Genomic DNA, 115,343 nt, shown 5'->3' with positions numbered 1-115,343 from the left:
GGGTGCCGAAGAGCAGCGCCTTGAGGGTGAGTTCCACGCCGTCCCAGAAGAGCGGCATGAAGTCGTCGACGTGCGACCAGTTCCAGTTCACTTGGCACCCCCCGTACCGGTGACGGCGTCGATCGCCGACTTGGAGCGCATGCCGCCGAACAGGCTGGTCTTCTCGGGCGTCTGCCCGATCCGTTTCTTGGCGTGCCGCTCCAGGAGCCGCATGCCGCGCGTGAGGATGAACGCGAAGACGAAGTACAGCGCGAGCAGCAGCGTGTAGATCGGCGCGCTCTCGTTCTTCACGAGCCGCAGCAGGTCACCGGCGAAGGTCATGTCGCCCACCGCGATGAGCGAGACGAGCGAGGTGCCCTTGAGCAGCTCGATGAGCAGGTTGTTGAACGGCGGGATCATCTCGGGCCAGGCCTGCGGCAGTTCGATCCTGCGCAGCCGTTGCAGCGGGGTGAAGTTCAGGGCGATGCCCGCCTCGCGCTGCGCGGGCGGCACCGCGGCGAGCGCGCCGCGCACGATCTCGGAGGCGTACGCCCCGTAGGTGATGCCGAGCGCGAGCACGCCCGCGAACATCGGCTGGAAGCTGATGTTGAACACCGGCGGCACCGTGAACGCGATCCAGAACATGAAGACCAGCGACGAGGTGCTGCGGAAGATCTCGAAGTAGGCACCGGCGAGGAACCGCACGATCCACAGCCGGGACGTGCGCAGCACACCGATCGGGAAGGCGATCACGAACGCGAGGGCCGCGCTGAGCAGGGTGACCTGCACGGTGATCCAGACACCGGGCAGGAACCAGTTCCCGAAGAACTCCGACGACATCATGAGGAGGCGCCCTTCGCCGGGGGGCACAGCTTCGCCACGGTCAGATCCGTCATCTCGTCCTCGGTGAAGCCGAACGGCTTGACGATCCGCAGGAGCTCGCCGCTCTTCTTGAGCTTGTGCAGCTCCTCGTTGAAGGCGTCGCGCAGGTTCTTCTCGGAGAGCCGGAAGGCGAAACCGCCCGCGCCGTAGGCCGGTTCGCCGTCGACCTCGGGCTGGAAGGGCTTCGTCGCCTCGACCCGCGGATTCTTCTTGATCACCGTACGTACGGTGACGTTGGTGCCCGCGAACGCGTCGACCCGGCCCTGGGCGACGGCGTCGAGCCCCGCCACCTGGTCGGGCAGCACGAGGACGGACTTCACGCCGGCGGCCTTGGCGTAGTCGATCTCCGCGTAGGCGGTGCCGCTGGCCAGCTTCAGGCCCTTCTTGGCGATGTCCTCGTAGCCCTTGATGCCGTGCGGGTTGCCCTTCTTCACGATGAAGGAGTCGAGCATGAGGTAGTCGGGGTCGGAGAAGAGGACCTGCGCGCAGCGCGTCGGGTTGATGTACATGCCCGCCGACACCACGTCGAACTGCCTGGCCTGCGTGAGGCCGGGGATCAGGGCGCCGAACTTGGTCGGCACCGCCTTGACCTTGGGTATGCCGAGGCGGGGGAAGATGACCTTGGCGATCGCCGGTGCCTCGCCGGTGACCTCGCCGTTCTCGTCGATGTATCCGAACGGGACCTCGCCCGCGACACCGATCCTGACCGTGCCGCTGTCGCGCAGTCGGTCCAGCAGATCGCCCCCCTCAACCTTCCCCTCGTCGGGGACCCGGCTGCATGCCGGGACCCCGAGAGCGCCCAACGCCGCCCCGCCCGCTCCGGTGAGCAGGCTGCGGCGGCGGACCGCTCTGCCTATGAATCCCTCGTCGTTCCCAAGTGGTGGAGCCATGGGCGCGCGGCTACCCGACTCGACACGAGATATGCCGATGAATTTCGGCCCCTGATGCAATCGTTGTGGTCTTGACCCAGGGAGGAGCATGGGACACATGGCAGACCGATTCATCGAAGTCTCCCTCGCCAAGCGGGGAGTTCAGTGCACGGCAAAGCTGCTCGACGACCGGGCCCCGGTGACCTGCGAGGCGGTGTGGGAGGCGCTTCCGCTCGGCTCGGACGTCTATCACGCGAAATACGCGCGCAACGAGATCTACGCCCTTTTCCCGGCATTCGCGGACCGCGAGCCGCCCCTGGAAAATCCGACAGTCACCCCTATCCCAGGAGATCTCTGTTATTTCTCCTTTTCCGGTACGGAACTGGGGACCCAGGCATACGGATACGAGGCCGGGGCGGACGTGAAGGCGGGCACCACCGTCGTCGACCTGGCCCTCTTCTACGAACGCAACAACCTGCTCCTCAACGGCGACGTCGGCTGGGTGCCCGGCATCGTCTGGGGCCAGATCGTCGACGGCCTCGACCGCATGGCCGAGGCCTGCAACGACCTGTGGCGCGCGGGCGCGCAGGGGGAGTCGCTGAACTTCCGCAGGCTGTAGGTGTAACAAGCCCGTCCGGCGATTGAGGACTGGGGGCCCGGGGGCAACGCCCCCGAGACATCACCCCACGGTGGGAGGAGCGATCCCCCCGGCCCCCGCCTCGTACAACGCATGCGCGGCCCGAAGCACCACCGTGTCGGCGTGGCGCGCCCCGACGATCTGCACCCCGACGGGCAGTCCGTCCTCGTCCAGGCCACAGGGCACCGTCGCCGCGGGCTGCTGCGTCAAGTTGAACGGGTACGTGAACGGGGTCCACCCCGTCCAGCGCCGATGCCCCGAGCCCTTGGGCACCTCGACCCCCGCTTCGAACGCGGTGATCGGGAGCGTCGGCGTGACCAGCAGGTCGTACGTCGAGTGGAAGCGGCCCATCCGGCGGCCCAGATCCATGCGGGTGTCGACGGCGGCCAGATAGTCGAGCGCGCTGTACCGGGCGCCGCGCCCGCAGATCTCCCGCAGCCCTGGGTCGAGCAACTCCCGCTGGGCGGGCGAGAGATGCTGCACCACGCGCGCGGCCCCGCTGAACCACAGGGTGTGGAACGCCTCCACCGGGTCCGAGAAGTCGGGGTCGGTCTCCTCGACGTACGCGCCCTGCGCGGCGAGCGACTCCACCGCGCGGCGCACCGCGGCGGCGACCCCGGGCCGCACCGCGACCTGGCCGCCGAACGAGGGGGAGTAGGCGACGCGCAGACCGCGCACCCCGCCCCCGACGCCGGTGCGGAAACTGCCCGCCACCGGGCCCAGTTGGGACCAGTCGCGCGCGTCGGGGCCGGTGATGACCTCCATCATCAGCGCCGCGTCCGCCGCGTCCCGCGTCATCGGGCCCACGTGGGCGAGCGTGCCGAAGGGGCTCGCGGGATACAGCGGCACCCGGCCGTACGTCGGCTTCAGCGCGAAGATCCCGCAGAACGCCGCGGGGATCCGCACCGAACCGCCGCCGTCCGTACCGAGCGACAGGGGGCCCGCGCCGACCGCCACGGCCGCCGCGCTGCCCCCGCTGGAGCCGCCCGAGGTGCGCGACGTGTCGTACGGATTACGGGTGATCCCGCTCTGCGGCCCGTCCGTGACGCCCTTCCAGCCGAACTCCGGTGTGGTGGTGCGGCCGACGAAGACCGCGCCGTGCTCGCGCAGCCGGGCGACCGAGGGCGCGTCCTCGTTCCACTTGCCCTCCGGACGCACGGTCATCGAGCCGCGCAGGGTCGGCCCGCCGCGCAGCAGGAGCAGGTCCTTCACCGACACCGGGACGCCGTCCACCAGGCCCTGCGGCTCGCCACGGCGCCACCGCTCCGTACTGGCCCCGGCCTGCGCGATCGCCTCCTCGGCGGAGATCCGCACGAACGCGTTCACCGCGCCCTGGCTCTCCTCGGCCCGCCGCAGCACGGCGCGCGTCGCGTCGAGCGGACTGAATTCGCCCTTGCGGTAGCCGTCGACGAGTTGTACGGCGGTGAGATCCGTGAGCTCGGTCATGCACGCTCCTCAGGAGGCGGTCGGGCGGTGTCCGGGGTGATCAGGAGTGGTGATCAGGAGTGGTGATCAGGAGTGGTGATCAGGGGTGATCAATGTCCTGGGACATACCCACGTTTCTTGTCGACCACGTTCGCCAGCGGCTGTCCCGTCGACCACTGTTCGTACAACTCGACGAACTGCGTGCCCAGTTCGTCGCGCCAGCCGACCGTGTCACCGCTCATGTGCGGGGAGACGAGCAGCCCCGGCACCGTCCACAGCGGGCTGTCGCCCGGCAGCGGCTCCTGCTCGAAGACGTCGAGCGCCGCGCCCGCGATCCACCGCTTGGTCAGCGCCTCCACCAGGTCGTCCTCGACGACGAGGGCGCCGCGCCCGATGTTGACGAACCGCGCCGACGGCTGCATCACGCCGAACCGCCGCGCGTCGAACATGCCCCGCGTGTCGTCGGTCAGCGGCGCCGCGCACACCACCCAGTCGGCGCGGGTGAGCAGCCGGTCGAGGTCGTCGGGCCCGTGCACCCCGGCCCGCGCGGTGCGGCCCACCAGGGCGGTGGTGATGCCGAGCGCCTTCAGCGTGCCGGCGATCGCACGGCCGATCGGCCCGGTCCCCACCACACAGGCGCGGGTGCCCCCGACCCTGCGGGTCTCGCGGTGCTCCCAGGCGCGCTCGCGTTGCAGGTCGAGGGTGCGTGGCAGGTCCTTGGCCATGGCCAGGACGAGCGCCGCGACGTACTCGGCGATCGGCTGGTCGAAGACGCCGCGGGCGTTGGTGACCACCGTGTCGGACGCCGCGAGCTCGGGACACATCAGATGATCCACGCCCGCGCTCGCCGTATGCACCCAGCGGGGCCTCGCGCCCTCGCCGGGCCAGGCGTCGCGCACCGCGTGTGAGCTGAAGTCCCACACCAACAGGACGTCGGCCAGGGGCAGTTGTCCGGCCAGATTCGACGCGTCCGCGTGCAGGATCCGGGCCCGCCCGGTGAGCTTCCCGAGCCTCGGCGGTGGCTCAGGAGGCTGGGCGTCAAGGACAAGAACGGTTGATTCGGACATCGAGGGGAAACCGTTTCGCAATGAGGTTCCGCTTCCCTGAAGAGGTACGGCTCGGCCGTCTGAGATGTGCGGATTGACCACGCTGGCACCCGAACCTACCTTCGTCAACAGAGGCGCTGTCGTGCAGTCGTCTCCGGAACCGAGTACTGTCCGCGCATCCGCTCGCACTCTCTGTGCGGTCCGCCGCACAGGCATCCCCGTCCCGACGTCCCGGCGCGTCGCCGGTATCGCTCGTCCCCGGCCCCCGGCCGGTCCCTGATCACCACGCACGAACGTGGGGCCTGCTCATGGACGTCTCCTTTCTCGGCGGACCACAACCGCAACGCGGTGTCGGTGTCGTCGCACCCTTCGACTTCGCCCTCGACCGCGAACTGTGGCGGTGGATCCCGGACGAGGTCTCCCTTCATCTGACCCGTACTCCGTACGTGCCCGTCGAGGTCAGCCTGGACCTCGCGCGCGTCGTCAGCGAACACGAGACGCTGGGGGAGGCGGTCCGTGCGCTGAGCGCCGCCGAACCCGAAGTCCTCGCCTACGCCTGCACCTCGGGCAGCTTCGTCGGCGGCACCGCCGGCGAACGGGCCATGTGCGAGGCCATGACGCGCGAGGGCGCGGTCGCGTCGGTGACCACGTCGGGCGCGCTCCTGGAAGCCATCGACGAACTGGGCGCGCGGCGCATCGCGCTGGTCACGCCCTACACCTGGTCGGTCACCCAGGCCCTGGAGCAGTACCTGGCCGAGGCCGGGGTCCACGTCACGGGCCGTGCCTACCTCGGCCTCACCCGGCACATCTGGAAGGTCCCCTACCGGGACGTCGCCGACATGGCGCGGCGCGCGGTCACGAGTGGGGTCGACGCCCTCTTCATCAGCTGCACCAACCTGCCGACGTACGACGTCATTCCGCAACTGGAGGCGGAGCTGCGTGTTCCGGTGCTCTCGGCGAACCAGGTGACGATGTGGTCGGCGTTGCGCAGGCTGGGTACGGGTGCGGTAGGGCCCTATCAGGCACTGATCAATCCCGCGGCCAGGCCGGGCGCCAGTCCGCTGAACCCGCCGAGGCCGCCACAGGGCCAGGGCCTGCCCGAAGGACCGCCCGCGGGGCCACCCGCAGAAGGAGGAGGCTGGACGTGACGGCACTCGGATTTCTCTACCCGGGGCACTCGGCAGAGGACGACTACCCCCGCATGGAGCAGATGCTCGGCAGCGACGTCCGGCTGCAGGTCGTCCATACGGACATCGGCGAGGACGCCCACCGGGTCGACGCGCTCCTGGAGATGGGCTCGGCGGAGCGGCTCGCCGCCGGGGTCGAGGAGCTCAGGCTCTCCGGCGCGGAGGCGGTGGTCTGGGCGTGCACCAGCGCCAGCTTCGTCTTCGGCTGGGAGGGCGCGCACGAGCAGGTCCGCGACCTCGCCAGGGCGGCGGGACTGCCCGCGTCCTCCACGTCGTTCGCCTTCGCCCACGCCCTGCGCGAGGTGGGCGCGACCCGCGTGGCGATCGCGGCGACCTACCCGGACGACGTGGCGGGGCACTTCTCCGCCTTCCTGAAGGACGCGGGCGCCGAGGTCGTCTCGGTGCGGGGCAGCGGCATCATCACGGCCGCCGAGGTCGGCACCTGGGGCCGCGACGAGGTGCTCGCCCTGGCCCGCGACGGCGACCACGCGGACGCCCAGGCGCTGCTCCTGCCCGACACGGCGCTGCACACCGCGGCGTACGTCCGCGAGGCCGAGGAGGCCATCGGCAAGCCGGTCCTGACGGCCAACCAGGTCACGGTCTGGGAGGCCCTGCGGCTCGCGTCGCGGCGCCTGAACGCCCCGGCGCTCGGCTCCCTGTTCACCAAGGAGCCGCTGGTGCAGGTCAAGGGCTGAGAACCGGCTCAAGGACTGAGGATCAGCCTGACCACCGTCAGGGTCTGGACCGACCCCGACACGTAGTACAGGACGATGGCGCCGCCCACCGTCGCCTCCCTGCGGTCGGGGTCGTCCCGCACGGGCGTGGAGCCGTGGCCGTAGGGATCGCGGGCCACGGTGCGCGTCAGCGCGGCCCGGAAGGCGTCGGCGTCGCCCATCTTGGCCAGGGTGTCGTCGGCCGGAGGCGCGTAGGTCACGCGGTGGCTCCGGCGGTGGCGGGCACTCAAGCGACGCCCCGCCTCTCCGCCTCGTCGGAGGCGAGCCGCGCGAGCCGTGCCTCGGCGTCGGGATCGGGCACGGCCTCCAGCATCCAGTGCCGCATCACGGCGTGGATCTCGTCGACCCCGGCCGCGTTGATGGCCCGGTCGAACTCCGCGCGCCGCTCCTCGGGCAGGGCGGCACGGATGTCCGGGATGGTGTTGGGCACCTCGACCTCGACTCCGTCGACGAGGGTCTTGAGCGGCTCGGCCATGGTCAGTCTCCGTGGATGGGATCCGTCGCACGTGTCACGTTAGTCCGGTGCTTCCCGTACGGCCCCGGCGGGGAACCTCCGGACCCGCCCGGACCGGCCGGGAATAAACGGAGAACCACTCCTGTTGGCTGTCCCGTACCCACGTGACGTATGTACGCAGTGCAGGAGGCACCCCCAGTGACAGTGGACCCGACCGGCGAGGGCACCCGTGACGACGGCATCCGCGAGGACGGCATCCGCGGGGAGCGGCACGGCACCGCGCCCGTGCCCCTGTCCGTACTCGACCTGGTGACCGTCGGCGCGGGGCGCACCGCCACCGACGCGCTGCGCACCAGCGTCGAGATCGCCAAGCTCGCCGAGGGCCGCGGCTACCACCGCTACTGGGTGGCCGAGCACCACTCCATGCCCGGCGTCGCGTCCTCCTCCCCGGCCGTGATCCTCGCCCACCTCGCCGCCCACACCGGCCGCATCCGGCTCGGCTCCGGCGGCGTGATGCTGCCCAACCACGCCCCGCTCGTGATCGCCGAGCAGTTCGGCACCCTGGAGGCGATGGCCCCGGGCCGCGTCGACCTGGGCCTGGGCCGGGCCCCCGGCACCGACGGCGCCACCGCCGCCGCCCTGCGCCGCGCCGAGCGGCTGAACGAGGGCGCCGACGACTTCCCCCAGCAGCTCGCCGAGCTCACCCGCTTCCTGGACGACGACTTCCCTGACGGTCACCCGTACGGGCGCATCCACGCGGTGCCCGGGCCCATCCAGGCGACCTCGCCCGGCGGTGTGCAGTCCACCCACCGCCCGCCGATCTGGCTGCTCGGCTCCTCCGGCTTCAGCGCCCGGCTCGCGGGCGTCCTCGGTCTGCCGTTCGCCTTCGCGCACCACTTCTCCGCGCAGAACACCATCCCGGCCCTCGACCTCTACCGCGAGTCGTTCAAGCCCTCCGCGGTGCTCGACGCCCCGTACGCCCTGATCGGCGTCTCCGCGCTGGCCACCGACGACGAGAACGAGGCTCGCCGCCAGGTGCGGGCCGCGGCCCTGAACATGGTCCGCCTGCGCACCGGGCGCCCCGGCCTCGTGCCCACTCCCGAGGAGGCCGAGACGCACCAGTTCAGCCCCATGGAGCAGGAGTTCATCACCACCTGGAACTCCAACGTCATCCACGGCACCGTCGACGAGGTGCGCACCGGCCTCGACGACCTCGCCAAGCGCACGGGCGCGGACGAGCTGATGATCACGGGCAACGCGCACAGCGGCGACATCCGCTTGCGCTCGTACGAGTTGATCGCCGACGCGTACGGGTTGCCCCGCTAGGGGCGCGGGGAACTGCGCGCTCAGCGCGCGAGAAGCCGCAGTCGCGTCTGCCGAGATCCCCGCAGGCGCGGCTGCGGCTTGTTCGTGGTTGCTCGCGCAGTTCCCCGCGCCCCTGACGGGGCACCCGCTATGAAGCGCCCCGCAAAAGTGCGGAGATACGATCCGGCGACACCGCACGGGAGTACAGCCACCCCTGCCCCGTGTCACACCCGATCCGCCGAAGCCGCCGAGCCTGAGACGCAGTCTCCACGCACTCCGCGGTCACCGTGATCCCCAACTGGTGCGCCAACCGCACCAACGCCTCGACGATGACCTCGTCGGCGGGGTTCAGATGCGCCTCCCCCTCCTCGTACTGGAAGCCCCGCACGAACGACCCGTCGAGCTTCAGTACGGACACCGGGAGGCGGCTCAGGTACGCCAGGTTCGAGTACCCCGTGCCGAAGTCGTCGATGGCGATCTGCACCCCCATGTCGCTGAGCGCCTGAAGAGCCTGGAGCGGGCGCCCCGCTGAGCCCATGACGGCGGACTCGGTGAGCTCCAACTGGAGGAGTTCCGCGGGGAGTCCGGTCTCTGCGAGGATCTCCGCGACATCGGCGACCAGGTCGGAGTCCCACACCTGCCGCACCGCGACGTTGACGCTCACGAAGACGGGATCCCGCTCCGGATGCGCCAACTGCCAGCGCCGCGCCTGTCGGCAGGCCGTGCGCAGGACCCACCGGCCGAGCTGCACGATCGACCCGTCCTCCTCGGCCAGGCCGATGAACCGATTCGGCGTGAGCAGCCCGAACTGCGGGTGGCGCCAGCGCACCAGCGCCTCGACCCCGCGCACGTCCTCGTCCGCCAGGCCCACCAACGGCTGGTACTCCAGGACGAATTCGCCCCGCTCGACGGCCGGGCGCAGTGAACTGGCCAGGGCCTGGCGGGTCATGCGGTGGGCGTTGCGCTCCGGGTCGAAGAGCGTCCAGCGGGCCTTGCCGTCGGTCTTCGCCCAGTACAGCGTGGTGTCGGCGGCCTGCATGAGCCCGGTCGTGGTGGTGCCGGCGGCGCGCCGCTCGACGACGCCGATGGACGCGGAGACGGAGAGCCGCTGCCCGGAGAGGTCGAAGGGTTCCCGCAGCGTCTTCAGGACCGCTTCGGCGAGGTCGGCGAGTTGTTCCGTGCCGGTCGACTCCTCGACGAGCAGGGCGAATTCGTCGCCGCCCAGGCGCGCCACCAGGGGCGCCGAGGCCCCGCCGTACCCGGCCTCGTCGGCGCAGTGCGTCAGGCGTTTGGCGACGGCCGCGAGCAGCCGGTCGCCGATCCGGTGCCCGAGGGTGTCGTTGACCGCCTTGAACCCGTCGAGGTCGAGGTAGCACAGGCCGATCCGGCCGGTGCTCGTGTCGTCGTAGGCACCCGCTTCGAGCGCCGACGCCAGTCGTTCGAAGAAGAGGTTGCGATTGGGCAGGCGGGTCACGGGGTCGTGCATCTGGACGTGGCGCAGCCTGGCCTGGAGTTCGCGGCGCGCGCTGATGTCGGCGGCGGAGAGCAGTACGGCGCGGGCCCCGTCGCCCCCGCCCTGCGAGTCCGGCATGGGCTGCACCGTGACCTGCACCCACAGGGAGTGCCCGTCGGGGTGCTTCAGTCTGCGGGTGCAGCGCAGCTTGGCCTGCCTGCCGCGGAGCACCTCGCGGTAGGCGTGCCAGGCGCGGGCGTCGGACGACAGGTCGACCAGGTCGGCGGCGGCGCGTCCGGCGAGCGCGTCGGCGGCGGTGCCGAGCAGCTCGGCGAGGGCGTCGTTGGCGCAGACCACGCGGCCGTCGGGGTCGACGACGGCGAGGGGGAGCGGGGCGCCGGTGAAGGCGGCGAGGTAGTCGGCCGGGTCCGGGGGACGACGCTGGGTGACGGCGGTCCTGGCGCGACCGGGCGCCGTGACCGCCGGGGGCGGGGGCCCTTCTGACGTTCCGTTCACCGCTTGCTCCCGCAGTGCAGTTGTTCTCGAACAGGTCTCGTCGGGCGGCGGGCAGCTGGCGGGCCGTGGCCTGGAACCCGGGCCCGCGCAGGAAAGTGTGCCGATCATAGAGGCAGGCCAGAGGCCCTTTCCAGCCGCGCCGCGGGGCGGGGTGCGGCCCGTCGCCTACGGCAGATCGTTTCTGCTCGGCAGTGAACTGGTTCCGTTGTGAGCCGATCGCTTGTGACGTTCTGTGAGCGTCCGCGTGTCGACCGCGGACCCGTCGCTCACTCGGAAGGGCCAGACAAACAGGGCGGACATCAACAAAACGTCACAGGGTGGGTGGGGTGTCCCGCATTCCGCACCCGGAGGTCGACGTGCCGCGTCAGCTCCCCCCTTGGGGACTCACCCGTGGAGGGGAGAAATCCGCCCTGCGCACCACCGCGGCCCTGTTCACCTCGCTGACCGCCCTGGCCGCGACCTCGCTGGTCGCGGGCCCGGCCATCGCCGATTCGGCGGGCGGTCCCTGCGCCCTGCGCCGCACCCCCGCCCATCACTCGGAGGGCCTGGACACCTGGAACGCCTCCTACCCGCGCCCGGCGAGGACCCTGAACGCGGTGATGGTCTACCTGTCCTTCCCCGACTCCCCGCCGCGGACCACCCCCGAAGAGCTCACCGCCGACTACTTCCCGGCCACGAGCCGGTTCTTCGAGCGCGCCTCGTACGGCAAGTTCGCCCTGCGCCCGCACCCGCGGCGCGCCTGGGTGGAGATGCCGGAGGACTCCACGGCGTACGCCATACAGCGCGACTGGAACGCCAAGCGGCGCAGCGCCTATCTGCGCGACGCGATGGCCGCGGCCGATCCGCACGTCGACTTCTCGCGGTACGACGTCGTCTACTTCGTCGCCGACCCGGACGCGCCCGGCGTCGACTCGGACGCCACGAAGGTCGTGAACTTCGACCACCCGATGCGGGCCGACGGCACCGACATCCGGCGCATCGTCACGGTCTTCGAGCGGCACCCGCCGGACCGCAACGTCCTGGCCCACGAGACGGGCCACGTCTTCGACCTGCCCGACCTCTACCACCGGCCCACCGACGGCAAGGGCGACTGGGACACCTACGTCGGAGACTGGGACGTCATGGGCAGCCAGTTCGGCCTCGCCCCCGACCTCTTCGGCTGGCACAAGTGGAAGCTCGGCTGGCTGGAGCCGAGGCAGGTGCGGTGCGTGACGGGAGGCACGGAGCGGCTGACCCTGGAACCGCTCTCGGCGACCCCGGGGCGGGGCGCCCTCGGCGGCACCAAGCTCGCGGTGGTCCGCACGGGGCGTGAGACGGCGATCGCCATCGAGGCGCGCGGCACCGAGGGCAACGACCACGCGACGTGCACCGAGGGCGTGCTCGTCTACCGGGTGCGGGGCGGCACGGCGTCGGGCGGCGGGCCCATCGAGGTCGTCGACGCCCATCCGGAATCGGAGTCCTGCTGGGGCGACTCGGTGTATCCGCAGCTGGCGGACGCCCCGGTGCGGGTGGGCGAGAGCTTCACGGTGCCCGACGAGGACGTACGCGTCGAGGTGGCGGGACGGACGGCGTCGGGGGCGTGGACGGTGCAGGTCACGGCGGGCTGAGGGCCCTCGCGCACCCATGCAAAAAGCCCCCCGCTCGCGCGAGGGGCTTCCTGCTGTCTGTGCGCCGCCAGGGACTCGAACCCCGGACCCGCTGATTAAGAGTCAGCTGCTCTAACCAACTGAGCTAGCGGCGCCTGCTGACGTCGTAGACCTTAGCATCCTGATCGCCGCCAGGAAAAATCGATATGCGTACCGCGGCGGACGCGGCGGAGCGGGCCGCGCGGACGCAGGCCCAGAGCATCACCTCGGGGCCGGGCAGCCAGGGATGCCGGGTGTCGGGGGCGACCAGCCAGCGCGATTCCAGGTGGGCGGCGGAGCCTGGGGCGCCCGCGGAGGGCGGCGGCACGGTGACCGCGTCGCCGGTGCCGTGGCAGAGCACGGAGGGGACGGCGCGGCCCCACTCCTCCCAGGCGAGCAGGCTGGGCAGCCGCTGGGCGGTGCCGGGGGCCGTGAAGAGCAGGACGCGGCCGCGGTGCGCGGCGACGGGGCCCGATCCCGGGCCTTCCTCCCATAAGCGGTCGAGCATCCGCCGCCCGAAGACGACGGGCGCGCTGATCACGTCGAAGGCGGAGCCGCAGGGGAGCACCGCGGGGGCGCAGGGGCGGCTGCGCCAGTGCGCGAGGGCGCTGCGCGGATACGTTTCGGCGGAGGCGAGCCAGGCGGCTCCGTCGGCGGTCACGTCACAGGCATCGCGGCCGGGGGTCGCAGGGGTCGTGGGGGAGTGGTGGGCGGTAGGGGCGCTCATGGCAGACAGGTCTACCGGTAGTGAACATTCCATTTCTGAGAGTTGCTGGAAACCGGGACAACGAGGGGTGAGGTGGAGTACCTTGCCCTGCTGGCATATGCCAACTGATCTTTTCGGGCGCGATCAGTCCCGGCGCTCGACACCCCCGCGCAGCAGGTCGCGCCCGAACTCGACCATCTTCTCCGCGTAGTCCTCGGTCCACTCCGCGCGCTCCGCGATCAGCGCGGTCGTCAGCCGGTCGAACCGGCGCGGGTCGGCGAGCTGGGCCGCCGCGATGGCCTGGAACTCGACGGACCGGTCCGTCGCGGCACGGAACGCGTGCGTCAGCTCCGTCGCCCTGTCCAGGAGCTCGCGCGGGTCCTCGATCGACTCCAGGTCGAAGAAGTGCTCCGGGTCGGCACCGGCCTCCGCTGGTTCGAAGAGCAGCGGCGCGGGTCGCATGCGTCGCTCGGGCTCCGCCATGGTTCGTCCTCCTCGTGCAGGTGCGGGCTGTCCGTCCGGGTTCCGGCCGACTCTCATTGTCCCTTGCGCCGCAAGGGGGCGGGCCCCCGTCAGGGGCGCGGGGAACTGCGCGCGCAACCACGGACAAGCCGCAGTCGCGTCTGCGGAGACCTCGGCAGACGCGACTGCGGCTTTTCGCGCGCTGAGCGCGCAGTTCCCCGCGCCCCTAACGGGGGCGCCAACTCACCCGATGCTCTGACAGCCGCGCTAGAACCGCGTGGTTCGCCTCCCAGCCGTCGGGGAACTTGACCGTGACGCCCAGCTGGACCGGCTCCGTGGAGGGGTGGTCGTCGAGCAGGTCGGAGACGCCCGCGCGGCAGACCACGACGCAGGCGTGGCGGTGGCGCGAGGTCAGGACGCACAGGCGGCCCGTCTCCAGGTGGAAGGCCGTGGCGTCCGGGCGGCCCGAGAGCGGGTGCAGCACGACCGTCACGTCGTACTCGCGGCCCTGGAGGCGGTTCGCCGTGTCCACCGTGACGTCCGTGACGCCCAGGTCGGCGAGGGCCGCCCGCACCGCGGCCGCCTGGTCGCGGTGGGCGGTGCCGACGGCGATGCGGTCGGCCGTGAGCGGCGTCGGGTCCGGGGCGCGCTCCGAGGTGGCCGCGCCGCCCCTGTCCAGGAGGCGGCGGACGACCAGGGCCACCGCGCGCACGGCCTCCGGGTCCGTGCGCGGCGTGTTCCTCGCGGGCAGTTCGAGCAGGCCCCAGCCCGCCCGCGCCGCCTCGTCGATCACCTCGTCGGGGCCCGAACCGTCCGACGGCACCCCGAAGGTGAGCGCGCGGTCCTCGTGCCCCGTGCCGCTGCGGAACGGCGTGTACGGGTAGAAGGCGTCCGAGACGAGCGGCGCCGCGGAGGCGGGCAGGCGCCAGGACACCGGGAGGCGGTGCTGCGGCAGCTCGGGGTTGTGCGCGAGGAGCGTGCTGACGGCCGAGGCCGAGGGGTCGTACGAGAGACCGGCCCATTGCTCCGCGCCGACGATCGAGAACGGGTCGAGCTGGCCGGGGTCGCCCACGAACAGCGCCCGCTCGAAGAGCCCGGCCACGGCGAGCAGCGCGTCCGACCGCATCTGGTACGCCTCGTCGACGATGGCGTGTCCCCACGGCGCGTCGAGCTGGTCGACCTTGACGTGCGCCCACTTCGCGGCCGTCGAGATCACGACGTCCAGGCCCGCGAGGTCGCCCGCCTTGGTGGACGTGCGGACGCTCGGGAGATCGTCGAGCGCCTTGTCGTACGGATCGGGGTCGCTGCTGTGCAGACGGCCGACCGGCAGCTCGGGGTCCTTCTCGGCGAGCCGCAGGACCAGGTCGTCCACCTGCGCGTTCGTCTGTGCGATCACCATCAGCGGGCGGCCCGCCGCGGCCAGTTCGCGGGCCGCGCGGACCACCAGCGTCGACTTGCCCGCGCCGGGCGGCGAGTCGACCACGACGCCGCGGTGCGTGCCGTGCAGCGTGTCGTGGAGGATCGCGTCGGTGGCGCGCGCCGCCTCGGCGCCGGGGTCGAAGGTGCCGCCCGCGGGCGGGGCGAGCTGCATCACAGGGTGTCCTCCGCGGTCACGGGGTCGGGGCTCTCCGCGGCGTCCGACGGCGGGCCGCCGTGGGTCCACGGGGTGGCTTCCGGGTCCGGCAGCTTGGGGCCGCCGCGCTGCTCGTGCTCGAAGAGCGTCCAGCAGATCCGGTCGCCCTTGACCGGCACGGAGCCCTCGTCGGGTTCCTTGCCGCGGCCCATCTTGTCGGTGAGGCGCAGGACGACCGAGCCGCCGTCCTCGTGGCCCACGAACTCGGCGGTCTGCGGCTTGCCCCCGAGGGAGCGGTACACCTTCGTGCGCTCGCCGAGGTGGGGCTGGTCGTCCGTACGGACGGTGACCAGGGGGCGCGGGCGCGGGTTCTTGGCTTCGCTGTACGCCATGACGACCTCGGTCACCTCCCCGGCGAACGCCTCGCCCGCGAGCCGTCGGCCCGCCATGACCAGCGGGTCGTCGAGGGCCTCCTGGGCGTCGAGGCGGGCCTGTTCGCGCTCGCGCGTGGCCAGTTTGTTCGCCGCGGTGATCGCGTCGTCGACGCGGGGCTGCGGGGGCTCGCCCGCCGTGACGCGGTCCCGGTGGCCGGTGAACGACCAGCGGTCGCGGGTCCACCGGTCGGCGGCGTGCGCGGCCACCGGGAGCGTGCACAGGGCGTCGAGGCCGCGCCACACGGCGTCCCAGGTGGGGCGGGTCCTGCTCGCGACCAGGGCGTGGATCTCGCGCTCCGCGGCGGTCAGCGCGGCCAGCCCGACGTCCGCCTCGACGCCGTCCTCGGCGGCGGCGAGCGCGGTGCGGGCGCGGTCGTAGCGCTCCATGGCGGGGGCGAGCAGGTCGTTGTCGAAGGCCGGGTCGGTGGCCGGGCCCGCGGGCGGGCAGAGCAGCTGCCCTTCCGCGTCGCGGGTCAGCTCGGCGTGGCGCGCTGCCTCGGCGCCCGAGGTGCCTTCGGGAGCCTCGATCCAGGCGAGCAGGGCGCCCAGGTGCTGGTCCTCCAGGCTGGACTGGCCGGTGGCCCAGTGCCGCGAGAGCAGCTCGGTCATGGCCGTGAGCAGGACCGATCCCGGCACCCTCGCGCGCTCACCGAAGTGCGTGAGCCAGCGGCCGAGCAGCGGGACGCGGGGCGGGGCGGGATAGGGCGTCTCGGGGTCCTGCTCGGCGGTCCTGCGAAAGCGCATGGAACGGCCGAGCAACCGTACGAACTCGATGCCCGCACGGCTCGGCACGATCAACTGCGGTGCGTCCGCGCACAGTTCGACCTCGACCTTGACGCGCTTGCCGGTCTCGGGGTCGGTCTCGTTCCGCTCGGCCGCCTCGACGTCGGCCGCGAACCCGTCGACGTACGGCAGGACGATCTCGGCGAGCTCCGCGAGGAAGGCGAAGCGCAGGTCGCGGTCGCGGGGCTGGGGGACGACGAGGAGCCGCGGCGAGGTGCGCTCCGTCCCGACGAGGGCGCCGAGCGGGGCGCCCGCCTCGCCCGCGGTGGTGAGCGGGACCAGAACCAGCGGCCGCTGGGAGAGGTGCCGGTGGCGCACCGTCGCACGAGGCTGCGCACGACCGGTCTCCACGGCCTCCATCCGGGCAAGACTGTCGATCAGCGACACACGACCCCCTCCACGACCCGCAGACCACGCCCGCGGCGCCCCGCACCACTCGCCGGAACCCGCACACCACTCTGCCTCAGCACCCCGACCCCCCACCCGAGGCGCCCGCGCCGGCGAGCGCCTCGGCTCGCAGGCCCGCCGCCCTGCGCAGGGTCGCCACCGCCGGGTCGTCCGGGTCGCCGCTCGTGCCGAGGGCCGCCGAGAGGACCTCGCCGATCGTGGTCAGGCCGCCGAGCTCGCCGCGGATCGAGCGGCCGAGCGAGGTCACCTCGCCCTCCGACCTGGCCCGGTCCCGGCAGTGGAAGGCCAGCTCGCAGGCGGCCAGGCACTCGGGGGCGTACGTCGCGGGGACCGACTCGACCGCCGCCGTCAGCTCCGTGGCGGGGCGGCGCACGTCGAACGTCGTGCCCTCGGGGAGGCCCGCCGCGATGTCCTCGACGCGGGTGAGGCGCTCCAGCTGGCGGCGCGTCACCGAGAGCTGTTTGCGGACGTCGACGGCTGACGCCGTGGCGAAGTTGGAGAAGTCCTTGGGGCAGACGAGCAGGACGTGGTGGCGCACCCGGGGCGGGTGCTCCATGCGCTCGGCGACCCGCTCCAGGGCCAGCGCGTATACCGCCGCCTGCCGCGCGGCCGCGCCCACCTTCGCGGCGTCCGCCGAACCGTCGATCATCGGGAAGGACTTGATCTCGACGACCGTCCAGCCGCCGTCGGGGTGGACGACGACGGCGTCCGGTTCGAGGAAGGCGGGCGTCCCCGCGACGTCCAGGGCCAGCATCGGGTGGTCCAGGAGCGTCCAGCCACCGGACTCCGTGGCCTCGCGCAGCGCGAGCGCGGTGCGGGCCGCGCGGCCCTCGGGGCCCGCCGCCGAGAGGTCGGGCACGGCGGACTCGCCCGGCACCGGCTCGGGCCCGCCGCCCAGGCGCCCGTGCGTGAGGCGCAGCAGCTCCGCGCCGCCGTCGGCCTTGACCCGCGCCTCGAAGGCATTGCCGCGCATGAAGGCGAACTGGGACTGGCCGAAGCCGGAGGGCGAACCGAGCGACTCGGCGAGCGCGGCCTTGTCCACGCCCGCGCCGTCCAGGAGAGCGCGCCGCCCGCACCCGGGATTGGCCGCGAGCGCGGCAAGCGCCCGGGCGTCGAGGGGACGCGGTGGAACGTCGGGGCCGCGCAGCTCAGCGAGCTGCTGCCGGAGCGCCGTCCCCCGCCTCTGCGGGGCTGGTACTCGGCTCGGCGCCGGGGTCGGCACTCTGCTTGCGCTGTCCGGGAATTCGCTCACCTGCCGAAGTCTGGCACCCGGCACTGACAATCGAGGCCCCGGTGGCGGAAGGGGCCGCCGGAGTGCGCGCGAAGAGCGTACGCAGCCGGGTCATCAGGGGGTCGGTGAGGCGTCGCACGGGCCGGACGAGCAGCAGGCCCACGCCCATCACCGCGACGCCCGCGACCGCGTCGAGGAAGTAGTGGTTCGCGGTGCCCATCACGACGATGGTGGTGATCAGCGGGTAGGCGACACCGGCCGCCTTGGTCAGCGGCGTGCGCCCGTACTTCCAGAGCATCACGCCGCACCACAGCGCCCACCCGACGTGCAGGCTGGGCATCGCCGCGTACTGGTTGGTCATGCCGCCGAGCCCGCGCGGCGCGCTCGCCTCGCCGCCCCACCAGCCGTAGTCGCTGTACTGCGCCATGGTGTCGACGAAGCCGTGGCCCGCGCTGAGCAGCCGCGGCGGGCAGGTGGGCAGCAGCGTGAAGCCGATCAGGCCGATCAGGGTGGAGATCATCAGCCACGCGCGTGCCGCGCGGTAGTGCACCGCCCGGCTGCGGAACAGCCAGATCAGGATGGCGGGCGTGACGAGATAGTGCAGCGAGGCGTACCAGAAGTCGGCGGGGACGCCGATCCAGGCGTGCTCGGTGAAGAGACGGTTCAGCGGGTGTTCCGCGTTGAGCCGCAGGGCCTGCTCGAATCTGAGGATCCCGAGACCGTGGTCGACGGCGCTCGCCACGTCGCCCCGGACGACCAGCCGGCCCGCCGAGTACACGGCGTACACCACAACGATCAGCGGCAGCTCCGTGTACCAGCGAAGCCGGTGTTCGGATATGCCTTCGGCGCCCGGCGCGTCGATCTTCGGCATCCGGTCGGTCCCCCACTCGTCTCTGTTCACGCGGCGTACGCCGCCGCATCACCTTACGGCGTACGCGAGGGGCGCCGAGGCGTCCCCCGGTGGTCTTAGACGCAGAGATCGGTGAGTGGGTTGCCAGCCCGGGCGAACGGCTGATCTCGGGTGGGTGATGATGGAGAGGGCGGGCACTCCCTGTCCGTACAAAGCAGTAAAAGTCCACTTGAAGAGGTCCCCCCATGGCACCCCGCATCCTGCTGGCCCGGCACGGACAGACGGAATGGTCACTGTCCGGGAAGCACACGGGCAGGACGGACATCCCGCTCCTCGAAGAGGGCCGCCGCGGCGCGAAGCTCCTGGGCGAGCGGCTGCACCGCGCCCCCTACGACGGCCTGCCCGACGTCGAGGTGCGCACCAGCCCGCTCTCCCGCGCGCGTGAGACGTGCGAGATCGCCGGGTTCGGGGGCCGTGCCACCACCTGGGACGCGCTGATGGAGTTCGACTACGGCGCGTACGACGGGATGACCCCCGCCGACATCCAGGCGGTCCGCCCCGGCTGGTTCATCTGGCGGGACGGCGTTCCCAGGGGCGAGACGCTGGAGCAGGTCGCCGCGCGCGCGGACGAGGTGGTGGCGTGGGCGCGCTCCGCGGACCGGGACGTCCTGGTCTTCGCGCACGGCCACATCCTGCGGGTCATCGGCGCGCGCTGGCTCGGCCTCGGCATCGAGTTCGCCGCCCGCATCCGCCTCAACCCGACGTCCCTCTCCACCCTGGGCTGGGCCTACGGAGAGCCCGCCGTCGAGTCGTGGAACGAGACGGGGCACCTGTCCTGACAGGAGGGGCACTCACCCCACCCGGGGCAGCGAGGCGTGCCGCTCCAGGAAGCCGCTCACGCCGGAGGCCCTGCGGTGCGGAAGCAGCACCCGCGCCGTCGTCGCGAGCATCGACTGGATGCGCGAGGACTGCACCTCGCCGAGGAGCGAAAGGACCCGCAGACCCGCCGTCGCCGCCTCGTCGGGGCGGCCCGCGCGGGCCAGGTCGTCGGCGAGCTCGGCGGTGTAGAGCGCGATGTTCCTGGTGAACTGCGGGGTCTGGGAGGACGCGGTGGCCGCCGCGAGCCGCGCGTGCCTGGCCGCACGCTCCCAGTCGCCGAGCGCCGACCAGCACTGCGCCTCCAGGCCCTCCAGCTCGGCGGGTCCGTAGAAGCTCATCCACTCCGGGTCCCGCTCCGAAGGGCCCCGGTCGAACAGGGCGTGCGCGCGGGTCAGCGACTGCTCGCAGCCCGCCCGGTCGCCGAGCCCCGCCCAGCCGCCCGCCTCGCGCAGCGCGACGAGGGAGAGCAGCCGGTGCGAGCCGAGGTGCCGGGCGGCCCCGGTGGCGGCCTGCGCGGCCCGCACCGCCTCGCGCGGGCGCCCCGCGTCGCGCGCGAGGAAGGCGGAGTTGCAGAAGGCGTGCGCCTCGACGCCGAGGTCGCCGGACATCCGCGCGGTGGCGAGGGCCTCCGCGTAGTGCGAGCGCGCGTCGTCGAAGCGGCCCGAGTCGTGCGCGAGCCAGCCGACGGAGATGGCCAGTTCACCGGCGCCCGCGTGCAGCCGGTCGGAGGTCGACTGCCGGGAGGTGCTCGCGTCGAGCAGGGTGTAGGCGGCTCGCAGCGGGGCGGCCGCGCGCCGGTAGAGGCCGTCGGCCCCGTGCCGGTCGTCGAGCAGCCTGATCCTGCGTACGGCCTCCTCGACCGCGCAGGCGTCGGCCGCGCCGGACCGGCGGCCCCGCGGCCCCGCGGCCTCGGCCCGGCCGCCCAGGGAGAGCCCGATGGGCCCCAGGGCGGCGGCCACGGTGGCCGTGGAGCCGGTCATGAACGCGCGACGTTGCACGTCGCTCTCCTCGTGGATCTGGATCGCGTACGGGTCGCAGGCGCGGGGGTCGGACCCGGTCGGATGGGACTCGTAGAACTGGATCGTGGGCTCTGGCGGGATCGTGGTGTGTGTCAGGGGCGCGCCGGCGGCGTCGCGCGCCCCCTTGCCGCGCACCTGGGAGCGTGGCGCGAACCCCATGTCCGTCAGCGTTCTGCCGGGGAACATGTGCAGGAACACGCGCTCGTAGGCGTAGTTGGGGCAACGGATCTCGCCCGCCTCGACGCGCCCCACGTAGCGCGCGTCGCAGCTGACCCGCTCGCCGATCTCGCGGGCGGCCCGGCGGACCGCCGCGGCGAACTCGCCCGGTGAGCGCGGCCCGCGCAGCTGGCGGAAGACAAGATTCGGTCGCGGGGACGGAGTTGACGATGCCATCGGTGACGACGCCATGGCCGGACCCTCTCGTACGGATCGTGACCCTCTTGGTGCGGATCGTGCCGGAGACCGCGCACGCCCCCGCGCTCCTGGATGCTCGCGTGGCTGCCCCTGTTCCGGCGGAGCACGAACGTACAGGCCCGAAGGGGTCGAGGATGCGGAGTTTGGCTACAAACCGGATATCTCACCCGGGATCCGCCATGAACTGCCATCCTTTGCGGCGGCGTGCCGCAGTGCCTGTTGACGCCGACCCGCGTTGAACCATGCGGAGTGGGAGCAGCGCGGCTTCCACTACTGACGAGGAGGAGGGTTCCCTTGTTGGAGGTCGGCATGGAGAACAGCGTCTTCGGTGCGGTGGGCGGCGCGTCCCCGGCATCACTGACGACAGCACGGCACCGGCCCACCCAAGAAGGCAGTGAACTGCCGGGCCCCGCCGCGTCCTGCGACGACGAATGCTGTGACCTGGTCACGGTCCCGGCCAGGCAGGGGCTCGAAGCGGTCGACATCCTGCGCCGGGGCGCGAACGACACCATCGGACCCGTGCTGCACGACGGGAGCTGCGACACCCTCGGCTTCCTGGTGCCGCCCGGCACGGCCGACGGCTGGGACCTGCCGGGCAGCGCCTGTACGCAGACGTTCGGGCGCGGCATGAGCGCCTACGCGGACCCGGACCCCGGGCCCGTCGTCCCCGATCCGCCCGTCGCGGGCACCGGCTGGCTGCTGCCGCCCGGCGAGGCCGACCCGATCACCGACCCGGCCGTCCTGCGGGCCGCGCTCGGCCAGGCCGCCCGCACGATCGAGGCCGCGGACAACTGCCGCTGAGCGGTCGGGGCAGGTCCCGCAGACCGCTTCGTACGACCGGCTCGTGCGGCCGTCCGCCGCCCTCCCGCACCGCCCTCGCACCGCCGCCGGGCCGCTTCGCCGCCGGGCGTCGATAATGGTCCGATGGCAAGGAACAAGCGGACCCGGGAAGCGCGGGAAGCCGTCGTCGAAAAGGTGGACGGCGGACTCGCCGAGCTCATGCCGGACCGGGACAGGCCGCGCGCCTGGACGCTGCTCGTGGACGGCGCCCCGCAGTCCCACGTCGACCTCGACGACCCCGCGCACCTCGCCTTCGAGTACCAGCGCAGGATCGGCCACATCGCCGACCTCGTCGCCCCGCAGGGCAAACCGATCCACGCCCTGCACCTCGGCGGCGGCGCCTTCACCCTCGCCCGCTACATAGCCGCGACCCGCCCCCGCTCCACCCAGCAGATCGTCGAACGCGACACGGCACTCGTCCAACTCGTCCGCCGCGAACTGCCGTTGGACCCCGGGGCCCGTGTTCGCGTGCGCGCAGTCGACGCCCGCGAAGGGCTCGCGAAGGTCGCGGACGGCTGGGCGGACCTCGTCATCGCCGACGTCTTCAGCGGGGCCCGTACGCCCGCCCACCTCACCAGTACGGAATTCCTCACCGACGTCCGCAGGGTCATCAAGCCCGGTGGGTACTACGCCGCCAACCTCGCCGACGGGCCGCCCCTGGCACATCTGCGCGGCCAGCTCGCCACCGCGGCCGCGCTCTTCCCCGAACTCGCGCTCGTCGCCGACCCCACCGTCCTGCGCGGCAAGCGGTTCGGCAACGCGGTGCTCCTCGGCTCCGACCAGGCACTTCCCGTCGCCGAACTGACCCGGCGCAGCGCGGGCGACCCGCACCCCGGCAGGGTCGAACACGGGCGCGGGCTGCGGGACTTCAGCGGGGGAGCGGCCGCCGTCACCGACGCGAACGCGGTCGCGTCGCCCGCGCCGCCGCCCTCCGTGTTCAGATGACGGCGTACGCCGGTTCCCGGGCGCCTCAGTACGTGTTGACGTCGACCCGCGGCGCGGTGTCGTGCCAGGTGCAGAAGACCGAGACCTTGGCCGCGCCCGCCGTGAACTCCACGCGGATCCACTTGTCCTGCTTCCACGTCTGCACCGACCAGCCCGCCGCGGGGGTGGCCGAGACCAGTGACGCGGAGTCGTCGCCGATGTCGAACACGACCCGGCCGCCCGCGGTGTTGTAGCCCTTCACCGCGTCCGTGCCGCCGGACCGCGTGGGCGGCGGCTCCTTCGGGGTCTTCGTCCCGCTCCCTGACGGTTCGGCGGTGTCCGGGGGCTTCGTCGGTTCCCGGGGCTTCGGGGGCTTGCCCGTGGGGGAGGACGCGGGGCGGTGGGTCGAGGAGGAGAGCGGCTCGGTCCCGCCGTCCGTGCCGTCGTCGCCCGCGAGCGGCAGGGCGCGCGGCGGGTCGTACACGGTGCCCGACATGACCGTGTGGACGCCCCACCAGGACAGCGTGACCGCCGCGCCGGTGGCCAGCGACCAGGCGATTGCGTGTATGAGTCCTCTGCGCATCGCGGGCCATACTGCACCACGCGCCGCACATGTGTCCCGTGGGTGAGCGGACTGCCAGGGGCGACCGGGTTCCCTCGTATGGCGTACGGTGCCGCCCATGGCAAGTGTGCTCGTCGTCGAGGATGACCAGTTCGTACGCTCCGCTCTCATCCGGCACCTGACCGAGGCAACGCACACGGTGCGCAGCGTCGGCACGGCCCTGGAGGCGCTGCGCGAGGTCGCCCATTTCCGCTTTGACGTGGTGATCCTGGACCTCGGTCTGCCCGACCTCGACGGCTCCGAGGCCCTGAAGATGCTGCGCGGCATCACGGACGTCCCCGTGATCATCGCCACCGCGCGGGACGACGAGGCGGAGATCGTCCGCCTCCTGAACGACGGCGCCGACGACTACCTGACCAAGCCCTTCTCCGTGGAGCACCTGTCCGCGCGGATGGCCGCCGTGCTGCGCCGCGCGCGCGTCCCCGCGGGCGACGCGCCGCCCGGCGACGTGCTCAGGGTCGGCGGGCTCGCGATCGACCCGCTGCGGCGCCAGGCCGAACTGGACGGGGCGCGGCTCGACCTCACCCGGCGCGAGTTCGACCTGCTCGCCTTCCTCGCCGGGCGGCCCGGCGTCGTCGTCCCCCGCAAGGAGCTGCTCGCCGAGGTGTGGCAGCAGAGCTACGGGGACGACCAGACCATCGACGTACATCTGTCGTGGCTGCGGCGGAAGTTGGGCGAAACGGCCGCGCGCCCCCGCTATCTGCACACCCTGCGCGGGGTCGGCGTGAAGCTGGAGCCACCGCTGTCGGGGCAACCCCTGTGAGGTGGGCACTCGTCAAGGTGTGCCTGGCCGTCACGACGATGGTCGTGGTGGCCTTCGCGGTACCGCTCGGCCTGGTCGTCAAGGAGATGGCCAGGGACCGCGCCATCTCGAACGCGGAGCGGCACGGTGCCGGCATGGGCCCCACGCTCTCCATCACCACCGACCGCGCGGAGCTCACCCGGGCCGTCGCCACGTCCGAGGCGGGCGGTGACGGGCGGATGGCCGTGTACGTCCCCGCCATCGACGATCAACCCGCCTTCGAGGTCGGCGACCCGCGGGCCGGGGCGCGCGCCGTGGAGGCCACCCGTGAGAAGGGGCGGGCGCAGACCACCGGGGTGCCCGGCGGGTTCGTGGTGCTCCAGCCCACCGTGCTCAGCTCGGGCACGGCCGTCGTGGAGATCTTCGTGCCCGAGGCGGAGATCAGCAACGGGGTGACCACGGCCTGGGTGGTGCTCGCGGGCGTCGGCATCGCGCTCGTCATCGGCTCGGTGGCGGTCGCCGACCGCTTGGGCGTACGCATGGTCCAGCCCGCCAAACGCCTGGTGGGCGCCGCGCACGACCTCGGTGAGGGGAAGCTGGGGGCGCGGGTGCCTGAGGAGGGGCCGACCGAACTGCGCCTGGCCGCGGTGGCGTTCAACGCGATGGCGGACCAGGTCGTCCACCTGCTCGCCAACGAGCGCGAGCTGGCGGCCGACCTCTCCCACCGGCTGCGTACGCCGCTCACCGTCCTGCGGCTCAACGCGGCGTCCCTCGGCGACGGGCCCGCGGCCGAGCAGACCCGTACGGCCGTGGAGACGCTGGAGCGCGAGGTCGACACGATCATCCGCACCGCGCGCGACGCCAAGCCGCAGACCGCGACGGTCGGCCCCGGAGGGGGCTGCGACGCGGCCGAGGTGATCAGGGAGCGGATGGCCTTCTGGTCGGCGCTTGCCGAGGACGAGGGGCGCGAGGTGCGCGTCGCGGGCGTGGAGGCGCCGGTACGGATACCGGTGGCGCGGGCCGAACTCGTCGCCGCGCTGGACGCGTTGCTCGGCAACGTCTTCCGGCACACCGGCGAGGGCACGGCCTTCTCGGTGGACGTGCACAGCGGCGAGGACGCGGTGATCGTCCTCGTCTCCGACGCGGGGGCGGGGATCGCCGACCCCGAGGCGGCGCTGGCCCGCGGGGCGGGTTCGGGGGAGGACGGGTCGACGGGGCTCGGCCTCGACATCGTGCGGCGCCTCGCGGAGTCGACGGGCGGGGACGTGCGGATCGGCAGCTCGGTGCTCGGGGGCACGGAGGTGCGGGTCTGGCTCCAGCGGGATTCTCGCGGGGGCGCGGTGGGGCGGAGGGGTCATCGGGGTGCCTCCGTACGCCGCCGGCGGCGTGCACCGGAGCCGACCTGAACGCCCCGCTCCCGCCTCGATGCTCTTCACCCGCGGGCCCACTGTGGCCGCTCGCGCAGTTCCCCGCGCCCCTTAACAACACCGCCCCGCCCCCACCCGCAAGCGACGGGCCCCGTAAGGGGCGCGGGGAACGGCGCGAGCGACCACGACGGTCCGCGGCCGGGGAGCGGCGGGCGGTTCGTCAGGGGCGCGGGGAACTGCGCGAGCGACCACGACGGTCTGCGGTCGAGGGGCGGCGGGTGGTTCGTAGGGGGCGCGGGGAACTGCGCGAGCAACCACGATGGCCCGCGGTCGAGGGGCGGCGGGCAGCTCGTCAGGGGCGCGGGGAACTGCGCGACCAGCCCCAACGCACCCGCACCTTTAATCCGCCCCGATCCCTCCCTTAAGCGCACCCTAAGATCCCCCACCCGGACCAGAGTTACCCCTTTTGTCACCCGCCACGCGGCTAGCGTGCAGTCGCACCCCCCCCGCCCCCCACCCCCACAAAAGGCAGGCACGCCATGACCCGCACCCACCGCCGCACGGTCCGAACCCGATCCAAGGTCATCGGAGGGCTCCTCGCCGCCTCCCTCGTCGGCGGCGGAGCCTTCTTCCTCTCCGGTACCGCCCTAGCGACCAAGGCCCCGGCCCCGGCCCCGGCCAAGAAGAGCCCGGCCAAAACCGCCAAGGCCAATGCCAAGTTCGCCCCCTTCGTGGACACCTCGCTCGCCCCCGCCTACGACCTCGTCGACACCGCCACGAAGACCGGCGTCAAGGAGTTCAACCTCGCCTTCATCACCTCCGGCACCGGCTGCGAGCCCCTCTGGGGCGGTGTCACCGGGCTGGGTGACGACAAGGTGGCCGCGCAGATCGGCGCCCTGCGCGCCAAGGGCGGGGACGTCCGCGTCTCCTTCGGCGGCGCCGCGGGGGCCGAGCTGGGGCTGAAGTGCGACAGCGCGGCCTCGCTCGCCACGGCGTAAGGCAAGGTCGTCGACGCGTACGAGCTGACCAAGGTCGACTTCGACATCGAGGGCGGTGCCCTGCCGGACATCGCGGCCAACACCCGCCGCGCCCAGGCGATAGCCAGGCTCCAGAAGCAACACCCGGGCCTGGACGTCTCGTTCACGCTCCCCGTGATGCCCGAGGGACTCACCCGGCCCGGCGTCGACCTGCTCGCCAACGCCAAGAAGAACGGCGTGAAGGTCTCCGCCGTCAACATCATGGCGATGGACTACGGGCCCTCCTACAGCGGTGACATGGGCGCGTACGCGACCCAGGCCGCGACCGCCACGCAGAAGCAGCTCAAGGCCGCGCTCGGCCTCACCGGCAAGGCCGCCTGGAAGGCCGTCGCTGTCACGCCGATGATCGGTGTCAACGACGTCGCGACCGAGGTCTTCACGACCGGGGACGCCGCCGAGCTCGTGAAGTTCGCCAAGGCCAAGGGCATCGGTTGGCTGTCGATGTGGTCCTCGACCCGCGACAAGGCGTGCCCCGGCGGCGCCACCAACTCCGCTCAGCCGACGTGCAGTTCGATCGAGCAGCGGCCGCTGGCGTTCACCAAGGCGTTCGCCGCCTACCGGTAGGAGCGGCCCCGGCTCACCCCTTCGACGACTGCCACTCCTGAGCGTAGTCATTGAAGATGCCCCGCAGATGGTGCCCGATCTTCAGGTAGTCGAGGTCGTCCAGGTTGGCCAGCGAGACCCGGACCGACCACTGCGGTCCGTCGAAGCCGCCGCCGTTGAGGAGCACCACGTGGGTCTGTTCGGCGAGGCGGAACAGCGGGTCCACCGGCTCGTAGTTCTTCTCCAGGAAGTCCGCGAAGTCCTTGCCGTGGACGCGCTCCGCCTCCGCCAGCAGGTCGAGTTCGATGTAGTACGCGGCCCGCTTCGGATCGTCGGAGATCTTCATCTGGGCGCCTTCGAGGAGCAGGGCGAGCCGCTGCTGCACGATCGCGCGGATCCGCTCCTTGTACGCCTGGCCCTCCTCCAGCATGTCGAAGAGCGAGAAGAGCGTCATCATCACCTGCTGGGGGAGCGAGAGGCCCGCCGTGTGGTTGAGCGCGACCTGTCGCGAGTCGGCGACCAGGCGGTCGATGAAGCGGATGGACGACGGCTCAAGCGACAGGGTGCCGTAGCGCTTGTCGAGCCGGTCCTTCTCCGCGTCCGGCAGCTCCGCGATCATCGTGTCGATGACGTTGTCGTCGTGCAGGCCGATGACGCCGAGGCGCCAGCCCGTGCAGCCGTAGTGCTTGGAGTAGGAGTACACGAGCAGCGTGTTGCGCGGCAGGTCGGCGGCGATCGAGCGGAAGCCCTCCACGAACGTGCCGTACACGTCGTCGGTGACGAGCAGCAGGTTCGGGTTGTCGGTGGCGACGATGTCCTTGATCTGGTTCGCGACGCGCTGACTGAGCGCCAGGGACGGCGGGTTGGACGGATTGACGATGCAGACCAGCTTCACCGCGGGGTCGGCGAGCTTGGCGACCTCCTCCTCGGGGTAGCGCCACTCGCGCACACCGGTCTCGGTGAACAGGCTCGCCTCGACGTTCACGACGTCGAACTCGTAGGTGTCGAGCTCGGGGATCTCGATGTACGGCGTGAACACCGGCACCATCAGGGCGATCTTGTCGCCCTTCTTCAGGATGCCGTTCTTCATCAGCGAGTCGAAGATGTAGCACATCGCGGCCGTGCCGCCCTCGGTCGCGAACAGCGAGAGGTTGTCCTGCGGCGGCTTCTTGGCGAACATCTCGTCGGCGAGGTAGCCGCGCACGATCCGTTCGGCGTGCGTCAGCATCCGGTCAGGGACGGGGTAGTTGTCGCCGATGGAGCTGTCGGTCAGCTCGTGCACGAACTCGTCCCGGTCGAAGCCGAAGCGCTCGACGGCGTACGCGACGCACTTCTCCAGGAGTTCGATGCCCGGCAGGTCCGGGTGGCGGCGCACGAAGGTGTCGAAGCGCTCCGCCGATCCCTTCTTCTCCGGCATGCCGCCGAGGTCGTCGGCGGTCCACACCCGCCTCGACTCGGAGAGGGCGAAGTAGCCGAGCGCGTAGAAGGCCTCGCGGGGTCCTGTCGCGGTCCAGTTCGGGTTGCCCCGGCCCGCGTTGAGCATCTGCGCGCTCGACTTCTCCTTCTGGCCCGGCTTGTCCTCCTGCACCGCCTGCGCGATCTGGATGAACTTGTCCTTCAGTTCGAAGGGGCTCAGCTGGGCGAAGGACTGGATTTCCTCGCGGGTGAACGTGGTCTTCGGCACGGTGCTTCCTTACGTACGGACGGGGTGGGCGTCAGCGGAGTCAGCGGTGTCAGCGGTCAGTGGTGGAGGAGGACGATGACGGCGCCCCAGATCGTCAGGAGGACGTTGGACACGGCGTACGGGATCGTGTAACCGAGCGTCGGCACCTGGGACTTGGACTCTTCGTTGATGGCGCCGATGGCCGCCGTGGTGGTCTGGCCGCCCGCCAGGACGCCCATCAGGACCGGGAACCGGATCTTCTGGATGTGATGGCCGACGAGGAAGCCGACGATCAGCGGGATCAGGGTGGCGACGGCACCGAAGACGAGGAGACCCCACCCGGCCGTCGAGAGGCCGCTGGTGAAGCTCGGCCCCGCGTTGATGCCGACGACCGCGACGAACAGGCAGAGCCCGAGCGTGTCCATGAACCACTGGGCGCCCGGCGGGACGTTGCCGTACGTCGGGTACTTCCCGCGGATCCAGCCGAAGACGAGGCCCATGATGAGCGCGCCGCCCGAGGTGGAGAGCGAGATCGGCACGCCGCCCGCGGTCAGCGCGGGGATGCCGATGCAGCCGCCGAGGAAGATGCCGAGCCCCACCCAGACCATGTCGGTGGCGAACGACGTCGGCACGGGCTTGCCGATCTCCTTGCCCGCCGGGTCCACCAGGCGCTTGGGTCCGGTCAGGACCAGGGTGTCGCCGCGCTCCACCTTGGTGGCGAGCCGGTAGGGGAACTCGGATCCGGCCCGGTACAGCTTGTCGACGTAGACGCCGACCATGAACGGCTCGGCGCGCAACTCGCCGATCGTCCTGCCCAGTTGGGCCTTCTCGGACGCGACGACGTGCAGGCTCTCGGTCTGGTAGCCGAGCAGTTCGACGTCGTCGGCCTCGCCGCCGATGTGGGTGCGCGCGTCATAGGTGACGAGGTCGCCGCGGATCGCGCTCATCGCCACCACGTCGCCCTCGCGCAGCGCCGTCTCCTGGTCGTGCGGCAGGACCGTGCCCGCGCGCCGCACGCCGGTGATGTAGAGGCGGCGGCCCAGCTGTCTCTGCTGGTTCTCGAAGTCGTCGATGGTGCGGCCCACGATGTCGGGCCGCTCCACCTTGTAGGCGCGCAGGACGACCTCGTAGTAGCCCTCGCTCAGGTCGGGGTTGTCGGCCGGGGCGTCCAACTCCTTGGCGAGCGCGAGGGATTCGGCCGCCAGGTCCCTGCGGTAGAGCCGGGGCAGCACGTTCGCGAGGAGCATCGCGCACAGGATCGTGCCGAGCGGATAGCAGACGGCGTACCCGATGGCGACGAGGTTCTCCTGCTCCTTCATCTCGCCCGACGAGAGGCCCGGCAGGTTGCCGATGGCGTCCTGGGCGACGCCGATCACGGCGGACTGGGTGAGCGCGCCGCCGAGCAGCCCCGCCGAGAGCCCGGGACCGTAGCCGAGCATGGCCGCGAAGCCCCAGCAGACGAGCAGGCCCGTCACACAGACCACGACGGCGTTGACGACCTGCGGCAGCCCGTCCTTGCGCAGCCCGCGGAAGAACTGCGGGCCGACCTTGTAACCGAGGGCGAACAGGAACATCGTGAAGAAGAGGTTCTTCACGGTCCCGTCGATCGTCACCTTGAACTGCGCGCCGAGCAGCAGGCCCATCACGAGGCAGCCGGTGACGGCGCCGAGCGCGATGGCCTTGTAGCGGACCTTGCCGACGAGGAAGCCGAGCGCCACCGTGATGAAGACGAGCAGCTCGGGATGGGGCTGGAAGACGTTCCGGTTGAGGAAGTCGATCATTGCTCACGCTCCCAGTACGCCGACGAGGATCGGCCCGGTCAGAGGCAGCAGAAAGTTGGAGAGCGCGTACGTGATCGTGTAGCCGAGCATCGGGACGGAACTCTGGGCCACCTGGGTGACCGAGGTGATCGCGGGCGTCGAGCACTGCTGGCCCGCGATGGCACCGATGAGCAGTGGCTTCTCGATCTTCAGGAGCTTGTGCCCGATGACCAGGGAGAGCGTCGCGGGTACGAGGACCATGGCGATCCCCGCGAAGGGCAGCAGCGCCCCGTACTCCTTGAGCAGGGGCCAGGCCTGGGGCCCCGACACCAGGCCCGTACAGGCGATGAAGACCGCCAGGCCCATGTCCTTGATGGTCCCCGCGGCCTGCGGCGGGAAGGCCCCGAAGGTCTGCTTGCGGGAGCGGAACCAGCCGAAGAGCAGCCCGGAGATCAGACAGCCGCCGCCGGTGCCGAGCGACAGGGGGACGTCGCCGAACTTCACCACGGCCTGCCCGAGCAGCGAGCCCGCCGCGATGCCGAGACCCAGGTAGATGAAGTCGGTGGCGTCGTTCTTGACGACCGCGCCGATCTTCGCGACCAGCTTGTTCAGCCCTGAGCGGGCGCCCACGAGGGTGAGCACGTCGCCGCGGTGCAGGGCGGTGTCGGCGGTGGCGGGCAGGTGCTGGTCGCCGCGGAGCACGTCGGTGACGTACACGCCGTCCTTGATGAACTCGGGGTGCGCCTGCTGGAGCTGGTCGACGGTCCTGCCCTCGGTGGCCTTGTCGGTCACGGCCACCTGGCTGGTCGCCAGCGGGGTGTCGACGCCGGGGATGCCGGGCGTCTCGGGGCCGATGAGGCGGCCCGCCTCGATGACGTTGGAGCGGCGGCCGACCAGCAGGACCAGGTCGGAGAGGGTCAGTTCGAGGCCGGGCGCGGGGGTGAGGAGCTTGCTGCCGCGCTTCACGGCCTCCACGGTGATCCGCCCGTCGAGCTCGGTCTCCAGGGCGCCGACGGTCCTGCCGTCGCCCGCCGTCACCAGATAGGTGCGGCCGACCATGCCGGGCAGCGCCTGGCGCTCGTCGGCCTCCAGGCCGCCGCCCCCGCGCATCTTCTCCCACAGCTCGCGCGAGGCGTCCCTGAGGTTGATGCGCAGCATCATCGGCATGATCTGGCTGGTGTAGATCACGATGGTGATCAGGCCGAAGAGGTAGCAGACGGTGTACGCGGTGGCGACGTGCCCCTGGTACTCGGTGATCTGCGCCTGGGTGAGGTCACCGAGCTTGGCGATGGACTCGGTGGCCGTGCCGACCACGGCGGACTCGGTGGCGGCCCCGGCCAGGATGCCGGAGGCGGTGCCCACGTCCAGGTCGAACGCCTTGGCCAGGCCGAACGCGATGGCCAGGACGCAGACCAGTTCGATTCCACAGAGCGCGAAGAAGCGCAGGCTCCTGCGGTTGAGGTTGGCGAAGAACTGGGGCCCCGCCATATAGCCGAGCGCGAAGATGAAGAGCGCGAAGAAGATCGTTTTGACGTCGTTGGAGACGGTGACCTCGGTCCAGGCGCCGAGCAGCAGCGAGACGATCAGCGTGCCGCAGATGCCGCCCAGGGTGATGGGCCCGACGCGCAGCTTGCCCACCAGGTAGCCGAGGGCGAGGCAGAGGAAGAGCACCAGCTCGGGATGGTCTCGGAGGACTCCCATGGGCACTCACCGTGCCCGTTCTGCGGCGGAGCGTATGGAATGCGACATATCCGCAAAATAGGGAGCCGAGTGGACCCCTGCCACTCGGCTCCGCCCGCCGCTGCGCCCTGCGGCTCAGTCTGCCGCGGACTCCCCGGGCAGCTCCCCGGACGCGGCGACCTTCGCGTACCAGTGGGCACTGGACTTCGGGGTCCTGACCTGCGTCGCGTAGTCCACGTGGACCGCGCCGAAGCGTTTGCTGTAGCCGTACGCCCATTCGAAGTTGTCCAGGAGCGACCAGAGGTAGTAGCCGCGGACGTCGGCGCCCGCCACGATCGCCTCGTGCACGGCGGCGAGGTGCCCGTGCAGATAGCGGATGCGCTCGGGGTCGTGGACCTGGCCGCCCGCGCCGGGCCTGTCGTCGTAGGCCGCGCCGTTCTCCGTCACGTAGAGCGGAACCCCGGGGGCCTGAGCGGTGTACTCAAGGAGAAGGTCCTTCAGCCCGGTCGGGTCCACCGGCCAGTCCATGGCGGTGAGCTCACCGGGCGCGCGGTGGAAGGAGACGTGGTCGTCGGCGCCCGGCCAGGGGGAGTGCGCGCTCGCTCCGTGCCCGTCAGGGCGCGGAGCACCGGAACCGTCGGCCTCGTCGCGTGCGGCGGCCGACACGACAGCGGGGGAGTAGTAGTTGATGCCGAGGAAGTCGATGGGCTGGTGGGCCGTGCGCAGATCGCCCTCCTGGACGAAGGCCCAGTCCGTGATGCGCGCGGTGTCCGCGAGCAGATCGTCGTCGTACACACCGCGCAGCATCGGCCCGGTGAAGACGCGGTTGGCCAGCGCGTCGATCCGGCGCCGCGCGTCCCGGTCGGCGGCGGAGGGGGTCAGGGGGCGTACGGCGCTCGGGTTGAGACTGACCCCGATCCGCGCCCGCGCGGGCAGCCGCTCGCGCAGCGCCTGGACGCCGAGGCCGTGCGCGAGGTTGAGGTGGTGAGCCGCGCGCAGGGCGGCCACCGGATCGGTGCGGCCCGGGGCGTGCACCCCCGAGCCGTAGCCGAGGAAGGCGCTGCACCAGGGCTCGTTGAGCGTCGACCACATCTCCACGCGGTCCCCGAGCGCGTCGGCGACGATCCCCGCGTACTCCGCGAAGCGGTGCGCGGTGTCCCGCTCGGGCCAGCCCCCGCCCGCCGAGGAACCGCTGGGGAAGGCGTCCTCCAGTTCCTGCGGCAGGTCCCAGTGGTAGAGCGTGACCATCGGCCGGATGCCGTGCGCGAGCAGCTCGTCCACGAGCGCCCGGTAGAAGTCGAGCCCCCGCTGCACGGCGGGCCCGCGCCCGGTGGGCTGCACCCGCGACCAGGAGACCGAGAAGCGGTAGGCGGACAGGCCCAGGTCCGCCATGAGCCGCACGTCCTCGCGCCACCGGTGGTAGTGGTCGACGGCGACGTCCCCCGTGTCCCCACCGAGCACCTTGCCCGGCGTATGGCTGAACGTGTCCCAGATGGAGGGGGTGCGGCCGTCCTCCCGCGCGGCCCCCTCGATCTGGTACGCGGCGGTCGCCGCACCCCACAGGAAACCGGCGGGGAAGATCGAGTTCACGGTGGACGAAGACATAGGAGCGCTCCCATGAGTCGTACGGAAAGGGGGAGTTGACGGGGCGGTGCGGCGCGGAGGCGCGGGGCGGGGCGGCGGTGCGCGGCGGGGCGGCGGATCTGGGCGCGGCGGTCCGCGCGGGGCTCAGCCCTTGACCGCACCCTGCATGATCCCGCCCACGATCTGCTTGCCGAACAGGACGAACGCGATGAGCAGCGGCAGCGTCCCGAGCAGCGCGCCCGCCATGATCACGGACTGATCGGGGATGTTCCCGCGGCCGAGCCCGGCGAGCGCCACCTGCACGGTCGGCGAGCCCTCCTGGGTCAGGGCGATGATCGGCCAGAAGAAGTCGTTCCACGCCATGACGAAGGTGAGCATGGCGAGCACCGCCATCGCGGGGCGCGCGGCGGGAAAGACCACGTGCCAGATCACCCGCAGGCTGCTCGCACCGTCCACCCGGGCGGCCTCGATCAGCTCGGTGGGCAGCGCCTCCTTGAGGTACTGCCGCATGAAGAACACCCCGAAGGCGCTGACGAGGGTGGGCAGGACGACGGACTGCAGCTGATCGGTCCAGCCCAGCTTCGCCACCACCATGAACAGCGGGACGACGCTGAGCTGGGGCGGCACCATCATCGTGCCGATCACCAGGAGCAGCAGGAACCCCCGGAATCGGAAACGGAGTTTGGCGAAGGCGAAGCCCGCGAGGGTGGAGAAGAGCACGGTGCCGACGGTGATGGTGCCCGCCACCACCAGGGTGTTGAGCAGGGCCGTGCCCATGTTGGCGTCGGTCCAGGCGATCTCCAGGTTCTTGAAGAGGTTGCCGCCGAACCAGAAGGGAGGAGGGGTCTCGGCGAGCCGGGTGTTGTTGCGGGACGCCGCGATCGCCGTCCACACCAGCGGGAAGAGCGAGCCGATGGTGAAGAGGATCAGCACCGCGTAGGTCACCTTGCCGCCGTGCAGCTGGCGTCCGGCGCCTCGCTTGCGCGGCCTGGCGGAACCGGTGGACCCGGTGGACCTGGTGGGCAGGGTGGTCGTCACGTCATCCCCTCACGCGTTCTTGCGGATCCGGCGGCTGACGGCCCAGTTGACGAGGCCGATCAGCACGAGAATCAGGAACATCGTCCAGGCGATCGCCGAGGACCTGCCGAGGTGCTGGTTGAACCAGCCCTGCTCGTAGAGGTAGAGGCCCAGGGTCTGGAACTGGTGGTCGGAGCCCCCGGTGGGGCTCGCGCCCTGGCTGAACAGCAGGGGCTCGCCGAAGAGTTGGGTCGCCCCGATCGTCGACACGACACAGGTGAAGAGGATCGTCGGCCGCAGCGAGGGGATGGTGACGTGCCGGAACTGCTGCCAGCGGCTCGCGCCGTCCAGGGCGGCCGACTCGTACAGATCGTGCGGGATGGCCTGCATCGCGGCGAGGTAGATCAGCGCGTTGTAGCCGGTCCACCGCCAGATCACGATGGAGGAGACGGCGAACTGCGCGGTCCAGTCCCCGTTCTGCCAGTCGACCGCGTCGATCCCGACGAGCCCGAGCCCCCAGTTGATCATCCCGTGGTCGGTGCGGCTGAACATCAGGACGAAGACCAGCGTCGCCGCGGCCACGGAGGTGGCGTACGGGGTGAGGATCGCGACCCGGAAGAACATCGAGCCGCGCAGGCGGTAGTTGAGGAGGTGGGCCAGGCCGAGCGCCATCAGGAGCTGCGGCACGGTGGAGAGGAGCCCGATGGTGAAGGTGTTGCGCAGCGCGTTCCAGAAGAACTCGTCGTCGAGCAGCCGGGAGAAGTTGCGCAGCCCCACCCACTCCATGTCGGTGGGGGCGCCGAGCTCCACGCGGTGCAGCGAGGCCCACCCCGTGTACAGCAGCGGGAAGAGCCCGAAGGCGAGGAAGAAGAGGAAGAAGGGGGCGATGAAGGCGTAGGGACTCCACTTGACGTCCCAGCGGTAGCGGCGGCTGCGCCGGGCCCTGCGGCGCTCGTCGGCGGAGCGTTCGGCGGCCCCGTCGCGGGGGGCCGCGCCCTCCTCCTGGGAGGGCGCGGCGGTTCGGGCGTCGCTCGTCATCCCGGTCACTGGTCCAAGGCGTTGTCGATCGTCTTCACGGCCTTGTCCCAGGCCTCGTCGGGAGCGGTTCCCTTCTGGTCGACGCCGAGCATCCCGGTGTCGGCCAGGTACTGGGAGATGATTCCGTCCTTGGGGCCGATCGGCTGGACCGGCACGCCCTCGGCGGCCTTGGAGAAGATCTTGCCCACGGGCGCGCCGCCGAAGTAGGGGTTCTTGGCGTCCTTGACCTCGGGCAGGGCGTACGCGGCGTCGGCGCTCGGGAAGCTGGCGCGCTCGTCGAAGAGCTTGGCGAGCTGCTCGGGCTCGGTCAGCCAGGCGGCGAGCTTGGTCGCCTCCTCCTTGTTCTTGCCCGCCTCGGGCACGGTCAGGAAGGAGCCGCCCCAGTTGCCGGGCTTCGGTGCGGCGGCGACGTCCCACTTGTCCTTGCCCTTGTCGCCCGCCTTGTCCTTGATGTAGCCGAGCATCCAGGGCGGGCAGGTGAGCGTGGCGAACGAACCGTTGGAGATCGCCTGGTCCCAACTGGGCTGGAACTGCTGGAGCTTGGCGCTCAGGCCCGCCTCGGCGAACTGGGCGGCGATGTCCCAGCCCTCCTTGACCGTGGGGCTGTCCTTGTAGATCAGCTCCCCGTTCTTGTCGTAGAACTTCTCCTTGCCCGAGGCGTGCACGGCGGCCATCACACCGGTCGCCCCGTCCACGAAGGACGTGCCGTCGGGGGCCTTCTTCTGGTAGCGCTTGCCCACCGCGAGGTACTTCTGCCAGTCACCGGCCCACAGCTTGCCGACCTCCTCGCGGTCGGTGGGCAGACCCGCCTTCTCGAAGAGGTCCTTGCGATAGCAGATGCCGGTCGGCCCGATGTCGGTGCCGAGCCCGATCGTCTTTCCGCCCTTGCTGGTGCCCTGCCGCCACTTCCAGTCCAGGAAGTCGTTCTTGTCGACGCCGTCGGCCTTGCCGAGGTCGACCAGCTTGTCCGCGTGCGAGGTGGTCAGTTCGGCGATGTTGCCGACCTCGACGGCCTGGATGTCGGAGAGGCCGCTGCCGCTGCTGAGGTGGGTGAGCAGCGCGGGCCAGTAGTTCTCGTTGCGCTGGACGGAGTTCTGCTTGATGGAGATGTCCGGGTGGAGCTTCTCGTACTCCTTGTAGAGACCGGCCTCCTGCAGACCGAAGGCCCCGAAGACGCCGATGGTCAGGGTGGTCTTCCCCTTGCCGCCACCTCCGCCGCCGCCCGAGGAGGCGCCCGAATCCTCCTTGTCCTCGGCGCAGCCGGCCAGCAGGCCCCCGGCCAGGGCGGTGGCGGCCGCGAGGACCGTCACCTTGCGGTACGTGCGAGTCCTGTAGCGCATTGCGTCCTCCTCGTGCCCTGAACGTGCCGACCGCCCTCGGTCAACTGGGGTGTTGGGACTGGGAGTTGGGGAAATCAACTCGGGCGGGGAACGTGCGGGTCGTGTAAGAGCCAGGTACGGTGGGAGCGCTCCCATGTGTGATGTCTTGAAGAGTCGCGGCTCGCCGCGGGGGTGTCAAGGCGGCGGACGCCAAGAGTTGTAGGCATCCGGATCCGGTCCCGCGGGCACCGGGAGCCCGGCCGCGCGGCGGGTGCACGGCGGGTGCACGGCGGGTGCGCGGGGGCCGATCGTGTGACCTGCTGTTGACCTGCTGTTAGATTCGCGTCGTTTCGCGTCGTCGGGAGGCAGAGATGGGGACTCGTCAGCCCAGGGGGCGGAGCGGGGGGCGTCCCACGCTCGAGGAGGTGGCGGCCCGCGCGGGAGTGGGCCGGGGCACCGTGTCCCGGGTGATCAACGGTTCGCCCCGGGTGAGCGAGCGCACCCGCGCCGCCGTCGAGGAGGCGGTGGCCGAGCTCGGCTATGTCCCGAACACGGCGGCACGGGCCCTTGCCGCCAACCGTACGGACTCGATCGCGGTCGTCGTCCCCGAGCCGGAGTCGCGCTTCTTCGCGGAGCCGTACTTCTCGGACATCATCCACGGCGTGGGCGCGGCCCTCGCCGACACCGACATGCAGCTCCTGCTGACCTTCGCGGGCGGCGACCGGGAACGCAGGCGGCTCGCCCAGTACCTGGCGGCGCACCGCGTGGACGGCGTCCTGCTCGTCTCGGTACACGCCGACGACCCGCTGCCCGACCTCCTGGAGCAGCTGGACATCCCCGCGGTGATCAGCGGCCGCAGATCGGCGGACGAGACCCTGGCCTCGGTCGACTCCGACAACTTCGCGGGGGCCAGGGCGGCCGTCGACCACCTCGTCGCCCGCGGCCGCCGCACCATAGCGACGATCACCGGACGCCTCGACGTCTACGGAGCCCAGCGCCGCCTCGACGGCTACCGCGACGCCCTGACGGAGGCGGGCCACCCGGTCGACGAGGCGTTGATCGCCCAGGGCGACTTCACCGAGGAGGGCGGCCGCCGCGCGATGACCGAGCTCCTGACACGGTCCCCCGCCCTGGACGCGGTCTTCGCGGGCTCGGACGTGATGGCGGCGGGCGCCCGCCAGGTCCTGCGCACGGCGGGCCGCCGCATACCCGACGACGTGGCCCTGGTCGGCTTCGACGACTCGGCGATCGCCCGCCACATGGACCCGCCCCTCACGAGCGTGCGCCAGCCCATCGCGGAAATGGGCCGCACGATGACGGACGTCCTCCTGTCAGAAATCGCCGACGACCGCCCACCCGCCACCCGCCGCCTCTACCGCCCGCAGATCGTCCTGCCCACGGAACTGGTGGAGCGCGCCTCGTCCTGACTGCCCGGAGGGAGCAAAGGGAGGGGTGTGCAGGACGGGCGCGATATGCGAGTTATGTGAGATGGCGCCGGGCCTGCTAGTTGTTGACCCGTGAATACGGCGTACAGCTCTCGCAATTGGTGGACAGAGATCGTCATCGGGACCCTGGTCACCCTGGTCTGCGCCGCGGTGGTGGTCGTGGCGGCAGCCTGGGCGGTGGCGGACCGGGGCGGTTCGGTGAACGTCCTCGGCGGTCTGGTGCCGGGGCTCGCCGCAGGCACGTGGTCGGCTCGCCGCTATCGACGCCGCCACACATCCTGAGAACGCGGCTGCCGTTCACCCGGGAGTGAGTGCTCGCGCAAAGTTTCGGGGGGGGAGCCGGGGATCTCTCCGGCTCGTTCGCCAGGGCCACCGCAGCTGATCGGATCAGCCGCGTCGGCTACTATCCCCCGGACTTTCGCCGGGAACGGGCCAGATGGTGCGGGTGACCCGCCTGTGCCCCTCGGCGATGGGGTCATGCACGTACTGCCCGAAAGTGCCCTGGACGCAACATCGAGAAGCTCCAGGTCAGGCACTGAACATGCGCTGCGGTCTGCCGAGTACGGCGGTCAGGCCACGGGAGGGAGAGCCGTGTCCGGTAGCGATCTCACGGTCGACTATGAGTTCCTGAACGATTGCGAACGTCAACTCAGCAACCTGCGCACGACGTTCAAGAACATCGAGAACCGTCGTGACGACATGGAGAAGCACTGGGGCGCCGGGAACATCGCGGACGCCATGAGTGACTTCGTCGACAACTGGGACGACTACCGCACCAGGCTTGTCGAGGGACTGGAATCGACGGGCAAGCTCGTCGCGGAGACGAGGAAGTCATTCGAGTCCCTGGACCACAAGCTCGCCGAACAGGGCAAGGGCAAGCACCGAGGCAAGGGCAGGTGAGCACCGCCGCGTCGAAGCGCCGCCCCGTCGACTGGGAGCCGCTGTGCGAGACCGACCCCGTACCCGGAGACCCGGAGGAGGTCCGGGCAGAGGTCCGGCACATGGTCTCGGTCGCAGAGAAGCTGCGTAAGCAGGCACGGAACCTCAAGGCGATCTCCGACGAGGACAGGCTCAAGGGGAAGTACGTCCAACGCCTGCGCGAAGACTCCGGGACTCTGGAGAAGCACCTGCGGGAGGTGGCGTCCCGATACGAGCGGGTCCACGGACACCTCACCCAGTGGGCGAACAAGCTGGAGGACCACCAGGGCGACGCCGACCGGATCCTGCGCGAGGCCAAGGAGAAGCAGGCGGAGGTCGAGCGGGAGAAGGCCAAGGAAGCAGAGAAGGGTGACGATCCGCTACAGCCGTACAGGACCCGGCTGGGCACTGTCACCGGGGACCGCGACAGCGACTCCAACCACTGCGCTGGCAAAATCAACGATGAGCTCGACGACGTCATCGAGGACTCGTGGTGGGACGACGTCAAGGGCTGGGCCCATGACAACGCGGACCTGATCAAGGCCTTCATCGATGTTCTCGGCTGGGTGGCGACGGCGGCAGGGTTCCTGGCGCTGGCCATCCCCGGCCTCAACCTGCTCGTCCTGGGGATCGCGGCACTCGCGATCGGACTCAGACTCCTCCTGGTGGCATCCGGCGATGCCACCTGGACGGACGTCATCTTCGACGTCGTGGGAGGGCTGCTCGTCGTGGGTGGCCTGGGAGCCGCCGCGAAGCTCGCCAGCGGGGCCAAGGCCACCGTGGGAGCTGCTCAGGCTGCCCGGACCGCGGGCTTGAGCAGAGGGCTCCGCGGCATCAAGAGCGCTATGGACGGCATGGGGCGGACGATGACCAGACTGCCCGAGGGGCAGGGCCGGCAGGCCATCGGGGCGGCCCGGAACGCCATGCGCAGGTCCGTCTCCCAGAACGTCGGCCTCGTCACCAAGGGGCCGCTCAGGGTAAGCCCGCTGTCGACCGTTGTGCATCTCGGCGACAAGGAGATGGCGGGCATGGCGAAGATGCTGCAGGCGAACAAGGCCGCCTTCCCGGAGGCCGCGGGGGCTGCCGCGGACAAGGCGTACAAGTCCTACCAGGCGGGCCTCGGCGTCGCCTGGACCGGTATGGGGATGGACGTCACGGACAAGGCGCTGGGCAAGAGCGACCTGACAAGCTTGACCGCCGAGAAGCTCGGAACCGCCGAGAAGCCGTACAACACGGCGTACTCGGACGGGAAGGACAACACCCTGAAGCCTGCTCCCGACACCCGCTGGTAGCGATACGGATTCCTGGAGCGACGTATCCCGCCGACCCGTCCGCACCGCACCTTGAGGATCGATCATGGACCTGTACTCGGCACAACGCATCGCCGAGGCCGAAGCCGCCCGCACCGGACTTGGCACCGGCCCCAACCGGCGGCTCCGGCTCACCCTGATCATCGGAATGCCCCTGTTCCTACCGGTATTGGGGATCATGATCCTGGTGCCGAAGTCCTGGGCGAACGACGTGCTTTACGTCTACGAGGCAGGGATCATCGGCTGCCTCTTGCACTACGTCTGGGTCTTCGTGAGGTACCCCCGGTACGCGGGCCGCCCGCCGTACCTCACCCGGGACCTCGCCATGGGCGGCGGCTTCTTCCTGCCCTCGCTGTTCTTCGGTTTCTGGCCGGGCATGATCGCCGCCCCGGCGTGGGCACTGTTCGTCGGCGTCGCCTATGCCGTGGAAGAGACGCGGGAGCACCGTGGCCACCGCTGAGCACCGCCGGGTTCCCACCGGCTTCAACCTGGTGCCGCCGCCCGGCTGGGACGCGATTCCGCTGTATACGGGGACCGGCGAGGCGATGGACCGCATCGTCCGCAAGGCCGTCGAGCAGTTGCCGGTCGGCTTTCCCAAGGACGACGTTCCGAAGGCCCGGCTGAAGCTCGTTCAAGAGATGAAGAAGGTCGTCCGTCGTGCCCGGTCCAAGGGAGGGGTGACCCTCTACCTCCCCACCGAACGTCTCCACGGTGTCGCGCTGCCCGTTTCGATCGTGGCCTCCGAACCGGTCGAGATTCCGAGGATCAGGCCCGACCGCGGCCCGGAAGCGGTCCTGCTCGCCCTCGCCGCCGAGACCCCCGGAGCCGAGATGCGGGAACTCGACGACACCGCGGCGCTGCGCTCGGAGCGGGACGTCCCCGCCGATGCCGCCCAGGGCATCGACGTCGCTCACCGCCAGGTCGAGTACTTCGTGCCGATCCCGGACAGCGCCCCCGACCGGTACCTCACCTTCTCCTTCAGCGCTCTGATCGCGCCCGGCTCCGACCCCGCCTTCTACGACACCCTCGTGGAGCTGTTCGACGCCGTCATGAGCACCTTCCGTTGGAGCCGTGCCTGAACGCTTCCCCGCTGCCGCCCCCGACGAAAGAGACCGCTCATGCCTGAAGGCACTCTGTGGAGCACTGACCTCGGCGCCCCGCTCCACATCGACACGGATGCCCACCCCGACCTCTGGGGTTATCTGCACCTCCAGATCGACAAGCGGACCTTCAAGGAATGGCTGGGGCTGCACCTGACCGGCCTGGCCGCCATCCACAACATCGAGCTCACCCGGAAGCTCCGCCGGTTCCACAAGGACTTCTACGAGCAGACGCTGGTGACGCTCAGGGACACAGTCCAGGCCGACGAGGCGTTCGTCTACCACCCCGTTCCGCTGACCAGCATGCCCCTGGTCGTGCACGCCACGCGCCTCCACTGCGAGGCTCCTGACGCGGCCTCCTGCGAAGGGACCGCCGCGCTCACCGTGCCGCACCCGGACATCCCCGCATGGCAGCAGCGAACCGGAAGCATCACGTTCGCCTCGCCGCACCTCGGTGAGGACGGGGTCCGCGTCACCCGTTCCTACCCTGCGGACAGCACCGTCATGATGACCTCGGTGACGTACCACTGGCACACCCCGCCCGGCGTCCCCGACGTCTGCCTCCGCGGACACCACGACGATCCTGAGGTGATCGCCGCGGCCCTGGAGCCCCTGGACGACTTCGCGCGGACGCTCCGACTGCCCGGGGCGGCTCGGTAGCCGCCACACGAAGAAGACCCGGCCCGCTTGCGCGGACCGGGCCTTCGCCGATCAGGGTGAGTGACGGGACTTGAACCCGCGGCCACCTGGACCACAACCAGGTGCTCTACCAACTGAGCTACACCCACCATGTCCGGTCGTTTGTCGTTCTTCCGACCGGCCGAGAAAAAGTGTACAGGGTCCGAAGGGGTGCTCGCGCACACGTTTTCCGGACCCCGTACACAGGGGGGCCGCGGAGCTACTCCGCAGGCAGGACGTGCTTCGCCGCGATCGACTTCGCGGTGTCCGAGTCCGGTCCTGGCTGCGGGACGAAGATCGCCTCGCGGTAGTAGCGGAGCTCGGCGATGGATTCGCGGATGTCGGCGAGCGCGCGGTGGTTGCCGTTCTTGTCCGGGCTGTTGAAGTACGCCCTCGGGTACCAGCGCCGGGCCAGCTCCTTGACGGAGGAGACGTCGACGATCCGGTAGTGGAGGTACTCCTCGAGGGCCCGCATGTCACGGAGGAGGAAGCCGCGGTCGGTGCCGACCGAGTTTCCGCACAGCGGGGCCTTCCGCGGCTCCTTGACGTGCTCACGTACGTACGCCAGGACCTGCTCCTCGGCGTCGGCCAGCGTGGTTCCGCCGGCCAGCTCGTCGAGGAGACCCGAGGTGGTGTGCATGGTGCGCACCACCTCGGGCATGGTCTCCAGCGCCGCGTCCGGCGGGCGGATCACGATGTCCACCCCTTCGCCGAGCACGTTCAGTTCCGAGTCGGTGACCAGTGCGGCCACCTCGATAAGTGCGTCATCCGTCAGCGAGAGCCCGGTCATCTCGCAGTCGATCCACACCATGCGATCGTTCATGCGTCTTACCCTACGGCGCGCTCCTCTGCCCGGGCAGAGGCGGACGGCCTGGCGCGTACACGTCCGAGTGCGGTTTGCCGGGATCGGACGCGGGCACGGAGGCCGACGAAGGGCCGATCGCGCTCGCGGCCGCCGTACGCCGGGTCTGCGTCGGGACCGGGCCCGCCTCCAGGACGGGCACGGCCTGCGGCGTCACCGGCACGGGATCCAGCGCGCGCTCGCCCTGTGGCCTGCGGGCGCGGTAAGCGGCCCGGTAGGCGGCGGGCGAGGAGCCCAGCTGGCGCCGGAAGTGACCCCGCAGCGCCACCGGCGAGCGGAAGCCGCAGCGGCCCGCGACCTCGTCGACGGAGTAGTCGGAGGTCTCCAGGAGCCGCTGTGCCTGAAGCACCCGCTGGGTGATCAGCCACTGCAGCGGCGCGCTGCCGGTCAGCGAACGGAACCTGCGGTCGAACGTCCGCCTGCTCATGTACGCGCGCGCGGCCAGCGTCTCCACGTCGAACTGCTCGTGGAGGTGCTCGAGCGCCCAGGCGACGACCTCGGCCAGCGGGTCGGCGCCGATCTCCTCAGGTAAAGACCTGTCGAGATAGCGCTCCTGACCGCCGGCCCTGCGCGGCGGCACGACGAGCCTGCGGGCGAGCGCGCCCGCCGCCTCGTTGCCGTGATCCGTGCGCACGATGTGCAGACAGAGATCAATTCCGGCCGCGGTGCCCGCGCTCGTCAGCACGTCGCCGTCGTCCACGAAGAGCTCGCGCGGGTCCACATGGACCGACGGATAGCGCTTCGCGAGCGTCGGCGCGTACATCCAGTGCGTGGTCGCCGGGCGTCCGTCGAGGAGCCCCGCGGCGGCCAGGACGAACGCCCCGGTGCAGAGCCCGACGATGCGGGCGCCCTCCTCGTGCGCGCGGCGCAGCGCGTCCAGGGCCTCCGGCGGCGGAGGCGACGTGATCGACCGCCAGGCGGGCACCACCACGGTGCCCGCGCGGCCGATCGCCTCCAGGCCGTGAGGCGCGGTCAGTTCGAGACCGCCGGTGGTCCGCAGCGGCCCCTCCTCACCGGCGCACACCAGCAGCCGGTAGCGGGGGACGCCGGCGTCCTGCCGGTCGATGCCGAACACCGAGAGCGGTATGGAGCTCTCGAAGATGGGGCCACCGCTGAACAGCAGCACCGCTACGATCTCCCGGCGGCGGCGTCCGGAAAGCTTCCGGGCCGTGGTCTCCGGCGCGGCAGTGGAGTCGTGGCTCATGGTGCTAAACCCCCCTCGGGCGTCTCGGCTCCCTGTTCTTGACGTGCTTGTTGGGCCTGTCGCTCCTGCACGTTTCCCCTCGGTCCTCCACCAGTCCCCCGCCGTAATACAGTCAAGATCGAATCTACTGTGTCCCGTGCTACCGGGGTGACCAGTTCAGCACCCGGCAGATTGTCGACATGGCAACTTGGCGTGAAGCATTCGATCACGAAGCGTTGCACTCAAGGGCCGTGCTGGGAAGTGCGCCTCGTCGCCATGGCCGGTCCCCGCAGGGTGCGAGCGGCTTCAAGACACCTTTCAGCCCTGCTCGGACGGGGGTTGAGGGCCCGTTCGGCCAAGGAATGCGTGCCTGTAGGAAGTTGGCTGAAAAGCTACGGGAGCGTGCGTGCGAATCGGTCAGTCGACCGGCGCACCATCGGCCCGGTGGCGGGTGCCCCTGTGCGCCCCCTGGGCCGTCCTGCCGTGCCGTCCGCGGTGCCCCGCGTTCTGTTCTGCAAGCAGTCGCGCGGCGCCCCTCTCGGACTGGCGCAGGAGCACCCGGCAGACCCCGGTGACGGCCACCAGGCCGAGCGCCGCGCCCGCGGCGCCTGCCAGCGATGTCCCGTACCCCACGAGGACGACGGGAACCAGGACGCAGCTGAACGCGGCCCAGCGGACCACGTCGCTCGCCGAGTCCTGTGCCGAGGCGTCCTCCGGCGCCTGGGCGCGGGGTGCGGGCACGCGCGAGGGACGGCGCTCGTGCGCCCCCTCGGGCGGGCGCCGGTGGCTGTGCGTCGGGGCGTGTCCCCCTTGCTCGGGTGAAGGAGTGAGCGTGGGGGAGGGTGGGGACGCGGTCGAGGGTCCAGGCACGGCGTGCTCCCTGTGGCGGTGGCGTACGGAGGTTCAACGCGCGGTCGCTCGGCCGGTCACTGCCGTGCCGCCGGATGCGCGCGGCAGGCCGTCGCGGGGCCGGGGACCGCCCGGGTCACGGGTCGTGCGGCAGAAGGGCCCGGACGGGTGCGCAAACCGCCTGTACGGGGCAGCAACCATTGCCATACGGGCGAGGCTCATGCATGCTCCGGTGAACGCCGGAGGCCCCTGCGCGGCCCGGCCGAAGACGCCCGTACGGGGGTCTTCGCAGGCTCTGGGCAGGAGAGGAGTGTCGCCGTACCCTTGGGGGTATGGGGTTGGGAAGATGATTCCCGGACGACCTTCCAGGTCCCTAAGCCTTCGTACGACCCGTACAAGCCGACCCTCCCACAGAGGACTCCTTCGCCGAGACACCGATGGCCGGTCACGAATTCTCCGAACCCGCGGACCGCAAGCGGCAGGTCGCAGATCCCACAGCGACCCCCCTGGCGGCGGAAGAAACACGTCACTCCTGCGATCCCGCATTCCGACACGGCGTCGTCGTCGGCTTCGACGGCTCGACGTCCAGTGAGCGGGCGCTCTCGTACGCGATCGGCATGGCCCACCGTTCGGGCTCGGGCCTGATCATCGTGCACGTCGCCAACCGACTGCCCACCACGGTGTGGGCGGGCTGCGAGCCACCGGTCTTCGTCGATGTGCCGGACCACCGCACCGAGGTGCTCGGGCTCGAACTGGCCTGTGCGGACTACCTGTCCGAGGTGCCCTGGATCCTGGTCGAGCGCGGCGGCGACATCTGCCACGAGCTGGAGGAGGTCGGCCGCGAGTACAGCGCGGACGCGATCGTCGTCGGCTCCACGCACGGCATCGTCGGCCGGATCTTCGGCTCCGTCGCGGGGCGGCTCGCGCGGCGGGCGCAGCGGCCCGTCATCGTCATTCCGTAACGGGCCCTCGTGGCAGGTCCGGTGGGGAAGTCGAGGCTTCAACTCCCTTTTCGGGGCGGCCCGGTGGGTGGTGGCACGAGTAGATAAATCTACTCGTGCGTAGAGGTGGTTTGCTCCCTTGTGAAGGGTACATAAAGGTCGCTGGCGCACCCCGGGAGCGGAGTGCGGGACCGGCATCGCGCGGCACCACCGCACCACCGCACCACCGCACAGGAAGGGAGCCCGCCGTGGACAACGACGTCTCCGCGGGAAGCACCACCTCGACTCTCGGCCAGCTCGCCCTGGGGCTCACGCTGTTGGCCTTCGGCCTCGGTCACACCGAAGTGATCGACGGCGTCACGGCGGCGGACGCCGTCTCCCTCGCCACCTTCGTCGGCGGCATCGCCCTGTTCGTCGCCGGGCTCTTCGCGTTCCGCGACAAGGACGCGGCCACGGGCACGGCCTTCACCGCGCTCGGCGCGCTCTGGTTCACCTGGGGCACCGCGGCCGACACACCGGTCTCGGCGAACGCGGCGGGCCTCTTCCTGCTGCTCTTCGCCCTCGTCGCGCTCAGCCTGACACTCGGGGCCGCGCACGCGGGAGCGCTCACGCGCGGGACGTACGGGCTGCTCTTCGTGGCGCTCGTGCTGCTCGCCGTCGCGCGGTTCGGTGACAGCGCGGGCCTGGGCAAGGCGGGCGGCTGGTGCGCCGCGGCGGGCGGACTGCTCGCCTGGTACGGGGCGACCGCCGCCCTGGCCCACTGGCCCACGGCCCTTCCGGGGCGGCCTGCGGGCCGGGGAGTGACGGCCACCGGCTGAGGCGGGCTCGGGCCGGGGTAATGGGCGACCCCGGCCCTCTGGGGGGCGGGTCCCATGTGCTGGTGGCACGCATGGGGCCCGCCCCGTTTCGTCGTTCCCCGCGGGGCCGTGGGGGCTGGTCGCGCAGTTGTTCCCCGCGCCCCTGACGGGGCGCCCCTGATCGGGGTGTCTCTACTCCACCGTCACCGACTTCGCCAGGTTCCGCGGCTTGTCGATGTCCCGGCCGAGCGCCAACGCCGTGTGGTAGGCGAGGAGTTGGAGCGGGATGCCCATCAGGATCGGGTCCAGCTCGTTCTCGTTCTTGGGGACGACGATCGTCTGGTCGGCCTTCTCCTGCTCCTGGTGCGCGACCGCGAGGATCTTGCCGCTGCGGGCCTTGATCTCCTCCAGGGCGGCGCGGTTCTTCTCCAGGAGGTCGTCGTTCGGGACGATCGCGACCGTCGGGAGCGCGGGCTCGATGAGGGCGAGCGGGCCGTGCTTGAGCTCGGAGGCGGGGTAGGCCTCGGCGTGGATGTACGAGACCTCCTTGAGCTTGAGGGACGCCTCGCGGGCGACGGGGTAGCCGCGTACGCGCCCGATGAAGAGCATCGAGCGGGCGTCCGCGTACTGCTTGGCGATCTTCTTGATCTCGTCCTCCTGCTTGAGGACCTCCGAGATCTGGCCCGGCAGCTTGCGCAGGCCCTCGATGATCCGCTTGCCGTCGGAGACCGACAGGTCACGGATGCGGCCCAGGTGCAGGGCGAGCAGGCCGAAGGCGACCGTGGTGTTGGTGAAGCACTTGGTGGAGACGACGCAGACCTCAGGGCCCGCGTGGACGTACACGCCCGCGTCGGCCTCGCGGGCGATCGCCGAGCCGACCACGTTCACCACGCCGAGGACGCGGGCGCCCTTGCGCTTGAGCTCCTGGACCGCGGCGAGCACGTCGTAGGTCTCGCCGGACTGGGAGACCGCGATGTAGAGGGTGTCGGGGTCCACCACCGGGTTGCGGTAGCGGAACTCGGAGGCGGGCTCCGCGTCGGCGGGGATGCGGGCCAGCTCCTCGATCATCTGGGCGCCGATCATGCCCGCGTGGTACGAGGTGCCGCAGCCGAGGATCTTGACGCGGCGCACCTTGCGGGCGTCGTGCGCGTCGAGGTTGAGGCCGCCGAGGTGCACGGTGGAGAAGCGGTCGTCGATGCGGCCGCGCAGGACGCGGTCGACCGCGTCGGGCTGCTCGAAGATCTCCTTGTGCATGTACGTGTCGTGGCCGCCCATGTCGTACGACTCGGCCTCCCACTCCACGGTGGTCGGCGAGGCCGTCGTGCGGGAGCCCTCGGTGGTGTACGTGCGGTAGTCGTCGGCCTTGATGGTGGCCATCTCGCCGTCGTCGAGGGTGACGACCTGGCGGGTGTGGGAGACGAGCGCGGCGACGTCCGAGGCGACGAACATCTCCTTCTCGCCGATGCCGAGGACGACGGGGGAGCCGTTGCGGGCGACGACGATGCGGTCGTTGAAGTCGGCGTGCAGGACGGCGATGCCGTAGGTGCCCTCGATGTGGCGCAGGGCCTCGCGCACCTTCTCTTCGAGGGTGTTGGCCTGCGAGCGGGCGACGAGGTGGGTGAGGACCTCGGTGTCCGTCTCGGAGAGGAACTCGACGCCGTCGGCGGTCAGCTTGGCGCGCAGCTCGGAGGCGTTGTCGATGATGCCGTTGTGGACGACCGCGACCTTGCCGTCCTGCGACAGGTGGGGGTGCGCGTTCTCGTCGGAGGGGGCGCCGTGGGTGGCCCAGCGGGTGTGGGCGATGCCGGTGGTGCCCTTGAAGCGGGCGGGGACCTTGGCCTCCAGGTCGCGGACGCGGCCCTTGGCCTTGACGGTCTTCAGGCCCGTCGCCTTGGGGCTGGTGACGGCGATGCCCGCCGAGTCGTAGCCGCGGTACTCCAGGCGCTGGAGTCCTTCGAGGAGCAGCGGGGCGACGTCACGCTTGCCGATGTATCCGACGATTCCACACATAGAGGGTCCTAGTCGTAGGAGGGCGGCCCAGATCTAGCCGTAGACGATGCGGCGCAGCTGTCTGAGCGTGAGCTCGGGCGGCGCGACCGCGCGGTATTCGAGATCCGCCGAGATCTGCTGGAAGATCGCCGCGTTCAGCAGGCCCTGACCCTGCAGTTCGCGGTGGCGGCGACGGACGAACTCTTCGGTCGTCTCGTCGAAGTAGGCGAGCACGTCCTGGATGACCCGCAGCGCTTCGCCCCGCTGGAGCGGGGTGCTGCGGGTGAGGTGGTCCACCAGGTCGTCGTGCATTCGATGATCCTGGGGTATCGCATGCCCTTTCGCAAGAATCCTGCCCGGAATCGGGCAGGCTCGTGTCGGACGGGGCCGGAAAGCGCCGCGGAAGGCGCTCACATGCGCTTCAGGACCGCCTGCTTCGCCGTACTGAACTCCTCGTCCGTGAGGATCCCCGCCCGATGCAGCTCACCGAGCTCCCGCAGCCGCCGCAGGAGCGCGTCGTGGTCATCGCCGGAGACCTCGGCGGGTGCGGGCGTCCGGGCCGCGACCGGCTCCACCGCGGGAGGAGTCGCCCCCGAGGGGTGCGGGAGGCGGGCCGTCACCGCGGCGGCGACCAGTGCCATCAGCGGGTCCTTCTTGAAGCCCCACAGCTCGACCGCGTTCGGGTCGTACTTCGGCGGGGCCTTGGTCGGCGCGTTCCTGACGGTGAAGCGGAGGTGGCCGTTCTCCAGGCCGCCCGCGGGCTGCCAGTCCACCGCGGCGATGTCGTCGAGGGCGATCGAGCGGGTGCCCGCCGCGGACTTGGCGTCCTCCGTCTTCCAGTTCCACTCCAGGCGCACGCGCTCCCCGTCGAAGCTCGCCGTGCCGTCGCCCGCCGAGATCGACAGGGGTACGGAGGGGCCAGCGAGGACGTAGGCGGAGCAGGCGGTCGAGGGGACCTGTTCGATCAGGAGGGCGTTGCGCACCTCGTCGACCAGATACTCCGCGACGCCGTACCGGTCCGCCTCCACGATCAGTTGATACGGGTCCGCGGAGTCCGTGAGCTTGCCGCCCGTGGCATGGAGCAGCGGGTCCGAGCCGTCGCGCAGGCGCAGCCTCAACCGGCCCGACTTCTTGCCCTGCTCGAAGGCGATGCCCGCCAACGCGCCCAAGGGGACGGTCAGTTCCCCCAGTGTCTTGCGCAGCAAGGACACGCTCTTGTCGTGCCCCGGCACCAGGCGCAGCGTCTCTCCGTCGAAGGTCCAGGTCCCGTCACGCTGGATGATTTCCGCCATGCATGGATTCTCGCACCGACCCCTTGGAGAAAAGGTCTACACCCTTGACCCCTAGTAGTGCCCGGGTTACCAATGGGGACCGTTCGATTGCGATGAACCACAGTTGCGCACCACAGACGCGCGCCGCACTCGTGCCCCGTCGCGGCGCCCGCCCGTCGAAGGGAACCGCTTGTGAGATCGCACAGAAGGACGACCCGCGTACTCGGCTCGCTGCTGCTCGTGGCGGCCGCAGGAATCTCCTCGTTCGCCGCGGCACCCTCGGGGGCCGCCGCGAGCCCCACGGTCACCCCACTCGGCCAGATCGTGCCCGCGCCCCTGAAGGCCGAGCCCGCCGGGCCCGGCTTCGAGATCACCGCCAAGACCCGGATCCGCGTCGAGAAGGGCAACGCGGCGGAGCGCAGGGCCGGTGAGTACCTCGCGGACGTGCTGCGCCCGGCCACCGGCTACAAGCTGCCCGTCACCGACAGCGGCGGCAGCGACGGCATCCGCCTGCGCATCAGCGCGGAGCCCGCGAACAAGGCCCTCGGCGCCGAGGGCTACCGGGTCATCTCCGCGCGCGGCTCGCTCACCATCACCTCCTGGTCGGACGCCGGGCTCTTCCACGGCATCCAGACGGTGCGCCAGCAACTGCCCGCGGCCCTGGAGAAGAAGACCAGGCAGCGCGGCCCGTGGCGGATCGCGGGCGGCACCATCGAGGACACCCCGCGCTACGGCTACCGAGGCACCATGCTCGACGTCTCGCGGCACTTCTTCACCGTCGACCAGGTCAAGCGCTACATCGACCAGGCGGCGCTCTACAAGCTGAACAAGCTGCACCTGCACCTCAGCGACGACCAGGGCTGGCGCATCGCCATCGACTCCTGGCCGCGCCTCGCGTCGTACGGCGGCTCCACGCAGGTCGGCGGCGGCAAGGGCGGCTACTACACGAAGGCGCAGTACAAGGAGATCGTCGCGTACGCCGCGTCGCGCCATCTGGAGGTCATCCCCGAGATCGACATGCCGGGGCACACCAACGCGGCCCTCTCCTCGTACGCCGATCTGAACTGCAACGGCGTCGCGCCGCCGCTCTACACCGGTACCGAGGTCGGGTTCAGCTCGCTGTGCGTCAAGAAGGACGTCACGTACGACTTCGTGGACGACGTCATCCGCGAGCTGGCCGCGCTCACGCCCGGCGAGTACCTCCACATCGGCGGCGACGAGGCGCACTCCACCAGCCACGAGGACTTCGTGGCGTTCATGGAGAAGGTGCAGCCGGTGGTCGCCAAGTACGGCAAGAAGGTCATGGGTTGGCACCAGCTGGCAGGGGCCAACCCCGTCAAGGGCGCCGTCGTGCAGTACTGGGGCTACGACAAGACCGGGGCCGCCGAGCGCGAGGAGGTCGTGAACGCGGCGAAGAACGGCACCAAGCTGGTCCTCTCGCCCGCCGACCGCGCCTACATCGACCACAAGTACACCAAGGACACCCCGCTCGGCCTGTCCTGGGCGGGCTACGTCGAGGTCGAGCGGTCCTACGACTGGGACCCGGCGACCTACCTCCAGGGCGCGCCCGCCGACTCGGTCATGGGCGTGGAGGCGCCGCTGTGGACGGAGACCCTCTCGACCTCCGCGCACCTGGACTACATGGCGTTCCCGCGGCTTCCCGGGATCGCCGAGCTCGGCTGGTCGCCCGCGGCCACGCACGACTGGGAGAAGTACAAGGTGCGGCTCGCCGCGCAGGCGCCGCGCTGGGACGCGCTCGGCATCGGCTACTACAAGTCGCCGCAGGTGCCGTGGCCCGGCAAGTGAGCTGAGGACGGGCGCCCCGGAGGACCGTCTCCGGGGCGCCCGTCGGTCTCAGGCGATCGGGTTCTTCAGCGTCCCGATCAGTTGCAGCGCCCCAGAGGGGTCGGACAGGTCGACCATCTGCTCGTTGTTGCGCAGCTGGAGCCGGTTGAGGCAGGACAGCGAGAACTCCGGGGCGAACATGTCGTACTGCTTGAACTTGTCCGCCAGTTGGGGCGTCGCCTCCTGGTAGGTGGTCACGCACTCCGCGACCGCCCGCCAGAACGTGTCCTCGTCGACCAGGCCCTCGGAGACGAGGTTCGCCGCGAGGAAGCGGAAGAAGCAGTCGAAGACGTCCGTGAAGATCGACAGGAGCTTCTTGTCCTCGGGGACCTCCACGCGGATCCGCTCGACCACCGGCGGCAGGACCGCGTCCGGGTCCATCACCGCGATCTCCTCGGCGATGTCCTTGAAGATCGCGCGCTGGACGACGCCGTCCTTCAGGACCAGGATCACGTTCTCGCCGTGCGGCATGAAGACCAGGTCGTACGCGTAGAAGCTGTGCAGCAGCGGGGTGAGGTACGCGTGCAGGTAGCGGCGCAGCCACTCCGTCGGGGTCAGGCCGGAGCGTTCGATCAGGGCGCCCGCGAAGGTGCCGCCGTCCCGGTCGACGTGCAGCAGCGAGGCCATCGTGGCGAGCTGCTCGCCCTCGCCGACGGAGGTCACCGGGCTCTCGCGCCACAGGGCGGCGAGCATCTTGCGGTAGGGGGAGTAGCGGTCGGTGGCGGCCTCGTACTCCAGGTGCCGGTAGCCGACCGCGGCGCGCTCGCGGATGATCGTCAGGCCGGTGTCGCGCAGCGTCTCGTCGTTCTCGATGAGAGCGGCGAGCCAGTCGTTGATCGCCGGGGTCGCCTCCATGTACGCCGCCGAGAGGCCGCGCATGAAGCCCATGTTGATGACGGAGAGGGCCGTCTTCACGTAGTGCTTGGCGGGCGACGTGGAGTTGAAGAAGGTGCGGATCGACTGCTGCGCGAGGTACTCGTCGTCGCCCTCGCCGAGGCAGACGAGGTGACGCTGGGCGACCTCGGCGGCGAACGTCACCGACAGCTTGTTCCACCACTGCCAGGGGTGGGCCGGGATCAGCAGGTACTCGGCGGGATCCAGGCCCTGGTCGCGCAGGATCCGATCGAAGCGGTCCAGGGTCTGTTCGCCCAGCTCGGCGCGGAGGAAGGACTCGTAGTCGATGCCCGCGCCCGCCGTGAACGCCGCGCGGTCCTTGCGGGCCGCCAGCCACACCAGGCGCACCGGGCTCGCGGTCTCGGGGGCGTACGAGAGGTACTCGTGCACGCCGAAACCGAGCCGGCCGTTGTTGGCGACGAAACAGGGGTGGCCCTCGGTCATGCCCGTCTCGATCTCCTGGAAGCCGGAGCGGGAGAGCTCGGCGGCCGGGATCGCGGGCTTGGTGAGTTTGTAGCAGGTGCCCGAGAGCGTGGAGGAGATCTCCTCCAGGTAGACCGGCAGGATGGCGTCGCTCAGGCCGAGCGCGCCGCGCAGCTCGGTGAAGAACTCCAGTGCGTTGAGCGGGAGTTCGCCGCCGTCGCGGTGGCGGGTGATCGACGCCGCGTCGATCTGCCAGTGGTCCAGGCGCAGGACCTCGGCGGTGAACCGGTAGCGGGTGAGGGCGTCGTCGCTGCGGACGGCGTAGGCGCCGTCGCCCAGTGGCTCGGGCGTGAGCAGCCGTTCGTGGGCGAATTCGGCGAGTGCCTTGCGGATGAGCAGGCGGTTGGCCGTGGCCCAGCGCTCCGGGGACAGGTGTGCCACGGTGTCGGACAGGGTCATATCGCCAGTTCCCTTTCGCGTACGGCTGCTTCGAACTGCTCGCGGGTGCAGAAGCTCAGCAGGGCTTCCTTCTCCGGCTTCTGGATGACGGTCTCGGGCCGGAACCCGACGGCTTCGTTGAGGGCGTGCACGGCCGTGTTGCGTACGTCGGGCTCGACCACGACCCGCTCGGTCGCCGGGTCGGCGAAGAGCTCGCGCATCACCGCGGTGATCACGCCGCGCGTGAAGCCGGGGATGCGGACGTCGGAGGGCGCGGTGAGGAAGTGCATGCCGACGTCACCGGGCAACGGCTCGTACAGGCCGACGAGTTCGACGTGCGCCGGGTCGTAGCGCTCCATCAGGAAGGCGGGGACGCCCTTGTGCAGGCCGAGGAACGCGTCGTGGTGCTCGGCGGCGGCGATCGACATGTACTCGCGCTCGACCTCGGGCAGCGTGGCCTCCTGCATCAGCCAGAAGGCGGCCTTGGGGTGGGTCACCCAGCCGTGCACGAGCTCGGCGTCGGTCAGGGCGTCGAGCGGCCGGAAGGTGAAGTCGCCTGCCGGGGCGGCGAGTTCGTTCGGGTCGGTCATATGAGGTTCCCCTCCGGAGCGGCGAACTCCTGGAACGCGATGGACTTCTCGACCGGGTAGGCCTCGCGGCCGAGCAGCTCGCCGACGATGTACGCGTTGCGGTACGCGCCCATGCCGAGGTCGGGGCTGGTGATCGAGTGGGTGTGCACCGAGGCGTTCTGCAGGAAGATGCCGTTCCCGGTGGTGTCGATGCTGTAGTTGCGGGCGACGTCGAAGCGACCCTGGCCGTCCCAGCGGATGCGGTCGTGGACCGGGGCGAGGAAGTCCGGGACGCGGTAGCGGTAGCCGGTGGCGAGGATCAGGCCCTGGGTGTCGAGCCGGAAGTCCTTCTCCTGCTCCTCCTGGCGGAGCCCGAGCGTGTACGTGCGCGTCGCGCTGTCGTAACTGGCCTCGCTCAGCGCGGTGTTGGTGAGCAGCCGGGTCTGCACGGGCCCGGTGAGGTTCTTCTGGTAGAGCAGGTCGAAGATCGAGTCGATCAGCGCGCCGTCGATGCCCTTGAAGAGGCCCTTCTGCTGGGTCTCCAGGCGGTAGCGGGTCGGCTCGGGCAGCGCGTGGAAGTAGTCGATGTAGTCCGGAGAGGTCATCTCCAGCGTCAGTTTGGTGTATTCGAGCGGGAAGAAGCGCGGCGAGCGGGTGACCCAGTTGAGCCGGTAGCCGTGCACGTCGATCTCGGCGAGCAGGTCGTAGTAGATCTCGGCGGCGGACTGGCCGCTGCCCACCAGCGTGATCGAGTCCTTCTTCTGCAACTCCTGCTTGCTCTGCAGATAGCGGGAGTTGTGGATCGCGTCCCCGCCGAGCCCTTCGCACGCCTCGGGCAGGTGCGGCGGCGTGCCGGTGCCGAGGACGAGGCGGCGGGCGCGGAAGAACTCACCGGCCGTGGTGCGTACGACGTAGAGGTCGGTCTCGTCCTCGTACGACACCTCGGCGACCGTCGTGCCGAAGCGGATCGAGGAGAGTTTCGCGGCGGCCCAGCGGCAGTAGTCGTTGTACTCGGTGCGCAGCGGGTAGAAGTTCTCGCGGATGTAGAACGAGTACAACCGCCCCGATTCCTTCAGGTAGTTGAGGAACGAGTACGGGGACGTGGGGTCGGCGAGGGTGACCAGGTCCGACATGAACGGGGTCTGGAGGTGGGCGCCCTCCAGGAACATCCCGGAGTGCCACTCGAAGTCCGGCTTGGACTCCAGGAAGAGCCCGGTCAGCTCGTCGAGCGGCTCGGTCAGGCAGGCCAGGCCCAGGTTGAACGGGCCGAGGCCGATCCCGATGAAGTCGAGGGGCTCAGGAAGCGCGGTCAAGGGAGTCTCCCAGGTACTGCTCGGCGTGTCCTGCGATCAGGTCGAGGACGGCGGTGATGTCGTCGGTGGTGGTCTCGGGGTTGAGCAGGGTGAACTTCAGGAACTGGCGCTCGCCCACCTTGGTGCCCGCCACCACCGCGTCGCCGGAGGCGAACAGGGCCTTGCGGGCGTAGAGGTTGGCGCGGTCGATGGCGGCCGGGTCGCAGATCGCCGAGGGGATGTAGCGGAAGACGAGCGTGGAGAGCTGCGGCTCCACCACGACGTCGTAGCGCGGGTCGGCGGCGAGCAGCCGCCAGCCCCGCGTGGCGAGGTCGCACACCTCGTCGAAGAGGTCGCCGATGCCGTCGGCGCCCATCACGCGCAGCGTCATCCACAGTTTCAGCGCGTCGAAGCGCCGGGTCGTCTGGAGGGACTTGTCGACCTGGTTGGGGATGCGCTCCTGCACCGCGCGGCGCGGGTTGAGGTACTCCGCGTGGTACGTCGCGTGGGACAGCGTGCCGCGGTCGCGCACCAGGACGGCCGATGAACTCACGGGCTGGAAGAAGGACTTGTGGTAGTCCACGGTCACCGAGTCGGCGTGCTCGATGCCGTCGAGCAGGTGCCGGTTCTTGCGCGAGGCGAGCAGGCCGCAGCCGTAGGCGGCGTCGACGTGCATCCAGGTGTCGTACTGCGCGCACAGTTCGGCGATCTCGGGCAGCGGGTCGATGGAGCCGAAGTCGGTGGTGCCCGCGGTGGCGACGACGGCCATGGGGGAGAGGTCGTCGCGGCGGCAGCGCTCCAGTTCGCGGGCGAGGGCCACAGTCTGCATGCGCTTGTCGTGGTCGGTGGGGATGACCACGACGGCTTCCTCGCCGAGGCCGAGCAGTCTGGCGGCCTTCTGGACGCTGAAGTGGCCGACCTCGGAGGCGAAGATCCGCATCCTGGTGGGGTCCTCGCCCTTGGCCTCCTCGCGGGCGAGCAGCAGCGCCTGGAGGTTGGACTGGGTGCCGCCGCTGGTGAAGACGCCGTCGGCGGCCGGGCCGAGGCCGATCCGCTCGGTGGTCCAGTCGATGACGCGGCGTTCGATGAGGGTGCCGCCCGCCGACTGGTCCCAGGTGTCCAGGGAGGAGTTGACGGCGGAGAGGACGGCTTCACCCAGGACGGCGGGGATGACGACCGGGCAGTTGAGGTGGGCGAGGTAGCGGGGGTGGTGGAAGTAGACGGCGTCGCGCAGATAGAGCTCTTCGAGTTCGTCGAGCGCGGCGACGGTGTCGTGCAGGGGTTCGTCCAGGTCGACGGCCGCGATGCGGGGCGCGAGGTCGTCGACGGATATCCCCGTGAACGGACGTGTGGTGGTGGCGAGTTGGGCCGCCACCCGCTCGACTCCTTCCGTCACGGAGCTGCGGTATCGCTCCGCGGTGGTGTCATTGAGCAGGTGCGAGCGCATGAACTGTCCTCCAGTTGAGGGGACTAGGACCGCGCCCTCGTGGACAGGAATGGGGGAGGCGAGGGCGCGGAGTGAAACTAAGGTTAGCCTAACCTAAGCTCACGCCACACAGAACCCTGGGTCCCCCTGCGTAACAAAAACGGAGCCACCCGGTCCGAGTTGGACGGGATGACTCCGTTGTGTGCCGGTGTGCCGGTGTGCCGGTGTGCCGGGCGCCAGTCGGTGCCGAGCGGGCGATCAGGCGATCAGGCGCTCTTCAGCTTCTTCGCCTTCTCGATCGCGTCCGCGAGGTCCTCCAGGATCGGCGCGCACTTGTCGTACGAGAAGATCGGCTCGGTGACGCGCGGGATGACCTGTCCGGCCTTGACCGCGGGCAGCTTCTGCCAGGTCGGCTTGGACTTGTCGAGGTCGGCGGGCTGGAGCGCCGAGGTGCGGTTGTCCATCATGATGAGGTCCGCGTGGTACTGGTCGACGTTCTCCCAGCTGAGGTTCTCGAACCAGCCGCCGGACTCCTTCTTCGCCTTCTCCGGCGGCTCGATGATGTTCACGCCGAGCGCCTTGAAGTACTCCAGGTCGACCGAGAGGTTCGAGCCCGAGACGTAGAACAGGTCCTGGCTCGCGGAGCCGACGAGGACCTTGATGTCCTTGTGCGCCTTGGCGACCTTGCGCAGCCGCTCGGACGCGTCCTCGAAGCGCTTCTTCGCCTTGGTGACCTTGTCGGACTTCACGTCCGCGCCGAGCGACTCGGCGAGCGCCTGGATGCGCTGGAGCGGGTGCGTGAGCTGGCGGTCGTAGACGCTGATGCCGACGCTCGGGGCGAGCCCGAGGACCTTGTCCGCGCTCTCCTCGGGCACGTACCAGAGGGTGCCCTTGTCGTCGAACATCGTGGAGATCAGCACGTCCGGGGCGAGGCCCGCGTACTTCTCGATGTTGAACTGACCCCATTCGTTGCCGATGACCGTCAGCTTGCTGATGTCCATGTCGCCGGCCTGGACGTCGGCCTTGCCGTCCTTGGTCTTCGTCGGGCCGAAGACGCCCTTGACCTCGATGCCGTAGTCGAACAGGGCGGCGGCGACGCCGGTGAAGGCGACGATGTTCTTCGGCGTCGCGTCCCGCTTGGCGGTCTTGCCTCGGTCGTCCTTGAAGCTCCAGGGGCCGGACTTGCCCGGGGCCTCCTTGCCCGTGCCGCCGCCGTCCTTCTTCTCGCTGCCGCAGGCCGCGAGGACGGCGGTGAGGCCGAGGGCTCCGCCGGCGGTGAGGATGCCGCGGCGGGAGGGCGCGGAGGAGGCGGACGGGCGGCGGAGCTGGGGCATGGATCTCTGCTTTCGTGACGGTACGGCGGCGGGGCCACTGGCCGGAATCAGAGCTTAGGCTAGCCTAAGCTCACTCCGGAGTCAGTGGCCCCTCACGTCCATCCGCGCCTTGCCGGGACCTCAGCCCGCGAAACCCAGCTCCCGCGCGATCAGCATGCGCTGCACCTCGCTCGTGCCCTCGCCGATCTCCAGGATCTTGGAGTCGCGCCACATCCGGGCCACCGGGTATTCGTTCATGAAGCCGTACCCGCCGTGGATCTGCGTGGCCTCGCGGGCGTTGTCCACCGCGACCGTCGACGAGTACAGCTTGGCGATGGCCGCCTCCTTCTTGAACGGCTCGCCCGCGACCAGGCGCGACGCCGCGTCGTGCCAGCCGACGCGGGCCATGTGCGCCCGCGTCTCCATGTCGGCGATCTTGAACTGGATGGCTTGATTCGCGCCGATCGGCTTGCCGAAGGCGTGCCGCTCCTTGGCGTACTTCACGGACTCGTCCACACAGCCCTGGGCGAGCCCGGTGGCGAGCGCGGAGATGGCGACGCGGCCCTCGTCGAGGATGCGCAGGAACTGGGCGTAGCCGCGGCCCTCCTCGCCGAGCAGGTTCGCCGCGGGCACCCGGACGTCGGAGAAGGAGAGCTCGCGGGTGTCCGACGCGTTCCAGCCGACCTTCGAGTACGGCGCCGCGACCGTGAAGCCCGGGGTGCCCGACGGGACGATGATCGCGGAGATCAGCGGCCGCCCGTCCTCCTTGCGGCCGGTGACGGCGGTGACCGTGACCAGGCCCGTGATGTCCGTCCCCGAGTTGGTGATGAAGCACTTGGAGCCGTTGATCACCCACTCGTCGCCGTCGCGCACCGCCGTGGTGCGGGTGCCGCCCGCGTCCGAGCCGCCGTCCGGCTCGGTCAGGCCGAACGCGCCGAGGACCTCGCCCGAGCACAGCTTCGGCAGCCACTCGCGCTTCTGCTGCTCGGTGCCGAAGAGGTGGACCGGCATCGCGCCGAGCGAGACGCCCGCCTCCAGGGTGATCGCCACCGACGAGTCGACGCGGGCGAGCTCTTCCAGGGCGATGCCGAGCGCGAAGTAGTCACCGCCCATGCCGCCGTACTCCTCGGGGAAGGGCAGCCCGAACAGGCCCATGCGGCCCATCTCGCGGACGATCTCGTACGGGAACTCGTGCCGCTCGTAGAAGTCGCCGATCTTCGGCGCGACCACGTCGTGCGCGAACGCCTCGACGGTGCGGCGCAGTTCCTCGTGCTCGGGGCTCAGACGGTGGTCCATCGTTCTTCACTGCTCCTGGTGGGTCAGGGCGCGGACGGTGCGGGACGGGCTGGGTCGGCCCAACTGGCCGGCCATCCAGGCGCTGGTGGCGCTGAGACGGCCGAGGTCGACCCCGGTGTCGATGCCGAGTCCTTGCAGCATCCACACGAGGTCTTCGGTGGCGAGGTTGCCGGTGGCGCTCTTCGCGTACGGGCAGCCGCCGAGGCCGCCCGCCGAGGCGTCCACCGTCGTCACGCCGTGTTGCAGGGCGGCCAGGGTGTTGGCGAGCGCCTGGCCGTACGTGTCGTGGAAGTGCACGCCGACGCGGTCGGTCGGCACGCCCTCCTCGGCCAACGCGGTGAGCAGCGCCCCTACGTGGCCCGGTGTGGCCACGCCGATCGTGTCGCCGAGGCTCAGCTCGTCGCAGCCCATGTCGAGCAGGGCGCGGCAGACGCGGACGACCTGGGCGACGGGCACGGGGCCCTCCCAGGGGTCGCCGAAGCACATGGAGAGGTAGCCCCGGACGTGCAGCTCGCTCTCCCGGGCGCGGGAGACCACCGGGTCGAACATCGCGAGCGCCTCGTCCACCGTGCGGTTCAGGTTGGCCTTGGCGAAGGACTCGGTGGCGCTGGCGAAGACGGCCACGCGGTGCGCGCCGAGCGCGAGGGCGCGGTCCAGGCCGCGCTCGTTCGGCACGAGGACCGGCAGGTGCACGCCCTGGAGGTCACCGAGCAGCGGGAACAGCTGCTCGGCGTCGGCCAGTTGGGGCACCCACTTGGGGTGCACGAAGCTGGTCGCCTCGATGGTGGCGAGGCCCGCGTCGGCGAGGCGGTGGACGAACTCCGCCTTGATCTCGGTGGGGACGACCCCCTTCTCGTTCTGGAGGCCGTCGCGCGCGCCCACCTCGTGGATGCGGACGCGGGGCGGCAGGCCCTGGGCGGGGACGGCCATGGGAAGTCCGGCGGCGGTCATGACGCCTCCTGCGGGTCGGCCTCGGTCTCGTCGGGCTCGACCACGGCGAGGATCTGGTCCATGGCGACCGTGGTGCCCGGGGTGACGTCGAGTTCGGTGACGGTGCCCGCGTGCGGCGCCGCGATGACGTGCTCCATCTTCATCGCCTCGACCACCACCAGGCTCTGCCCCGCGCTCACGTGGTCGCCGGGGGAGACCTTCACGACCGTGACGGTGCCCGGCATGGGCGCGGTGAGCGCGTCGGCCCCGGCGTGCGCGGCGCCGGTGAGGGACGCGGCCACCGGGTCGTGGTCCTGGACGTGCCAGGCGTCGCCGTCGCGGCCGAGCCAGTCGCCCGCGCGGCGGAAGGTGTGCAGGGTGCCGTCGACGGTGACCGAGACGCGGTCCGCCGCCACGGTGCGGGCGCCCTCGCCGAGCCGGTGAGCGACGGGTTCGAGTCCCGGCACGCGCAGCCAGTGGGTGAGGGGCGCGGGCGTGCCGCCGAGCCGCCAGCCGCTCGGTACGGAGAAGGGGTCCGTCCAGCCGTCAGTGGCCGGGGCGAGCGCCGCTTCCCGTACGGCCGCCGCCGCTTCGTAGACCTCGTCCGGCACCCCGTCGGGCACCAGGGCGTCCGCCTCGCGCTCCACCAGGCCCGTGTCCAACTCGCCCGCCACCACGGCCGGGTGGGCGAGCAGCCTGCGCAGGAAGCCCGCGTTCGTCGGCACGCCCAGGGTGAGGGTCCCGGCGAGCGCGGCGCGCAGCTTGCGCAGGGCCGTCGCGCGGTCGGGGCCGTACGCGATGACCTTCGACAGCATCGGGTCGTAGAGGCTGCCGACCTCCGTGCCCTCGCTCAGGCCGGAGTCGGTGCGCACGCCGTCGCCCTGCGGCTCGTGCAGGGAGAGGACGGTGCCGCCGGAGGGCAGGAAGCCGCGCGCGGGGTCCTCCGCGCAGACGCGCGCCTCGACCGCGTGCCCGGTGAGGGCGATGTCGTCCTGCCCGAAGGGGAGTTCCTCGCCCGCCGCCACCCGCAGCTGCCACTCCACCAGGTCGAGCCCGGTGATCAGCTCGGTGACCGGGTGCTCCACCTGGAGGCGGGTGTTCATCTCCATGAAGTAGTACGACGAGGGGTCCTTGCCCGGCACGATGAACTCCACCGTGCCCGCGCCCGCGTACCCGCACGAGCGGGCTGCCTGGACCGCCGCCTCGCCCATCGCCGCGCGCGTGGCCTCGTCGAGCAGGACGCTCGGCGCCTCCTCGATGATCTTCTGGTGGCGGCGCTGGAGGGAGCACTCGCGCTCGCCGAGGTGCACCACGTTCCCGTGGCCGTCGGCGAGGACCTGGATCTCGATGTGCCGAGGGCGGTCGATCCACCGCTCCACGAGCAGCGTGTCGTCGCCGAAGGAGGCCCTGGCCTCGCGGCGGGCCGCCGCGATCTCCTCGTCGATCAGCGCCTCGTCCCGCACCAGGCGCATGCCCTTGCCGCCGCCGCCCGCGCTCGGCTTGAGCAGCACGGGGGTGCCGATCTCGCGGGCCGCATCGGCCAGTTGGGCGTCGGTCAGGCCGCTGCCCGAGGAGCCGGGGACGACCGGGACACCGGCCTTCTGGACCGTCTCCTTGGCGCGGATCTTGTCGCCCATCAGGGAGATGGCGTCGGCGGGCGGGCCGATGAAGACGAGGCCCGCTTCGGCACAGGCGCGCGCGAAGTCGGCGTTCTCCGCGAGGAAGCCGTACCCCGGGTGGACCGCCTGGGCGCCGGACTTCGCCGCCGCCTCCAGGATGCGCTCGACGGACAGATAGCTCTCGGTGGCCGGTGGAGGGCCGATCCGTACGGCCGTGTCCGCCTCGCGCACGTGCCGGGCGTCCGCGTCCGCGTCGCTGAAGACGGCGACCGAGCGGACGCCGAGCGCGCGCAGCGTGCGGATGACGCGGACCGCGATCTCGCCGCGGTTGGCGACGAGCACCGTGTCGAACATGGTCCCTCTCCCCGGGGTGGTCCCTTGCTGGAAGTCGCTCATCGTCCGCCCCTCACATCCGGAAGACGCCGAAGCCGGGCTCGCCCAGGGGGGCCTCGGCGCAGGCGGTCAGGGCGAGGCCGAGGACCTGCCGGGTCTCCAGGGGGTCGATCACGCCGTCGTCCCAGAGCCTGGCCGTGGCGTAGTAGGCGCTGCCCTGCTGCTCGTACTGCGCGCGGATCGGGGCCTTGAACGCCTCCTCGTCCTCGGCCGACCACTGCTCGCCGCGCGCCTCCGACTGGTCGCGCTTGACGGTCGCGAGGACGGAAGCGGCCTGCTCGCCGCCCATCACGGAGATCTTGGCGTTCGGCCACATCCACAGGAAGCGGGGGCTGTAGGCGCGGCCGCACATCGAGTAGTTGCCCGCGCCGTACGAACCGCCGACCACGACCGTCAGCTTCGGCACGCGCGTGCAGGCCACGGCCGTCACCATCTTGGCGCCGTGCTTGGCGATGCCGCCCGCCTCGTAGTCCCTGCCGACCATGAATCCGGAGATGTTCTGCAGGAACACCAGGGGGATGCCGCGCTGGTCGCACAGCTCGATGAAGTGGGCGCCCTTCTGGGCGGACTCGGAGAACAGGATGCCGTTGTTCGCGACGATGCCGACCGGGTGGCCGTGGATGTGCGCGAAGCCCGTCACCAGCGTCTGGCCGAACTCGGACTTGAACTCGGCGAAGCGCGAGCCGTCGACCACGCGCGCGATGACCTCGCGCACGTCATAGGGGGTGCGCGAATCCGTCGGCACCGCGCCGTAGAGACCCAGGGGGTCGACCTTCGGCTCCTCGACCGGCTCGACCGACCACGGCAGCTCGCCGCGCTCGGGGAGCGTGGAGACGATGGTGCGCACGATCCGCAGCGCGTGCGCGTCGTCCTCGGCGAGGTGGTCGGTGACTCCGGAGACGCGCGAGTGGACCTCGCCGCCGCCCAGCTCCTCGGCCGTGACGACCTCGCCGGTGGCGGCCTTCACCAGGGGCGGGCCGCCGAGGAAGATCGTGCCCTGGTTCCGCACGATCACCGCCTCGTCGCTCATCGCGGGGACGTACGCCCCGCCCGCCGTGCAGGAGCCGAGGACGGCGGCGATCTGCGGGATCCCGGCGCCCGACATCCGCGCCTGGTTGTAGAAGATCCGCCCGAAGTGCTCGCGGTCGGGGAAGACGTCGTCCTGCATCGGCAGGAAGGCGCCGCCCGAGTCCACCAGGTAGAGGCACGGGAGGTGGTTCTCCAGGGCCACCTCCTGGGCGCGCAGGTGCTTCTTCACGGTCATCGGGTAGTACGTGCCGCCCTTGACGGTGGCGTCGTTGGCGACGATCACGCAGGCGCGGCCCGAGACCATGCCGATGCCCGCGATGACCCCGGCCGCCGGAGCGTCCCCTCCGTAGAGCCCGTCCGCCGCGAGGGGGGCCAGCTCCAGGAAGGGCGAGCCCGGGTCGAGGAGCGTGTCCACGCGGTCCCGCGGCAGCAGCTTGCCGCGCGCCACGTGGCGGGCCCGCGCCCGCTCCCCGCCGCCGAGGCGGGCCGCCGCGAGCTTGGCCCGCAGCTCGTCGGCGAGGGCGGTGTGCGCCGCCTCGTTCGCCCGCCATGCCTCGGACGCGGGATCAGCCGCGCTCGCCAGCACTGGTGCCTGCCGCATCAGTCGAGCCCCCTTGCTCGGTCCACTCGGTCGATCTCGGACCACTCTGGATCGGTTAATGAGCGTTAACGCGTTTCGTTCAGGTTAACGAGCGCTAACCCCCCTGTCTAGAATCAATTCCATGGCCACGAGAACCGACGCCCCCACCCGCCGCGAGCAGATCCTCAGAGAGGCCGCCAGGCTCTTCGCCGAGCGCGGCTTCCACGGGGTCGGCGTGGACGAGATAGGGGCCGCCGTGGGCATCAGCGGCCCCGGTCTCTACCGGCACTTCGCGGGCAAGGACGCGATGCTCGCCGAGCTGCTCGTCGGCATCAGCGGGCAGCTCCTGACGGGCGGCAAGCGGTGTCTGGCCGACGCGGACGGGTCGCCGGAGCGGGTGCTCGACGCGCTCATCGAGGGGCACATCGACTTCGCCCTGGACGACCGCTCCCTGATCACCCTCCACGACCGCGAGCTGGACCGCCTGCGGGACAGTGACCGCAAGCTGGTGCGCCAGCTCCAGCGGCAGTACGTGGAGATCTGGGTCGACGTGGTCCGCGAGGTCTACCCGGACCTCGCCGAGAACGCGGCCCGCGTCTCCGTGCACGCGGTCTTCGGGCTGCTCAACTCCACACCGCACCTGAGCAGGCGCGACGCCCTGCCCAGTCGTGCGGCGATGGCGGAGCTCCTGCACCGCCTCGCGCGGGGGGCGTTCGCGGCCGCGGGGGAGTGAGCGGGGGAGTGACACGCATCTCTGGACGCTCTGGTGACTCCCGGGTAACCTGTTGACTGAGCAAGCGCTTAGTCGTCGTGGGCAGAGGGAGTTCTCCGTGCGCCGTACCGTTTTCAATGAGGACCACGAGGCGTTCCGGGAGACCCTGCGCGCCTTCATCGAGGCCGAGGTCGTCCCGGTCCACGACGAGTGGTTCGCGGCGGGCCAGGTGCCGCGCGAGTTCTACTACAAGCTGGCCGAGCTCGGCCTCTTCGGCATCAGCGTCCCCGAGGAGTTCGGCGGCGCGGGCATCGAGTCGCACAAGTTCGAGGCCGTCCAGTACGAGGAGACCGCGCGCGCGGGCGTCACCTTCGGCGGCTCCGGAGTGCACGTGCTGCTCGCCCTGCCGTACATCAAGGCGCTCGGCACCGACGAGCAGAAGAAGCGCTACCTGGAGAAGTTCGTCTCCGCCGAGGAGATGTGGGCCCTGGCGATGACCGAGCCGGGCACCGGCTCCGACCTCGCGGGCATGAAGACCACCGCCAAGCTCTCCGACGACGGCACGCACTACGTCCTCAACGGCTCCAAGACCTTCATCACCGGCGGCGTCCACGCCGACCGCGTGATCGTCTGCGCCCGCACCTCCGCGCCGACCGCCGAGGACCGCCGCTTCGGCATCTCCCTCTTCGCCGTGGACACGAAGTCCGAGGGCTACTCCATCGGCCGCAAGCTCGACAAGCTCGGCCTGAAGACCTCCGACACCGCCGAGCTGGCGTTCGTCGACGTGAAGGTCCCCGTCGAGGACCTCCTCGGCGAGGAGAACAAGGGCTTCTACTACCTCGGCGCCAACCTGCCCTCCGAGCGCTGGGGCATCGCCTACGGGGCGTACGCGCAGGCGAAGGCCGCCGTCCGCTTCGCCAAGGAGTACGTCCAGGACCGCACGGTCTTCGGCAAGACGGTCGCCTCCTTCCAGAACACCAAGTTCGAACTGGCCGCCTGCCAGGCCGAGGTGGACGCCGCAGAGGCCGTCGCCGACCGCGCCCTCGAAGCCCTGGACAGGGGCGAGCTGACCGCCGCCGAGGCCGCCTCCGCGAAGCTGTTCAACACCGAGGTCGCGCACCGCGTCATCGACAAGTGCCTCCAGCTGCACGGCGGCTACGGCTTCATGAACGAGTACCCGATCGCCCGCCTGTACGCGGACAACCGCGTGAACCGCATCTACGGCGGCACCAGCGAGGTCATGAAGATGATCATCGCCAAGGACATGGGCCTGTAACCCGGCCCGCGAAGACGGCCCTGTAGAACTGCGTTCATGAACCAGGCACTTGAGGGCCTCCTCGATCTGCTCGACCTGGAGCAGATCGAGGAGGACATCTTCCGGGGCGTGAGCCGCTCGTCGATCGTGCCCCGCGTCTTCGGCGGCCAGGTCGCCGCGCAGGCCCTGGTGGCCGCGGGACGCACCGTCCCCGACGAGCGGGCCGCCCACTCCCTGCACGCGTACTTCCTGCGCCCGGGCGATCCGGGCGCGCCCATCGTGTACACGGTCGACCGGATCAGGGACGGCCGTTCCTTCACCACGCGCCGCGTCGTCGCCGTCCAGCACGGGCAGCCGATCTTCCACCTCTCCGCGTCCTTCCAGACGTACGAGGAGGGCCTGGAGCACCAGACCGGCATGCCGGAGGCGCCCGACCCCGAGACGCTTCCCACGGCCGCCGAGATGCTGCCGCGCCACCTGCCCGCGCCCGTCGCCGAGCGGCTCGTCAAGGCCCGCGAGGCCGTCGACCTGCGCTACGCCGACGTGCCGCCGTGGGGCACCGTGGGACAGCCCCGCGAGCCGCGCTCCCAGGTGTGGTTCCGCGCCAACGGCAAGCTGGCCGACGACTCCCTGCTGCACGTCTGCCTCGCCACGTACGTCTCCGACATGACGCTCCTGGACTCGGTGCTCCTTGCACACGGCAGGGGCGGCTGGGCGGTCGGCGACGTGGTCGGCGCGTCGCTCGACCACGCCATGTGGTTCCACCGGCCCTTCAGGGCCGACGAATGGCTGCTCTACGACCAGGAGTCGCCCTCGGCCTCCGGTGGGCGCGGCCTCGGGCAGGCACGGATCTGGACGCAGGACGGGCGGCTCGCGGTGACCGTCATCCAGGAGGGCGTCGTTCGCGTTCCCCGCTGATCGGACATACCGTCCGATACATGTCGCAGCGAGCGGAGCAGGCGGTACCGCAGGAGAACGGCGAGAGCACCTTCACGGTGATCGTCGCCGCCGTCGCCAACCTCGGGATCGCGGTGGCCAAGGCGGTCGCCGGTGTCATCAGCGGATCCAGCGCGATGCTCTCCGAAGCGGCCCACTCCGTGGCGGACACCGTCACGGAACTGATGCTGCTCGTCTCCCTGAAGGCCGGTGCCAAGCCCGCCGACGAGGAGCATCCGCTCGGCTACGGAGGGGCCCGCTACATCTGGGCGCTGCTCGCCTCCGTCGCCACCTTCGTCGGCGGTGGCGTCTTCGCCGTGTACGACGGCGTCCACACCCTCACGCACGGCGAGGACCCGGGCGACCCGCTCGTCTCCTACGTCGTGCTCGCCATCGCCTTCCTCCTGGAGGGCTACTCCCTGCGCACCGGACTCAAACAGGCCCGCGACGAGGCCGACCGCTTCGGCGTGCACATCAAGCGCTATCTGCGCCACACCCCCGACACCGCGGTCAAGGCCGTCGTGATGGAGGACTCGGCGGCGCTTGTGGGGCTCGTGCTCGCCGCGGCCGGGCTGCTCGGCGGGCAGCTCACCGGGTCTGGCGTGTGGGACGGCGTCGCCTCGCTCTGCATCGGCGTGCTCCTGGTGTACGTGGCCTGGGTCCTCGGGCACGCCAACTCCGAGCTGCTCATCGGGCGACCGCTGCCTCCGGAGATGCGGGCCGCGGTCCGTGCCGAGCTGCTCGCCGACCCGCACGTCGTCGACGTACTGGAGCTGACCACGCTGCTCCAGGGCCCGAGGGAGGCCCTGGTCGCGGCGAAGGTCGACTTCCGTGACATGTCGAGCGCCGCGGACATCGAGCGGGCCTGCGACCGGATGGCGCAGCGCGTCCAGGAACGTTTCCCCGCGGTGCGGCGCGTGTACCTGGACCCGACGCCGGGACCGGCTCAGGACTCGGGCGTCAGACCCGCCGCGTCCAGCAGGTAGGCCGTCATCGGGTCGTAGTGCCGGGGGCTCGTGACGTGGTCGTCCAGCGGGACCGTGACCTGCACGGTGCCCTCGGCCTCGCCGATGAACAGCGCCGGGTCGTTGCAGTCCGCGTAGCCGACGGAGTCCAGGCCGCGCTGGCCCGCGCGGCCCGCCCAGCCGTGGTCGGCGACGACCAGGTCGGGCTGCGGGCGCCCGTCGCGCTCCAGGCCGTCCAGGATCGCGTTCATCGGCTCGGGGGAGTGCGTGTGCCACAGCGTCGCGCCGCGCTCCAGCATCGCCACGTCGGCGAACTGGAAGACCATGCCCTCGTCGGCCGTCAGACCCTCGGGGATCACGACGATCTCGCAGCCCGCCGAGCGCAGGGCGGCGGCCGTCGCGCGGTGCACGTCGAGCAGCCCTCCGGGGTGCCCGGTGGCGAAGAGCACCCTCTCCTTGCCCGCGGCCGCCTTGCGAAGCCGGGCCGCCATCCGCTCCAGGGCGTCGACCGTCAGCTCCGGATCGATGGTGTCCTGGCCGTGCCGGAACTGCGGGTCGTCGATCACGCCGCAGCGCTCCGCCATCACCGCGAGGACGTCCTGCTCGTCGGTCCAGCGGTCCCCGAGCTCCAGACCGAGCCAGTAGTGGCGGTCGCCGTTCGCGAGCTTCCTGTAGTGGCTGAGGTTGTTCTCGCGGGGGGTGGCGACGTCGCCCGCGATACGGGTGCGGACGAGGTGCTCGACGAGTGCGGGACGGCTGGGTATGGACATGGTCCCCATTGTGCGGGACGAGTGCTCTGCGCTGGGCGGATATTGGTCTGCTTCGCCTGCGGGCCGCTGGTGGCCGAGCGCGCGGTTCCTCACGCCCCTTACGGGGCCTGGTTCAGGGCGAATCACAGTTCCGGGTGTACGTCTGCTTCGACTGCGGGCCGTATGTGGCTGAGCGCGCAGTTCCCCGCGCCCCTTATGGGGCGCCCCCGATGTCTCGGTTCAGGGCGAACCACAGCTCCATGCGGACGTCGGGGTCGTTGAGGTCCGTTCCCAGGAGGGCTTCGCAGCGGGCGATGCGCTGGCGGACCGTGTTGCGGTGTACGGACAGGGCCACCGCCGTGCGGTCCCAACTGCCGTGCAGGGAGAGCCAGGCGCGCAGGGTCGTCGTCAGGGCCTCGTTGTCGGACAGGGGGGCCAGGAGCACGCGCGCGTGGGCGGCGGCCTCCTCGGGGGCCACCAGGGCGGCGATGCCGTTCGCGTGGTGGTGGACCAGGGGGACGCGGGTGGCCTCCGCGCGGCGCAGCGCGCGGGCCGCCTGGGTGTCGGCGGCCGGCAGGTCGGCGGGGGGCGCGGGCGCGGCGACGCCGAGGGTCCAGCCGTCCGTGGGAGTGATCTCGCGGTCGGCGGGGACGAGGAGGCGTACGACGTCGTCGCGCGGGTCGACGAGGCCGCTGCCCAGGGCCGCGGCGAGCGCGGACGCGGCCAGCGGGGTGTGCTCCCCGCGCGCGTGCACCACGGTCCAGAGGTCGCTCCCCAGGAGAGGGCCGATCTCCTCCGGGGAAGCGCCGAGCAGCAGGCGCACGAGGGCGCGGGAGCGGGCCGCCTCCGAGGTGCCCTGGTGTTCGCCGGTGAGGAGCGAGAGCAGCACCACGGCCGCTCCCGCGATGGTGTGGTCGCCCGGTGCGCGGCGCTCGGTGGCGATGCCGAGCGCGAAGCCCCGGCCGCCGCCGAGGGCGTAGGCGGCCAGGTGGGTGGCGCCCGCGGTCTCGGCAGCGGAGGCGGGGGCGGCGGGCGTGCCGCGGCGTACGACACCGGTCAGCTCCCGCAGGGCGTCCCGCGCCGCGTCGCGGGTCCGCCCCGCCGACTGCAACTCCGCGCCGTCGGGCCCGTACAAGGCCGTGAGGCCGCCCAGGCGCGCGGCGAGCTGGCGCAGGACGGCCGGGATCGGGTCGGTCCTCGCGGCGGCCGTGGCGAGGCCCTGCTGCGCCTCCGTGACCCGGCGCAGCTCGGCGTGCCTGGCCTCCGCCATCAGCCGCCACACCGCGCGGGCGACGCCGCTGAACGTGGTGCGCGGCGGGACTTCCAGGAGGGGCAGGCCGTAGTGGTCGCAGGCGTCGACGAGGGCGCGCGGCACGGTGTCGTGCACGGGGGCGACGCCGAAGCCGAGCGCCGCGCCGCCCGCCGCGACGATGCGGCCCACATAGGCGTCGAGGGCGCTGTCCGTGCCCGCGGGGCCCGTGATGTGCACGCCCGCGGTGAGCAGCAGCTCGCCGCCGAGCAGATAGGGGTAGGGGTCCGCCATCTCCGAGGTGTGCACCCACTGCACGGCCGTGTCGGCGGCCCGCGCGTCCGGCCCCGCGATCTGCCGCAGCCCCAGGTCCTCGCGGGCGAGCAGCGCGGCGAGCGGTACGGGCGGGGTCGGCGGCGCGGGCGGAGCCGCGAGATCGGCCATGTGGACGTTCCATCCGTCTCGGTCGTGGAGAGTGGAGGAAACGTACACTTCAGCGTTGCTTTCCGGCCACCTAAGGTCGTGCCGACCAGAGGCCGTGGGTACGGGCGGATGTCCCCGGGGCCGGTCCTCACCCCCATCTGCACGACACGCCACCGAGGTGCGCGAAGGAGGCCCCCTTATGGCCGTCGACTACACAGTGATCGTCGTCTATCTCGCAGGGATGCTGGCCATGGGCTGGTGGGGCATGCGCCGCGCCAAGTCCAAAGCTGAGTTCCTGGTCGCGGGACGCCGCCTCGGGCCCTGGATGTACTCCGGGACGATGGCCGCCATCGTGCTCGGCGGCGCCTCCACCATCGGCGGCGTCGGCCTCGGCTACCAGTACGGGCTCTCGGGCGCCTGGATGGTCTTCACCATCGGCCTGGGGCTGCTCGCGCTGAGCGTCTTCTTCTCGGCCCGCATCGCGCGCCTGAAGGTCTACACCGTCTCCGAGATGCTCGACCTGCGCTACGGAGGGCGCGCGGGCGTCATCTCCGGAGTGGTCATGTGGGCGTACACGCTGATGCTCGCCGTCACCTCGACCATCGCGTACGCCACGATCTTCGACGTCCTGTTCGACCTGAACCGCACCGTCGCGATCATCATCGGCGGCTCGATCGTCGTCGCCTACTCCACGCTCGGCGGCATGTGGTCGATCACGCTCACCGACATGGTGCAGTTCGTGGTGAAGACGATCGGCGTGCTGCTCCTCCTGCTGCCCATCGCCGTCGTCAAGGCGGGCGGCTTCAGCGAGATGAAGGCCAAGCTGCCCACCGAGTACTTCGACCCCCTCGGCATCGGCGGCGAGACGATCTTCACCTACGTGCTGATCTACACGTTCGGCATGCTCATCGGGCAGGACATCTGGCAGCGCGTCTTCACCGCGCGCAGCGACAAGGTCGCCCGCTACGGAGGCACCGTCGCGGGCACGTACTGCCTGGTCTACGCGATCGCGGGCGCGGTCATCGGCACCGCCGCCAAGGTCATGTACCCCGACCTGCCGAGCGCCGACGCGGCCTTCGCGACCATCGTCAAGGACGAACTGCCCATGGGCGTGCGCGGGTTGGTGCTCGCCGCAGCGCTCGCCGCCGTGATGTCGACGTCCTCCGGAGCGCTCATCGCCTGCGCCACCGTCGCCAACAACGACATCTGGTCGCGGCTGCGGGGCGCGGTCGCCCCGACGTCGCAGGACCACGACGAGGTCAAGGGCAACCGCGTCTTCATCCTCGTGATGGGCGTCGGCGTGATCGCCATCGCCATCGCCCTCAACGACGTCGTCCAGGCGCTCACCGTCGCGTACAACCTGCTCGTCGCCGGGCTGCTCGTGCCGATCCTCGGCGGCCTGCTGTGGCGCCGCGGCACGGCGGCGGGCGCGCTCGCGGCCGTCGCCGCCGGTGGGCTCTCGGTCATCGGCCTCATGTGGGGGTACGGCATCCTCGCCAACGAGCCCGTCTACTACGGCCTGTTGATCTCGCTGGCCGTGTACGTCGTCGTCTCCCTCGCCACCAGGCCGACCGACGCGGCGGTGCTCGCCGCCTGGCGCGAGCGGCTTGCGGGGCGCGGCACCGAACCCGTGGCCGAACAGGCCCCCGTATCTCAGTAGAGTCATAAAACGCTCACAAAGCGCAGCGAAGCGTAAGAAGGAAGGCACTCCATGAGCAGCAACGAGACCCCTCGCGGCCCCGTCGACTCCTCCCGCATCCCGAGGTACGCGGGCCCGGCGACGTACGCCCGCCTGCCCCGCCTCGACGAGGTCGGCGGCAAGACGGACGTCGCCGTGGTCGGCGTGCCCTTCGACACCGGTGTCTCCTACCGCCCCGGCGCCCGCTTCGGCGGCAACGCGATCCGCGAGGCGTCCCGCCTCCTGCGCCCCTACAACCCGGCGCAGGACGCCTCGCCGTTCGCGCTCGCGCAGGTCGCGGACGCGGGCGACATCGCCGCCAACCCGTTCAACATCAACGAGGCGGTGGAGACCATCGAGGCCGCCGCCGACGACCTGCTCGGCTCGGGCGCGCGCATGATGACGCTCGGCGGCGACCACACCATCGCCCTGCCGCTGCTCCGCTCCGTCGCCAAGAAGCACGGCCCGGTCGCGCTGCTCCACTTCGACGCCCACCTGGACACCTGGGACACCTACTTCGGCGCCGAGTACACGCACGGCACGCCGTTCCGCCGGGCCGTCGAGGAGGGCATCCTCGACACCGAGGCCCTCTCCCACGTGGGCACGCGCGGCCCGCTGTACGGCAAGAAGGACCTCACCGACGACGAGAAGATGGGCTTCGGCATCGTCACGTCGGCGGACATCTACCGCCGCGGCGCCGACGAGGTCGCCGACCAGCTGCGCCAGCGCATCGGCGACCGTCCGCTGTACATCTCCATCGACATCGACTGCCTCGACCCGGCGCACGCGCCCGGCACCGGCACCCCCGAGGCGGGCGGCATGACCTCCCGCGAGCTCCTGGAGATCCTGCGCGGCCTGGCGTCCTGCAACCTCGTCTCGGCCGACGTCGTCGAGGTGGCCCCGGCGTACGACCACGCGGAGATCACCGCCGTCGCCGCGTCCCACACCGCGTACGAGCTGACGACGATCATGTCCCGCCAGATCGCGGAGGCGCGCGGGGCGGAGGGCGCCCGGTGACGCACGACCACGACGTGGTCCTCAGGCCCACCGCCGCACAGACCGAGGCCGCCCTGAACCCGCCCCCGGGGCGCAACGGAGGCGACCTCGTCGTCGAGACCCTGGCCGGGCTCGGCGCGACCACCGTCTTCGGCCTCCCGGGACAGCACGCGCTCGGCATGTTCGACGCGCTGCGCCGCTCCTCGCTGTCGTACGTCGGGTTCCGCGTGGAGAACAACACGGGCTTCGCGGCCGACGCGTACGGCCGGATCACCGGCGAGGTCGCCCCGCTGCTCCTGTCCACCGGGCCCGGCGCGCTGACCTCGCTCGCCGCGCTCCAGGAGGCGGCCGCCGGATCCTCCCCCGTCCTCGCGATCGGCAGCCAGGTCCCGGTGGCCGGGCTCGGCGGCGGACGCCACGGCTACCTGCACGAACTCCGCGACCAGCAGGGCTCGTTCAGGGACGTGGTCAAGTCCGTGCACACGGTCAGGACGGCCTCGCAGATCCCCTCCGCGATCGCCGCCGCCTGGGAGTCCGCGCTCACCGCGCCGCACGGCCCGGTCTGGGTGGAGATCCCGCAGGACGTCCTGCTCGCCGAGACGACACTGCCCGTCGTCACCGCGATGGACGCGACCCCCGACGAGGTCGTGCCGCGCCCCGAACTGACCGCGGTGGCGGCCGAGCTGCTCTCCCGCGCCGAGCGCCCCGCGATCATCGCGGGCGGCGGCGTGGTGCGCTCCGACGCGAGCGGCAAGCTGCTCGCGCTCGCCGAGCTGGTGAACGCCCCCGTCGTCACGACCTTCGGAGGCAAGGGCGCCTTCCCCTGGGAGCATCCGCTCTCGCTCCAGTCGTGGCTGGAGGACCGGCACACCACGGACTTCCTGGAGGACGCGGACGTCCTGCTCGTCGTCGGCTCGGGCCTGGGCGAACTGTCCTCGAACTACCACACGTTCAAGCCCCGCGGCCGGGTGATCCAGATCGAGGCGGACGCCGGGAAGCTGGAGTCCAACCACCCCGCGCTCGGCATCCACGCGGACGCGCGGCTCGCGCTCTCCGCCCTCCTGGAGACGATCGACGCCGAGCGTCCCGACGAGGGTGCCCACGCGCGCGTGGCGGACCTGCTGGCCAAGGTGGGCGAGCGGATCGACGCCCAGGACCTCACCCTGGAGCGCCAGGTGCTCGCCGCCGTCCGCGAGGCCCTTCCCGATGCCTCGCCGTCCTTCTGGGACATGACGATCCTGGCGTACTGGGCGTGGTCGGCCTTCGACGCGCGGCGTCCGAACACGATGCACTCGGCGCAGGGCGCGGGCGGCCTCGGCTACGGCTTCCCCGCGGCCCTCGGCGCGGCGGTGGCCGACCCCTCGCACCCGGTCCTCGCGGTCTCGGGCGACGGCGGCGCGATGTACTCGATCGCGGAGCTGGCCACGGCGCAGCAGTACGGGCTGAACGTGACCTGGCTGATCGTCGACGACGGCGGTTACGGCATCCTGCGCGAGTACATGTCCGACGCCTTCGGCGAGGCGAGCGCCACGGAGCTGGCGCGGCCGGACTTCGTGGCGCTCGCGGAGTCCTTCGGGGTGCCGGGTCTCCGGACGACTCCGGAGACCCTCGGGGACGACCTCGCGAAGGCCCTCGCCGAGCCGGGACCGTCCGTGGTGGTGCTTCCCGCGCTGCTTCGGATGTTCGCGCCGACGCATCTGGGGTGAGCGCGAGAGTTTTCGCACGGATTCCCTGTTTTCGTGCAACCTTTCACCACCGCTGGTGAGTCATGTGGGGCGAGTGCGCCGGGGGCGCACTCGTTTCACACACAGGGGATGGGAAAGCTCCATGACTCACCGGACATCCGGTATATCCAGGCGTGCCCGCGTGCTCTCGGCGGGCGTCGCCGCCGGGCTGCTCGTGCCGCTCGCCGCGGCCGCCACGCCTGCCGCCGCTGCCACGGCGCCGCAGGTCAGTTGCAGCTCCGCGCAGGCGGGCCTGGCCGGGAAGCTCACGAAGGACATCACCGCGGCCCTGAAGAACCGCAAGGGCACGGTCGCCGTCGGCCTGTACGACCGCACCACCAAGACCACCTGCACCCTGCGCGCGGGCACCTCCTTCGACTCCGCGAGCGTCGTCAAGGTGACCGTCCTCTCGGCGCTCCTGTGGGACGCGAAGAAGACCGAGCGGAAGCTGTCCGCCCGTGAGTCGGACCTCGCGTACGCCATGATCACCAAGTCGGACAACAACGCCACCAGCAAGCTCTGGCGCCAGCTCGGCACGGGCAAGATCAACGGCTTCCTCAAGGCCGCCAAGATGACGAAGACCGTGCCGGGATCCGGCGGCTACTGGGGCCTGACCCGGATCAACGCCACCGACGAGCAGAAGCTCCTCGGCCTGATCACCGCCAAGAACTCCGTCCTGAGCGACAACGCGCGCGCCTACATCCTCAAGCTGATGAACAAGGTCGTCTCCGCGCAGCGCTGGGGCACCCCGGCGGGCGCCCCGTCCGCCGTCAAGATCCACGTCAAGAACGGCTGGCTCCAGCGGTCCACCCACGGCTGGCGCGTGCACAGCGTCGGCGCCTTCAAGGGCGGCGGCCACGACTACACGATCTCCGTGCTCACGCACGGCAACAGCACCATGAACTACGGCGTCGCGACCATCCAGGGCGTGGCCAAGGCGATCCACAAGGATCTGGCGCCGCGTACGACTGCGCGTTACGCCCCGACGCAGACGCCTCAGGAGGCGTTCGTGGCGGTGCCGAGCAGCTGAGTCCTTCGCCGCGGCTCCGCTCTGGCTTGTCGCGCAGTTCCCCGCGCCCCTTACGGGGCCCGGTTTTGTTGCGGCGGGATGAAATCCGCCCGTCATGACGTTGGTGCCTTCCGGCAGGGAAGACGAGCGGGAGGCACCGAGTGACAGAGCAACGGGGATGGGCACGGCGGCTGGTCGGATACGCGTGGCGGTATCCGAAGGACGTCGTACTCTCGCTCGGGTCCTCGCTGGCGGGCATGGCCGTCATGGCCCTGGTGCCGCTGATCACCAAGGTGATCATCGACGACGTCATCGGCGCCGAGGGCCAGGGCGGCGGCAGGACCATGGGCCCCTGGGCGGGCGCGCTGCTCGGCGCCGCGCTCCTCGTCTACGTACTGACCTACATCCGCCGCTACTACGGCGGCAGGCTCGCCCTGGACGTCCAGCACGACCTGCGCACCGAGATGTACGGGACGATCACCAGGCTGGACGGGCGGCGCCAGGACGAGCTGTCCACCGGGCAGGTCGTGGGCCGGGCGACGAGCGACCTCCAGCTGATCCAGGGCCTGCTCTTCATGCTGCCGATGACCATCGGCAACATCCTGCTCTTCGTGATCTCGATCGTGATCATGGCCTGGCTCTCGCTGCCGCTCACGCTCGTCGCCCTGGCCGTCGCCCCCGGCCTCTGGTTCATCGCCCGCCGCTCCCGCTCCCGGCTGCACCCCGCCACCTGGTACGCGCAGGCCCAGGCCGCCGCGGTCGCCGGTGTGGTCGACGGCTCGGTCAGCGGCGTGCGCGTGGTGAAGGGCTTCGGGCAGGAGGAACAGGAGACCGGGAAGCTCAGGGAGGTCGGGCGCAAGCTCTTCGCCGGGCGCCTGCGCACCATCCGCCTCAACTCCCGCTACACGCCCGCCCTGCAGGCCGTGCCGATGCTCGGCCAGGTCGCCATGCTGGCCCTCGGCGGCTGGCTCGCGGTGCGCGGGGAGATCACGCTCGGCACGTTCGTCGCCTTCTCGACCTACCTCGCGCAGCTCGTCGGACCCGTGCGGATGCTCGCCATGGTGCTCACCGTGGGACAGCAGGCCCGCGCCGGCGTCGAGCGCGTCCTCGAACTCATCGACACCGAGCCGAGCATGCGGGACGGCACGAAGGAGCTGCCCGCCGACGCCCCCGCCACCGTCGAGTTCGACGAGGTCTCCTTCGCGTACGAGGAGGACAGGCCGGTCCTCGACGGCCTCTCCTTCCAGATCGCCCCCGGCGAGACCCTCGCCGTCGTCGGCTCCTCGGGCAGCGGCAAGTCCACCGTCTCGCTGCTGCTTCCCCGCTTCTACGACGTGACGCACGGCGCCGTCCTGATCGCGGGCCGGGACGTGCGCGAGCTGACCCTGGACTCGCTGCGCTCCGCCATCGGCCTGGTGCCCGAGGACTCCTTCCTCTTCTCCGACACCATCCGCGCGAACATCGCGTACGGCCACCCGGAGGCGACCCAGGAGCAGATCGAGACCGCCGCGCGCGCCGCGCAGGCCGACCGGTTCATATCCGAGCTGCCCGAGGGGTACGACACCACGGTCGGCGAGCAGGGCCTGACCCTCTCCGGCGGCCAGCGCCAGCGCATCGCGCTCGCCCGCGCCATCCTCACCGACCCCCGCCTCCTCGTCCTCGACGACGCCACCTCCGCCGTGGACGCCCGCGTCGAGCACGAGATCCACGAGGCCCTCAAGCAGGTCATGGCGGGCCGCACCACCCTCCTCATCGCGCACCGCCGCTCCACCCTCGGCCTCGCCGACCGCATCGCCGTCCTGGACGAGGGCCGCCTCGCCGACATCGGCACGCACGAGGAGCTCCAGGAGCGCTCCGCGCTCTACCGGCGCCTGCTGACCGACCCCGACGAGCTCGGCGGGGTCTCCCCGGGCCACACGCTCCCCGCCGACCTGCCCGAGGACACCTCCGTACGCGACGAGCTCGACGCCGAGTTCGACGCGGAGCGCGGCATCACGCCCGCGCTGTGGACCGGCGACCGCGAGAGCGGCAAGGACCCCGCGCTCTCCGGGATGCCGTCGACGCCCGAGCTCCTCGCCCAGGTCGACGCGCTGCCCCCGGCCGTCGACACCCCCGGCATCGACGAGGCGCGGGCCGTCACGCCCGAGGAGTCGTACGGACTGCGCAGGCTGCTCGCCGGGTTCGGCACGGCGCTGCTCCTGAGCCTGCTGCTCGTCACCGTGGACGCGGGGATGGGGCTGCTGCTCCCCGTCCTGATCCGGCACGGCATCGACGAGGGCGTCAACCAGCTCGCGCTCGGCGCCGTCTGGGCCGCCTCCGGCCTCGCGCTCGCCGCCGTCGTCGTCCAGTGGGTCGCCCAGACCGGCGAGCTGCGCATGACGGGACGCACCGGCGAGCGGGTCCTCTACTCGCTCCGCCTGAAGATCTTCTCGCAGCTCCAGCGGCTCGGACTCGACTACTACGAGCGGGAGCTGACCGGGCGCATCATGACCCGGATGACCACCGACGTGGACGCTCTCTCGACGTTCCTCCAGACCGGTCTCGTCACCGCGTTCGTCTCCGTGGTCACCTTCTTCGGCATCATGGTCGCGCTGCTCGTCATCGACGTACAGCTGGCCCTGGTGGTCTTCGCGACGCTGCCGCTGCTCGTCGTCGGCACGTACTTCTTCCGCAAGTCCAGCGTGAAGGCGTACGAACTGGCCCGTGAGCGCGTGTCCGTGGTCAACGCCGACCTCCAGGAGTCGGTCGCGGGACTGCGCATCGTGCAGGCGTTCCGGCGCGAGCGGGCGGGCCGCGAGCGGTTCGCCGAGGGCAGCGAGAGCTACCGCGCGGCCCGCATCAGGGGCCAGTGGCTGATCTCCGTGTACTTCCCGTTCGTGCAGTTCCTGTCGTCGGTGGCCGTCGTCGCGGTGCTCATCGTGGGCGCGGGACGGGTCGAGGCGGGCACCCTGACCACCGGTGCGCTCGTCGCGTACCTGCTCTACATCGACCTGTTCTTCGCGCCGGTGCAGCAGCTCTCGCAGGTCTTCGACGGCTACCAGCAGGCCACGGTCTCCCTCGGCCGCATCCAGGAACTGCTCCAGGAGCCGACCTCGACGAAGGCCGCCGACGAGCCGCTCGAAGTCCTCTCGCTCCGCGGCGACATCGCCTTCGACGACGTGCACTTCGCGTACGCGGAGGACGAGGAGGCCCTCACCGGCATCCGCCTGCGGATCCCCGCGGGCCAGACCGTCGCCTTCGTCGGCGAGACGGGCGCGGGCAAGTCGACCCTGGTCAAGCTCGTCGCCCGGTTCTACGACCCCACGGGCGGCCGCGTCACCGTCGACGGGAGCGATCTGCGGGACCTCGACATGACCTCCTACCGGCACCGCCTGGGCGTCGTGCCGCAGGAGGCGTACCTCTTCGCGGGCACGGTCAGGGACGCCATCGCCTACGGCCGCCCGGACGCCACCGACGCCCAGGTCGAGGCGGCGGCCCGCGCGGTCGGCGCGCACGAGATGATCGCCACCCTCGACGGCGGCTACCTGCACGAGGTCAGCGAGCGCGGCCGCAACCTGTCGGCCGGGCAGCGCCAGCTGATCGCGCTTGCCAGGGCCGAGCTGGTCGACCCGGACATCCTCCTCCTCGACGAGGCGACCGCCGCGCTCGACCTGGCCACCGAGGCGCAGGTCAACCAGGCCACCGACCGCATCGCGGGCAAGCGCACCACGCTCGTGGTCGCCCACCGCCTCACCACGGCGGCCCGCGCCGACCGGGTGGTCGTGATGGACCAGGGGCAGGTCGCGGAGGACGGCACGCACGAGGAACTGCTCGCGCTCGACGGGCGGTACGCGCGGCTGTGGCGGACGTTCGTGGGGGAGGACGAGCCGGAGCTCAGCGCGTCGACGTGAGGCGCGGGGGTCCGGCGCGGACGTCCCGATGTCGGGGTTACTCCGCGGTATCCCTTCCGCGGCAAAAATGCCCCCGCGGCCCGCAACCGCGCGGGCTGTGGGCGGCGTCCGTACATCAGTACGCTGATGCCACAGGGGTGGGAGGGACATACGTGAGCGGTAGCCGGATACGACGGCGGTCGGCGCTGGGCGTCGCCGTGCTGGCCTCGGCCGTGCTGCTCGTCCTCGCGGGCTCCGGCGTCGCCTCGGCGAAGCCCGTCAAGAAGACCGCCAAGGCGGCCTGCGCGGGACACAAGGTGCGCACGCTGCCCTTCAGCACCGGCAGGGTCGAGATCTTCAAGTCGCGCGGCTACCTCTGCGCCATCGCCTTCGCCAAGCGGCCGGGCACCCGCACGTCGATGTCGGTCAGCGTCCAGGCGCGCGGCAGCCGCCCGGCGCGCGACAAGGGCCGCTACACCCACCACGCGGGTCCGGTGACGGTCCACGCGGGCCACCGCTGCGTCCGGGTGACCGGCAAGATCGGCCGCGGCGGCGTCAGTTCGGGCTGGATCCTCTGCTGAGTCCTCGCACACGCACTCGATCTCCTCTGGTGCGGACCCAGTTGCTCCGTTAGGTTCCGGGGCATTGCTGTGTCGACAGGGGAGGGTGCATGCGCAAGGCGCTCAGATGGCTGCTGTCGCTCGTGGTGCTGATAGGCACGATGAGCGCGGCCGGAGCGACGACGACCGGAGCGGCCACCGCCGCGGAACCGGGCGTCCCAGGTACGTCGGACACCTCGGACCGATCGGGTACCGACATCAAGGACAGGCTGCTCGCCATACCCGGCATGAGCCTGATCGAGGAGAAGCCGTACCCGGGGTACCGCTTCTTCGTCCTGAACTACACCCAGCCGGTGGACCACCGGCGCCCGTCCAAGGGCACGTTCAAGCAGCGGATCACCGTGCTGCACAAGGACACCAGCCGCCCCACGGTCTTCTACACCGGCGGCTACAACGTCTCGACGACCCCGAGCCGGCGCGAGCCGACGCAGATCGTCGACGGCAACCAGATCTCCATGGAGTACCGCTTCTTCAACCCGTCGCGCCCCGACCCGGCCGACTGGAGCAAGCTCGACATCTGGCAGGGCGCCAGCGACCAGCACCGCATCTTCAAGGCTCTGAAGCCCGTCTACGGCAAGAAGTGGCTGGCCACCGGGGCCTCCAAGGGCGGCATGACCGCCACGTACTTCGAGCGCTTCTACCCGCGTGACATGGACGGCATCGTCTCCTACGTCGCGCCCAACGACGTGGTCGACAAGGAGGACTCGGCGTACGACGCGTTCCTCGCCGGGGTCGGGCCCGCCCAGTGCCGCACCAAGCTCCAGGACGTGCAGCGCGAGGCGCTGGTGCGCAGGGAGGCGCTGTCGAAGAAGTTCGCGGCCTACGCCGAGGCACAGGGCTACACCTTCAAGACCATCGGCACGCTCGACAAGGCCTTCGAGGCCGTCGTGCTCGACCTGGTCTGGGGCTTCTGGCAGTACCAGCCCGCCGCCACCGCCTGCGGCAAGGTCCCGGACGCGGCGACCGCGAGCGACCAGCAGATCTTCGACTACGTGGAGGCCGTGGGCGGTTGGTCCTCCTACGCCGACCAGGGCCTGGAGACCTACACGCCGTACTACTACCAGGCGGGCACCGAGCTCGGCTCGCCCTCCATCAAGCAGCCCTGGCTCGGCAACCTGAGCCGCTACGGCTACCAGCCGCCGCGGAACTTCGTGCCCCGCGAGATCCCCATGAAGTTCAAGCCGCACGCCATGCGCGACGTGGACCGGTGGGTGCGGCACAACGCGCACCGGATGATGTACGTGTACGGCGAGTTCGACCCGTGGGGCGCCGAGCAGTTCCGTCCCGCCAAGGGCGCCAAGCACGACTCGTACGTCTTCACGGCGCCCGGCGCCAACCACGGCGCGACGGTCTCGCAGCTCGTCGCGGACGAGAAGGCGAAGGCGACGCAGCGGATCCAGGCGTGGGCCGGGGTCGCATCCGAGGCGGGCAAGCCGCTCGCTCCGTACGACAAGAAGCTCGACAAGCGCGACGTGCGCAAGGAGCTGACGCTGCGGCCGTAGGCCACCGGGCCGGACGCGCGTCCGGTCGGGTCCCGCTCAGAGCCGTACGGCACACCCGACCGGGCGTTCGCCGCCCAGTGACACGTAGAGCTGTGTGGCGGGCGGGCACAGCGCCCGCTTCGCCACCGCCCTGGTGATCCGGTACTCCGGGTCCCGCTTGCCGGAGCCGTCGCAGGCGGTCTCCCGCACCTGGCCGCGCCCCGCGCCGTAGACGCAGTCGCCGACGAGGGTCCGCGGCCCGCCGCCGCGCCCCGGATCACCGGGGTGCGGCGGTTCCAGGTTCCGCATGCACGCGTAGCCCTGCGGGACCTCGCCGTCGCCGTCCTCGTCGCCCGCGGGCCTGCTCTCGCTGATGTGCAGGACGAAGTCCGTACGGGCGGGGCACTTCGGGCCTTCTTTCACCTCGCCGTCATGGCGCGCGACGACCCGCGCGGCGGCCCGCTCGCTGGTGCACGGCACTTCGGTGAACGTCTCGCGCCCGCGCGAACTGCACTCGTCGACGGCGAGGAACACCGCGCCGAACCCGGCGGTTCGCGAGGCGGCGGGCGCCGTGCCGTCGATCCGGCCGGACGCGGTGGGTCCCGAGCCGCCGGACTTCTGGCAGCCCGTCAGCGCGACCGTGCCCGCGAGCAGCAGCGCGCAGACCGTCCCCCAGGCCGCACGAGGCCGCGCCGCGGTGCAGACGAGCATGGCAGTCCCCCCGATATGTGTACCCAGCGTGACCCTGGGGAGCGGGCGCGCGCCAGGTGCACAGGGTGCTTCGGGTCGTTTGGGGGTGGTGCGCCGGTAGTGCGTCGTACCTCTCAGTACGTAAGGCCGTGGCCGACCGGGTACAGCACCTGCGTCGGATCGTCCGCCCGCCGCACCGGCACGGGCAGTCGGCCCCGGGGCGCCGCGCGGCCCGCGATCACCCGTGCCGCGGCGCGCAGTTCGACGTCGGTCCAGGAGTACGAGGCGAGTGAGGCGTCCACGTCGGGCAGGTGCGCGATGTCGTGGGGGTTGCGGACGGCGAGCGTGATCACGGGGACGCCGGTGGCCTTGAGCGCGGCGACGAGGACGGCCTGTCCGTCGGTCGACGGCGCGGCGTAGTTCCCGGCCCTGCCCGGCCTCGACGCCTTGTCAAGCGCGGCGTTGGCCGCCTGGGTGTTGTCCCGCGCGGTGGTGCGCGCCGCCACGTTGTAGGTCGCCACGAGGACCGCGTCCTTGCCCTTCGCCGCCACCACCGCCTCCTCGACGGCCGTGTCGTCGGGGGCCGTTCCCGTGGAGCGGGCCGTCGCGGTGAAGCCGAGGCCGGTCAGGGCGTCGGCGAGCACCGTGGTCGGCGGGCCCGTCGTGCCGGACGGCGAGCCGGGGTCCACGCCGACCACCAGGATCTCGGGGTGCGTGTGCGGGGAGAGCGGCAGCAGGGCGTGGTCGTCGCGCAGCAGCGTCGTGGTCGCCTCGGCGATGCGGTCGGCGGTGGCGAGATGGCCGGGTGCGCCGACGGTGGCGTCGACTTCCTCGCTCGTGGTCCCGGCGCCGGTGCCGTCACCGGCCGTGAGGCCGTCGAGGAGCCCCACCTTCGCCTTCATCCGCAGCACGCGCAACACCGACTCCTCGATGCGCTCCTCGGTCAACTCGCCGTCCGCGACGGCCCGGAGCACCGCGTCCCACGCGACCTTCGGGTTCGGCGGGTTCAGGAGCTGGTCGACGCCCGCCTTGAGCGCGAGCACGGCCACCCGGTCGTCGCCGTACTTCGTGCGTACGCCGCGCATCGCGAGCGAGTCCGTGGAGATCACGCCGTCGTAGCCGAGTTCCTCGCGGAGCACGCCGGTCAGGATCGGGCGGGACAGGGTCGCGGGGTCCCCGGCAGGGTCGAGCGCGGGCACCACGATGTGCGCGGTCATCACGGAGTCGACGCCCGCGGCGACGGCCGCGCGGAACGGCGGGGCGTCGACGCGGTCCCACTCCTCGCGGGTGTGGTGGATGCGCGGCAGTTCGGTGTGGCTGTCGTCCATGGTGTCGCCGTGCCCGGGAAAGTGCTTGGCCGCCGTCGCGATGCCCGCGCTCTGGTAGCCCTCGATCTGCGCGGTGACGAATCCGGCGACCGCCTCGGGGTCCGAGCCGAAGGAGCGTACGCCGATGACGGGGTTGGCGGGGTCGACGTTCACGTCGGCGTCCGGGGCGTGGTCCTGGCGGATGCCGAGGGCGCGCAGCTCGGCGCCCGCGACGCGGGCGGCCTCGCGGGCCATGTCGTGCGACCCCGACGCGCCGATCGCCATCGCGCCGGGCAGCAGGGTCGCGGGGGCGCCGACGCGGGCGACGATGCCGTGCTCCTGGTCCACGGAGATCAGCACGGGGATGCGGGAGGGCTGTTCCGCGGCTGCCTTCTGGATGCCGTTGGAGAGCTCCGCGATCTGTCGCGGGGAGCGGGTGTTGTGGGCCCAGCCGAAGTAGATGACGCCGCCGAGCCGGTACGTGGCGATCAGCTCGGCTGCGTCGCGCACCCCCAGCTCGCGGAGGTTGGTCTCCACGTCCGCGGCGTCCGGATCGGTGGCGCTCTCGCCGTACACGTGCATCACGAAGAGCTGACCGACCTTCTCCTCCAGGGTCAGGCCGGAGATGATCCCCCGCAGGCGGCGGTCGAGGTCGTCGGACTGGGACACGTGCGCTCCTGCGGGCCGGTGGAGAGTCTCCAGGAAAGTTTCTTTCAGGCCCTACGGATATCCCGAAGCTTTCTGCCGGTCAAGGGAGTACGGGTGCCGGGGACGCCGGTGCGGAGGGGCCGTCACCGGCGCTGTCTGGAGGGGGGCGCACCGGTGACGGCGAGCTGCCGGCCGCAGGCGGCGGAGAGGGTGGTCAGCGTTCGCAGCCAGCAGCGATGCCGACACCGCCTTGCGGAGACTCACCGGCAGCGTGCTGCTTGGACGGGGGCGATGTCTCGTGGGTTCCCGTTGAGACGTTGATTTTCGGAGAGGGGCGGAGCATTCCCCGAAGGCCCGGTGAGGGCTGGGCGCGCGGTCCCCCGCCCCTCCCCGCACGGGGCGCCACCCCTGAAGGGACGCCGCCCCTCAGTCCGTCCGCGTCACCAGGCGCGTCAGGAGTTCGCGGCCCGCGCCGAGCGAGTCCGACAGGGGCGCCGCCTCCTCGTACCAGCGCTTCTCGTACTCCCAGCACAGCCAGCCGTCCCAGTTCTCCTGGTGGAGGAGGGCCACGCACTCGGCGAGCGGCAGGGTGCCCGTGCCGAGGGGGAGCGGGGTCGTGTCGTCGGCCGACGCGATGTCCTTCACCTGGACGTAGCCGAGGTACGGCGACAGCGCGGCGAACGTGTCGGTGACGGGCTCGCCGCCCAGCCACGTGTGCATCACGTCCCACAGCGCGCCGACCTGCCGGTGCCCGACCGTGCCGAGGATCCGGGTGACGTCGGCGCCGGTGCGGTGCGAGTCGTGCGTCTCCAGGAGGATGCGTACGCCCGCGTCCGCGGCGTGGCGCGCGGCCGTGCCGAGCCGCCTCGCGGCCGTCGCGTCGGCCTCGTCCGCGCTCTGCTCCGTGCCGCCGCCGGGGAAGACGCGGACGAAGGGGGCGCCGAGGTCGCGGGCGAGCGAGACGAGCGAGCGGATCTCGTCCAGGACGGGCTCGTCGTCGCCGGGCGCCGCCACCTGCGCGTACCCCGCGATGCCGAGGATCTCGACGCCCGCCGACTTGAACGAGGCGGCCACATCGGCCCGTTCGACCAGACCGAGCCCCGGATGGACGGGCTCTTCGGGGTGCGCGCGGAGTTCCACGCCGTGGTAGCCGTGGGTGGTGGCCAGGCGCAGGACGTCGGGCAGGGGGAGCCCCGGGACGCCGAGGGTGGAGAAGGCGAGTTTCATGGCCACGACAGTAGGCGGCACGTGTCAGGGGTCAACCCCGCCCCTGTCCGTGGCGGTGGAAGCGGGCTCGCGCCGTTCACCGCGGTCCGACCGGGACGGGAACGTACGACGTCACACGACGTCACACACGAGCCGCGGTCGGCTCCTCACAGGAACGCCAGTCGCGCGCCCAGCGCCGCGAACGCCACCGCGAAGGTGCGCCGCATCCAACGCACCACATGCGGGCGGGAGATGACCCGGCTGCGCATCGCCGCGGCGAACCGTCCGTACGCCACGAAGACCACGAACGTGATCAGCATGAAGTACGCGCTGAGCTCCGTCATGCGCAGGAACGCGTAGGGCTCGTCGGCGGCCACGAACTGCGGCAGGAACGCGAGGAAGAACAGCGTGAGCTTCGGGTTGAGGATGTTGATCAGTACGCCGGTGAGGATGGTGCGGCCCGTGGAGCGCGGCTCCTCGGAGCCGGGGGCCTGCGCGGTCAGCTCGCTCTTGTCCCGCAGCGTGCTCCACGCCATGTACAAGAGGTAGGCCACGCCCAGGTACTTGACGGTCTCGAAGGCGACCGCGCTGGCGTTCAGGAGCGCCGCGAGGCCGGTGATCGCGGCGATCATGTGCGGTACGACGCCGAGCGTGCAGCCGACGGCGGCGATCACCGCGGCACGGGTGCCCCGGGAGAGGCCGGCCGCGATCGTGAAGAGGACACCGGTACCGGGAGTCACGCAGACGACCAGGGAGGTGAGCAGAAATTCCATGGGCTCGACCCTGGCGCCACAATGGATCCATGAACAGGTCCAATGGATCGGCTTCCGACAGGTCCATAACGCCGGGGCGGACCGGAGACGCACCCGCCACCTCCGACTTCCTCCAACTCGACACCGGCGACGCGCCGAGGGGCGGCATCGCCGACTGGCTGGCACGGCAGATCAGGGGCGCGATCGCGGACGGTCGCCTCACCACCGGCAGCAGGCTCCCCGCCACCCGCGCCCTCGCCGACGAACTGCGCGTCTCCCGTGGCGTGGTGACCGAGGCGTACCGGCGCCTGACCGAGGACGGGCACGTGGCGGGCCGGGGCAGGGGCGGCACGGTGGTCCTCGCGACACCGGCCCGTACGCGATCGATGCCCGCCCGCAGCACGACAACTGATGGACAGTCAGCGCGGAGGGACCTCTTCGCCACACCCTCTGACGACCTCGGCATCTTCGACGCCGTCCGCGCCGCCCCCGCCCGCATCGACCTCTCACCCGGCCTGCCCGACCTCTCGGCGTTCCCGCGCGCGGCCTGGCTGCGTGCCGAGCGGGCCGTGCTCGCCGGACTCGCCCCGGCGGACTTCGGGTACGGGGATCCGCGCGGCACACCCGCCCTGCGCGGCGCCGTCGCGCGCTGGCTCTCCCGCAACCGGGGGATCGTCGCGGACCCGGCCGACGTGATGATCGTCAACGGCACGGCCCAGGCGCTGCGCCTGCTCGTCGACGTGCTGCGCGCCGAGGGGATCTCGCGCGTTGCCGTCGAGGAACCGGGCTCCCTCGGCGTGCGCCAGCACCTGCGGCCGCTCGGCACGCCGCCCGTGCCGGTGGACGCCCAGGGCGTCCGCGTCGACGCGCTGCGGGCCACCGGGGCGCCAGCCGTGCTGCTCACACCGGCCCACCAGTTCCCGACCGGCGTGGTCCTCGGCGGCGAACGGCGCCGCGAACTGATGGACTGGGCCCGCGAGGGCGGCCTCGTCATCGAGGACGACTACGACGCGGAGCACCGCTACGACCGCCCCGCCGTGCCCGCGCTGCACGCCCTGCTCCCGGCGCACGTCTGCTACGCGGGCAGCGTCTCCAAGCTGCTCGCGCCCGCGCTGCGGCTCGGCTGGCTGCTCGCCCCGCCCGCGTACCAGGACGCCCTCGCGGACGCCAAGCGCCTCGTCGACCTCGGCAACGCGGCGCTGCCCCAGCTCGTCCTCGCCCACCTGATGGAATCGGGCGACCTGGAACGCCACTTGCGCCTGATCCGCAAGCACCACCGCAGGCGCAGGGACGCGATGATCCAGGCGATCGCGACGCACCTGCCGGGCGCGAGGGTGCACGGCGCGGCGGCGGGCCTGCACCTGACGATCACCTTCGACGCGGCGGCGTACGACGCCCCCGACACGGACCTGGCCACCGCCGCCCTCGCCCACGGGGTCAAGGTCCACCCGCTCTCCTGGCACACCCAACTCCCGCACGCCCCGGGCCTGGTGCTCGGCTACGCGGCGACCGGCACGGCGGAGATCGCGGAGGGGGTGCGGGTGCTGGGGCGGCTGCTGTGAGCGGGCGCCGGGGAGGGGCGGCCCGGTAGCGGAGGGCCGGAGGGCCGGAAGGCCCTCTACCGAGGCCCCGCCGTCGACCCCCGCACCATCAACTCCCCGTGCACCGTGGCCACTCCGCCCGGCGGCGGCTTCTCCTTGCCCATGGCGATGCGGCCCGCGCGGGCCCCCGCCTCGTGCAGCGGCAGCCGGACCGTCGTCAGGGCGGGGACCACGTCGATGCTGAAGGGGAGGTCGTCGAAGCCCGCCACCGACACGTCGTCCGGGATGCGCAGGCCCTTGTCGCGCAGGGCCGCGCAGGCGCCGAGCGCCACCGTGTCGTTCGCGGCGACGACGGCCGTCAAGTCGGGTGCGCGGCGCAGGAGTTCGACCGTCGCGTCGTATCCGGAGCGGCGGTCGTAGGGGCCGTGCACCGTCAGCGCGGGATCGTCCTCGATGTCGCGCGCGGCGAGCGCGGCCCGGTGGCCCTCCAGGCGGTGCCGGGTGGTGGTGCGCTCCTCGGGGCCCGCGATGTAGCCGACGCGCCGGTGCCCGAGACCGAGCAGGTGCTCCGTGATCTGGCGGCCGCCGCCGCGGTTGTCGAAGGTGAGCGCCGCCACCGCGTCGGTGTCGGGCGACGGCGGGCGCCCGCACAGCACCACCCGCGAGCCCGCCTCCGCGAGCCGCCGCAGCTTCCCGGCGATCGCGGCGGCGTGCTCGGCGTCCTCGATCGCGCCGCCGGTGAGGACGACCGCGGCGGCGCGCTGGCGCTGGAGGAGGGTGAGGTAGGTCAGTTCGCGCTCGGGGGAGCCGCCGGTGTTGCACACCACCGCCATCCGCTCGCCGCCCGCGCGCCCGCCGGGACCGCCGATCTCGGACTGCACGGCGCCCGCCATGATCCCGAAGAAGGGGTCGGCGATGTCGTTGACGAGGACCCCGACCAGGTCGGAGGTGGCCGCGGCGAGCGCGCTCGCGGGCCCGTTGAGGACGTAGTCGAGGTCGTCGACCGCGCGCAGGACCCGCTCGCGCGTCGCGGCCGCCACGGGGTAATTGCCGTTCAGCACGCGGGAGACGGTGGCGGGGGAGACCTGCGCGCGGGCCGCCACGTCCGCCAGGGTCACGGTCATCTCGTCGTCCTCCGGTCACTGCTCTGGTCGTCGCGACGGCCCGCGCCCCGTGACGGGCGCCGCGCCACTGCGCTGCGAAAGTCCGAAGCCCTTGTCCGAACCTTGTCCGGCAGGCTAGCTTGCCCCTAAATAGAAAGCGCTTGCTACGCCCCTATGGAGGGACTTTCGTGACACGGAAGACGGTGCGCATCGCCATGAACGGCGTCACCGGACGCATGGGCCACCACCAGCATCTGGTCCGCTCGATCCTCGCCCTCCGCGAGCAGGGCGGCCTCGATCTGGGCGAGGGCACCGTGCTCTGGCCCGAGCCGGTCCTCGTCGGCCGCAGGGAGCACGCGCTGCGCGCGCTGGCCGAACGGCACGGCCTCGAACACGTCTCGACCGACCTCGACGCGGTCCTCGCCGACCCCTCCGTCGACATCTACTTCGACGCCCAGGTCACCTCCGCGCGCGAGGAGGCCCTCAAGAAGGCCATCGCCGCGGGCAAGCACGTCTACACGGAGAAGCCCAGCGCCACCGGCCTCGCGGGCGCCCTCGACCTGGCCCGCCTCGCCACGGACGCGGGCATCAAGCACGGCGTCGTCCAGGACAAGCTCTTTCTGCCGGGCCTGCTCAAGCTGAAGCGCCTCATCGACGGCGGCTTCTTCGGCCGGATCCTGTCGGTCAGGGGCGAGTTCGGCTACTGGGTCTTCGAGGGCGACTGGCAGCCCGCGCAGCGGCCCTCCTGGAACTACCGCGCCGCGGACGGCGGCGGCATCGTCGTCGACATGTTCCCGCACTGGGAGTACGTCCTGCACGAGCTGTTCGGCCGGGTGCGCAGCGTCCAGGCGCTCACCGCCACCCACGTCCCGCAGCGCTGGGACGAGGGCGGCAAGCCCTACGACGCCACCGCCGACGACGCCGCGTACGGCATCTTCGAGCTGGACGGCGGGGCCATCGCGCAGATCAACTCCTCCTGGGCGGTGCGCGTCAACCGCGACGAACTCGTCGAGTTCCAGGTCGACGGCACGGAGGGCTCGGCCGTCGCGGGCCTGCGCAACTGCCGCGTACAGCACAGGAGTACGACCCCCAAGCCGGTCTGGAACCCGGACCTGCCCGTCGCCCACTCCTTCCGCGACCAGTGGCAGGAGGTCCCCGACAACCAGGGGCCCGAGGGGTTCGACAACGGCTTCAAGGCGCAGTGGGAGCTCTTCCTCAAGCACGTGTACGCGGACGCGCCCTACCGCTGGGACCTCCTCGCGGGCGCGCGCGGCGTGCAGCTCGCCGAACTGGGTCTGCGCTCCTCGGCCGAGGGCCGCCGCGTCGACGTGCCGGAGATCGCGCTGTGAGCACCGTCCTGCTTCCGGCCGAGGGCGGCGGCACGCGCGCGTACACCCCGCGCGAGGCGCCCCGCCCGACGCGCGCCGCGCCCCGCCCGACGGGCGGCGGCTCCCCGCTCACCTCCCGCACGGTCTTCTCCGCCGCCCACGTGGTCGCCGACCCCTACGCCGACGTCCCCCCGGAAGGCCCCGCCGCCGTCGACTGGGACGCCACCCTCGCCTTCCGCCGCCACCTCTGGTCGCACGGCCTCGGCGTCGCGGAGGCCATGGACACCGCGCAGCGCGGCATGGGCCTGGACTGGGCGGGCGCCGCCGAGCTGATCCGCCGCTCGGCCGCCGAGGCGAAGGCGGTCGGCGGCCGCATCGCGTGCGGCGTCGGCACCGACCAACTCACGGCACCCGCCGACCTCCTGACGGTCCGTACGGCGTACGAGGAGCAGCTGGAGCTCGTCGAGTCGTGCGACGCGCAGCCGATCCTGATGGCGTCACGCGCCCTGTCGGCGGCGGCCGCGTCGCCGGACGACTACCTGGAGACGTACGGCCATCTCCTGCGCCAGGCCACCGAGCCGGTGATCCTGCACTGGCTCGGCCCGATGTTCGATCCCGCCCTGGAGGGCTACTGGGGCTCGGCCGACCTGGACGCGGCCACGGACACCTTCCTCCAGGTCATCGCCGCCCACCCCGACAAGGTCGACGGCATCAAGGTCTCGCTCCTGGACGCCGACCGCGAGATCGCCCTGCGCCGCCGCCTGCCCCGGGGCGTGCGCTGCTACACGGGCGACGACTTCCACTACCCGGAACTGATCGCGGGCGACGACCACGGCTTCAGCCACGCGCTGCTCGGCATCTTCGACCCGCTGGGGCCCCTCGCGGCGGACGCGGTGCGGATCCTGGACACCGGGGACGTGAAGGGCTTCCGCGAACTCCTCGACCCCACGGTCGCGTTGTCACGCCACCTCTTCCGGACGCCGACCCGCTACTACAAGACGGGCGTCGTCCTGCTCGCCTGGCTCGCGGGCCACCAGTCGCACTTCACCATGGTCGGCGGCCTCCAGTCGGCGCGCTCGCTGCCGCACCTGGCCCGCGCCTACGAACTCGCCGACGGCCTCGGCCTGTTCCCCGACCCGGCCCTCGCCGCCGCCCGCATGCGATCCCTGCTCACCGTCCACGGAGTACCCCAATGAGCGCCGCTGTCGACCCGTCCCGGCTGAGCATCAACCAGGAGACCATCAAGCAGTGGTCGATGACCGACCTCGCCGCAGGCTGCGCCGAGGAGGGCGTCACCGGGGTCGGTCTGTGGCGCGCGCAGGTCCAGGAGTACGGGGTCGAGCGCACCGCCCGCCTCATGCGCGAGTCGGGCCTCACCGTCACGAGCCTGTGCAGGGGCGGCTTCTTCACGGACATCGGGGAGGCGGCACGCGCGCGTGCCCTCGACGACAACCGCGCGGCGGTCGACGAGGCGGCGACGCTCGGCACGGACACGCTGGTCCTGGTCTCCGGCGGGCTGCCGCACGGCAGCAAGGACCTGACCGGTGCCCGCGAGCGCATCGCCGACGCGCTTGCCGTCCTCGGCCCCTACGCCGAGGAGCGGGGCGTACGGCTCGCCATCGAACCGCTGCACCCGATGTTCGCCGCGGACCGCTGCGTGGTCTCCACCCTGGGCCAGGCGCTCGACATCGCGGAACGCTTCCCCGCGGCGCAGGTGGGCGTGGTCGTGGACACCTACCACCTGTGGTGGGACGACCAGGCGCCCGCGCAGATCGACCGGGCGGGCAGGGGCGGCCGGATCCACGCCTTCCAACTGGCCGACTGGATCACTCCGTTGCCCGCGGGCGTGCTGCTCGGGCGCGGGCAGCTGGGGGACGGCAGCGTCGACTTCAAGGCGTTCCGCGCGCTGGTCGACGGCGCGGGGTACGCGGGGGCGATCGAGGTCGAGATCTTCAACGAGGACCTGTGGGCACGCGACGGCGGCGAGGTGCTGAGGGAGACGGCGCGACGCTTTCGCGCGCACGCGTGAGACCCGTGCGGACCGCGGCCGTGGCCGCGGCCGCTCGTTGACTACTTCTTGCCGCCCAGGACCTGCGCGAGCAGATCACCGAGGCCACCCGAGGACGCCGACGCCTTCGGGGCCGCACCGCCGGGGGCCTTGGTGCTCGCGGCCCGCTTGGTGAGCACCGCGAGGACGACGGGGATGAGCATCTCGATGACGCGGGAGACCGTCGGCGCGGGGATGCCGGTCTTCTTGGAGACCGCGTTGGCGACCGGCTTGCTCATCTTGGCGAGGACGCCGGACATCATCCCCCCGGCGGCGAGACCGCCCAACCCGCCGAAGGCGGCCACCCCTTGAAGGGGCTGCTCGCCGGGCTGGAGGGGCGGTCCGCCGGACTCGACCTCGGCGAAAGCCCGGCGCACCTCGTCGGCCTCCGCGGGATCCGGCGCGGCCGCCTTGTCCTGGAGGTCCCCGGAGAGCGCGGACACCGTGGTGCCCACGACGTCCTGGGCCCCTGCCGCGTCCGTGCCGAGCAGGCCCGCGATCTCCTGGAGCTTGTCGTCGCCGAGCTCGTTCAGCACGTCCTGCTCGAAGGACTGGGAATCGCTCATGCGTCAAACGCTACTTCTGCCCCGCTTTGTCAGCACCTGGAAGCCGTTCCGAAAACTCGTGGGCAACGCCGTGCAACCCTTCGGGCACCAGGCGTGTCGTACTTGGAGTCAGACCTTCTGAGGGGGGAACCAGGATCTGGGGGGATCCGGGGGATCCGGGGGGATCGCGAGGTTTGACAGGGGAGGGAAACCCGAAGGGGTCTGGTCCACGGACCGGGCCCCTTCGAAGTTGTCCACAGGCTTCCCGCGCTGTCGGTGCCGGGCGGTAGCGTCGGATCATGTCGAGTCAGGCACCGGCGATGTCGGTGCTCGAGGGGGTCCTCGAGCGCATCACGTACGCCAACGAAGAGACCGGGTACACGGTCGCGCGCGTCGACACCGGACGCGGCGCGGGCGATCTGCTCACGGTCGTCGGCGCGCTGCTCGGCGCCCAGGCCGGGGAGTCGCTGCGGATGCAGGGCCGCTGGGGCTCCCACCCGCAGTACGGCAAGCAGTTCACCGTGGAGAACTACACGACGGTGCTGCCCGCCACCATCCAGGGCATCCGCCGCTATCTCGGCTCCGGCCTCATCAAGGGCATCGGCCCGGTGATGGCCGACCGGATCACCACCCACTTCGGCGTGGACACCCTCGACATCATCGAGACCGAGCCCGAGCGCCTGGTGGAGGTGCCGGGACTCGGCCCCAAGCGGACGAAGATGATCGCCGCCGCCTGGGAGGAGCAGAAGGCCATCAAGGAGGTCATGGTCTTCCTCCAGGGAGTCGGCGTCTCCACCTCCATCGCGGTGCGCATCTACAAGAAGTACGGCGACGCCTCGATCTCCGTCGTGAAGAACGAGCCCTATCGCCTCGCCGCCGACGTCTGGGGCATCGGCTTCCTCACCGCCGACCGCATCGCCCAGTCGGTCGGCATCCCGCACGACAGCCCGGAGCGCGTCAAGGCCGGTCTGCAGTACGCCCTTTCGCAATCCACCGACCAGGGCAACTGCTTCCTGCCCGAGGAGCGCCTGATCGCCGACGCGGTCAAGCTCCTCCAGGTGGACACGGGCCTGGTCATCGACTGCCTCGCCGAACTGGCGGGCGAGGAGGAGGGGGTCGTACGGGAGAGCGTGCCGGGCCCGGACGGCGGCGAGGACGTCACGGCCGTCTATCTGGTGCCCTTCCACCGCGCCGAAATCTCCCTGGCCGCCCAGCTGTCGCGCCTCCTGAGGACCGACGAGGACCGGATGCCCGCCTTCCGTGACGTCGCCTGGGACAAGGCACTCGGCTGGCTCGCGAAGCGCACGGGAGCCGAACTCGCGCCCGAGCAGGAGGAGGCGGTCAAGCTCGCGCTGACCCGGAAGGTGGCCGTCCTGACCGGCGGGCCGGGCTGCGGCAAGTCCTTCACGGTCCGCTCCGTCGTCGAGCTGGCCCGCGCCAAGAAGGCCAAGGTCGTCCTCGCCGCTCCCACCGGACGCGCCGCCAAGCGCCTCGCCGAGCTGACGGGCGCCGAGGCGTCCACCGTCCACCGCCTCCTCGAGCTGCGGCCGGGGGGAGACGCGGCGTACGACAAGGAGCGGCCGCTCGACGCCGACCTGGTGGTGGTCGACGAAGCCTCGATGCTGGACCTGCTCCTGGCCAACAAGCTGGTCAAGGCGGTCCCGCCGGGCGCCCACCTGCTCTTCGTCGGCGATGTGGACCAACTGCCGAGCGTCGGCGCGGGCGAGGTCCTGCGGGACATGCTCGCCGACGGCAGCCCCGTCCCCGCCGTCCGTCTCACCCGCATCTTCCGGCAGGCCCAGGAGTCGGGCGTGGTCACCAACGCCCACCGCATCAACTCCGGTGTGCCGCCGCTCACCCAGGGCATGAAGGACTTCTTCCTCTTCGTCGAGGAGGAGACCGAGGACGCGGGCCGCGTCACGGTGGACGTCGCCGCGCACCGCATCCCCAAGAAGTTCGGCCTCGACCCGCGCCGCGACGTCCAGGTCCTCGCCCCCATGCACCGCGGCCCCGCGGGCGCCGGGAACCTCAACGGCCTCCTCCAGCAGGCCATCACGCCCGCCAGGCCCGACCTGCCGGAGAAGCGCTTCGGCGGCCGGGTCTTCCGCGTCGGCGACAAGGTCACCCAGATCCGCAACAACTACGAGAAGGGGCAGAACGGCGTCTTCAACGGCACGGTGGGCGTGGTCACCTCGCTCAGCACGGACGACCAGAGGCTGACCGTCCTGACCGACGAGGACGAGGAGATCCCGTACGACTTCGACGAACTGGACGAGCTCTCGCACGCCTACGCCGTGACGATCCACCGCTCCCAGGGCAGCGAGTATCCGGCGGTGGTGATACCCGTCACCACGGGCGCGTGGATGATGCTCCAGCGCAATCTGCTCTACACCGCGGTGACACGCGCCAAGAAGCTGGTGGTGCTCGTCGGTTCGCGCAAGGCTCTGGGCCAGGCGGTACGCACGGTCTCCGCGGGCAAGCGCTGTACGGCCCTGGATTTCAGGCTTTCGGGGCGCCGCGGGGAGGGCCCTGGACGTTTTGATCGATCAAACGAGTCGCAAACGTCACACAGCACTTCCGGAACCGGGGCGAAGGGGGCAGGATGAGCAGGTTGGCGGCACTGAGTGCCGCCAATAGGCCCAATGGTCGACCCCGAGTGCACTCTCCAGGGCCAAATGGGGGATGGTAGAGACAGTCAGGGCACCTCGAAGAAGAGGCACAACGTCGGTGAGGGATGACGTGAGCGAGAACGCTAACAACGGTGTAGTACTGCGGTACGGCGACAGCGAGTACACCTACCCGGTGATCGAGTCGACCGTCGGCGACAAGGGCTTCGACATCGGGAAGCTCCGCGCCCAGACCGGTCTGGTGACCCTGGACAGCGGCTACGGAAACACCGCCGCCTATAAATCCGCCATCACCTATCTCGACGGTGAACAGGGCATCCTCCGGTACCGCGGCTACCCGATCGAGCAGCTGGCCGAGCGCTCCACCTTCACCGAGGTGGCGTACCTCCTGATCAACGGCGAACTGCCGAAGGTCGACGAGCTGGCCACCTTCAAGAACGAGATCACGCAGCACACCCTGCTGCACGAGGACGTCAAGCGGTTCTACGACGGCTTCCCGCGTGACGCCCACCCGATGGCGATGCTGTCGTCCGTGGTCAGCGCGCTGTCGACGTTCTACCAGGACAGCCACAACCCCTTCGACGAGAAGCAGCGTCACCTCTCGACGATCCGCCTTCTCGCCAAGCTTCCGACGATCGCGGCCTACGCGTACAAGAAGTCGCAGGGCCACCCGGTCGTCTACCCGCGCAACGACCTCGGCTACGTCGAGAACTTCCTGCGCATGACCTTCTCGGTGCCCGCCGCCGAGTACGAGCTGGACCCGGTCGTGGTCAACGCGCTCGACAAGCTCCTGATCCTGCACGCGGACCACGAGCAGAACTGTTCGACCTCCACCGTGCGTCTGGTCGGCTCCTCGCAGGCGAACATGTTCGCCTCGATCTCGGCCGGCATCTCGGCCCTGTGGGGCCCGCTGCACGGTGGCGCCAACCAGTCGGTCCTGGAGATGCTCGAGGGCATCCAGGCGTCCGGCGGCGACGTCGACACCTTCATCCGCAAGGTGAAGAACAAGGAAGACGGCGTGAAGCTCATGGGCTTCGGGCACCGCGTCTACAAGAACTTCGACCCCCGGGCGAAGATCATCAAGGCGGCGGCGCACGACGTCCTCTCGGCCCTCGGCAAGTCCGACGAGCTGCTCGACATCGCGCTGAAGCTGGAAGAGCACGCGCTGGCCGACGACTACTTCGTCGAGCGCAAGCTCTACCCGAACGTCGACTTCTACACCGGTCTCATCTACCGGGCCATGGGCTTCCCCACGGAGATGTTCACCGTGCTGTTCGCTCTTGGTCGTCTGCCGGGCTGGATCGCCCAGTGGCACGAGATGATCAAGGAGCCGGGTTCGCGCATCGGTCGCCCGCGCCAGATCTACACCGGTGAGGTTCTGCGGGACTTCGTCCCGGTCGAGGGTCGCTGACCTTCTCGGGTATCTGCGGGCCCGCTGTGGCTGGTCGCGCAGTTCCCCGCGCCCCTTACGGGGCGCCCCCTCTCGGCGAGTAAAGCGGAAAGCGCCCCGCCGTCGATCCCCCCACGGGTCGACGGTCGGGGCGCTTCCCTTTTTCCCGGTGCGGATTCCCCCCACGGGATCCGGCCGGGCGTCTGTGGACGTGCCCTGCGGTCTGCCGGGACGCGTACGTACGGGAGGGCCGCTCAAAGCTCCCCGGTGCACGTGCCCCGGCAACGCAATTGCAAGGGACATCCCCCAAGATGTCCCCACATGCCGGAAGACGTCCCCCAAGACATCTTCCTGCATCGCCCCATTAGACTCGCGACCCCCCTCAATGGTTACGTTCGAATCACTGTGATCTGCGTCTCTTGCATATGTCCTGTACATGCGCAAGAGCCCCGATATGGGGATCGGGACTCTTGTGTGGGGATGTTGAAACGTCTGTGAAGGGCCTATGTGAAGGCCCTCAGACGGAGGCTGTTGGTGACCACGAAGACGGAGGAGAACGCCATCGCGGCGCCCGCGATCATCGGGTTCAGGAGCCCGGCCGCGGCGAGCGGCAGCGCGGCGACGTTGTAGCCGAAGGCCCAGAAGAGGTTGCCCTTGATGGTGGCGAGCGTCTTGCGGGAGAGCCTGATGGCGTCGGCGGCCACCCGCAAGTCCCCGCGCACCAGCGTCAGGTCGCCCGCCTCGATCGCGGCGTCCGTTCCGGTGCCCATCGCCAGGCCCAGATCGGCGGTGGCGAGCGCGGCCGCGTCGTTCACGCCGTCCCCGACCATCGCCACGACCCGGCCCTCGCCCTGAAGGCGCCGCACGACCTCGACCTTGTCCTCGGGCAGCACCTCCGCGTACACGGCGTCGGGTGCGATCCCCACCTCTCGTGCCACGGCGTCGGCGACGGCCTGGTTGTCACCGGTCAGGAGCACCGGTGCAAGCCCGAGCGCGCGCAGTTCGCGCACCGCGCGGGGGCTGCTCTCCTTCACCGTGTCCGCGACCGCCAGAACGCCGCGTGCGGCGCCGTCCCAGGCGACGAGGACCGCCGTGCGCCCCGCGGCCTCCGCGGCGTCCCGCAGCGCGCCCACCTCGTCCAGACCGGTGACGCCCGCGTCCGCGAGGAGCCGGGCGCGGCCGACGAGTACCTCGTGTCCCTCGACGGTGCCGCGCACCCCGAGCCCGGCGACGTTCTCGAACCGCTCGGGCGTGGGCGGCGCGGCCCCCAGGTGCTCGGTGGCGCCCGCCGCGACGGCCCGGGCCACCGGATGCTCGGAGGCGTGCTCCAGGGCCCCCGCGAGGCGCAGGAGCTGCTTCTCCTCCGTGTCTCCCGCGACGTACACGTCGGTCAGTTCCATGTGCCCCGTCGTCACCGTGCCGGTCTTGTCCAGGACGACGGTGTCGACGCGGCGCGTGGACTCCAGGACCTCGGGGCCCTTGATGAGGATGCCGAGCTGCGCGCCGCGCCCGGTGCCGACCATCAGGGCGGTCGGCGTCGCCAGGCCGAGCGCGCAGGGGCAGGCGATGATCAGTACGGCGACGGCGGCGGTGAACGCGGCGGTCGCGTCGCCCGTGACGCCCAGCCAGCCGCCCAGCGTGCCGGTCGCGACGAGCAGGACCACGGGCACGAAGACCCCGGCGATCCGGTCGGCGAGGCGCTGCACCTGGGCCTTGCCGGTCTGTGCGTCCTCGACGAGCCGCGCCATCCGCGCCAGCCGGGTGTCGGCGCCGACCCGCGTCGCCTCGACGACCAGGCGTCCCGAGGCGTTCATGGTCGCCCCGGTGACGGAGTCGCCGACCCCCACGTCCACGGGCACGGACTCGCCGGTCAGCATCGAGGCGTCGACGGCGGACGATCCCTCGACGACGGTTCCGTCGGTGGCGACGGTCTCTCCCGGGCGTACGACGAAGTGGTCACCGACGGCGAGGCGGCCGACCGGAATCCGGGTCTCCGCTCCGTCCCGCAGTACGGTCACGTCCTTGGCGCCCAGTTCGAGCAGGGCGCGCAGCGCGGCGCCCGCCTTCCGCTTGGAGCGCGCCTCCAGCCAGCGCCCCAACAGGATGAAGGTGACGACCCCGGCGGCCACTTCGAGATAGACGGTCGATCCCCCGTCACCTCGCGACACGGTGAAGTCGAAACCGTGCCGCATCCCCGGCATCCCGGCGTCCCCGAAGAACAGTGCCCAGAGCGACCAGCCGAAGGCGGCGAGCGTGCCGACGGAGACGAGCGTGTCCATGGTCGCCGCGCCGTGCCGCAGGTTGGTGAGGGCTGCGCGGTGGAAGGGGAGGCCGCCCCAGACGACGACGGGCGCGGCCAGGGTCAGCGAGAGCCACTGCCAGTTGTCGAACTGGAGGGCGGGGACCATCGCGAGCAGTACGACGGGCAGCGCGAGGACGGCGGAGACGACCAGGCGCTGCCGCAGGGTGTCGGGCTCGGTGATGTCGGCGGTGGTCGGCGGCGGCGCGTCCCCGGCGACGGGCTCCGGCGGGGCGGGCACGATCTCCTCGGCCGTGTAGCCGAGCTTCTCGACCAGCGCGATCAGCTGGGCGACCTCGACGCCACCGCCCTCGCCGCCCTCGTCGTACGAGACCTTCGCCTTCTCCGTGGCGAGGTTGACCGACGCGGCGGTCACGCCCTCCAGGCGGTTCAGCTTCTTCTCGATGCGGGACGAGCAGGAGGCGCAGGTCATCCCGCCGACGGCGAGTTCGACTTCGGTCATGACTCTTTCGTACTACTTCCGGGGTGGTGGGACGGCTGCGGGCCCTGTGGTGTCGGCGCCGACACCACAGGGCCCGGGGTACCCGGTGGGCCGAGGGACAGACGTCAGGAGGCGACGCCGCTCAGCTCGTAACCGGCCTCGTCCACGGCGTCGCGGACCGCGGCCTCGTCGAGCGGGGCCGCGGAGACCACGGTGACCAGGCCCGTGGCGGCGACGGCGGTCACGGAGGAGACCCCGGCGAGCTCCGAGATCTCGCTCGACACGGCGCCCTCGCAGTGTCCGCAGGTCATGCCCTTGACCTCGTACACCGTGGTGACGGCGCCCTGCGGCGCCTCGGCGGCGGTGTCCGAGTGGCAGGAACCGCTGGGGGAGCAGCAGGAGCCGGTCGTCTCGGACGTGGCCTGCGGGAGCTCGGTCTGGGCGCTCATGTCGTTCTCCTCCGGGAGGCGTGTAGGCGTGTGCGACATCACGTGCAGGAGGGGGCCCCGGAGTCCCGGGGACCTCCTGACACTCGTCACACTATACCCCTAGGGGGTATTTCTCAACGAGGCTGGGACGCGGCGTCAGTCCCTGCGCCCCCGGTTGCCCGGCCGGGCGGCGACCCAGGCGCGGATGGAGTCCGCGTACCAGTACGGCTTGCCGCTCTCCACGTGGTCGGGTTCGGGCAGCAGCCCGTGCTTGCGGTAGGAGCGCACGGTGTCGGGCTGCACCCGGATGTGCGCGGCGATCTCCTTGTACGACCAAAGCCTGCGGTCGGTCATCGGTGGCACCTCCCTGCGCGCACCCAGGGCGGCCGGAAAGGCCGACGGGGGAGCTGGGCGCTGCGCGCGGCGATCACTCAGCCTGTGCCCGGTGAACGACGCAGAGTGACAGCGGGAGAGCCCCTGTGGGCTGCCTGTGACGGAAGACCCGCGTATACGAGACATGTGTGACAGGAAGAGAGTGTTTGTGACGTAAGCGACGCATAACGGGAGCGCGTTGCTCCGGCGCGCAAGAGGCGCGTGTTCACCGCGGGTGGCGTGGGCGGTGGGGGTGTGGGTGGCGGCGGGGGCGGTGCGGGAACCTCACGGCGTTCCCGCACCGCCCCCGCCCCCGCCTCCGCCCCCACCGCGCAGCGGAAAGGGCGGGCGGGTGGGGAGAATTCGCCGCGAAGCTGCGCTTAGGGCACACCCGCTGGGTGAGAGGGGGATCGAGACGCGCCCCCCGCCAAGCCGCCCCGCCGCGCAGCGAGAAGGGTGGGCGGGTGGGGGAAATTCGCCGCGAAGCGGCGCCTGGGACACCCACCCGGGAGCGGCGAGGGATCAAGCCCCGCCCTCTAAGCGCCGCACGACCGGAGGAAGGAGCGGGTGCGGCGGGCGATCGGCAGTGGCTTGTCGGGGTCGCAGGGGTACATGTCCTGTTCCACGATGGCGAAGAGCTCGACGCCCAGGCCCTGCGCGGCGGCGAGCACGGGTTCCAGGGCGGGCACACCGACGGGCGGCTCGCACATCACGCCGCGCGCCACGGCGGGCCCGAACGGCACCTCGTCGGCCCGCACTTCGGCGAGGACCGCCGGGTCGACCTGCTTGAGGTGCAGATAGCCGATGCGCTCGCCGTACGTCTCGATGAGCTTGACGCTGTCGCCGCCGCAGTACGCGTAGTGGCCGGTGTCCAGGCAGAGCGAGACGAGGTCGGGGTCGGTGGCGTCGAGGAAGCGGGTGACGTTCGCCTCGCTGTCGATGTGGGTGTCCGCGTGCGGGTGGACGACGACGCGCAGCCCGTACCGCTCGCGCACCTCGTGGGCCAGGCGCTCGGTCTGGGTGGTCAGTTCGCGCCATTGTGCGGGGGTGAGGACCCGGTCCTCCAGGACCTCGCCGGTCTTGTCGTCGCGCCAGAAGGACGGGATGACCACCAGGTGTTCGGCGCCCATGGCCTGCGCGAGCGCGGCGTTGTCCGCGACGTGCGCCCACGTCTTCTCCCAGACGGCGGGACCGTGGTGCAGCCCCGTGAAGACCGTCCCCGCCGAGACCTTGAGGCCGCGGCGGGCCGTCTCCTCGCGCAGTACGGCGGGGTCGGTGGGCAGATAGCCGTACGGGCCGAGCTCGATCCACTCGTATCCGGACTCGGCGACTTCGTCGAGGAAGCGGCGCCACGGCACCTGACGGGGGTCCTCGGGGAACCAGACTCCCCACGAGTCGGGAGCCGAACCGATGCGGATGCGTGACAGCGTCGTCATGCCGAAAGCCTCCCGGCCGCCGGAGAAGAGTGTCAAGGACTGGTCCGAATGTAAGGACAAAATGTTGACAGGGTTCCCGGGACAGCATTAGACCTGGGGACACACGAGCGACCGACCGGGCCCGACGAGGGGACGTGCAGGGTGAGTGATCCGTACGACGCCGATCCGTACGACGTCATCACCATGGGCCGGATCGGCGTCGACCTCTATCCGCTCCAGGCCGGGGTGCCGCTCGCCGAGGTCAGCACGTTCGGCAAGTTCCTCGGCGGCTCGGCGAGCAACGTCGCGGTGGCCGCGGCCCGGCTCGGGCGCCGCGTCGCCGTCGTCACCCGCACCGGCGAGGACCCCTTCGGGGCCTATCTGCACGGGGCGCTGCGCGAGTTCGGCGTCGACGACCGCTGGGTGAGCGGGGTCGCGGGCCTGCCGACGCCGGTGACCTTCTGCGAGGTCTTCCCGCCGGACGACTTCCCGCTGTACTTCTACCGGCTGCCGAAGGCGCCCGACCTGGAGATCCACGAGGACGAGCTCGACCTCGACGCGATCGCGGCGGCGCGGATCTTCTGGATGACGGGGACGGGGCTCTGCGCGGAGCCGAGCCGTTCGGCGACGCTGGCGGCGCTCGCGGCGCGGTCGGGCGGGATCACCGTCTTCGACCTCGACTGGCGGCCCGTGTTCTGGGCCGACCCCGCCGAGGCACGGGCGCGCTATGCCGCGGCGCTCGCGCACGCCACAGTCGCCGTCGGCAACCTCGACGAGGTCGAGATCGCCACGGGGGAGCGGGAACCGCGCGCCGCGGCGCGGGCGTTGCTGGACGCGGGCGTCGAACTGGCCGTCGTGAAGCAGGGGCCCGACGGGGTCCTCGCGATGAACCGCGCGGGGGAGTCCGCGAGCGTGCCGCCGGTGCCGGTGGAGGTCCTCAACGGGCTCGGGGCGGGGGACGCGTTCGGCGGGGCGTTGTGCCACGGGCTGCTGGCGGGGTGGGAGTTGGAGCGGGTCATGCGGTACGCCAACGCGGCGGGGGCGATCGTCGCTTCGCGGCTGGAGTGCTCGTCCGCCATGCCTTTTGCTGGCGAGGTCGCCTTGGTGGTGGATGCGGGGGTGGTGACGTGACGGTTGCTCGGCACCGGGCTCCCTGGGGCTCCGCCCCAGACCCCGCTCCTCAAACGCCGGAGGGGCTGAAATCGGGCCCCGCTTCCCGTGCGGCGGAGGGGTTGAAAGTGGGTCCTGCTTTCCGTGCGGCGGAGGCGCTGGGCCCCGCCCCCGCCCCTACCCCCCATCCCCCCGCGCCGGAGGCGCCAGGTTTTGACTCTGCTCTCCCAGCGCGGCAGGGGCCGAACCCCGGCCCCGCTTCGCGCGCCCCGGAGCGGCGAGCGGCGTTGACCCCCGCCTTCCGCGCGTCGCCGCAAGCGCCCCCCATCGACGTAGGCGCCCTCTCCCTCACCCGTGCCCAGCACCCCGAAGCCATCTCCGAAGCCGCCGCCCGGCGGTCGCGGCGGGGGCTTCTCGGGGAGCGGGGGCGGTTGATGATCGTGGCTGCTGACCACCCGGGGCGGGGGTCCCTCGGGGTGGGTGGGGATCCGTTGGCCATGGCCCATCGGGGGGATCTCCTTGCGCGGCTCTGTCTCGCGTTGGGGAGGCCCGGGGTCGACGGGGTGCTCGCGACGGCCGACATTCTCGAAGACCTGCTGTTGCTCGGGGCCTTGGAGGGCAAGGTCGTCATGGGGTCGATGAACCGCGGGGGACTCGCGGGGGCCTCCTTCGAGTTGGACGACCGGTTCACGGGGTACCGGGCCGAGGACATCGCACGGCTCGGGTTCGACGCGGGCAAGCTGCTGCTCCGCGTGGACTACGCCGACTCGGGGTCGCTGACCACGCTGCACTCCGCGGCCCGTGCCGTCGACGCGATGGCGGAGCGCCGGCTCCCCGTCTTCGTCGAGCCGTTCCTGTCCCGGCGGGGCGAGGGCGGCGCGGGCCCGGTCCGCAACGACCTGAGCGCGTCCGCCGTCACCACGTCGATCGCCATCGCCTCCGGCCTGGCGGGCACATCGGCGTACACCTGGCTGAAGGTCCCCGTCACCGAGAACCCCGACGACATGGCCCGGGTGATGGAGACCTCGACGCTCCCCGCCGTGCTGCTCGGCGGGGACATTGGGGATGATCAGGACGCCGCGTACGAGAAGTGGCGCGGCGCCCTGCAACTGCCCACCGTGCGGGGACTCGTCGTCGGCAGGTCGCTGCTCTACCCGCCCGACGGCGACGTGGCGGGGGCCGTCGACACCGCCGTGGGGCTGCTCTAGCAGGGGGGTAGGAAGGGTCAGTGAGGTCTGCATGACGTACGTACCGAAGGGGAGCGCGGCCGAGGGGCCGTACGCCCTCGACATCGACCCCGAGCGGGCCGCCGCCCTGGCCTGCTCGCGGCTGCGGATCCTCGAACTGGGGCCCGGCGAGACGCACTCCTTCGCCACCGGTGAGAGTGAATGGATCGTGTTGCCGCTGACCGGCGGCTGTACGGTGCGGGCGGAAGACGAGATCATCGAACTGCTGGGCCGGGAGAGCGTGTTCAGCGGAGTCAGCGACTTCGCTTACCTCCCCCGCGAGGCCCGGATCCAGATCGCCTCCGGCGCGGGAGGCCGCTTCGCCCTGGCAGGAGCGAAGTGCGAGCGTCGACTCCCCGCCCGCTACGGCTCCGCGCCGGAGGTACCAGTGGAGAGCCGCGGCAGCGGCAACTGCGCACGCGAGGTGCGCAACTTCGCGTCCGCGGACGCCTTCGACTGCGACCGGCTGATCGCCGTCGAGGTGATCACGCCGGGCGGCAACTGGTCCTCGTACCCGCCGCACAAGCACGACGAGCACCGCCCGGGCGTCGAGGCCGAGCTCGAAGAGATCTACTACTTCGAGATCGAGGGGGACGGCGGCTTCGGCTACCAGCGCGTCTTCCCGTCCCGCGAAGGCGGCACCGACGTCCTCGCCGAGGTCCGCACCGGCGACGCGGTGCTCGTGCCCGACGGCTGGCACGGGCCTTCCATCGCCCAGCCGGGCCATCCGATGTACTACCTGAATGTGATGGCGGGGCCTGGTGAGGAGAGGGAGTGGCGGATCTGCTTCCACCCCGATCACACGGAGGGATATCGATGACGGCAACCCCCAAGGGCCCCGCGAGGACCGTCAGGCTGACCACCGCGCAGGCGCTCGTGCGCTTCCTGTCCCGTCAGTACACCGAGCGCGACGGCACCAGGCAGCGGCTGATCGGCGCGACCTGGGGCATCTTCGGGCACGGCAACGTGGCGGGCATCGGGCAGGCGCTCGTGGAGCACGCCGACGAGATGCCGTTCCACCAGGGGCGCAACGAGCAGGCCATGGTGCACGCCGCCGTCGGCTACGCCCGCCAGTGCGGACGCCTGTCCACCCACGCGGTCACCACCTCCATCGGCCCCGGCGCCACCAACCTCGTCACCGGCGCCGCCCTCGCCACCGTCAACCGGCTGCCCGTCCTGCTGCTCCCCGGCGACACCTTCGCGGCCCGCCCCGCGGACCCGGTGCTCCAGCAGCTCGAAGTGCCCTACGCGGGCGACGTGTCGGTCAACGACTGCCTGCGCCCGGTGTCGCGGTACTTCGACCGCGTGACCCGCCCCGAGGCGCTGGTCCCCGCCGCGCTCGCCGCCCTTCGCGTGCTCACCGACCCCGTGGAGACCGGCGCCGTCACGCTCGCGCTGCCGCAGGACGTCCAGGCGGAGGCGTACGACTGGCCGGAGGAGTTCTTCGCCGAGCGGACCTGGGCCGTGCGCAGGCCCGTGCCCGACCCCCGGGAACTGGCCGACGCCGTGCGGGCGGTGCGCGAGGCGCGCAGGCCGCTGATCATCGCGGGCGGCGGCGTGCACCACAGCGCCGCCGAGGACGCCCTGCGGGAACTGGTCGACGCGACCCGGATCCCCGTGGCCTCCACCCAGGCGGGCAAGGGCTCGCTGCGCTTCGACCACCCGGCGGACGTCGGCGGCGTCGGCCACACCGGCACGGCGACCGCCAACGAACTGGCCCGCACCGCCGACCTGGTGATCGGCGTCGGCACCCGCTACAGCGACTTCACCACCGCCTCGGGCACCCTCTTCGAGCGTCCCGGGGTGCGCTTCCTCAACCTCAACATCGCGCCCTTCGACGGCCACAAGCTGGCGGGCGCCACCCTGATCGCGGACGCGCGCGCCGGGCTCCAGGCGCTCACGGGCACGCTGCGCGGCCACCGCGTCGAGCCCGCCTACGCCGTCGAGTACACGGACGACAAGGAGCGCTGGGAGCACCGCGTCGACGCCGCGTACGAGACCGACGAACCCGACGTACGCCCGACGCAGCCCCAAGTCCTCGGTCTCCTCGACGAGTTGGTCACCGACGAGGACGTGCTCATCAACGCGGCGGGCTCCCTCCCCGGCGACCTGCACAAGCTGTGGCGGGCGCGCTCGGCGCGGCAGTACCACGTCGAGTACGGCTACTCCTGCATGGGATACGAGATCCCGGCGGCGATCGGCGTCGCGCTCGCGGCGCCGGAGCGGCCCGTGTGGGCCCTCGTCGGCGACGGCACGTACCTGATGAACCCGACGGAGCTGGTCACGGCCGTCCAGGAGAACGTCCCGATCAAGGTCGTCGTCCTGCAGAACCACGGCTACGCCTCCATCGGCGGGCTCTCGGAGTCCGTGGGCGGCGAGCGCTTCGGCACCGACTACCGCTTCCGCGCGCCCGACGGGACGTACACGGGCGACGCCCTGCCCGTCGACCTCGCCGCCAACGCCGCCTCGCTCGGCATGCGGGTCCTTCGCGCCAAGACCATCCGTGACCTGCGCGAGGCGCTGCGCGAAGCGCGCGGGGCAGACCGTCCCACATGTGTCTATGTGGAGACGGAAACGGCAGACACAGTGTCGGGCCCGCCCCCCGCACAGGCGTGGTGGGATGTGCCCGTGGCCGAGACCGCGACCCGAGTGTCGGCGGTCAAGGCCAGGGAAGAGTACGACCGGCACGTCACTGCCCGACGCCGCCACCTGTGAGAGTAGGGATGCTTGTCATGACGAAGACCGTCAGCCACTGGATCGGTGGGAAGCCCGTCGAGGGCGCGTCCGGAACGTTCGGCCCGGTCACCGATCCGGCGACCGGCGCCGTCACGACGCAGGTCGCCTTCGCGTCGGTCGGCGAGGTGGACGCGGCCGTCGCCGCCGCCCGCTCGGCCTTCGCGACGTGGGGCACCTCCTCGCTCGCCAAGCGCACCGCGATCCTCTTCAAGTTCCGCGCCCTGCTCGACGCCAACCGCGACGCGATCGCCGAGCTGATCGTCGCCGAGCACGGCAAGGTGCACTCGGACGCGCTCGGCGAGGTCGCGCGCGGTCTGGAGATCGTCGACCTGGCCTGCGGCATCACGGTCCAGCTGAAGGGCGAGCTGTCGACGGAGGTGGCCTCGCGCGTGGACGTGTCGTCCATCCGCCAGCCCCTCGGCGTCGTCGCGGGCATCACGCCGTTCAACTTCCCGGCCATGGTGCCGATGTGGATGTTCCCGCTGGCCATCGCGTGCGGCAACACCTTCGTGCTCAAGCCGAGCGAGAAGGACCCGTCCGCCTCGATGAAGATCGCGGAGCTGCTGAGCGAGGCCGGTCTGCCCGACGGCGTCTTCAACGTCGTGCACGGCGACAAGGTCGCCGTGGACCGCCTCCTGGAGCACCCGGACGTCTCGGCCGTCTCCTTCGTCGGCTCGACGCCCATCGCCCGCTACATCCACACCACCGCCTCCGCCAACGGCAAGCGCGTGCAGGCCCTCGGCGGCGCCAAGAACCACATGCTGGTCCTGCCGGACGCCGACCTGGACGCGGCCGCCGACGCCGCGGTCTCGGCCGCCTACGGCTCGGCGGGCGAGCGCTGCATGGCCATCTCGGCGGTCGTCGCGGTCGGTTCCGTCGCCGACGAGCTGGTCGCCAAGATCAAGGAGCGCGCCGAGAAGATCAAGATCGGCCCCGGCAACGACCCGACCTCGGAGATGGGCCCGCTGATCACGGCCGCCCACCGCGACAAGGTCGCCTCGTACGTCACGGGCGCGGCCGCCCAGGGCGCCGAGGTCGTCCTGGACGGCACCGGCTATACCGTCGAGGGTCACGAGGACGGCCACTGGATCGGGCTCTCGCTGCTCGACCGGGTGCCGGTGACGGCCGACGCGTACAAGGACGAGATCTTCGGCCCGGTGCTCTGCGTGCTGCGCGTGGACACCTACGAGGAGGGCGTGGCGCTGATGAACGCCTCGCCGTTCGGCAACGGCACGGCCATCTTCACCCGGGACGGCGGCGCGGCCCGCCGCTTCCAGCTGGAGATCGAGGCGGGCATGGTCGGCGTGAACGTGCCGATCCCGGTGCCGGTGGGCTACCACTCCTTCGGTGGCTGGAAGGACTCGCTCTTCGGCGACCACCACATCTACGGCAACGACGGCACGCACTTCTACACCCGCGGCAAGGTCGTCACCACGCGCTGGCCCGACCCGTCGGACGCGCCGTCCGGGGTGGACCTGGGCTTCCCGCGCAACCACTGATCGCGACCACTGATCGCAACCACTGAGCCGCTCCCTCACCGGCTCCCGAGCCCCCGGCCGCCCCGGCCGGGGGCTCTGCCGTTGGTTCACCGTTCTACGATGCGTGTGCACTACATGAGAGGCCGTGAGCATGCCGCACATCGACATCGACTACGCCGACACCCTGTCCGGCGTCCTGGATCTGCCCGCCCTGGTGGCGGAGCTGCATCCGCTGGTCGTGGAGCGGGTGGACTCGGTGGGGGTCGGCAAGACGTTCTGCCGCCCCGCCGCGGCCTTCGTGGAGGGCAGGCCCCGCGCCGCCTTCGTCCACGTCACGGTGGGCCTGCTCGCGGGCCGCGCGAGCGGGGTGAGGGCGCGGCTCTCCGAGGACGTGCTCGCGCTGCTCGGCAAGCACCTGTCGGGGGTCGCCGAGGGCGCGACGTACTCGGTGGAGGTCCGCGATCTCGACCCTTCGTACCGGCTGCACCCGACGCACTGAGTCGGCACGGCGTCACCGAGCGTGCCGCGGCACCGTCCGAATTCCGGACGGTGCCGTTTCTTTTTTCGCGACTCCTTTGCGGTTCCCGTGCACAGGGCGCAATTCGGGCAGCTAATGCTTCCTCGTTCATACGCCTGTAAAGGCAAGGTCATCTTCGGTGTTCGCATGCTCATTGCAACACCAGGGGGCAAACTCTTGGGAAAGCCAGGCGACTTGGGCAGGTGCACGGCTGCGGATTCCGTAGGCAAATGACCGTTGACGTTCCGGTTACCGCCGGGGTTCGATGACGCGCCGGGAGCCACTGGAACACACCGCTCAACAGCCTTCGGAGGCGATAGCGCTCCCGCCGCAGCACCTGCCGCACGAGTCGATCGGAACCGCGCTTCATGACCGATACGCTTCGCCCGCCCACGCCCGCCGTCACCGAGGCCCCCTCCTCGGCGGCACCGGCCGAGCCGGGCGGCCACCAGAAGCTCAAGCGTTCCATCGGCGTCGTGGGAGGCACCCTCCTCACGCTGTCCTGCGTGACGCCCGCCTCCACGCTCTTCGTGGTCGTGCCCGACCTCTTCTCCTCGCTCGGCACCGCCACCGCGCTCACCATCGCCATCGGCTCGCTGCTCTGCGTCGGCGTCGCGTTCTGCTACTCGGAGCTCGGCACGCTGATCCCCAGCGCGGGCGGCGAGTACGCGATGGTCTCGACGATGGCGGGGCGTCTCGCGGGCTGGCTGGTCTTCGTCCTCTCCCTGCTCGTCGTGATGATCGTCCCGCCCGTCATCGCGATGGGCACGGCCGACTACCTCGCGCCCGTCCTCCACCTCGACCCGTCCTACGCGGGCGCGGGCGTCATGATCCTCGCCACCCTCGCGGGCCTGCTCGACCTGCGCGCCAACGCCTGGATCACCGGCATCTTCCTGGTCCTCGAGGTCATCGCGGCCGGCGTGGTCGCCGTACTCGGCTTCGCGCACGCCGAGCGGGGCCCCGGCAGCCTGGTGGACCTGACGGTGGCGTCGGGGCCGGGCGCCGGGGGCGCGGGAAGCTCCGGCGGAGTCGACACCGTCACCGCCATGCTGATCGTCTCCGGCCTCGCCATCGCGCTCTTCGTCACGCAGGGCTTCTCGACGGCGGTCTACCTCTCCGAAGAGCTGGAGAACCCGCGCCGCAACGTCGCACGCACCGTCCTCACCACGCTCGCCATCTCCTCGGTGATCATCCTGGTCCCGGTCATCGCGATCACCATGGGCGCGGAGAGCCTGACGGCGCTGACCGAGGGCGACATCAGCGCCATGGTGACGGCCTGGTCCAACTCGGCGGTCGGCACGTTCGTCAGCCTCTGCGTGGCCCTCGCGATCATCAACGCGGGCATCGTCATGGTCATCCAGAACTCCCGCGTCCTGTTCGCCTCCGCCCGCGACAAGGCGTGGCCCGCGCCGGTCAACAAGGCGCTCGTACGGCTCGGCGGGACCGGCGCGCCCTGGGTGGCCACGCTCCTGGTGGGCGTCCCCGGAGCCGTGCTCTGCTTCGTCAACCTGGACACGCTCTACGGAGTGACCGGCGTCTCGGTGACCGGCATGTACCTCCTGGTGGCCGTCGCCGCGCTGCTCGCCCGCCGGGGCTCGCACGGCGCACGCTCCGCGTGGCGGATGCCGCTGTGGCCCGCGGTGCCGGTGGTGCTCATCGCCGTCCTCGCGTACATCCTGAGCCAGCAGGAGGTGCCGTACCTGCTGTGGACCGGCGGGATCGTGCTGGCGGCCACCCTGTACTGGGCGCTGTACCTGCGGCCGCGGCGGGAGACGCGGTGGCTGGTGAGCATCCCGGAGGAGGAGCTGGGCTAAATCCAGCCCAGCCGGGCTAAATCCAGCCCGTCCGGCGTTTGAGGACGAGCGCGCAGCGCGATCGACACGAGCCCCGGTCGACGGAGGCAGCGCGTACCACGAGCGCGGTACGCGGGGCGCGGAGTCTACTCCCCAGGGAGGCACGGGGGTTCAGACCGACGGCTGCCCCGGATGTCAGTCGCCGCCCGTACGGTTGACGGCATGGATCTACGACTGCCCAGGGCCAGGCTCAGGCCCCTCGCGCGGCACGGCAGGCGCAGGCTGCTCGCCGCGGCGGCCGCCGTCGCGGTGCTCGCCGGTGTGGGCACGTGGACGGCGGTCGCCTCGGACGAGGGCCCCGCCGTGCACCGCTCGGACCTGATGATCGACACCGACGGCGGCCGGGGTGACGTACGGATCGACACCTCGTACTTCACGGCGGGCGACACCGGCACCAAGCGCCCCGCCGTCCTCATCGGGCACGGCTTCGGCGGCAGCAAGGCCGATGTGCGCGAGCAGGCGGAGGACCTGGCCCGCGAGGGCTACGCCGTCCTGACGTGGTCCGCGCGCGGCTTCGGCAGGTCCACCGGGAAGATCGGGCTCAACGACCCCGAGGGCGAGGTCGCCGACGTGTCCCGGCTGATCGACTGGCTGGCGAAGCGGCCCGAGATCCAGCTCGACGGGAAGGGCGACCCGCGCGTGGGCGTCACCGGCGCCTCGTACGGCGGCGCGGTCTCGCTCCTCGCCGCCGGGCACGATCGCAGGGTGGACGCCATCGCCCCGCAGATCACCTACTGGAACCTCGCGGACGCGCTGTTCCCCGACGGCGTCTTCAAGAAGCTCTGGGCAGGCATCTTCGTCAACACCGGCGGCGGCTGCGAGCAGTTCGAGAAGCGGCTGTGCGAGATGTACGACCGGGTCGCCGAGGCCGGGAAGCCCGACGCCGCGGCCCGCGAGCTGCTGGCCGGACGCAGCCCGTCCGCCGTCGCCGACCGCATCAAGGTGCCCACGTACATCGCGCAGGGCCAGACAGACTCCCTCTTCCCGCTCGGCCACGCCGACGCCATGGCCAAGGCGCTCCGCGCCCACCACGCGCCCGTGTCCGTCGACTGGATCGCGGGCGGCCACGACGGCGGCGACAGCGAGCGCGGCCGCGTGGAGAAGCGCGTCGGCTCCTGGTTCGACCGCTACCTGAAGGACGACAAGAGCGCCGACACCGGCCCCGCCTTCCGCGTCACGCGCACCGGCGGCATCGACTCCACCGACGGCGCGGCCACCCTGCGCGGCGCGAGCGGCGACCGCTACCCGGGCCTGACGAGCGGTCCGCGCGAGGTGGCGCTCGGCGGCCGCGAGCAGACCTTCGACAACCCCGCGGGCGCCAGCCCGCCCGCGATCTCCGCCCTGCCCGGCCTCGGCGGCGGCGGCCTCTCCCGGCTCACCTCGCTCGGCGTCGGCGTCTCCCTGGACTTCCCGGGGCAGTACGCCAAGTTCGACTCCGAGACGCTCGACGAGGACCTGCGCATCACCGGCACGCCCACGGCACGGGTCCACCTGAAGTCCTCCAGCGACGACACGGTGCTCTTCGCGAAGGTGTACGACATCGGGCCCGGCGGCAAGCAGCAGGTGCTGCCCTCCCAACTCGTGGCCCCCATAAGGGTCGAGGGCACCAAGCAGGGCAAGGACGTCGAGCTGACGCTGCCCGCCGTCGACCACGAGGTGCGCAAGGGCCACAAGCTGCGCCTCGCCCTCGCCTCCACCGACCTCGGCTACGCGTCGCCGGTCGAGCCCGCCACGTACACCGTGTCCCTGAAGGGCGGTCTCAAGGTTCCGACGGCGCCCGGCGTGGAGACCGCCGCCGCGCCGCTGCCCTCCTGGGTGTGGTGGCTGCCCGCCTCCGGAGCGGTGCTCGCCGCCCTGCTCCTGGTCGCCGGGCGCAGGCGGACCACGGCGCCCGCGCCCGACCCCGCGCTCGCCGAAGTGCCCCTGAAGATCACGGACTTGAGTAAGCGGTACGCCAGGTCCACCGACCGGTACGCGGTCAAGGACCTCTCCTTCACCGTGGAGAAGGGCCAGGTCCTCGGCCTGCTCGGGCCGAACGGCGCGGGCAAGACGACGACCCTGCGCATGCTGATGGGCCTGATCAGGCCCGACGAGGGCGAGATCCGCGTCTTCGGGCAGGCGATCAGGCCCGGCGCGCCCGTCCTCTCCCGGGTCGGCGCGTTCGTCGAGGGCGCGGGCTTCCTGCCGCACCTCTCGGGCCGGGAGAACCTGGAGCTGTACTGGAAGGCCACCGGACGCCCCGCCGAGGACGCCCACCTGGACGAGGCCCTGGAGATCGCCGGTCTCGGCGACGCGCTCGCCCGCGCCGTGCGCACGTACTCGCAGGGCATGCGCCAGCGCCTCGCCATCGCCCAGGCCATGCTCGGCCTGCCCGACCTGCTGATCCTCGACGAGCCGACCAACGGCCTGGACCCGCCGCAGATCCGCGAGATGCGCGAGGTCATGATCCGGTACGCGCGCGGCGGGCGCACGGTCATCGTCTCCAGCCACCTCCTGGCCGAGGTCGAGCAGTCCTGCACGCACCTGGTGGTGATGGACCGCGGCCGCCTCGTCCAGGCGGGCCCCGTCGCCGACATCGTCGGCTCCGGGGACACGCTGTTCGTCGGCCTCGCCTCCGACGTCCAGGACCCGCTGGTCGACAAGGTCGCCGCGCTGCCCGGCGTGGCCTCCGCGGTCCGCGCGGACGACGGGCTCCTGATCCGCCTGGACGGCACCGAGGGCGCGAGCGCCGCCCGGCTCCTGCCCGAACTGGTGCGCCTGGAAGTGCCCGTGGAGTCCATGGGCCCGCACCGCCGCCTCGAAGACGCGTTCCTGACCCTGATCGGAGGCGGTGCCGCGTGAGCGCGCCCACCGGGCTACTGGACACCGCCCCCGGCTACCGCGCCGGACGCACGCTGCCCCTGCGGGTCGAGGCGGTCCGCCAGCTCAAGCGGCGGCGCACGCTGGTGATGGGCGCCATCATGGCGCTCCTGCCGGTCGTGCTCGTCATCGCCTTCGCCGTCGCGGGCGGCTCGCCCGACTCGCGCGACGGCCGGGTGACCCTGATGGACACGGCCACCGCGTCCGGGGCGAACTTCGCCGCGACGTGCCTGTTCGTCTCGGCGGGCTTCCTGCTGGTCATCCCCGTCGCGCTGTTCTGCGGCGACACCGTCGCCTCCGAGGCGAGCTGGTCGTCCCTGCGCTATCTGCTGGCGGCACCTGTGCCGAGGGCCCGCCTGCTGTGGTCCAAACTCGCCGTCGCGCTCGGACTCAGCGCCGCCGCCATGGTGCTGCTCCCGGTGGTCGCGCTCCTGGTCGGCACGGCCGCGTACGGCTGGGGGCCGCTGGAGATCCCGACCGGCGGCGTGCTCCCGGCGGGCACTGCGGCCCAGCGCCTCGTGATCGTCGTCGCGTACGTCTTCGTCTCCCAACTGGTCACCGCGGGGCTCGCGTTCTGGCTCTCCACCAAGACCGACGCACCCCTCGGCGCGGTCGGCGGCGCGGTCGGCCTGACCATCGTGGGCAATGTCCTGGACGCGGTCACCGCCCTCGGCCACTGGCGCGACTTCCTGCCCGCGCACTGGCAGTTCGCCTGGGCGGACGTCATCCAGCCGCGCATGGAGTGGGGCGGCATGATCCAGGGCGCGGCGGTCTCGGTGACGTACGCGCTGGTGCTCTTCGCGCTGGCCTTCCGGGGGTTCGCCCGCAAGGACGTGGTGAGCTGAGGGAGCGGGTCCGGGCGTGGAGCACCGACGACGGCGCGGGGAAGTTCGGCGCCGAGCACGTGCTGCTCGCGGTCCTGGCCACCCACGAAGTCGCCCTGCGGTACCCGCACTTGGCCGGGGAGAGTGCCCCCGGCCCCGCCTCCCGGTACGCGGGCGGCGAGCGACTGGCCCGCCAGGGGTCCGGTCGAGGCGCTCCTGGCGGAGGAGACGCGCGCCCGGCAACTGGGTGACGCGCTCTCCGCCGCGTATCCGCATCGAAACCCATCCGCAACGTCCGGGTGCGATCGCTCGAAGCCCTCCTCGCGTCACAGTCACAGATACGGAAGCAGACGACGCGAGGGGGACGGATGCGGACGCGGAGAATACGCCACGGGCTGCTGGCCGCGGTGCTGGCGGGCGGCCTGCTGCTCACCGGCTGCAGCGGCGGAGGCAGCGACCACCGGTCCGCGGCCGACGACAAGCACCAAGGCGGCGGCACCGCGCCGCTCCCCGCACCCGCGGCGCCCGACACCGGGG

Annotated in this window: 97 protein-coding genes, 2 tRNA genes and 1 pseudogene (2 of these 100 running past the window's edge); 48 read left to right on the top strand and 52 right to left on the bottom strand. The window is 71.3% G+C overall.

The window, feature by feature from the left end:
- The 3 genes in view from ehuD to ehuB are tightly spaced (each overlapping or abutting the next) and all read right to left on the bottom strand, a layout consistent with a single transcriptional unit that may run on beyond the window.
- A protein-coding gene (gene ehuD, locus KY5_RS15000) for an ectoine/hydroxyectoine ABC transporter permease subunit EhuD (protein WP_098242725.1) crosses the window boundary here: on the bottom strand, positions 1–91 show its 5' portion. The gene continues 557 nt to the left of window position 1, outside the view; only the first 91 of its 648 coding nucleotides appear in the window; the start codon lies at positions 89–91; its stop codon lies off the left edge, out of view.
- Positions 88–822: an ectoine/hydroxyectoine ABC transporter permease subunit EhuC gene (ehuC, locus tag KY5_RS14995; RefSeq protein WP_098247263.1), complete on the bottom strand. Its 735-nt coding sequence runs from the start codon at positions 820–822 to the stop codon at positions 88–90. Before ehuC ends, ehuD begins: the two co-directional genes overlap by 4 nt.
- Complete coding sequence (gene ehuB / locus KY5_RS14990) at positions 819–1,751, bottom strand: ectoine/hydroxyectoine ABC transporter substrate-binding protein EhuB (protein WP_098242724.1); 933 nt, start codon at positions 1,749–1,751, stop codon at positions 819–821. The genes ehuC and ehuB overlap by 4 nt, the downstream gene beginning before the upstream one ends.
- A 97-nt stretch (positions 1,752–1,848) precedes the next feature.
- On the opposite strand from ehuB, the gene KY5_RS14985 reads away from it, so the two are divergent.
- Entirely contained in the window at positions 1,849–2,349 is a 501-nt protein-coding gene (locus KY5_RS14985) for a DUF3830 family protein (RefSeq protein WP_199843083.1), read from the top strand.
- 60 nt (positions 2,350–2,409) lie between these two features.
- Here the strand turns inward: KY5_RS14985 and KY5_RS14980 are convergent, their stop codons facing one another.
- Together KY5_RS14980 and KY5_RS14975 are read right to left on the bottom strand one after the other, a co-directional pair.
- Positions 2,410–3,813 (bottom strand): amidase, encoded by a 1,404-nt coding sequence (locus tag KY5_RS14980; protein WP_098242722.1) that lies wholly within the window; start codon positions 3,811–3,813, stop codon positions 2,410–2,412.
- Between the two features lie 89 nt (positions 3,814–3,902).
- A complete protein-coding gene (locus KY5_RS14975) occupies positions 3,903–4,859 on the bottom strand; it encodes a D-2-hydroxyacid dehydrogenase (protein WP_098242721.1) in 957 nt (318 codons plus the stop codon).
- 287 nt (positions 4,860–5,146) lie between these two features.
- Here KY5_RS14975 and KY5_RS14970 point away from each other — a divergent pair, with 287 nt between their 5' ends.
- Positions 5,147–5,986, top strand: coding sequence for an aspartate/glutamate racemase family protein (locus tag KY5_RS14970; protein WP_098242720.1), 840 nt, complete (start codon positions 5,147–5,149; stop codon positions 5,984–5,986).
- A complete protein-coding gene (locus KY5_RS14965; RefSeq protein WP_098242719.1) occupies positions 5,983–6,720 on the top strand; it encodes an aspartate/glutamate racemase family protein in 738 nt (245 codons plus the stop codon). The genes KY5_RS14970 and KY5_RS14965 overlap by 4 nt, the downstream gene beginning before the upstream one ends.
- A gap of 8 nt (positions 6,721–6,728) precedes the next feature.
- Here KY5_RS14965 and KY5_RS14960 read toward each other — a convergent pair whose 3' ends face one another.
- Both KY5_RS14960 and KY5_RS14955 read right to left on the bottom strand, forming a co-directional pair.
- Positions 6,729–6,920, bottom strand: coding sequence for a hypothetical protein (locus KY5_RS14960; RefSeq protein WP_098247262.1), 192 nt, complete (start codon positions 6,918–6,920; stop codon positions 6,729–6,731).
- Between the two features lie 65 nt (positions 6,921–6,985).
- Entirely contained in the window at positions 6,986–7,234 is a 249-nt protein-coding gene (locus KY5_RS14955; protein WP_055547964.1) for a hypothetical protein, read from the bottom strand.
- Between the two features lie 219 nt (positions 7,235–7,453).
- On the opposite strand from KY5_RS14955, the gene KY5_RS14950 reads away from it, so the two are divergent.
- Entirely contained in the window at positions 7,454–8,539 is a 1,086-nt protein-coding gene (locus KY5_RS14950; protein WP_098247261.1) for an LLM class flavin-dependent oxidoreductase, read from the top strand.
- A gap of 127 nt (positions 8,540–8,666) precedes the next feature.
- Here KY5_RS14950 and KY5_RS14945 read toward each other — a convergent pair whose 3' ends face one another.
- Positions 8,667–10,487 (bottom strand): putative bifunctional diguanylate cyclase/phosphodiesterase, encoded by a 1,821-nt coding sequence (locus KY5_RS14945; protein WP_098242718.1) that lies wholly within the window; start codon positions 10,485–10,487, stop codon positions 8,667–8,669.
- 326 nt (positions 10,488–10,813) lie between these two features.
- Between KY5_RS14945 and KY5_RS14940 the strand changes: the two genes are divergently transcribed.
- Positions 10,814–12,094 (top strand): M6 family metalloprotease domain-containing protein, encoded by a 1,281-nt coding sequence (locus tag KY5_RS14940; protein ID WP_098242717.1) that lies wholly within the window; start codon positions 10,814–10,816, stop codon positions 12,092–12,094.
- 60 nt (positions 12,095–12,154) lie between these two features.
- Here KY5_RS14940 and KY5_RS14935 read toward each other — a convergent pair.
- From KY5_RS14935 to KY5_RS14905, 7 genes are all read right to left on the bottom strand, one after another.
- Positions 12,155–12,228 (bottom strand) — tRNA-Lys (locus KY5_RS14935).
- Entirely contained in the window at positions 12,219–12,839 is a 621-nt protein-coding gene (locus KY5_RS14930; RefSeq protein WP_098242716.1) for a bifunctional DNA primase/polymerase, read from the bottom strand. Before KY5_RS14930 ends, KY5_RS14935 begins: the two co-directional genes overlap by 10 nt.
- 123 nt (positions 12,840–12,962) lie before the next feature.
- The gene (locus KY5_RS14925) at positions 12,963–13,301 is read right to left on the bottom strand and encodes a hypothetical protein (protein ID WP_098242715.1); all 339 of its coding nucleotides are present in this window, start codon (positions 13,299–13,301) and stop codon (positions 12,963–12,965) included.
- 205 nt (positions 13,302–13,506) lie between these two features.
- Positions 13,507–14,871: an AAA domain-containing protein gene (locus KY5_RS14920; RefSeq protein ID WP_098242714.1), complete on the bottom strand. Its 1,365-nt coding sequence runs from the start codon at positions 14,869–14,871 to the stop codon at positions 13,507–13,509.
- Positions 14,871–16,457, bottom strand: a complete 1,587-nt coding sequence (locus KY5_RS14915; protein WP_098242713.1) for a hypothetical protein — start codon at positions 16,455–16,457, stop codon at positions 14,871–14,873. The genes KY5_RS14920 and KY5_RS14915 overlap by 1 nt, the downstream gene beginning before the upstream one ends.
- Positions 16,458–16,533: 76 nt before the next feature.
- On the bottom strand, positions 16,534–17,700 hold the full coding sequence (locus KY5_RS14910) for a hypothetical protein (RefSeq protein WP_098242712.1): 1,167 nt from the start codon (positions 17,698–17,700) through the stop codon (positions 16,534–16,536).
- The gene (locus KY5_RS14905) at positions 17,627–18,580 is read right to left on the bottom strand and encodes a phosphatase PAP2 family protein (protein ID WP_098242711.1); all 954 of its coding nucleotides are present in this window, start codon (positions 18,578–18,580) and stop codon (positions 17,627–17,629) included. Before KY5_RS14905 ends, KY5_RS14910 begins: the two co-directional genes overlap by 74 nt.
- Before the next feature lie 224 nt (positions 18,581–18,804).
- Between KY5_RS14905 and KY5_RS14900 the strand changes: the two genes are divergently transcribed.
- Positions 18,805–19,398: a histidine phosphatase family protein gene (locus KY5_RS14900; RefSeq protein ID WP_098242710.1), complete on the top strand. Its 594-nt coding sequence runs from the start codon at positions 18,805–18,807 to the stop codon at positions 19,396–19,398.
- 12 nt (positions 19,399–19,410) lie between these two features.
- Here KY5_RS14900 and KY5_RS14895 read toward each other — a convergent pair whose 3' ends face one another.
- Positions 19,411–20,865, bottom strand: a complete 1,455-nt coding sequence (locus KY5_RS14895; RefSeq protein ID WP_098242709.1) for a transcriptional regulator — start codon at positions 20,863–20,865, stop codon at positions 19,411–19,413.
- A 315-nt stretch (positions 20,866–21,180) separates the two neighbouring features.
- Between KY5_RS14895 and KY5_RS14890 the strand changes: the two genes are divergently transcribed.
- Together KY5_RS14890 and KY5_RS14885 are read left to right on the top strand one after the other, a co-directional pair.
- The gene (locus KY5_RS14890; protein WP_098247260.1) at positions 21,181–21,672 is read left to right on the top strand and encodes a hypothetical protein; all 492 of its coding nucleotides are present in this window, start codon (positions 21,181–21,183) and stop codon (positions 21,670–21,672) included.
- A 123-nt stretch (positions 21,673–21,795) separates the two neighbouring features.
- On the top strand, positions 21,796–22,656 hold the full coding sequence (locus KY5_RS14885; RefSeq protein WP_098242708.1) for a spermidine synthase: 861 nt from the start codon (positions 21,796–21,798) through the stop codon (positions 22,654–22,656).
- A gap of 25 nt (positions 22,657–22,681) precedes the next feature.
- On the opposite strand, the gene KY5_RS14880 is transcribed toward KY5_RS14885, so the two are convergent.
- On the bottom strand, positions 22,682–23,218 hold the full coding sequence (locus tag KY5_RS14880; RefSeq protein WP_098242707.1) for a hypothetical protein: 537 nt from the start codon (positions 23,216–23,218) through the stop codon (positions 22,682–22,684).
- A 97-nt stretch (positions 23,219–23,315) separates the two neighbouring features.
- Here KY5_RS14880 and KY5_RS14875 point away from each other — a divergent pair, with 97 nt between their 5' ends.
- From KY5_RS14875 to KY5_RS14865, 3 genes and pseudogenes are all read left to right on the top strand, one after another.
- Positions 23,316–24,020 carry a response regulator transcription factor gene (locus KY5_RS14875; protein ID WP_098242706.1) on the top strand — a complete coding sequence of 235 codons (705 nt, stop codon included), beginning with the start codon at positions 23,316–23,318 and terminating at the stop codon, positions 24,018–24,020.
- The gene (locus KY5_RS14870) at positions 24,017–25,405 is read left to right on the top strand and encodes a sensor histidine kinase (protein ID WP_098242705.1); all 1,389 of its coding nucleotides are present in this window, start codon (positions 24,017–24,019) and stop codon (positions 25,403–25,405) included. The genes KY5_RS14875 and KY5_RS14870 overlap by 4 nt, the downstream gene beginning before the upstream one ends.
- 519 nt (positions 25,406–25,924) lie before the next feature.
- A pseudogene (locus KY5_RS14865) lies at positions 25,925–26,967 on the top strand (chitinase); the annotation flags it as partial.
- Between the two features lie 13 nt (positions 26,968–26,980).
- On the opposite strand, the gene KY5_RS14860 reads toward KY5_RS14865, so the two are convergent.
- The 7 genes from KY5_RS14860 to KY5_RS14830 all read right to left on the bottom strand — a co-directional run bounded on the left by KY5_RS14860 (position 26,981) and on the right by KY5_RS14830 (position 37,028).
- Positions 26,981–28,630, bottom strand: a complete 1,650-nt coding sequence (locus KY5_RS14860; RefSeq protein ID WP_098242704.1) for a bifunctional aspartate transaminase/aspartate 4-decarboxylase — start codon at positions 28,628–28,630, stop codon at positions 26,981–26,983.
- A gap of 56 nt (positions 28,631–28,686) precedes the next feature.
- The gene (aspT, locus tag KY5_RS14855; RefSeq protein ID WP_098242703.1) at positions 28,687–30,390 is read right to left on the bottom strand and encodes an aspartate-alanine antiporter; all 1,704 of its coding nucleotides are present in this window, start codon (positions 30,388–30,390) and stop codon (positions 28,687–28,689) included.
- A gap of 3 nt (positions 30,391–30,393) precedes the next feature.
- Entirely contained in the window at positions 30,394–32,070 is a 1,677-nt protein-coding gene (gene aspT / locus KY5_RS14850; RefSeq protein ID WP_098242702.1) for an aspartate-alanine antiporter, read from the bottom strand.
- 114 nt (positions 32,071–32,184) lie between these two features.
- The gene (locus tag KY5_RS14845) at positions 32,185–33,654 is read right to left on the bottom strand and encodes a glycoside hydrolase family 1 protein (protein ID WP_098242701.1); all 1,470 of its coding nucleotides are present in this window, start codon (positions 33,652–33,654) and stop codon (positions 32,185–32,187) included.
- A gap of 123 nt (positions 33,655–33,777) precedes the next feature.
- Entirely contained in the window at positions 33,778–34,659 is an 882-nt protein-coding gene (locus KY5_RS14840) for a carbohydrate ABC transporter permease (RefSeq protein ID WP_199843570.1), read from the bottom strand.
- A gap of 21 nt (positions 34,660–34,680) precedes the next feature.
- Entirely contained in the window at positions 34,681–35,688 is a 1,008-nt protein-coding gene (locus KY5_RS14835; RefSeq protein ID WP_098242699.1) for a carbohydrate ABC transporter permease, read from the bottom strand.
- A 5-nt stretch (positions 35,689–35,693) separates the two neighbouring features.
- A complete protein-coding gene (locus tag KY5_RS14830; RefSeq protein ID WP_098242698.1) occupies positions 35,694–37,028 on the bottom strand; it encodes an ABC transporter substrate-binding protein in 1,335 nt (444 codons plus the stop codon).
- A gap of 350 nt (positions 37,029–37,378) precedes the next feature.
- On the opposite strand from KY5_RS14830, the gene KY5_RS14825 reads away from it, so the two are divergent.
- From KY5_RS14825 to KY5_RS14800, 7 genes are all read left to right on the top strand, one after another.
- The gene (locus tag KY5_RS14825) at positions 37,379–38,434 is read left to right on the top strand and encodes a LacI family DNA-binding transcriptional regulator (RefSeq protein ID WP_098242697.1); all 1,056 of its coding nucleotides are present in this window, start codon (positions 37,379–37,381) and stop codon (positions 38,432–38,434) included.
- Positions 38,435–38,524: 90 nt separating this feature from the next.
- A complete protein-coding gene (locus KY5_RS41785; RefSeq protein ID WP_159072527.1) occupies positions 38,525–38,734 on the top strand; it encodes a hypothetical protein in 210 nt (69 codons plus the stop codon).
- 309 nt (positions 38,735–39,043) lie between these two features.
- On the top strand, positions 39,044–39,352 hold the full coding sequence (locus KY5_RS14820; RefSeq protein ID WP_098242696.1) for a hypothetical protein: 309 nt from the start codon (positions 39,044–39,046) through the stop codon (positions 39,350–39,352).
- Complete coding sequence (locus KY5_RS14815) at positions 39,349–40,662, top strand: hypothetical protein (protein ID WP_234362731.1); 1,314 nt, start codon at positions 39,349–39,351, stop codon at positions 40,660–40,662. The genes KY5_RS14820 and KY5_RS14815 overlap by 4 nt, the downstream gene beginning before the upstream one ends.
- Before the next feature lie 64 nt (positions 40,663–40,726).
- The gene (locus KY5_RS14810; RefSeq protein ID WP_098242695.1) at positions 40,727–41,140 is read left to right on the top strand and encodes a hypothetical protein; all 414 of its coding nucleotides are present in this window, start codon (positions 40,727–40,729) and stop codon (positions 41,138–41,140) included.
- The gene (locus KY5_RS14805) at positions 41,127–41,759 is read left to right on the top strand and encodes a hypothetical protein (protein WP_098242694.1); all 633 of its coding nucleotides are present in this window, start codon (positions 41,127–41,129) and stop codon (positions 41,757–41,759) included. Before KY5_RS14810 ends, KY5_RS14805 begins: the two co-directional genes overlap by 14 nt.
- A 39-nt stretch (positions 41,760–41,798) precedes the next feature.
- Positions 41,799–42,440 carry a hypothetical protein gene (locus KY5_RS14800; protein ID WP_098242693.1) on the top strand — a complete coding sequence of 214 codons (642 nt, stop codon included), beginning with the start codon at positions 41,799–41,801 and terminating at the stop codon, positions 42,438–42,440.
- A 55-nt stretch (positions 42,441–42,495) separates the two neighbouring features.
- Here KY5_RS14800 and KY5_RS14795 read toward each other — a convergent pair.
- From KY5_RS14795 to KY5_RS14780, 4 genes are all read right to left on the bottom strand, one after another.
- Positions 42,496–42,568: transfer RNA gene (locus KY5_RS14795), tRNA-His, on the bottom strand.
- A 110-nt stretch (positions 42,569–42,678) separates the two neighbouring features.
- Positions 42,679–43,281, bottom strand: coding sequence for an oligoribonuclease (gene orn / locus KY5_RS14790; RefSeq protein ID WP_098242692.1), 603 nt, complete (start codon positions 43,279–43,281; stop codon positions 42,679–42,681).
- A gap of 10 nt (positions 43,282–43,291) precedes the next feature.
- Entirely contained in the window at positions 43,292–44,524 is a 1,233-nt protein-coding gene (locus KY5_RS14785; RefSeq protein ID WP_098242691.1) for a GlxA family transcriptional regulator, read from the bottom strand.
- A 396-nt stretch (positions 44,525–44,920) separates the two neighbouring features.
- Entirely contained in the window at positions 44,921–45,373 is a 453-nt protein-coding gene (locus KY5_RS14780; protein ID WP_418952779.1) for a hypothetical protein, read from the bottom strand.
- Positions 45,374–45,789: 416 nt separating this feature from the next.
- On the opposite strand from KY5_RS14780, the gene KY5_RS14775 reads away from it, so the two are divergent.
- Both KY5_RS14775 and KY5_RS14770 read left to right on the top strand, forming a co-directional pair.
- Complete coding sequence (locus KY5_RS14775) at positions 45,790–46,314, top strand: universal stress protein (protein WP_055551855.1); 525 nt, start codon at positions 45,790–45,792, stop codon at positions 46,312–46,314.
- A 227-nt stretch (positions 46,315–46,541) separates the two neighbouring features.
- Entirely contained in the window at positions 46,542–47,111 is a 570-nt protein-coding gene (locus KY5_RS14770; RefSeq protein WP_098242689.1) for a GPR1/FUN34/YaaH family transporter, read from the top strand.
- Positions 47,112–47,282: 171 nt separating this feature from the next.
- On the opposite strand, the gene glmS is transcribed toward KY5_RS14770, so the two are convergent.
- The 3 genes from glmS to KY5_RS14755 all read right to left on the bottom strand — a co-directional run bounded on the left by glmS (position 47,283) and on the right by KY5_RS14755 (position 50,371).
- Positions 47,283–49,100, bottom strand: coding sequence for a glutamine--fructose-6-phosphate transaminase (isomerizing) (gene glmS, locus KY5_RS14765; RefSeq protein ID WP_098242688.1), 1,818 nt, complete (start codon positions 49,098–49,100; stop codon positions 47,283–47,285).
- Between the two features lie 33 nt (positions 49,101–49,133).
- Positions 49,134–49,391, bottom strand: coding sequence for a hypothetical protein (locus KY5_RS14760; protein WP_098242687.1), 258 nt, complete (start codon positions 49,389–49,391; stop codon positions 49,134–49,136).
- 98 nt (positions 49,392–49,489) lie between these two features.
- On the bottom strand, positions 49,490–50,371 hold the full coding sequence (locus tag KY5_RS14755; protein WP_098242686.1) for a DUF4429 domain-containing protein: 882 nt from the start codon (positions 50,369–50,371) through the stop codon (positions 49,490–49,492).
- Between the two features lie 171 nt (positions 50,372–50,542).
- Between KY5_RS14755 and KY5_RS14750 the strand changes: the two genes are divergently transcribed.
- Entirely contained in the window at positions 50,543–52,156 is a 1,614-nt protein-coding gene (locus KY5_RS14750; RefSeq protein ID WP_098242685.1) for a beta-N-acetylhexosaminidase, read from the top strand.
- A 48-nt stretch (positions 52,157–52,204) separates the two neighbouring features.
- On the opposite strand, the gene KY5_RS14745 is transcribed toward KY5_RS14750, so the two are convergent.
- The 9 genes from KY5_RS14745 to KY5_RS14705 all read right to left on the bottom strand — a co-directional run bounded on the left by KY5_RS14745 (position 52,205) and on the right by KY5_RS14705 (position 64,418).
- Positions 52,205–53,971: an IucA/IucC family protein gene (locus KY5_RS14745; RefSeq protein ID WP_098242684.1), complete on the bottom strand. Its 1,767-nt coding sequence runs from the start codon at positions 53,969–53,971 to the stop codon at positions 52,205–52,207.
- Positions 53,968–54,540, bottom strand: coding sequence for a GNAT family N-acetyltransferase (locus tag KY5_RS14740; protein WP_098242683.1), 573 nt, complete (start codon positions 54,538–54,540; stop codon positions 53,968–53,970). Before KY5_RS14740 ends, KY5_RS14745 begins: the two co-directional genes overlap by 4 nt.
- Positions 54,537–55,832, bottom strand: coding sequence for a lysine N(6)-hydroxylase/L-ornithine N(5)-oxygenase family protein (locus KY5_RS14735; RefSeq protein WP_098242682.1), 1,296 nt, complete (start codon positions 55,830–55,832; stop codon positions 54,537–54,539). Before KY5_RS14735 ends, KY5_RS14740 begins: the two co-directional genes overlap by 4 nt.
- Positions 55,816–57,258, bottom strand: coding sequence for a lysine decarboxylase DesA (desA, locus tag KY5_RS14730; protein WP_098242681.1), 1,443 nt, complete (start codon positions 57,256–57,258; stop codon positions 55,816–55,818). Before desA ends, KY5_RS14735 begins: the two co-directional genes overlap by 17 nt.
- Positions 57,259–57,503: 245 nt before the next feature.
- Complete coding sequence (locus KY5_RS14725) at positions 57,504–58,571, bottom strand: ABC transporter substrate-binding protein (protein WP_098242680.1); 1,068 nt, start codon at positions 58,569–58,571, stop codon at positions 57,504–57,506.
- 120 nt (positions 58,572–58,691) lie between these two features.
- The gene (locus KY5_RS14720; RefSeq protein WP_098242679.1) at positions 58,692–59,846 is read right to left on the bottom strand and encodes an acyl-CoA dehydrogenase family protein; all 1,155 of its coding nucleotides are present in this window, start codon (positions 59,844–59,846) and stop codon (positions 58,692–58,694) included.
- Positions 59,847–59,852: 6 nt separating this feature from the next.
- On the bottom strand, positions 59,853–60,797 hold the full coding sequence (locus KY5_RS14715; RefSeq protein ID WP_098242678.1) for a hydroxymethylglutaryl-CoA lyase: 945 nt from the start codon (positions 60,795–60,797) through the stop codon (positions 59,853–59,855).
- Positions 60,794–62,749 (bottom strand): acetyl/propionyl/methylcrotonyl-CoA carboxylase subunit alpha, encoded by a 1,956-nt coding sequence (locus KY5_RS14710; protein WP_098242677.1) that lies wholly within the window; start codon positions 62,747–62,749, stop codon positions 60,794–60,796. The genes KY5_RS14715 and KY5_RS14710 overlap by 4 nt, the downstream gene beginning before the upstream one ends.
- 52 nt (positions 62,750–62,801) lie before the next feature.
- Positions 62,802–64,418, bottom strand: coding sequence for a carboxyl transferase domain-containing protein (locus KY5_RS14705; RefSeq protein WP_098242676.1), 1,617 nt, complete (start codon positions 64,416–64,418; stop codon positions 62,802–62,804).
- A gap of 121 nt (positions 64,419–64,539) precedes the next feature.
- Between KY5_RS14705 and KY5_RS14700 the strand changes: the two genes are divergently transcribed.
- From KY5_RS14700 to KY5_RS14685, 4 genes are all read left to right on the top strand, one after another.
- On the top strand, positions 64,540–65,130 hold the full coding sequence (locus tag KY5_RS14700; RefSeq protein WP_098242675.1) for a TetR/AcrR family transcriptional regulator: 591 nt from the start codon (positions 64,540–64,542) through the stop codon (positions 65,128–65,130).
- Between the two features lie 97 nt (positions 65,131–65,227).
- On the top strand, positions 65,228–66,385 hold the full coding sequence (locus KY5_RS14695) for an acyl-CoA dehydrogenase family protein (RefSeq protein ID WP_098242674.1): 1,158 nt from the start codon (positions 65,228–65,230) through the stop codon (positions 66,383–66,385).
- A gap of 36 nt (positions 66,386–66,421) precedes the next feature.
- Positions 66,422–67,282: an acyl-CoA thioesterase II gene (gene tesB, locus KY5_RS14690; protein ID WP_098242673.1), complete on the top strand. Its 861-nt coding sequence runs from the start codon at positions 66,422–66,424 to the stop codon at positions 67,280–67,282.
- Between the two features lie 20 nt (positions 67,283–67,302).
- Complete coding sequence (locus tag KY5_RS14685) at positions 67,303–68,286, top strand: cation diffusion facilitator family transporter (protein WP_098242672.1); 984 nt, start codon at positions 67,303–67,305, stop codon at positions 68,284–68,286.
- Here the strand turns inward: KY5_RS14685 and KY5_RS14680 are convergent.
- Together KY5_RS14680 and KY5_RS14675 are read right to left on the bottom strand one after the other, a co-directional pair.
- Positions 68,247–69,035: a phosphatase gene (locus KY5_RS14680; protein ID WP_098242671.1), complete on the bottom strand. Its 789-nt coding sequence runs from the start codon at positions 69,033–69,035 to the stop codon at positions 68,247–68,249. The two genes, KY5_RS14685 and KY5_RS14680, sit on opposite strands and share 40 nt — an antisense overlap.
- 193 nt (positions 69,036–69,228) lie before the next feature.
- Positions 69,229–70,707, bottom strand: a complete 1,479-nt coding sequence (locus KY5_RS14675) for a helix-turn-helix domain-containing protein (protein ID WP_098242670.1) — start codon at positions 70,705–70,707, stop codon at positions 69,229–69,231.
- Between the two features lie 178 nt (positions 70,708–70,885).
- Between KY5_RS14675 and KY5_RS14670 the strand changes: the two genes are divergently transcribed.
- The 7 genes from KY5_RS14670 (at position 70,886) to KY5_RS14640 (ending at position 82,084) form a co-directional block, all read left to right on the top strand.
- Positions 70,886–72,346 carry a sodium:solute symporter gene (locus tag KY5_RS14670; protein WP_098242669.1) on the top strand — a complete coding sequence of 487 codons (1,461 nt, stop codon included), beginning with the start codon at positions 70,886–70,888 and terminating at the stop codon, positions 72,344–72,346.
- Positions 72,347–72,397: 51 nt separating this feature from the next.
- Complete coding sequence (gene speB, locus KY5_RS14665) at positions 72,398–73,381, top strand: agmatinase (protein WP_098242668.1); 984 nt, start codon at positions 72,398–72,400, stop codon at positions 73,379–73,381.
- Entirely contained in the window at positions 73,378–75,066 is a 1,689-nt protein-coding gene (locus KY5_RS14660) for a thiamine pyrophosphate-binding protein (RefSeq protein WP_098242667.1), read from the top strand. Before speB ends, KY5_RS14660 begins: the two co-directional genes overlap by 4 nt.
- A gap of 121 nt (positions 75,067–75,187) precedes the next feature.
- A complete protein-coding gene (locus tag KY5_RS14655; RefSeq protein ID WP_098242666.1) occupies positions 75,188–76,114 on the top strand; it encodes a serine hydrolase in 927 nt (308 codons plus the stop codon).
- 140 nt (positions 76,115–76,254) lie between these two features.
- The gene (locus KY5_RS14650; RefSeq protein ID WP_098242665.1) at positions 76,255–79,983 is read left to right on the top strand and encodes an ABC transporter ATP-binding protein; all 3,729 of its coding nucleotides are present in this window, start codon (positions 76,255–76,257) and stop codon (positions 79,981–79,983) included.
- A gap of 152 nt (positions 79,984–80,135) precedes the next feature.
- Positions 80,136–80,543 carry a hypothetical protein gene (locus KY5_RS14645; RefSeq protein ID WP_098242664.1) on the top strand — a complete coding sequence of 136 codons (408 nt, stop codon included), beginning with the start codon at positions 80,136–80,138 and terminating at the stop codon, positions 80,541–80,543.
- A gap of 89 nt (positions 80,544–80,632) precedes the next feature.
- Positions 80,633–82,084: a S28 family serine protease gene (locus KY5_RS14640; protein ID WP_098242663.1), complete on the top strand. Its 1,452-nt coding sequence runs from the start codon at positions 80,633–80,635 to the stop codon at positions 82,082–82,084.
- A gap of 36 nt (positions 82,085–82,120) precedes the next feature.
- On the opposite strand, the gene KY5_RS14635 is transcribed toward KY5_RS14640, so the two are convergent.
- The 4 genes from KY5_RS14635 to KY5_RS14620 all read right to left on the bottom strand — a co-directional run bounded on the left by KY5_RS14635 (position 82,121) and on the right by KY5_RS14620 (position 86,687).
- On the bottom strand, positions 82,121–82,774 hold the full coding sequence (locus KY5_RS14635; protein WP_098242662.1) for a hypothetical protein: 654 nt from the start codon (positions 82,772–82,774) through the stop codon (positions 82,121–82,123).
- A gap of 113 nt (positions 82,775–82,887) precedes the next feature.
- Positions 82,888–84,642: a glycoside hydrolase family 3 protein gene (locus tag KY5_RS14630; RefSeq protein WP_418952868.1), complete on the bottom strand. Its 1,755-nt coding sequence runs from the start codon at positions 84,640–84,642 to the stop codon at positions 82,888–82,890.
- Between the two features lie 492 nt (positions 84,643–85,134).
- Positions 85,135–85,935: a sugar phosphate isomerase/epimerase family protein gene (locus KY5_RS14625; RefSeq protein WP_098247258.1), complete on the bottom strand. Its 801-nt coding sequence runs from the start codon at positions 85,933–85,935 to the stop codon at positions 85,135–85,137.
- Between the two features lie 146 nt (positions 85,936–86,081).
- Complete coding sequence (locus KY5_RS14620) at positions 86,082–86,687, bottom strand: LysE family translocator (protein ID WP_098242660.1); 606 nt, start codon at positions 86,685–86,687, stop codon at positions 86,082–86,084.
- Between the two features lie 29 nt (positions 86,688–86,716).
- On the opposite strand from KY5_RS14620, the gene KY5_RS14615 reads away from it, so the two are divergent.
- On the top strand, positions 86,717–88,228 hold the full coding sequence (locus KY5_RS14615) for a PLP-dependent aminotransferase family protein (protein WP_098242659.1): 1,512 nt from the start codon (positions 86,717–86,719) through the stop codon (positions 88,226–88,228).
- Positions 88,229–88,284: 56 nt separating this feature from the next.
- Here KY5_RS14615 and KY5_RS14610 read toward each other — a convergent pair whose 3' ends face one another.
- Complete coding sequence (locus KY5_RS14610; RefSeq protein ID WP_098242658.1) at positions 88,285–89,331, bottom strand: LacI family DNA-binding transcriptional regulator; 1,047 nt, start codon at positions 89,329–89,331, stop codon at positions 88,285–88,287.
- A 167-nt stretch (positions 89,332–89,498) separates the two neighbouring features.
- Here KY5_RS14610 and KY5_RS14605 point away from each other — a divergent pair, with 167 nt between their 5' ends.
- From KY5_RS14605 to KY5_RS14595, 3 genes are read left to right on the top strand one after another with little or no spacing between them, the layout of a single operon-like run.
- Complete coding sequence (locus KY5_RS14605; RefSeq protein ID WP_199843081.1) at positions 89,499–90,659, top strand: Gfo/Idh/MocA family protein; 1,161 nt, start codon at positions 89,499–89,501, stop codon at positions 90,657–90,659.
- Complete coding sequence (locus tag KY5_RS14600) at positions 90,656–91,834, top strand: dihydrodipicolinate synthase family protein (protein WP_098242657.1); 1,179 nt, start codon at positions 90,656–90,658, stop codon at positions 91,832–91,834. Before KY5_RS14605 ends, KY5_RS14600 begins: the two co-directional genes overlap by 4 nt.
- The gene (locus KY5_RS14595) at positions 91,831–92,667 is read left to right on the top strand and encodes a sugar phosphate isomerase/epimerase family protein (RefSeq protein ID WP_098242656.1); all 837 of its coding nucleotides are present in this window, start codon (positions 91,831–91,833) and stop codon (positions 92,665–92,667) included. Before KY5_RS14600 ends, KY5_RS14595 begins: the two co-directional genes overlap by 4 nt.
- A gap of 41 nt (positions 92,668–92,708) precedes the next feature.
- On the opposite strand, the gene KY5_RS14590 is transcribed toward KY5_RS14595, so the two are convergent.
- The gene (locus tag KY5_RS14590; protein WP_098242655.1) at positions 92,709–93,251 is read right to left on the bottom strand and encodes a DUF937 domain-containing protein; all 543 of its coding nucleotides are present in this window, start codon (positions 93,249–93,251) and stop codon (positions 92,709–92,711) included.
- Positions 93,252–93,550: 299 nt separating this feature from the next.
- On the opposite strand from KY5_RS14590, the gene KY5_RS14585 reads away from it, so the two are divergent.
- Together KY5_RS14585 and KY5_RS14580 are read left to right on the top strand one after the other, a co-directional pair.
- Complete coding sequence (locus KY5_RS14585; RefSeq protein WP_234363176.1) at positions 93,551–95,836, top strand: ATP-dependent RecD-like DNA helicase; 2,286 nt, start codon at positions 93,551–93,553, stop codon at positions 95,834–95,836.
- 133 nt (positions 95,837–95,969) lie between these two features.
- Complete coding sequence (locus KY5_RS14580; protein ID WP_199843079.1) at positions 95,970–97,268, top strand: citrate synthase; 1,299 nt, start codon at positions 95,970–95,972, stop codon at positions 97,266–97,268.
- A gap of 482 nt (positions 97,269–97,750) precedes the next feature.
- Here KY5_RS14580 and KY5_RS14575 read toward each other — a convergent pair whose 3' ends face one another.
- From KY5_RS14575 to KY5_RS14560, 4 genes are all read right to left on the bottom strand, one after another.
- Complete coding sequence (locus KY5_RS14575; protein WP_098242653.1) at positions 97,751–100,009, bottom strand: heavy metal translocating P-type ATPase; 2,259 nt, start codon at positions 100,007–100,009, stop codon at positions 97,751–97,753.
- Between the two features lie 104 nt (positions 100,010–100,113).
- Entirely contained in the window at positions 100,114–100,437 is a 324-nt protein-coding gene (locus tag KY5_RS14570; protein WP_098242652.1) for a heavy-metal-associated domain-containing protein, read from the bottom strand.
- A 135-nt stretch (positions 100,438–100,572) separates the two neighbouring features.
- The gene (locus KY5_RS14565; RefSeq protein WP_098242651.1) at positions 100,573–100,770 is read right to left on the bottom strand and encodes a helix-turn-helix transcriptional regulator; all 198 of its coding nucleotides are present in this window, start codon (positions 100,768–100,770) and stop codon (positions 100,573–100,575) included.
- A 554-nt stretch (positions 100,771–101,324) separates the two neighbouring features.
- Positions 101,325–102,224 (bottom strand): sugar phosphate isomerase/epimerase family protein, encoded by a 900-nt coding sequence (locus tag KY5_RS14560; RefSeq protein ID WP_098242650.1) that lies wholly within the window; start codon positions 102,222–102,224, stop codon positions 101,325–101,327.
- Positions 102,225–102,407: 183 nt separating this feature from the next.
- Here KY5_RS14560 and iolC point away from each other — a divergent pair, with 183 nt between their 5' ends.
- The 10 genes from iolC to KY5_RS14505 all read left to right on the top strand — a co-directional run.
- Entirely contained in the window at positions 102,408–103,334 is a 927-nt protein-coding gene (gene iolC / locus KY5_RS14555) for a 5-dehydro-2-deoxygluconokinase (protein WP_098247256.1), read from the top strand.
- A 305-nt stretch (positions 103,335–103,639) separates the two neighbouring features.
- Complete coding sequence (locus tag KY5_RS14550) at positions 103,640–104,521, top strand: Cgl0159 family (beta/alpha)8-fold protein (RefSeq protein WP_098247255.1); 882 nt, start codon at positions 103,640–103,642, stop codon at positions 104,519–104,521.
- Positions 104,522–104,552: 31 nt separating this feature from the next.
- Positions 104,553–105,359, top strand: coding sequence for a 5-deoxy-glucuronate isomerase (gene iolB, locus KY5_RS14545; RefSeq protein WP_098242649.1), 807 nt, complete (start codon positions 104,553–104,555; stop codon positions 105,357–105,359).
- The gene (gene iolD / locus KY5_RS14540) at positions 105,356–107,254 is read left to right on the top strand and encodes a 3D-(3,5/4)-trihydroxycyclohexane-1,2-dione acylhydrolase (decyclizing) (RefSeq protein ID WP_098242648.1); all 1,899 of its coding nucleotides are present in this window, start codon (positions 105,356–105,358) and stop codon (positions 107,252–107,254) included. The genes iolB and iolD overlap by 4 nt, the downstream gene beginning before the upstream one ends.
- A 17-nt stretch (positions 107,255–107,271) precedes the next feature.
- On the top strand, positions 107,272–108,774 hold the full coding sequence (gene mmsA, locus KY5_RS14535) for a CoA-acylating methylmalonate-semialdehyde dehydrogenase (RefSeq protein ID WP_098242647.1): 1,503 nt from the start codon (positions 107,272–107,274) through the stop codon (positions 108,772–108,774).
- Between the two features lie 130 nt (positions 108,775–108,904).
- The gene (locus tag KY5_RS14530) at positions 108,905–109,252 is read left to right on the top strand and encodes a 5-carboxymethyl-2-hydroxymuconate Delta-isomerase (RefSeq protein ID WP_098242646.1); all 348 of its coding nucleotides are present in this window, start codon (positions 108,905–108,907) and stop codon (positions 109,250–109,252) included.
- Positions 109,253–109,638: 386 nt separating this feature from the next.
- On the top strand, positions 109,639–111,084 hold the full coding sequence (locus KY5_RS14525) for an APC family permease (protein WP_098242645.1): 1,446 nt from the start codon (positions 109,639–109,641) through the stop codon (positions 111,082–111,084).
- 201 nt (positions 111,085–111,285) lie between these two features.
- Entirely contained in the window at positions 111,286–113,964 is a 2,679-nt protein-coding gene (locus tag KY5_RS14520; RefSeq protein WP_199843077.1) for an alpha/beta fold hydrolase, read from the top strand.
- Positions 113,961–114,827 carry an ABC transporter permease gene (locus tag KY5_RS14515; protein WP_098242644.1) on the top strand — a complete coding sequence of 289 codons (867 nt, stop codon included), beginning with the start codon at positions 113,961–113,963 and terminating at the stop codon, positions 114,825–114,827. The genes KY5_RS14520 and KY5_RS14515 overlap by 4 nt, the downstream gene beginning before the upstream one ends.
- Positions 114,828–115,174: 347 nt before the next feature.
- On the top strand, positions 115,175–115,343 hold the 5' portion of the coding sequence (locus tag KY5_RS14505) for a vWA domain-containing protein (protein WP_098242642.1). 1,406 nt of this gene lie beyond the right edge of the window; 169 of the gene's 1,575 nt are visible here — the first part of the coding sequence; the start codon lies at positions 115,175–115,177; its stop codon lies beyond the right edge, outside the window.

This window comes from Streptomyces formicae, assembly GCF_002556545.1.
GTDB classification, from domain to species: Bacteria; Actinomycetota; Actinomycetes; order Streptomycetales; family Streptomycetaceae; genus Streptomyces; species Streptomyces formicae_A.
The sequence above is the reverse complement of the archived record's forward strand: the minus strand, read 5'-3'. Positions and strand labels throughout refer to the sequence as shown.

Excerpts from the sequence above, each read along its gene's own strand:
- ehuC (WP_098247263.1), bottom strand. The coding sequence starts at position 822 with ATGATGTCGTCGGAGTTCTTCGGGAACTGGTTCCTGCCCGGTGTCTGG.
- ehuB (WP_098242724.1), bottom strand. The coding sequence starts at position 1,751 with ATGGCTCCACCACTTGGGAACGACGAGGGATTCATAGGCAGAGCGGTC.
- KY5_RS14985 (WP_199843083.1), top strand. The coding sequence starts at position 1,849 with ATGGCAGACCGATTCATCGAAGTCTCCCTCGCCAAGCGGGGAGTTCAG.
- KY5_RS14980 (WP_098242722.1), bottom strand. The coding sequence starts at position 3,813 with ATGACCGAGCTCACGGATCTCACCGCCGTACAACTCGTCGACGGCTAC.
- KY5_RS14975 (WP_098242721.1), bottom strand. The coding sequence starts at position 4,859 with ATGTCCGAATCAACCGTTCTTGTCCTTGACGCCCAGCCTCCTGAGCCA.
- KY5_RS14970 (WP_098242720.1), top strand. The coding sequence starts at position 5,147 with ATGGACGTCTCCTTTCTCGGCGGACCACAACCGCAACGCGGTGTCGGT.
- KY5_RS14960 (WP_098247262.1), bottom strand. The coding sequence starts at position 6,920 with ATGGGCGACGCCGACGCCTTCCGGGCCGCGCTGACGCGCACCGTGGCC.
- KY5_RS14955 (WP_055547964.1), bottom strand. The coding sequence starts at position 7,234 with ATGGCCGAGCCGCTCAAGACCCTCGTCGACGGAGTCGAGGTCGAGGTG.
- KY5_RS14930 (WP_098242716.1), bottom strand. The coding sequence starts at position 12,839 with ATGAGCGCCCCTACCGCCCACCACTCCCCCACGACCCCTGCGACCCCC.
- KY5_RS14925 (WP_098242715.1), bottom strand. The coding sequence starts at position 13,301 with ATGGCGGAGCCCGAGCGACGCATGCGACCCGCGCCGCTGCTCTTCGAA.
- KY5_RS14920 (WP_098242714.1), bottom strand. The coding sequence starts at position 14,871 with ATGCAGCTCGCCCCGCCCGCGGGCGGCACCTTCGACCCCGGCGCCGAG.
- KY5_RS14905 (WP_098242711.1), bottom strand. The coding sequence starts at position 18,580 with ATGCCGAAGATCGACGCGCCGGGCGCCGAAGGCATATCCGAACACCGG.
- KY5_RS14900 (WP_098242710.1), top strand. The coding sequence starts at position 18,805 with ATGGCACCCCGCATCCTGCTGGCCCGGCACGGACAGACGGAATGGTCA.
- KY5_RS14895 (WP_098242709.1), bottom strand. The coding sequence starts at position 20,865 with ATGGCGTCGTCACCGATGGCATCGTCAACTCCGTCCCCGCGACCGAAT.
- KY5_RS14890 (WP_098247260.1), top strand. The coding sequence starts at position 21,181 with ATGGAGAACAGCGTCTTCGGTGCGGTGGGCGGCGCGTCCCCGGCATCA.
- KY5_RS14885 (WP_098242708.1), top strand. The coding sequence starts at position 21,796 with ATGGCAAGGAACAAGCGGACCCGGGAAGCGCGGGAAGCCGTCGTCGAA.
- KY5_RS14880 (WP_098242707.1), bottom strand. The coding sequence starts at position 23,218 with ATGCGCAGAGGACTCATACACGCAATCGCCTGGTCGCTGGCCACCGGC.
- KY5_RS14875 (WP_098242706.1), top strand. The coding sequence starts at position 23,316 with ATGGCAAGTGTGCTCGTCGTCGAGGATGACCAGTTCGTACGCTCCGCT.
- aspT (WP_098242703.1), bottom strand. The coding sequence starts at position 30,390 with ATGATCGACTTCCTCAACCGGAACGTCTTCCAGCCCCATCCCGAGCTG.
- aspT (WP_098242702.1), bottom strand. The coding sequence starts at position 32,070 with ATGGGAGTCCTCCGAGACCATCCCGAGCTGGTGCTCTTCCTCTGCCTC.
- KY5_RS14845 (WP_098242701.1), bottom strand. The coding sequence starts at position 33,654 with ATGTCTTCGTCCACCGTGAACTCGATCTTCCCCGCCGGTTTCCTGTGG.
- KY5_RS14835 (WP_098242699.1), bottom strand. The coding sequence starts at position 35,688 with ATGACGAGCGACGCCCGAACCGCCGCGCCCTCCCAGGAGGAGGGCGCG.
- KY5_RS14830 (WP_098242698.1), bottom strand. The coding sequence starts at position 37,028 with ATGCGCTACAGGACTCGCACGTACCGCAAGGTGACGGTCCTCGCGGCC.
- KY5_RS14825 (WP_098242697.1), top strand. The coding sequence starts at position 37,379 with ATGGGGACTCGTCAGCCCAGGGGGCGGAGCGGGGGGCGTCCCACGCTC.
- KY5_RS14810 (WP_098242695.1), top strand. The coding sequence starts at position 40,727 with ATGGACCTGTACTCGGCACAACGCATCGCCGAGGCCGAAGCCGCCCGC.
- KY5_RS14800 (WP_098242693.1), top strand. The coding sequence starts at position 41,799 with ATGCCTGAAGGCACTCTGTGGAGCACTGACCTCGGCGCCCCGCTCCAC.
- orn (WP_098242692.1), bottom strand. The coding sequence starts at position 43,281 with ATGAACGATCGCATGGTGTGGATCGACTGCGAGATGACCGGGCTCTCG.
- KY5_RS14785 (WP_098242691.1), bottom strand. The coding sequence starts at position 44,524 with ATGAGCCACGACTCCACTGCCGCGCCGGAGACCACGGCCCGGAAGCTT.
- KY5_RS14775 (WP_055551855.1), top strand. The coding sequence starts at position 45,790 with ATGGCCGGTCACGAATTCTCCGAACCCGCGGACCGCAAGCGGCAGGTC.
- glmS (WP_098242688.1), bottom strand. The coding sequence starts at position 49,100 with ATGTGTGGAATCGTCGGATACATCGGCAAGCGTGACGTCGCCCCGCTG.
- KY5_RS14760 (WP_098242687.1), bottom strand. The coding sequence starts at position 49,391 with ATGCACGACGACCTGGTGGACCACCTCACCCGCAGCACCCCGCTCCAG.
- KY5_RS14755 (WP_098242686.1), bottom strand. The coding sequence starts at position 50,371 with ATGGCGGAAATCATCCAGCGTGACGGGACCTGGACCTTCGACGGAGAG.
- KY5_RS14745 (WP_098242684.1), bottom strand. The coding sequence starts at position 53,971 with ATGACCCTGTCCGACACCGTGGCACACCTGTCCCCGGAGCGCTGGGCC.
- KY5_RS14740 (WP_098242683.1), bottom strand. The coding sequence starts at position 54,540 with ATGACCGACCCGAACGAACTCGCCGCCCCGGCAGGCGACTTCACCTTC.
- desA (WP_098242681.1), bottom strand. The coding sequence starts at position 57,258 with ATGCGCTCGCACCTGCTCAATGACACCACCGCGGAGCGATACCGCAGC.
- KY5_RS14725 (WP_098242680.1), bottom strand. The coding sequence starts at position 58,571 with ATGCCCCAGCTCCGCCGCCCGTCCGCCTCCTCCGCGCCCTCCCGCCGC.
- KY5_RS14720 (WP_098242679.1), bottom strand. The coding sequence starts at position 59,846 with ATGGACCACCGTCTGAGCCCCGAGCACGAGGAACTGCGCCGCACCGTC.
- KY5_RS14715 (WP_098242678.1), bottom strand. The coding sequence starts at position 60,797 with ATGACCGCCGCCGGACTTCCCATGGCCGTCCCCGCCCAGGGCCTGCCG.
- KY5_RS14710 (WP_098242677.1), bottom strand. The coding sequence starts at position 62,749 with ATGTTCGACACGGTGCTCGTCGCCAACCGCGGCGAGATCGCGGTCCGC.
- KY5_RS14705 (WP_098242676.1), bottom strand. The coding sequence starts at position 64,418 with ATGCGGCAGGCACCAGTGCTGGCGAGCGCGGCTGATCCCGCGTCCGAG.
- KY5_RS14700 (WP_098242675.1), top strand. The coding sequence starts at position 64,540 with ATGGCCACGAGAACCGACGCCCCCACCCGCCGCGAGCAGATCCTCAGA.
- tesB (WP_098242673.1), top strand. The coding sequence starts at position 66,422 with ATGAACCAGGCACTTGAGGGCCTCCTCGATCTGCTCGACCTGGAGCAG.
- KY5_RS14685 (WP_098242672.1), top strand. The coding sequence starts at position 67,303 with ATGTCGCAGCGAGCGGAGCAGGCGGTACCGCAGGAGAACGGCGAGAGC.
- KY5_RS14680 (WP_098242671.1), bottom strand. The coding sequence starts at position 69,035 with ATGTCCATACCCAGCCGTCCCGCACTCGTCGAGCACCTCGTCCGCACC.
- KY5_RS14675 (WP_098242670.1), bottom strand. The coding sequence starts at position 70,707 with ATGGCCGATCTCGCGGCTCCGCCCGCGCCGCCGACCCCGCCCGTACCG.
- KY5_RS14670 (WP_098242669.1), top strand. The coding sequence starts at position 70,886 with ATGGCCGTCGACTACACAGTGATCGTCGTCTATCTCGCAGGGATGCTG.
- speB (WP_098242668.1), top strand. The coding sequence starts at position 72,398 with ATGAGCAGCAACGAGACCCCTCGCGGCCCCGTCGACTCCTCCCGCATC.
- KY5_RS14655 (WP_098242666.1), top strand. The coding sequence starts at position 75,188 with ATGACTCACCGGACATCCGGTATATCCAGGCGTGCCCGCGTGCTCTCG.
- KY5_RS14640 (WP_098242663.1), top strand. The coding sequence starts at position 80,633 with ATGCGCAAGGCGCTCAGATGGCTGCTGTCGCTCGTGGTGCTGATAGGC.
- KY5_RS14635 (WP_098242662.1), bottom strand. The coding sequence starts at position 82,774 with ATGCTCGTCTGCACCGCGGCGCGGCCTCGTGCGGCCTGGGGGACGGTC.
- KY5_RS14630 (WP_418952868.1), bottom strand. The coding sequence starts at position 84,642 with ATGCACGTGTACGGCGAGAGCGCCACCGATCCGGACGCCGCGGACGTG.
- KY5_RS14625 (WP_098247258.1), bottom strand. The coding sequence starts at position 85,935 with ATGAAACTCGCCTTCTCCACCCTCGGCGTCCCGGGGCTCCCCCTGCCC.
- KY5_RS14620 (WP_098242660.1), bottom strand. The coding sequence starts at position 86,687 with ATGGAATTTCTGCTCACCTCCCTGGTCGTCTGCGTGACTCCCGGTACC.
- KY5_RS14615 (WP_098242659.1), top strand. The coding sequence starts at position 86,717 with ATGAACAGGTCCAATGGATCGGCTTCCGACAGGTCCATAACGCCGGGG.
- KY5_RS14610 (WP_098242658.1), bottom strand. The coding sequence starts at position 89,331 with ATGACCGTGACCCTGGCGGACGTGGCGGCCCGCGCGCAGGTCTCCCCC.
- KY5_RS14595 (WP_098242656.1), top strand. The coding sequence starts at position 91,831 with ATGAGCGCCGCTGTCGACCCGTCCCGGCTGAGCATCAACCAGGAGACC.
- KY5_RS14590 (WP_098242655.1), bottom strand. The coding sequence starts at position 93,251 with ATGAGCGATTCCCAGTCCTTCGAGCAGGACGTGCTGAACGAGCTCGGC.
- KY5_RS14585 (WP_234363176.1), top strand. The coding sequence starts at position 93,551 with ATGTCGGTGCTCGAGGGGGTCCTCGAGCGCATCACGTACGCCAACGAA.
- KY5_RS14575 (WP_098242653.1), bottom strand. The coding sequence starts at position 100,009 with ATGACCGAAGTCGAACTCGCCGTCGGCGGGATGACCTGCGCCTCCTGC.
- KY5_RS14570 (WP_098242652.1), bottom strand. The coding sequence starts at position 100,437 with ATGAGCGCCCAGACCGAGCTCCCGCAGGCCACGTCCGAGACGACCGGC.
- KY5_RS14565 (WP_098242651.1), bottom strand. The coding sequence starts at position 100,770 with ATGACCGACCGCAGGCTTTGGTCGTACAAGGAGATCGCCGCGCACATC.
- KY5_RS14560 (WP_098242650.1), bottom strand. The coding sequence starts at position 102,224 with ATGACGACGCTGTCACGCATCCGCATCGGTTCGGCTCCCGACTCGTGG.
- iolC (WP_098247256.1), top strand. The coding sequence starts at position 102,408 with ATGGGCCGGATCGGCGTCGACCTCTATCCGCTCCAGGCCGGGGTGCCG.
- iolB (WP_098242649.1), top strand. The coding sequence starts at position 104,553 with ATGACGTACGTACCGAAGGGGAGCGCGGCCGAGGGGCCGTACGCCCTC.
- iolD (WP_098242648.1), top strand. The coding sequence starts at position 105,356 with ATGACGGCAACCCCCAAGGGCCCCGCGAGGACCGTCAGGCTGACCACC.
- mmsA (WP_098242647.1), top strand. The coding sequence starts at position 107,272 with ATGACGAAGACCGTCAGCCACTGGATCGGTGGGAAGCCCGTCGAGGGC.
- KY5_RS14530 (WP_098242646.1), top strand. The coding sequence starts at position 108,905 with ATGCCGCACATCGACATCGACTACGCCGACACCCTGTCCGGCGTCCTG.
- KY5_RS14525 (WP_098242645.1), top strand. The coding sequence starts at position 109,639 with ATGACCGATACGCTTCGCCCGCCCACGCCCGCCGTCACCGAGGCCCCC.
- KY5_RS14520 (WP_199843077.1), top strand. The coding sequence starts at position 111,286 with ATGGATCTACGACTGCCCAGGGCCAGGCTCAGGCCCCTCGCGCGGCAC.